This window comes from Hymenobacter montanus, assembly GCF_014699115.1.
Taxonomy (GTDB): Bacteria; Bacteroidota; Bacteroidia; order Cytophagales; family Hymenobacteraceae; genus Hymenobacter; species Hymenobacter montanus.
In genome coordinates this window covers 172,605-284,015 of the sequence record NZ_JACXAD010000005.1, presented here as the reverse complement: position 1 = coordinate 284,015, position 111,411 = coordinate 172,605, and the positions used below count along the sequence as shown (strand labels likewise).

Below are 111,411 nucleotides of genomic sequence, written 5' to 3'. Positions count from 1 at the left end.
ACGGCCACCAGCTTCTTGGGAATGGTGCATTTCGTCTCAGCCCTGTTATGGCTTCGTTAATTGTCCGTACAACCTAGTCGCGTCGCGGCGCCCGGTGAGTAGAACAGTTACCCTTTGGCAACCCCAAGCCACGTCGTGGTGACAGCGCCGCCGGACGAGTCTGTCACCGCTACGCGGTTTTCTCCCCGTTTCTGCGGCCCATTCTACCTACCGGTCGCCGCGACGCGGCTAGTCCATAACTTGAGTCAGTAGAGCGGTTTCGAGGTCCGTGTACCTAACGTCAGGCTCCCCTCTCCTGCGGAGAGGGGCCGGGGGTGAGGCCAACGCAGGAACGACAATCCGGGGTAGGGGAGAAGCGCTGGCGTAGGGGGCCACCAGCCATCTGGCTCTGCTTTGGTTGCGACGGGGCGGCAAGCAAAAAGCCCCGCCAACGTAGTTAGCGGGGCTTTCTGGTGGGTTATCACCACCGGTCAGCGCATCGGCGCAAGCAGAACTATTTACTTGCTTTTTTACGGCCTGACCCGCCGGGCTGTTTGCCGCCGCCGTCATTTTTATTTACCGTGGCCCAGGCCCGGGCTTCGGCCTCGTCCTTCGGCACGCCGCGCTTTTCGTAGCTTTCTTCAATGTGCTCGGCCTGACGTTTTTGCTTATCGCTGTATTTCGATTTATCTCCCTGAGGCATGGCGTAAATACTGAAAAGTGGAAGGAAAACGGTCCGAAACATCGGGCCACCCACCTTTTTACGGAGCCCCCCGGGGCGGAGTTAGGTCGAGCTTACTATCTTCGGCCCCATTTTTGTCCTTTAAAAAGGCAATTGGATAATAGATAAGTACGCCGATTTTCACCTCCCCCGTTGAACAGCTCATATCAGGACCGGGCCGGGCCGCTCCGAGATTTGAGCGCCTCCGCAAACTTCTGCTTATCAGATTTTTATTGATTCATGCGCCACGTCGCCGACCTTCCCCATCCCACCGTCAAAATCACCTTGCTGGCCTGGAACGGCAAGTTTTTGCTCAAGCTGGAGCAGGGCAATCTGGAGCAGACCTACAAAGTAGCGGAGCTGGACCTGCTCACGGGTTCCGACGCCGAAGCCCGGGAGCTGCTGGATGAAGAATTTCTCAACGCGGCCATTGCCCGATTCGAAGCCATGCGCGCCGATTTACAGGCCGCCTTCGCCCGCCACGAATTACGCTAAAGCCCACTAACCCATTTCTAAGTCATGCCTAAAATTTACCTGTTGCTGCTGGTCCTGCTGGGCCTCTTCATTGCCGCGCCGGCCTCGGCCCAACTCTACGACGTGCGTCCCGGCGAGGTAAACTACAACAAGCGTTCCCGCTCCGCCCTTAAAGTGCAGGTCGATGGCAAGGCCTCCGACGTGCGCGACTTTCTGCAGGATTGGATGAAGAGCAGCTACAACATCAGGCTGAAGGGCGGCGGCTTACTCGGGCTGGGCAAGAGCGAGGCGCTGGAAGTCCGTCAGATCCCTGCCAACGCCATTTCCAGCAAGCTCATCAACCTCTACGCCATCGTGCTGGCCCCGGCCGACTCCGTGGCGGAAGTCTCCCTCTTCGGGGGCTTCGACGACAATACCTTCTTCGACGCCAGCAGTACCGCTACCGAGTACAACTCCCTGCGCACCATTCTCCAGAACTTCGCCTCGGCCGCCCGCCTCAAGGCCCACCGCGACTGGGTTACGGAAGCCGAGAAGAAGGTCAAGGCCGTGGAGAAAGAAAAGGAGCGGCTGGAGAAAAACCGACTCTTCCTGCAGAACAACACGACTTCCAACCTGGCCCGCATCGAGGAGCTGAGAAAGAAAAACGAGCAAAACCTGCTGCAGTCGCGCGCCGATTCGGTTTCCCTGATCAAAAACGCCCAGGTACTCGACCAGAGCCGCCTGCGCCTGCAGCAGCGCCGCGACCGGCTCTCGGCCCTCGACCGTAAGAACTAGCCTGGCCGCGACTCGTACTCAGGCCATGGAAAACTCTTCTTCGCCCCTCGATACCCTACGCCAGCTCAAGGAAATGCTGGATGCCGGGGCCCTGACCGCCACCGAGTTTGAAGCCCTGAAAAAGCAGCTTCTATTTAATAACCAGGCCGCTTTCTCCCCGGGCGCCACCGAACCATCGGCTCCCGTTGCCGGGCCCACCGGTTCCGCTACCCCCCCCGCGGGGCCGCCCGCTTACGTAGCGCCGGTTCCGCCGCCCCTGGGGCCGCCAGTAGGAGGGGAGCGTCCGCCCTCGTCCCCGAACGCGTTTACCAGCCCGGTGCCGGGGAGCTCGCCCCCTTGGGTAACCGAGGTTAATGAAGGGCCGGGTGGGCCGGCCGGGACGCCTGATTATTTCTCGGTTACGGCCGGCCCGGAGCCTTTGCCGGTGCCCTCGCCGGAGCCAGTCGCCAGCTGGAGCGACAGCGAGTTTCCGGAACCCGAAACGCCCGCGGCCCGCAGCCCGCTAGCCCTCATTTTATCCATTGGGGGCCTGCTGGCGTTGTTGGGGCTGGTGCTGTACCTGTCGCTCAACCAGCGGCCGTCCGAGCATCTTTCCAGCACGAGCAAAACGGCCGCCGATAACCTGGTCGCCCCCATTGAAACGGGGCCGCAAGCCCGGCCGCTGCCCGCCACGGTAGCTGAGCCCGAAACCATCCGGGTGACGCCTGCCCACCCGGCCCCCGCCTTTCAGGGGGCGCCCGAAACCCAGCCGCAGCCCGTTACTCCCGACGACCCAGAGAATCCGGACCCCGCCGCCGCGCCGGATTCGACGGCCAAGCCTTCGGCACGCCCCTAAGCGACGAGCTAACCGCCGGCATTTGCCCACCATAAGTGCCGGCCGGCCGTATGCTAAACCTCAGCCCTAATTGGGCTGAGGTTTTCTTTTTTTCAACCCTTTCCACCACACCTTACGCGATGTTCTTTTCTTGCATTTTCCGGCCCGGCCGCTTGGTCATCCTGGCGGCTACGGGCCTCTGGCTGGGCAGTTGCTCATCACCCAATGGCACCGGGCAGCGCCCCGGCAGCGCGGCCAGTCCCGACTCAACTGCGGCCCCCGCGAGCGCGGCGCCGACCAGCTCACCCTTGCAGGTGGTGGCGGAGTTCACCGATCCGCAAATGGTGGGGGTGGCCGTGGCGCCCGGCGGTAAGGTCCTGGCCTGCTTCCCGCGCTGGGACTACAACCCCGTGTACCCCGTGGCCGAAGTCGGCCCCCACAACACCCTCAAGCCCTACCCTGATGCCGGCTGGTGCCAGTGGAACGACTCGGTGAAAAACGAGCCCCTGAAGCACTGGATCTGCCCCCAAACCGTATTCGCCGATAAGTCGGGCAAGGTGTGGGTGCTCGACCCCGCCGCCCCGGGCCTGAAGCTCACCGTGCCGGGCGGCCCCAAGCTGGTGAAAACCGACCCCCAGACCAACCAGGTGCTGCTCACCATCCCGTTCCCGGAAAGCGTGGCCCCGCGCAAATCTTACCTCAACGACGTGCGGATTGATTTGCAAAACAACTACGCCTACCTGACGGAATCCGGCCTCGGAGCCCTCGTGGTGGTCGATTTAAAAACCCTTAAATCCCGCCGCTTGCTGGCCAGCCACCCATCCACCAAAGCAGCCAAGGGCTTGGTCGTACAGGCGGAAGGCCATCCCATGATTGATGCCCAGGGCAAGCCCGCCCAGTTCAACGCCGACGGCATCGCGCTGAGCACCGACAACACCTACCTCTATTACTGTCCGCTCACCGGCCATACGCTGTACCGCATCAAAACCGCCGCCCTGCGCGATGCCGCGCTTAGCGAAGCCGAGCTCGGCCGGCAGGTCGAAACCGTGGGCGGGATTCCGGCTTCCGACGGCCTGGAAATCGATGCCGCCAACAACGTCTACCTCACTTCTTTTGAGCAAAGCGCCCTGTTGCGCCGCACCCCCGCCGGCACCATCGAAACCGTGGCCAAAGACGCCCGCCTGCAGTGGCCGGATACCTACAGCTGGGCGGCCGACGGCAACCTGTACGTGGCTACCTCGGCTATTCACAAAACCCCCACCTGGAACAAGGGGGTGGGGCAGCCCCGCCAGCCCTTCCGCATTTTTAAAATGGCCCAGCCCAAATAAGCCGCCGCTCGGCTGGTTGTTACGCCCGCAATGCCTTGCCGCGCTAAACCCGGTAAGGCATTGCGGGCGTAGCGTGCAGGTAAAACGGCGGCTCAGTCCCACTCCGAAACCACTTTTCTGATTTTTACTCCTCTGGCAAAAATGTCCAGGTTTTCGCTGGGGTGGGCCAGCACATCCAGGTAGCGGCGGTGCCGCCGGGCCATGGTGTCGTGAATGGTGTACACACCATCCAGCCGCTCCGAGATGCCGATTACGCGCACCGTGTCCCCAAAATCAAAGTGGCCGCCCCAGGGCCTGAGCAAATCACGCGACAAGGCCACCCAGCGCTTGCGGGTGCCGTAGTGCGGCTTAATGCGGGAGTTGTCGGCCGTCACGAATGGCTCCTGGTCGGTCTGCCCCGGCACGGCCTCGTACACGGTTGCCGTCACGGTATACGTGGGGGCGGAGGCGCCATACGGTTTAGCCTTCGCCTTACGGTATAGGCTGCGTTGCGAGGCTGCTTTTTCAGCTGTTGTGATAGCTGGTCCGGCGTCCTGGTTGCTTGGCCTGGAGTCGAGAAATGCCGTCGTGAGCGCGGTAACTGCTAGTATAGCTTGTACAGACAATCTTATAGTATTCATTTGATGATTTTTTATTGGGTAATATTGATTTAATAGTATAGGGGTAACATAATTTTTGAAGTCGATAAAATGGTTAACAACGAGCCCTATAGATAGGTTTTGCCGAAGAAGAATATAGGCTCATAAGCCCGTAGCCGCTGAATAATATTGTTGTAGGGGGCTCAGGGAAATTGTGCCCGGGCGGCGCCGAAATGCCGTTAAAGCTGAAAAAGCAAAAGGCCACCAGGCCCGGAAGAGCCTTCGGCTATTCAGGATTTTTAATAAATTGGCCGCCCAACCCGCTTAGGTCTCTATTAGTAAACAGCTATATTGCTGATCAGGAGATAAATTCGTGTACCCGAATACAGGTTTTTGCCTGAATTATAAGCGCCTTACTTTTACGCGGCCTTACCTAAGCTGCTTTTCCATGGATTCATACTCGTACATCGCCAACGCCGACGCGGTGGCCATCGAAGCGTTATACCAAGCCTACCAGCAAAACCCGGAATCAGTGGATTTTGGCTGGCGTAAGTTCTTTGAGGGATTCGACTTCTCGCAGCAATTTCCCGAAGGAGCTCCCGTAGTGCCTGGCAACGGCAGCGCCACCCCCGGGGCGCCCACCAGCGCCCCCAAGCCCGCTACGCCCCCCGGGCCCCAGCCCAACGATTACGGGGTGCTCAACACCGAGGCTTCTACCAACAACGCCCCCGGCCTGGCCAACGGCGAAGTGGCAGCCGATAAGGAAACGGCCGTTCGCAACCTCATCCACGCCTACCGCAGCCGCGGCCACCTGCGGGCCAAAACCAACCCCGTCCGCGAGCGCAAGGACCGCAAAGCCCGCCTCGACCTGACCGATTTCGGCTTGAGCGAGGCCGATATGGATTCGGTGTTCCGGAATGGTGAAGGCCTGGGCCTCGGGCCGCGGGCCACCCTGCGCGACATCGTGGCCGCGCTGGAAAAAATCTATACCGGCCCCATTGGCTTCGAGTACATGTACATCCGCGACCCGCAGGTACTCGACTGGTTCCGCGAAAAAGTGGAGCGCGATTCGCTGGCCTTCAACCCCGGCGTGGAGTACAAGAAGCGCATCCTGAAAAAGCTCAACGAGGCCGTTGTTTTCGAGAACTTCCTGCACACCAAGTTTCTGGGGCAGAAGCGCTTCTCGCTCGAAGGCGGCGAAACCACCATTCCTGCGCTCGACGCCATCATTGGGAAGGCGGCCGAGCTGGGGGTGCGGGAGGTGATGATTGGCATGGCCCACCGCGGCCGCCTAAACGTGCTGGCCAACATCATGGGCAAGACCTACGAGCAGATTTTCTCGGAGTTCGAAGGCACCGCCGTGCCCGACCTCACCATGGGCGATGGCGACGTGAAGTACCACATGGGCTACTCGTCGGAAGTCGAAGCCAGCGGCGGCCAGCGGGTTAACCTGAAGCTGGCGCCCAACCCCTCGCACCTGGAAGCGGTAAACCCGGTAGTGGAAGGCTTCGTGCGGGCCAAGATCGAACACCAGTACGGCAACGACTACCACCAGATTCTGCCCATCCTGATTCACGGCGACGCCGCCCTGGCGGGCCAGGGCATCGGCTACGAGCTCACCCAGATGTCGCTGCTCGAAGGGTACAAGACCGGTGGCACCATCCATTTCGTCATCAACAACCAGGTCGGCTTCACCACCGACTTCGAGGATGCCCGCTCGTCGATTTACTCGACCGACCTGGCCAAAATCATCGATGCCCCGGTGATGCACGTGAACGGCGACAACCCCGAAGCGGTGGTGTTTGCCGTGCAACTGGCCACCGAGTACCGCCAGCAGTTCCACGCCGACATCTTCATCGACATGGTGTGCTACCGCCGCCACGGCCACAACGAGTCGGACGAGCCCAAGTTTACCCAGCCCACGCTCTACAACATCATCTCGAAGCACCCCAATCCGCGCGAGGTGTACAACGCCATGCTGGTGCAGCGCGGCGACGTCGACGCCGAGCTCGCGGCGCAGATGGACAAGGAGTTCCGCGACACCCTGCAGGCGCGCCTCGACCTGGTGAAGCAGAAGCCCTTACCTTATAAGTACCAGGCCCTGGAAAACGAGTGGCGCAGCCTGCGCCGCTCCCAGCCCGAGGACTTCGAACGCTCGCCCGAAACGGGCATCAGCGAAGCCACCGTGCAGCGCGTGGCCCAGGCGCTGACCACGATTCCCGAAGGCTTCAGGCCCATCAAGCAGATCGATAACCTGCTGAAGGAGCGCCGCAAAATGTTCTACGAGACCCGCGTGCTGAACTGGGCGGCGGCCGAGCTGCTGGCCTACGGCTCGCTGCTGACGGAAAACCACATCGTGCGCGTGAGCGGCCAGGACTGCCAGCGCGGTACGTTCTCGCACCGGCACGCCGTGTTGCACGACGCCGAGACCAGCGCGCCCTACACCTCGCTCAACCACATGGAGGGCGAGCATGAGAACCTGCGCATCTTCAACTCGTTGCTGAGTGAGTACGCCGTGCTGGGCTTTGAATTCGGCTACGCCATGGCCAACCCCACCGCCCTGGTGGTGTGGGAGGCGCAGTTCGGCGACTTCGCCAACGGCGCCCAAACCATGATTGACCAGTTCGTGGTGAGCAGCGAAAGCAAGTGGCAGCGCATGAATGGGGTGGTGATGCTGCTGCCCCACGGCTACGAAGGCCAGGGCCCGGAGCACTCCAACGCCCGCCCCGAGCGGTTCCTGCAGCTCGCCGCCGAACACAACATCGTGGTGGCCAACATGACTACCCCGGCCAACTTCTTCCACGCCCTGCGCCGGCAGCTCGCCTGGAGCTTCCGCAAGCCGCTGGTGGTGATGTCGCCCAAGTCCATGCTGCGCCACCCGCTGTGCGTGTCGCCGGTCGAGGAATTCACCAGCGGCACCTTCCGCGAGGTGCTGGGCGACACCTTTGCCGACGCGAAGAAAGTGAAGCGGGTGCTGCTGTGCTCGGGCAAAGTGTATTTCGACCTGCTGGAGGAGCAGCGCACGGCTGACCGCACCGACGTGGCCATTGTGCGCCTCGAGCAGTTGCACCCCTTTCCCCAAAAGCAGCTCCAGGCCGAGCTGGCCAAGTACCCCAAAGCCAAGCTGTACTGGATCCAGGAAGAGCCCGAAAACATGGGCTACTGGAACTACATGCTCCGCTACCTGCGCCGCGAGCTCGAAGATGTGGTTTCGCGCAAGCCCTCGGCTTCGCCGGCCACGGGCTACAACAAGATTCACGTCCGGGAGCAGAAGGAGCTGGTGGCCCGGGCGTTCGATAAGCCCCAGGCAGCAGTGGCGGACGCCAACATCAAGGATGTAGTCGAGGTGGCCGATAAAAAGGTCACGGACTAACGGACTAATAAGGTGGCGCGGCTAAAACGAATCCCAACCTTTCAGCGGCCCGGCCCAACGTAGCCGAAGCCGGGCAATTACCCCGCGAAAGCCCGGTGCCGACCCCCAATCCGCGTTAGGCTGAGATCCTGAGAGGTGTCCGGCCGGATACCATCAGGTCCCGGCAGTCCTTCCGTCATTCTGCCCTTCGCAAGCCATCGCGGCAGTGTTTTCTGAATTACTGAATTCAACTTTCTTTCCTCATGCCCCTCGAAATCAAAATTCCCGCCGTTGGCGAATCCATCACCGAAGTCACGATTGCCAAGTGGCTTAAGAAAGACGGCGAGGCCGTGAAGCGCGATGAAGTGATTGCCGAGCTCGAATCGGACAAGGCTACGTTCGAGCTGCCCGCCGAAGCCGATGGCGTGCTGAAAATTCGCGTAGCGGAAGGCGAGACTATCGGCATCGGTGCCATCATTGCCGACCTGGATGGAGCGGCGGGCAGTACGGCCCCCCCGCCCGCGTCCCCTGCGGCTAGCGCCCCGGCTGCGGGGGCCGACCCCGTGGGCAAAGGCGAGCAAAACCCCCAGGCCAGCGACCAGTCCGGCTACGGCGGCGCGCCCGAAGGCAAAGCCAGCACCGACCCGGCTACGCCCGGTGCGCCCGCGGCTAGTCCCGCAGTTTCCGGTGCCCCGGCCTCTGGTGGTGGCTCGATCGAGATGAAGATCCCCACCGTGGGCGAATCCATTACCGAGGTGACGGTGGCCAAATGGCTGAAGCCCGACGGCGCTCAGGTGAGCCGCGACGAGGTAATTGCCGAGCTCGAATCGGACAAGGCCACGTTTGAGCTACCCGCGGAGGGGAGTGGCACCCTGCGCCACGCCGTGAAGGAGGGCGAAACCATTGCCATCGGCACCGTGATTGCCCGAATCGAGGGCGGCGGGGCCGCTGCTGCTCCGGCTCCCGCCGCCTCGGCGGCTCAAGCGGCGCCGGTGGCGGCACTGGCCTCGGCGCCCGCCAGCGCGGGCGCCGCTACGTATGCCACGGGAGTGCCTTCGCCGGCCGCGGGCAAAATCCTGAGTGAAAAAGGAATTTCGGCGAGCGACGTGGCCGGTACCGGCCGCGATGGCCGCATTACGAAAGAAGACGCGCAGAATGCCCAGGCCCGGCCTGCTGTGCCCGCAGCCGCGGCCCCCCAGGCGGCCCCTGCTGCTCCGGCTACCCCGGCTTCCGGCAGCCCGGCGGCGGGAAGCCGCAACCAGCGCCGCGAGCGGATGTCGAACCTGCGCAAGACGGTATCGCGCCGCCTGGTGTCGGTGAAGAACGAGACTGCCATGCTCACCACCTTCAACGAGGTGAACATGCAGCCCATCATGGACCTGCGCACCAAGTTCAAAGACAAGTTCAAGGAGAAAAACGGGGTGGGCCTCGGCTTCATGTCTTTCTTCACCAAGGCCGTGTGCGTGGCCCTGCAAGAGTGGCCCTCAGTGAACGCGCAAATCGACGGCACCGACATCGTATTCAACGATTTCTGCGACATTAGCATCGCCGTGTCGGCGCCGAAGGGACTGGTGGTGCCGGTTATCCGCAACGCCGAGCAGCTCTCCTTCGATGGCATCGAGAAAGAAGTGGTGCGGCTGGCCACCCTGGCCCGTGATAATAAGCTCACCATCGAGCAAATGACGGGCGGCACGTTTACCATTACCAACGGCGGCGTGTTTGGCTCGATGATGAGCACTCCGATTATTAACGCCCCGCAATCGGCCATTCTGGGCATGCACAACATCGTGCCCCGCCCGGTTGCCGAGAACGGGCAGGTGGTAATCCGCCCGATGATGTACCTGGCCCTGAGCTACGACCACCGCATCATCGACGGCCGCGAATCGGTGAGTTTCCTGGTGCGCGTGAAGGAGCTGCTCGAAGATCCTACCCGGTTGCTGCTCGGGGTATAATAGTATAATACTCGTTTGGTAAAGGCCAGCTCCCGACCCGGGGGCTGGCCTTGCTGTTTGCGGCCCCTGGCCATTCGCCATACTCGTTTAAAAGGGCATTATGCGCGTTCAAATAGACAATTTGCGGGATAAGTACTGAAAATAGCTGGTTTGAAATGTTGGAAATGTAAAGAGCGGCGTATATTTGATAGCCTAAACCTATTCGCGCTATAACCTTGTGACTTATATGGAAAAATATACTGACCCGGTTTGCAGCAGCTGCCCTAGTAGCCGAAGCCCTTTAATGGGCTGCTGCCAGCGCGAGGAATTGGACTTAATATCGAATAACAAAGTCTCGCATCGCTACCAGAAAGGAGAGCGAATTTTTATGGAGGGCAGCCTGACTGCGGGTCTGCATTGCGTGAAGCAAGGCAAAATCAAGGTTACCAAATCCACCCACGATGGCAAGGAGCAAATCGTGCGGCTAGCCAAGGCCGGCGACGTGCTGGGCTTTCGCTCGCTGCTGGCCGGTACCCGGTACTCCACCTCGGCCGTCGCGCTCGACGACTGCGTGGTCTGCTGCATTCCGCGCGCCGATTTCTTTCGCGTGTGGCAGGCCAACCTGCAGTTCTCCACCTCGCTCATGCAGATGATGGCCAAAGCCCTGAGCGACGCCGAAGTGCAAATGCTGCACCTGGCCTACAACCCCGTGCGCGAACGGCTGGCCGAAGCCTTGCTGTTGCTGTACCATACTTTCCGCAAGGAAGGTGACCAGCAGCCTTTCGCCATCTGCATCTCCCGTGAGGACCTGGCCTCGCTGGTGGGCACTGCCAAGGAAACGGCTACGCGCTTGCTGTCTGAACTCAAAGAGGAAGGAATTATCGCCACGCGGGGGAGCCAGGTCACCATCCTGAAGGCCGACAGCCTGAGCCAGATCGTCTCCCTCTATGCCTAAGCACGCGACGCCCGCATCCTGGGGGCGCCCACACTATCCCGAACTACCCCAACGAAATCGGCGGGGAAGGTTAAAGTACAAGCAGCGTTAACTCACTTCTTGATATGGCGCCGCCCTGCCTTGCTTACGCGGAGCCCGACCCAGAGAGCCAATAACAGGATTTTTAAACCACGTATTCGAGCCGTTAGCCGATATAGTCTATGCCACTCCATCACCTAAGCTACCAGAGTACTGCCCTGCTGTCCGTATCCGACACCGTCATGCAGGATTTATTAGCCAAATCGCGAACCTATAACACGGCGCACGAAGTGAGCGGTATGCTGTTGTACCGCGACGGGCAGTTTGTGCAGGTGCTCGAGGGGGAGGAGTCCGTGGTGCGGGCCCTGTACGAAAAAATACGGCGCGACCCGCGTCATACCGACGTAGTGAAGCTGGCAGACGAGCCCCTAACTCAGCGCAAATTCGGCGCCTGGGCCATGGCTTACCGCCCGTAGTGCCTGCCAACCGGCCCGGGTCCGAGCAGGGTAGGAGGGATGTTTTAGTTGCCAAGGCTAGCAACTTTTTTCCTGCATCGGGCCGGCTCGGGGCCAGCGGCGGGGTGACGGTAAAACGGCGTGGGAAGGGGCCGGAAATAGCGCCCAAGCGCGTTTCGCCCCGCAACCGTAAATTACCAAAACGGCAGATTGCCGTCCGACCCTAAATTTCGAGTAAAAAGCGGCCCCGGCGAAGGCTGTTTCTCAGGAAAAAAGCTAGGGTAAATTCCCGCCGATTAGCCTGCTAATGGCGGCCAGAGGCCTTTCAAAGCCTATAAATCAAGGAGCCGAAGTGGGAACTGTATCCGAGTTGGGCCCGGTGCCGGGCCGGAGTAAGGGTTTAGCCAGTTGTAACACGTTTAAGTTATATTTTAAAGGATGCGAAAAAGGTTGCGATTTATGATGAAAATCATTCCTAAAAATGATAAAAGTCATTTTCTTAGAGTCGCTGCCTGGTGAGCTTTGTAATAGAAAAAGCGCTAACAAATACCCCGGATTAGCTCCGTAAATCACTAACCAAAAAGAGTTTAATTTTAGCATAAAACTGATGGGTACTTCTGCCGCTGCCCATAAAAACGACAAAGACCAGCTCAGAAACGAAAAGCTGAATTTTAAAATTACTATTCCTGACGAAATTGAGCTGACGACTGGCAAAGTTGAGAAAATACTAAAAAGTGCCCTAGCCCATCTGCCTAACCTAACCGCCGTCGCCATAGTATCGGTCGCCACCGGCACCTGCCTCGCCCAATACAGCCGCTTGCGCAGTTTTAACCCCGCCGTAGCCGCCAGCTATAACGCGGAGATAGTTCGACAAAAAAAACAAGCTATCGCGGCGCTAAGCATGCGCGGCGAACGACTCGAAGACATTCTTATTCCACTACGCAAGCAATTACATCTGATTCGCCTCGCTAAAAACAGTCAATGGTTTGTCTATCTGGTAGTAAAAGCTCAAGATACCAGCCTGGCAGTAGCTCGTGAGGTTCTCAAGGCAATCAGCGCCTGATCTACTCTGTCAATCACCCTTACCCCCACCTCTTTTATTACCCTACCGTATGGCCTATTCCGTTAATTCTCCCGCTGGCAAAGTAGTGCAGGACATTTTGAATGACTTGCCGGGCCTGATGGCCGTAGCCGTAGTGGACGCGACTTCGGGCATGAGCTTGGCTTCGCATTCCAATACGCCCTCCATCAATCCCGACACGGCCGCCGCCTACAACACGGAAGTGGTGAAGCAGAAGCAGAAGGCCATGACTGCTCTAAAGCTCAGTAACGAAGTCATTGAAGATATCCTCATTACGCTCACCACTCAGATTCATCTCCTGAAGCTGGCTAGCAACGGCAGCAAGTTTATCTACTTAGTAGTGAGCTCCCGCGACACCAACCTGGCCATTGCCCGCGATGTGCTACGCGCCAATGCCGAACAGCTTAACTAACTTTACCGGCGGAGCTACCGCCTCTCTACCAGTTGCCGCCAGGTGCGTCCGCAATCCGGCAAGTGCCCCAGACTGAGCCGGGACCGCACCGCCCGCGCATTATGAAAATTCCTTTTATCAAGCAACTGCAGCGCTTGACTGGCTCCCTCACCCACGAGGTCGTGCTGGAAACAACCGGGCCCGGAAGTAGCCGCATCGAGCAAGCCATTCGGCATCTATTGAGCGAATTACCCGATCTGCTGATGGCCGCGGTAGTGGACGTGGCTACTGGCAAGCCCCTGGCTACCTATACTTCCGAACGGGAGTTACGGCCGGGCTTGGTGGCCGGCTTTAACGCCGAAGTAGTCCGGCAGGTGCGGGCGGCGCTGGCAACTCAGGACCCAAACCAGGAAACGGTCCAGGAAATGCTGTTCACGCTGTCGTCGCAGGTACACGTTATACGCCTGTCGCCCTCGGGCCGCTCCTTTATTTATCTGGCCGTGGATTCCCGCGATACCAACCTCGGCATTGCCCGCGAAGTGATGCGGGGCGGCATGGCGCTGCTCGAACCCCCCATCTCGGAGTAGCCCGCCGCTACTGAGCCTCCACCCGCGCTGAATCGCGCTCTAGGGGCCCTCTTCCTCTTAAAATCCAACTAACAGTCGGAAATCAGCCCTGCTTGGCCTGGCCGCGGTGAGCTGAGGCCTGAGGCTGGGCAGTTGACTCCTCATTCATTCTATTTTTTCTAAAAATTTTTAACCTTTTTTTCTTCAAATATCATGAAACTGACCGCTACCCCCTTCGATCCCCAAACCGGCGAATTGTTACCGGTATACCGCGACGCCTATTTGCGCGGTGACTTGGCCCGCTCCTCGGCTCGTGCCGTGGAAGAATACCTCCGCAGCGACGCCTCGGAGGCCCACTCTACCGTGACGCGCTGGCACGAGATGAGCACCGAGGAAGTCGACGCAGTGGCCCCCACTACCTGGGTGCAGAAGCAAATGCGCTTTATCCGGGAGCAGCCCCAGCGGTTCCGTCGCCGGGCCCTGACGATGGTTAGCGCTGCCGCGCTAGTGGCCGGGGTATCGATGGCCGGTACCCGCCTGCCCTCGCACAACCTGATTACCGAAATGCCCATCAGCACCGCCGATTATACCGCCGTGGAAACCGCCAGCAACGTTGCCGCCGAAGCCGCTGCCTCGCGCACAATTATGGTGCGGGGCCGCATCGTCGACGAGAAAGGCCAGCCCCTGGTTGGGGCCACCGTACTGCGCAAAGGCTCCGGCCAAGGCGTCAGCACCAATGCGAATGGCGAGTATACGCTGCAAATGACCGCGGGCACGGCGGCCACCGCCACGCTGCAATATGGCTACGGCGGCTACTACGATCAGGAGGTGAAAGCCAACAGTGCGAGCTCCGAAAGTGTTACCTTGCAGCCCCGTGAGCAGAAGCGCCGGCACTGGTTGTTTTTCTAAATTATTTAGGCTGTACCCCTAACGCGCAAACTAAAACCAGCGCTACAGCTATCCATCCGTGTTATCCTATAGTGAAAGCGAGGACCTACCGAAAGCACGTCGAGAAGAAGCTCAAAGAGTCGTTGCTGGCTACTGCGGATTCTTCAGCCGCCGTGGCCCACTCCAAGACCAGCCCGGCGGGCAAGGCGATAGAATCTATTATGACGGCATTGCCGGGCCTGTTGGCCGTGGCCGTAGTCGATCTTAACTCCGGCCTGGCCCTGGCCTCACATTCCAACTCGCCGGGCATCAACCCGGAAACAGCAGCTACCTATAACACGGAAGTGGTGAGGCAGAAGCAAAAAGCCCTGGTTGCCCTGAAAATCACCGACGAAGAGATTCAGGACATCCTCATTACCCTCACCAATCAGCTGCACCTACTAATGCTCAGCTCCGACGGCACGAGGTTCATCTACCTGGTGGTGAACCTGCGCGAGACGAACCTGGCCGTGGCCCGCGAAGTGCTGCGCGCTCACGTTGACGAAATCAACTAAGGCCCCGGTACCGGGCGCCAGCGCGTAAGCCAGAAAGGCCACTCGAAACAAATAGGACCGCTGCAAAAAGCCCATCCAATGCCTGGATGGGCTTCTTGGGTTTTGGAGTGGTTCGGCCATGCGCAGCCAACGCGTGCGGGGCAGTAGCCGTTAAAGCCGCGATAGCTGTCCTTCATCCGTTTCGTAGCCAGAGCATGAAAAAAAATCTTTCGTCCGCCCAGCGGCCGGCCCGTTTCTGGCCGGTTCTGGGCTTTGCCACGCTGGCCGGCATGCGCAGCCTGAGCGCCCCGGCCTTTCTGAGCCATTACCTCGTGCGGCAACCAGTGGCTGGCTTAGCCGGGTCGCCCTTGCGGTTTTTGCGAAAACCAGCCACCGCTACGGCGCTGAAGGTGCTGGCGGCCAGCGAGATGGTGGCTGACAAGTTGCCGAATATGCCCGACCGCATTGCGCCGCCGGTGCTGCTGGGGCGGTTGCTAACAGGGGCCCTGGTGGGGGCGGCGTGGTATAAGTCGCGCCACGGCTGCGCGCTCACCGGCGGCTTGCTGGGCGGGGTAGTGGCGGTGGGCGCCACCTTTATCAGCTACGCGCTGCGGACGGGCATCAGCGCACGGTCGGGTGTGCCCGTCGCGCTGGTGGGCGTGGGGGAGGATGCGCTGGTGCTAGCGGGTGGGGCCGCCTTGTTAAGCGGGCCGCGGCCAGTGCCGGGGCAGTGGCGGCCGCTGTAACACTGGTAAGAATTTGGAGGAATCCGAGTTCTGGGCGCGGCGGGCGTGGCGCGGCCGGACTTTCGGAGAGCCGGCCTGCGCGATTGCGGGGCTAATTGCTTTCGGCTTCGCTAAATTTGAGGCTGCTGGTGGGTTGGATTTTCTGCTAACTCACCACTGACAAGGGGAGGCCGCCAAAACCTGCCCATTGTGCAAGCTGATGCCTCTTCTATGAACTCTACCGCCGCAGCCCCGCTCGCTTGCATTATCATCGACGACAACGAAATCAACCGCCTCACGCTGGAGCGCTCGGTGCAGCGCCACGACCAGCTGACGCTGGCCGCCTCTTTTCCGGACGCGGTGGAGGCCTTGGCGTATTTTCACGCCGGCGGGCGGGCCGAGGTACTGCTGCTCGATATTGAAATGCCCCACCTCAGCGGGCTGGAACTGGTGAAGCTGCTGCCCGATCCCAAGCCCGCCGTTATTCTGGTCACGACCCACGCCTCTTTCGCCGTCGATGCCTTCGAGCTGCGCGTGCTCGATTACCTGGTGAAGCCGGTGGGCTACGCGCGTTTTTGCCAGGCCATTGCCCGGGTCACGGAGCAGTACCAGGCCCCGGCTGCGCCAGCTCTGCCCGCCGCGGCGGGGCCGGCCAGCGCGACCCTGCCCACCGACATCTCGGCCTCGGGCACCGACTTGTTCGTGAAAATCAACGGCAAGCTGCTGCGCATCAATTTCGAAGATGTGCTCTTCATCGAAGCCCTATCGACCTACGTGGTGCTGGTTACCGACAAGCACAAGCACGTCGTGGGGGGCACGCTCAAGAGCATCGAGGAACGGCTGCCGTTCCGGCATTTCGTGCGCGTGCACCGCTCCTACATCGTAAACCTGCACCGCGTGGAAGCAATGGCCGACAACTTGCTGAAGATTGGCCCCCACGAGGTGCCCGTGAGCCGGCCCTACCAGGAGGAGTTCGCCCAGCGCCTGCGAGCCCTGTAGGCGGCCGAGTGGTTAGTTGAAAACAGCGGCCCCTGAGTCAAAAGCGCGCCGCTAACCGCTAACCAGGCAGGCGGGTAGCTCGGCCAGCACTCGTTCGACCTGTTGCACCAGCTGCTGCACGGCTGCGGCGCGGCCTTTGGGGGCTTTGGTGCCCGCCGTGGGCACGGGCATCAGCTGCTGCAGGGCCTGCTCGACGTCGGCAATGCCAAATTGAATCAGGTTGGGCTTGATGTGGTGGGCCAGCTTGGCCACCTGAGTCCACTGCCCGGCGGCGGCGGCCGTTTGCAACTGGTGCACGATGGGGGGCATGTGCAGCAGAAACGAACGCACCATGCGCTCGACAAATGCCTGGTCGCCGTCGGCCATTTCGTGCACTTCGGCCAGGTTGTAAAGCGGCGTCTCGGGCGGGTACACCAGCGCGACCAGCTTGCGGTAGAACTCTTCCTCCTTGAAGGGCTTGGTGAGGCAGTCGTTGATGCCGGCTTTGAGGTAGCGGTCGAGGTCGGAGCGGAAGGCGTTGGCCGTCAGGGCCAGGACGGGCACCTGGGCCCGCGCCGGGTCGGGGTGCTGGCGGATCTGAGCGGTGGCTTCCACTCCGCTCATGCCGGGCATCTGAATGTCCATCAATACGGCATCGTAGCGGCGCTCGGTGTGCAGGGCCAGGGCGGCCGGGCCATCCTCGGCTTCGTCGACCACCACGCCCCAGCCCTGCAGCAGCAGGCGGACCACTTCGCGGTTGATGCCGTTGTCTTCGGCCACCAGTACCCGGCGGCCCCGCAGGGCGCCGGTGTCGAGGGGCGGGGGGAGCAACGTGGTTTCCGGGCCGGCGGCGCAGGGCAGCGTAACGTTGAACTGAAAGGTGCTGCCGCAGCCCAGTTGGCTGTCAACCGTCAGGGTGCCCCCCATTTGCTCAACTAGGGCACGCGCGATGCCCAGGCCCAGCCCGGTGCCGCCGTAGCGCCGCGCCGTGTCGACTCCGGCCTGTGCGAAGTCCTCGAAGATGTATTCGAGCTTATCGGCCGGAATGCCGGTGCCGGTATCGGTGAGGCGGAATAAGGCGGTGAGGTGGGTGTCGGTTCGCCCCGTAACCGCCCCGCTGATGGAGACGCTGCCCCCGGCCGAGGTGAACTTAATGGCGTTGGATACCAGGTTAATCAGCACCTGGTTGAGGCGGTAGGCATCGCCGACGACCCGGGGCACGTCGTCGTTTTGCTCGAGCAGGGTGGCGTGAAATACGATGCCTTTGTCGGCGGCCTGCACGGCCAGGGGCCGCAGGGCTTCTTCCATCGACTCGCGCAAGTTGAACGACACTTGCTCCAGCTCGAGGCGGGCCGAGCTGATTTTGGTCATGTCCAGCACCTCGTTGAGCACCGACAGCAAGTGCTCGCCCGACGCTTGAATAATGCGCAGCAGCTCCTGCTGGCCGGGGTCGAGCCGCGTTTTGGTGAGTTGGCGGGCCATGCCCAGCACCCCGTTCATGGGAGTGCGGATTTCGTGGCTGAGGTTAGCCAGAAACGTTTCCTTGGCGCGCGCCGAGGCTTCGGCTTTTTCTTTCGCGCGCTTCAGCTCGGCCTCGACCTGCATCCGCTCGGTGGTGTCGAGGGCGCAGAAGAGCACGTGGGCCGGCTGCCCCGCGCGGCTGACCCGGTAGGCGTTGTAAAGCAGCTGCCGGAGCTGCCCGTCGCGGGCTTGCACGGGCAGCAAGCCCGTTGCCGCCGTCCGAAGGCTGAACTGCGCCAGGTACGCGGGCACTGTGGCAGGAGGGTCGCTCGCGGGTACCAACTCCGTTAGTGACCGCCCCACGAGCTCCGCCACCGGCGATTGCAGCAACAGGGCAAACGTATGGTTGCAGGAAAGCAGCACCCCCTGCAAGTCGTGCGTGGCCACGGCGGCCGGCAGGTACTGCAGCAGCTCGTTATGCTGCATGTCGCTGGCGGGCCCCGCCTGGGGCAACTGGGGAGCGAGGCGGTACGTGAATAATTCGTTGCGACCGCCCTCGCTTTGGCCCGGCAGCAGCGCGTAGTCCTGGATGAGCACCCGGCCGTCGCGCAGCGGCAGCAGCTCGCCCAGCATCGGCTGCTGGGTCGTGCGCAGGGCGGCGAGGTGGCGGGCGTACTGAGCCGGCTCCGCGGCCAGGTGCTGCAAGTGGGCAAAAAGTACATCGGCAGGCTGGCCCTCCCAGGGCTGGCGCGGCTCGCCTAGCCCGAGCAGGTGGCCCAGGGCGCGGTTAAGGCGTTTGATGGTGCCGTTGGGCGCCAGCAGCAGCATGCCCGGGCCGGCTTGTTCCAGCAGCCCGGCCAGGTGGCGCTCGGTGGCGGCCGCGCGGTCGTTGGCTTCCCGCAAGGCGCGCTCCAGTTCCGCGATGCGTGCCGTGGCAGCGGAAGAAGCAGTAGAACGAGCAGAATCGGGCATAAAACGAAGATGCGGGGCAGTAGGAGAGGAGTACCCCTTGGGTAAGCCGTCGGCGGGCCGGGCCGCCAGCCCGATAGCCTTGCGCTTCCGGCCGGGGTTGAATTAGAAACAGCCTATTACCGCGCGTACTCACTGCAAAAATACGGTCGTTCACATCATAAATGTGCTAATCCAGCAAAAACGTAAAAAAGGGGCTGAATGCGCCCATTATCATTGTAATGTCAACGGGGCAACAAAGGCTGACCCAATGAAGAGAGCTCCTTCATTTATGCCGCTTGCCTGCTGTTGACTTCCTCCGTCTTAAATTCTTTATTTCTCTCTTTTTCATTTCTCTCTTTTTCATTCCAACCCCATCATGGCTTACTCTACTTCCTCCCCCGCTGGTCAGTGTGTACAAAACATCATCAACTCCCTGCCCAGCCTGATGGCCGTGGCCGTCGTAGATATAAACTCCGGCATGGCCCTGGCGTCGCACTCTAACTCGCCCAGCCTAAATCCCGAAACCGCCGCTGCTTACAACACCGAAGTGATCAAGCAGAAGCAGAAGGCCATGGCTGCCCTGAAATTGCAAGGCGAGCGGATCGATGACATCCTCATCACGCTCTCGAACCAATTGCACCTGATCAACGTGTCGGAAGATGGTAAGAAGTTCATCTACCTGGTGGTGAATTCGCGCGAAACCAACCTGGCCATTGCCCGCGACGTGTGCCGCCAGGAAGCCGATATGCTGAAGTAATTCCTGCTACCCCTGGTTTACCCTAACCGGTCGATCAGATTATATACCCTGATAAGTTATACTATCCTGATAAGTTGAAGAAAGCCACCCTGAAGCGGGGTGGCTTTCTTGCGTCTGGGCCGAGGGCCGAAGAGGCGGGCAGGGTCTGACCGGGCTGAGCCGCCCGAACGGCAGGCGGGCCCACTTTCGGCTGGCCCAGGAGGAGGTAGCTAGGCCTGGCTGGCTACTACGGAAGCCGCCGCGGGCACCTGGGGCTTGCCGCGTCCGCCGAGTACCACCAGCACCACGGCCAGCACGATGAGCCCGGCCCCGCCCAGCATCTGCGGGTTCAGGCTTTCGCCGGCAAAACCCCAGCCCAGCAGCACGGCCACCACGGGGTTTACAAAAGCGTAGGTGCCCGCCAGGGCCGGTTCCACGGTGCGCAACAGCCAGATGTAGGCCGTGAAGGCGACGATGGAGCCAAAAGTGACCAGGTAAGCGTAGGCCAGCCAGGATTTGGCGGTGACTTGCGCCAGCTCGAAGCCGGCGGCCTCGCCCCGCGCCAGGCCCACCAGCAGCATGGCCCCGCCGCCGCACAGCATCTGCATGCCGCCCGAGAGAAAGGGGGAGGGTGCCGGCCGGTGGTTTTTCGCGTAGAGCGAACCCGCCGACCAGAGCAGCGCGGCGGTGAGCACGGCGAAAATGCCCAGGCCCGCGTGGCCGGGCTGCTTTACCGGGGTTGGGGTAGGATGCGCGGCCAACAGGTACATGCCTACCATCCCGGCGCAAAGCCCGAGCGTTACCCATTTCGTGGGCCGCGGCGAAACCCCGCTCAGCCAGCCCAGCACCGCCAGAAACATGGGCACCGTGGCCACCAGCAGCGCCGTAATGCCGCTGGGCAGGTAGAGCACGCCAAAGGTGGTGCCGCCGTTGCCAAACCCCAGCAGGCACACCCCAATGATGGCGGCGAACCCCCAGCCTTGCCCGGTAGGGCGGGGCTCACCCCGCCGACGCATGAACAGGTAGAGCAGGCCGCCCGCCAGGCTGTAGCGGGTGCCGGCCATGAGCAGCGGTGGCATGCTGGCCACGGCCAGCTTCATGACCAGATATGTAGACCCCCAAATCAGATAAACCAAGGCGAAAGCCGTCAGCAACGCCGTCCGCGAAGGGGCAGTAGAACCAGAATCAGACATAAATACCAAAAAGAGCGGGCCCAAAATTACGTTCCACCCCCGCGCAAGCTTATTCGGGGTTCGATGAAACGACCCACGGGCTGGCTGAGCTAGCGCGCACTCGGGGCAACCCGTCCGCCGGGGTAATGATGCGAGGAAGCTGGCTTGGCCCACCAATCTCCTGGAAGCTTATTCGGAATTCGATGAAACACCCGCCCGGGCAAGCGGTGGCCTCCCCGCCGCCTACTAGTAAACGATGTAAGCCCTTTCCGCTGAGCGAATTGTGCCGGTCCACACCCCGTATTTGACCGCCTCTGGGTCGGACGGAATGGAGTAAATGGCCCGCAGGCGACATTTTCGGCCGTGCTCCCCGCTTTTTTCCAGTAGCACCGAGTTCTTCCACCGACTCGGGTCAAAGCTAACCTCGAACACGTAGTATCCCTTCGGGGCAATGACGGTGAAGGTGGGAACATTTTTGTCCCAGCCGACGGATGTTTTTTCCGAGTGCACGACCCGGCCATCGGGGTAGGTCAGGTCGAAGGATAATCCGAAGTACCCCCAGCTGTTCCATTCCTCGAACAGGCGCAGGGGCTTATCAGAGGGATTGTAGAGGAGCACATGAAACAAAGAGCGGTCACCACTCGCGGACAGGACGTCATCGGGAAAGACCGCGTCCGCATAACGAGCGGGCACAATGGTCAGCGTGGGGGCCAAGGCCTGCGCGCCCGCAACGGGGCTTGCCGATGGGGGACGGGCCGCCTGCTCACAGGCCAACGGGGCGACCATGAACCCGAGCACCCCCGCCACCAGCCCGACCGCGCGCCGGCCCAACAAGGGAAAGTATGTAGTCATGGTCCGAGGAGGGTACGTCATGCCACGCAAGCTAATCGGTTGCGGGTAACGAAGCGACCAGGCTGCTTGGGTTCCGGGTCGAGGTGCGGGCGTAGCCAATTCATCCTGAAGCAATGTTTCGGCAGCTTTGAGCGGTGAACGGGCTTGGTGAACTCCAACTCTGCGAATAGCAGCCAGCAACAGGCGTTACGCACGTAAGCCGGCCGCTTCTTTCTTCAACCCCACGATTACCACCGGTAAGCTATTGATACTAATGCAACCCTGCTTTCTTATCTGAGAGAGCTTGGAGCGCATTCCTGAATTGTGAGAAATCCAGTATTGTGGGCGGGTATTTTACGTCCTTAATATAATAATTTTATCGTTACTATTCTGGTTTTAAAATCAAATTCCAGATCAAATAAATTTAATATTATATCATTTTCTGCATTGGTTTTCATATTTTGCAGTATCTTCTCTTTGATTTTTACAGCGCCAACCACTTCCTGCAAGAATGACTCGAGGGTCTTGTTCATAAGTTAACGTTTAAAACTGATTGTCAGTGTCGAATAAGCAAATAAGCCCTGCTTCGATTGAAGCAGGGCTTATTTGCGCTGAAATTTATGTTAATCTACCTCTGCTCTGGAAAATAAGTCTTGTATTTGCTCATTATTTTCACAGGCCTGTTTGAAGTAAATAATAAACTTCTTCAACGCATCTGCATCGGAAGAATACGCACAAAACATGCTTCCCTCCGGATCAAAATCAACCACGTCAAGTAGTTCAGGATGTTGTTCTTCTAAGAATACTTTTGCAAGTTATACCCAGTCATAACCATTGCCCTCAAACGCCTTCATCTTCTCTTGATTTAAAAATGTCGGGTTTATACTCTCCGACATTCAGGCACACTGACACATGATTATCATGCTGAACCCAAAAGAAAGGGTTGATAATACTTTCAAAATCTGCTTCCATGGTTACTTTGTTTTTGAGTTTGTGTGTTTCTTTGTTTTGATCTATAATATAAAGTGTTGCTTTTTGTTTTATTTAGATTTGATTTATGGCGACTGTAGGCTTACTTGAATGAGAAGTCATGTTCCTTATTTCTGTAAAGTATAAATCAGTCAGAGTCCTTCTGCTTGATTTTATCAAAAAGAAGATAGTAGTCTCCATTAGGCGGACCTCCGGAAAAATCCACGCTTTCAAAAAAGCGTAATAGTAATATAGTTGATTCATAGCTATTCCTGCCGTTACATGTATTAACTAAGTTTTCAATAAATTGGTGAAGAGACTCGTGGGAGTAGTTTTCTTTGAATATTATGACTTTTTCACCGAAAACAATTTCTCTATTTATGATTTCATTCTGGTAATATTCTGTAATGCCTGTAGGGTTTGCGATAATAACTGAAAACGAACCAATAGCATCTTCAACGCCAAGGTCAAGATATCTTACACTTATCTCTAAGTTAAAATAAAATGGCTTTGCTAAGTCGGGCTTATAGTGTTCTAAACTCATTCTTTTTAAACAGGGGCCATCTGCATGCATACCATAGAATTCTATGTTGTTTTTCATGGTGTTCCTATTTTAAATTCATAAATACTATTTATGGCTTTTGTATTGCTATCCATAATGAGTAAATCAGCTTTTCTTCCCTCTCTTAATAGTGTTAAAAAGAGTATAATAGTCTCCATTGGGAAAACTTCTTAAAAAGTCAACTTTCACAAAAAATCTTTGTAATAGTATGCTTGATTCATAAACATTTCTGCCGTTGCACATATCAACCAGATTTTCAATGAATTGGTGAAGTATTTCATAAGAATAATTATATTTGAATATTATAATCTTATCGCCAAAAGCGACTTCCTTCTGTGTGTGCTCATTCTGGTAATATTCTGTAAGGCCTGCCGGATTTGCGATGACAACTGAAAATAAATCATCCGTATCTCCAACGCCTGAATATTTCACGTATATTTCCAAGTAGAAATAAAACGGTTTTGATAAGTCGGGCTTATACTCTTTCAAATCGATTTTTACGCCTGGCGCGTATGCATTTATATCGTACAGGCTCACGTTGTTCTTCATCCTATTTCAAACGATAGTCCCAGCCCTTGTACTGGCTCAAGGTTGCAGCCTTACTTCACGCTATACTGTACAGTATGCGCTTCCCACAATTTCGGAACCTCGAGTTTAGCAATCATGTTCTCCAGGGCTGCTTCCGGGATCGGAAACTGCCGGTTCCTGTTTTGGGAAAGTAACTGTTGATAAGGCACTTCCAGGTATACGATCCGAATAACCGGGTTGTACACTTCGAACAGGTCAACTAATTGTTCGCGCATTTGGGCCGTAATGGAAGTTGCATTCCAGACAAACGGCTGGTGTTTGCGCAGGCATTCCCTGGCCCGTTCCTTTGCCGCCTGTATAATACGTCCGTTACCCCTGGCATCCCCATGACTTATCTTCTGGGCCCGGCGCATTTCATCGAGTGAAATGACTTCGTGCTCGGCATGATGCTGCTTCAGGTAATGGTCCTTTCCGCTCCCGGCAATGGCGCTCAGAATGACCACCTCTGCTTTCCGGTCATCGAAAGGCACGTAATCGGCCGTTTGTTCTTCCTTCCGGAAGTATAGAAAACGGGCCAGGTCGCTGGGGAATTCCTTCGGTTTTCCCCAGCAGTCCTGTTCAATGCAGAACTCCCGGAACATTTCTATTCGGTACAACATCTCCTGCTGATCGGAGCAGATCCGGCCCAGAATGTCGGCCTTCGCCAGCAGTACCAGCAAACGCGTGTTCACTTCCAGACTGGCTTTCAGCAAGGCCCGAACCGGATCGGGCTTCTCGAAGACCCAGAGCGGAAGGCCGTGGTAACGCACCAGACCAACAATTTCTTCCCGGATAGCGAAAGGAGTCGGCACTTCCCGGTACAAGATGGATCGTGCGGTCAGCGCGCCTTTTTTGGCGTGCCCCGGCGAAACGATGCTTCCGTTTTCGTCGGTTATCGTTGTGGACCGTTTTTCCACGTCGTGCAGCAAGGCCGCGGCCCAGACAAGGTGCTGCTCCTGTTCGGGTAGTTCCAGGTATTCCGGAAGCTGTTCCAACTGTTCCAGCACCAGGCGGGTGTGAATTTCCACGTCTCCTTCCGCATGATGAATGGGGCTTTGCGGAATTCCGCGCATATCACGCACCCAGCCGAATTGTCGCAGCGAATCCCAATCGGTGCACTCATGTATGCGCCACATGTTTTTCAAAATTTAAGGGGGCCCGTTTCCAGTTGCGGATCCAGTGTTCGTCGGTTTTCACATGGCCTTTCCGAACGTATTTCCACACGTTATTCCGGAAATCGGCCGCTTCATAGGCTTCCACGTTTCGCGTCACGACTCCTTCCATGGTACACGGCTCCCCGGTCTGGACATCTACTGAGCCGAAGGTTCCGGCTAGTTGAACCAGTTGCAGCAGCTCCTGCTCATAAACGGTGCGCTCCCTCGGAAGGCTAGACGTGCCAAGAACGGGGACTGTTGGAAAATCAAAAAATGAAGCAATAAAAGCCGTTTCTTCCCAGCAGAGCCAACGACCATTTTCACGGACGCCAAACACGAAATAATGCTGGTCGATTTCAGGGTACCGAATCGAATGGATGGCATACAGGTTCTCCCCGAAGATCTCGTAGTCGCCCAGATCGCGCTTGAGCATGCTCCACTTTTCACGGAGCGCCCGCGTCCAGGGGGAAGTTGTCGGGGCCGCGTGGGAGCGGGCAAATACGCCGTATTGGGACAGGAAATTGTTTTCACCATCCAGCTTTTCGGTATGAATGACCGTGGTGATGTGGGAAAGATCTTCCCAGTAACCGGTGCTTATTCTGTCGTCGCTGGTAGTGCCGGGAGAAAACGGATAATGGTACGTCCTCCCGTATTTTTCTGATAGGGACATGGTATTTCAATTTAGATAAAAGACGGCCTGGCCCGATTGTGCATTGGGCAGATTAACAGTCTGTTTCTAAAGAGATTACATGGCTCCTATTCGGTTAAAGGGTTGTTTTTCAAATAACCGTTAATCAAACGGCTTTGAAATCTGGTGATAAAGATAGGAAAAGTTTGGTATTTAAAGGAAGTTCTGCCCGCTGTGGTGGAACAGGCAGAAGATGATGGGAGGCTGCGGCTTGCTGGGCCCGTTTGGCTACTCGCGGACTCGCAGAGTCCGCGTTACGAGGGGTGCCCCGTCTGTCCCGTGTCCGGCGCGAGTACTGACCGTCGGGGTGGTAGGGCGGTTTACCGTGCCGGCCAGCGGGCTCCTATTCCCGGGGGCGTTGTTGCTTTGTGCATGAAAAATAAAGTTCTTATCGGGCTGCTGACCCTGCTGGGAGCGTGGCGGCCAGCGGCTGCGCAACTGCTGCAGCCCAAACCGGCCGCCTTCACCCGGGCGGATTCGTTGCGCGGCGGCCAAACGCCCCTGCGCACCTGCTACGATATCAACTACTACCACCTCGACGTGAAGGTGGATGTGGCCCGCCAGTTCATCAGTGGCACCAACCTGTTTCGTTTCACGGCCACTCAAGAGTTTAGGCGCTTGCAGTTCGACCTGTTTGCCAACCTGAAGGTGGAGCAGGTGCGGTACCAGGGCCAGGCCCTGCCCTTCACCCGCGAGGCCAACGCCGTGTTCGTGACCTTCCCAAGAACTATTGAGAAGGGCCAGCGCGAAGAATTTATGGTGTCCTACTCCGGCAACCCCGTGGTGGCGAAAAAAGCCCCCTGGGACGGGGGCATGGTATTCGCCCGCGACGCCCAGGGCAAGCCCTGGGTGGCCACGGCTTGCCAAGGCGTGGGCGCCAGCATCTGGTGGCCCACCAAAGACCAGCAGGCCGATGAGGTCGACAGCATGCTCATCAGCGTGAGCGTGCCCGCGGGCTTGAAAGACGTATCGAATGGGCGCTTGCGCAAAGTAACCAAGCTCAAGGGCGGCTACACCCGCTTCGACTGGGCCGTGCGTAACCCCATTAACAACTACGACGTGGCCCTGAACGTGGGCGACTACCAGCACTTCGCCGACCTCTATGCTGGTGAGAAAGGCCCCCTCACCCTCGACTACTGGGTGCTGCCCGAAAACCTGACTAAGGCCAAAGCCCAGTTCGCTGCCAACGTGAAGCCCATGCTCAAAGCCCTGGAGCATTGGTTTGGCCCTTACCCGTTTTACGAGGATGGCTACAAGCTGGTGGATGCGCCCCACCTCGGCATGGAACACCAGAGCGCCGTGGCCTACGGCAACAAGTACCAGAACGGCTACCTGGGCAAGGACCGCTCGGGCACGGGCTGGGGCCTGAAGTGGGATTTTATCATCGTCCACGAAAGCGGGCACGAGTGGTTCGGCAACAGCATCACCACCCAGGACGTGGCCGACATGTGGGTGCACGAAGGCTTCACCACCTACTCCGAGGCGTTGTTTGTGGAAAGCCAGTTTGGCAAGCGGGCGGGGCAGGAGTACATCCACGGCCAGCGGCGCAACATCCAGAACGACGCGCCCATCACTGGGCCTTACGGGGTGAACCGCGACGGCTCCAGCGACATGTACGACAAGGGCAGCAGCCTGCTCAACATGCTGCGTACTATCGTCGACAACGATGAAAAATGGCGGCAGCTGCTGCGCGGGCTTTCCGGCAGCTTCTACCACCAAACCGTCACGGGCCAGCAGGTTATCGACTACTTCAACCGCGGCAGCGGCCAGGATCTGACCAGGATTTTCGACCAGTACCTGCGTTACGCCAACATTCCCACCCTGGAAATCCGCTTCGAAAACAACCAAGCCCTGGCCCGCTGGGTGGCCGACGTGCCCGGCTTCGACATGCCCGTTCGCCTGCGGCTGAAGGGGGGCGAGTACCAGTTCATTAAGCCCACAACTAAGTTTGAGGCAATCAAGCAGCTGCCGGGGGCCACCCGCGAAAACCTGGAAGTGGACACCCTTAACTATTACATCGGGGTGCTGGTGGATTAAACCAGGCTAAGCCGCTACTACTGCTCGTACTCGCGGAAGGGCTCCTGCCCAAACCTGGTGCGCACTGGCTGGCGAGTAATTTGGCACTTTGAACACCAATGTGCATCTATGCCAGCTGTTATTCTGGGTATCAACTGTAGTGGGTTTCACTCGTCGGCGTGCCTGCTGGGGCCGGATGGCGAAGTGCTGGTAGCCATTGCTGAGGAGCGCCTGAGCCGCGTGAAGCAGGATAAGTCGTTTCCGCGCCAGGCCATCCGGTATTGCTGCGAGGTGGCGGGGGTTTCCATCGAAGCCCTGACCGACGTGTTCATCGGCTGGAACCCGGCTCCGTATTTGACCAAGCCCACCTTCAACAGCAGCGCGGCTTTCCAGGACCGCGGCCAGCTGGCCCAGCTCGCGCTGAATGAGCTGGTGGCGCTGCGGGGGGGCGTAGCCAGCCTTGGCCAGACGCTGCACGGTGTAGGAGGAGCGCAAACCCGGGTGCACTACGTCAACCACCACCACGCCCACCTGGCCAATGGGCTGCTGGCTTCGGGCTTCGCCGCCGCGGACTTCTTTATTGCCGATGGGTTCGGGGAAACCACAACCGGGCTGCTGGGCACGGCCACGGCTGCGGGCTTCGCCGAGCTGGCGGCCAATCGGACCCCGCATTCGCTGGGGCTGTTTTACTCGGCATTCACGGAGTTTTTAGGCTTTCAGCCCAACGGCGACGAGTGGAAGGTGATGGCCCTGGCCGCCCGGGGCAACTGGCGGCGGTACTACGACCAGCTGCGCCCCCTGCTCCAGGTAACGGGCCTGGGCTACGAAGTGGACCTGAGCTACTTTGAGTTTTTTCTGCCCTTTACTCCGCACTACTATTCCCCCAAGCTGGTAGCCCTGCTGGGCCCGCCGCTGGCCCGCAACGCGCCCCTCACCCAACGCGAATACGACCTCGTGGCGGCCGTGCAGCACTTGGTCGAAGAGGTGGTGTTTGAGCTGCTTGCTAACCTGCACGCCCAAACCGGCCAGCGCCGCCTGGTGCTGGGCGGGGGAGTCCTGATGAATTCCGTGCTCAACGGCAAGCTGCGCCAGCGTACCCCGTATACAGAGCTATTTATCGGCGGCACGCCCGACGATACCGGTATCAGCGTGGGCAGCGCCCGCTACGGGCACCGCTTCGTGCTGGGGCACCCGGCGCCTTCGGCCGAGCCCAGCCGCCACAACTTCTTTGGGCGAGTGTATCCGGAAGCGGCCCTGGAGGCCGAGCTGCAGCGCCGCCGCCTGCGCTACGAGCGCCCGGCCGACGTAGTGGCCGCCGCCGCCGAGCGGCTGCACCAGGGGCAGGTGCTGGGGTGGTTTCAGGGGGCTTCTGAATTTGGGCAGCGCGCCCTGGGGCACCGCAGCATCCTGGCCGACCCGGGGCGGCCCGATACCAAGGCCCGCGTGAATGCCAGCATCAAGTACCGCGAAGGTTTCCGGCCCTTTGCCCCGGCTGTGCCGGAAGAGCGCCAGGATGAGGTATTCGAATTGCCGGTGGGCGAAACCTCGTTTTTCATGGAGAAAGTATTTCCCCTGCGCCCCGCGCTGCGGGCGCAACTGCCGGCCGTGACCCACGACGACGGCACGGGCCGCCTGCAAACCGTACGGGCCGCCGACAACCCCCTGTTTCACCGGCTGCTGCTGGAATTTGAACAGCTCGGCCACCCGCCCGTGCTGCTCAACACCTCCTTCAACGTGAACGGCATGCCCCTGGTCGAAACCCCCGCCGATGCCCTGGACTGCTACTTCCAGTCGGGCCTGGAGGCGCTGGTGCTGGGGCCTTTTTTGTTGAGCAAGTAATGCTACATCCGTCGGGGCGGGCCGAGCCTACGGTCAGCTTCTCTGCCGCCCGGCATCGGCTGTGCCGTACCTTCGCTCCGCGAACAATCATCGAATTTTTGGCTCTATGAATCAGTACGACGTCACCGTCATCGGCTCCGGCCCGGGGGGCTACGTGGCCGCCATCCGTTGCGCCCAGCTTGGCCTCAAAACGGCCCTCATTGAGAAATACCCGACTCTGGGCGGCACCTGCCTCAATGTGGGCTGCATCCCGAGCAAGGCCCTGCTCGACTCGTCGGAGCACTACCACAACGCCCACACCGCCTTTAAGGAGCACGGCATTCAGCTCGACAACCTGCGCGTCGACATGAACCAGATGATCGACCGCAAGGCCAGCGTGGTGAAGGCCAACGTCGACGGCATTGCCTACCTGATGAAGAAGAATAAAATCGACGTCCTTACCGGCGTGGGCTCCTTCGTCGATAAAAACCATCTTAGCATCGCACCCGCGGCGGGCGGTGAAGCCCAGCAGATCGAAACTAAAAACGTTATCATCGCCACCGGCTCCAAGCCCACGGTGCTGCCGTTCATTCCGCAGGACAAGGAGCGCATCATCACCAGCACCGAGGCCCTGAACATCCGCGAAGTGCCCAAGCACCTGATTGTAATCGGGGGGGGCGTGATTGGCCTCGAAATGGCCTCGGTGTACGCCCGCCTCGGCGCGAAGGTGTCGGTGGTGGAGTTCATGGACAGCATCATCCCGACCATGGACCGGGGCCTGGGCAAGGAACTGCGCCGGGTGCTGGGCAAAATCGGCATCGAGTTTTTCTTCAGCCACAAAGTGACCGGCGCCACCCGCAGCGGCGATACCGTAACCGTGACCGCCACCAATCCGAAAGGGGAGGAGGTGAAGTTTGAGGGCGACTACTGCCTGGTGGCCGTGGGGCGGGTGCCCTACACCGCCGGCCTCAACCTGGAAGCCGCCGGCGTGGAAATGGAAGAGCGCGGCCGGATCAAGGTCGATGAGCACCTGCAAACCAACGTGCCTGGAATTTACGCCATCGGCGACGTGATTCGGGGGGCTATGCTGGCCCACAAGGCCGAGGAAGAAGGGGTGTTCGTGGCCGAAACCATCGTGGGCCAGAAGCCCCACATCAACTACCTGCTCATTCCCGGCGTGGTGTACACCTGGCCCGAAGTGGCGGGTGTGGGCTACACCGAGGAGCAGCTCAAGGAGCAGGGCAAGGCCTACAAGGTGGGTTCCTTCCCCTTCAAGGCCAGCGGCCGGGCCCGCGCCAGCGGCGACACCGACGGCTTCGTGAAGGTGCTGGCCGACAAAACCACCGACGAAATCCTGGGCGTCCACATGATCGGCCCGCGCATCGCCGACCTCATCGCCGAAGCCGTGACCGCCATGGAGTTCCGCGCCTCCGCCGAAGACGTGGCCCGCATGAGCCACTCGCACCCGACCTACGCCGAGGCCATGAAAGAGGCGTGTTTGGCCGCGACCGAGAACCGGGCGATTCATATGTAGTGGCGGCTAACTGCTACAAAAACGGCCGGGGCTGCGCAAGCTCCGGCCGTTTTGTTTTTGAGGCGACCGACGCCTGCTGGGCGAGTCAATTTAGCAGTCGGGCCGCGAGTAAGGTTTTTAGCTTAGCCGGAGTGCATTGCAGCATGTTCGTCGAAAGCAGTATGGGCGAGCCACACATCTTCAAATAAGTCTCAAACAGCTGCCGGGTTGCTCCTTTGGTCGGTCGGCCAATGTACTTGGCCGGACCGCGCAACATGACTGCCACGAAGTGAAAAAAACTATTTTAACGTCGCGCAGCTCGCCGTCGGGCAGGGAGCAATTAAAAAGAAACCTTCGAGCCGAAGCTTGCGAATACCCCCCTCTGGGGTAGAGAGGCGGGCTAGCTTCGCCCTTACCCGCTAGCCAAGGTGCCACGGCATTTTGTACCAATATCCCAACCCGTACGATTATGGCCAAAGACAAGAAGAAGGCAAAAAAAGACAAGCTCCCGGTGTCGGACGACCTCCTTGACGTGGCGGCCGTATCGCTCAAAAAGTACCGCAAAGTGACCAAACAGCTCGGGAAGCTGAGCACCGGCCAGAAAATAGTAGGCAGCATTGCCCTGCTGGCCGCGGGCCTCACTTACCTGGCTAAGCAGGCTGATGGAGTTGCCAGCCCCTGCGCGCCCAACGACGCCGCAACGCTGCCCGCCGCAGTAGAAGCGGCGTACGCTGCTGACGATGCCGAAACGGTCCCGCCGGCAGCGGCGCCTCGAAAAAGCCGGAAACGCACGAAAGCCACCTAAATCAAGGTGCCAAGGGCCTGGCCCAGCAGTCGACGGCGGGCTTTAGCACGCATCCCGTTGCGGCCTTTGCACGTTCCTGGATATTCTCTTTTTAACTCAAGTGAAGCCTCATGAAAAAGAACAAGAAAAACAAAGCCGGCAAGAAGAATTTGCTGAGCGGAGCCGCTAAGTCGCTTAAAAAACTGAGCAAAGGCACGACCAGCCGCCTCGGCGGGTTGAGCACAACCCAGAAAGTAGTTGGTGGCGCCGCCTTAGTGGCCCTGGGCTGGGGCTACCTGGCCAACCGTCGCGGCAAAACGGCTGCCACTACCACCAATACGGCTCCCGACGCGGCCGCCGCCGAAGAAAGCCTCGCCGCTATGGACGAGAGCGTGGCTTAGCGACCTCATTTCTACTATTAGCCAGATAGTCAGAGAAGGTACCGTCCCTGGTAACAGAAAAGGCTGAAGCTACCAAGCCTCAGCCTTTTCTGCTAAGTTGGAGTAGTGGTGCTAGACGGGAGTGGGCGCTGGGGGAGGAGTGGCAGTCGCTTTCTTTACCCGGACCGCATTCGGACCTTTCGGGCCCATTTCCACTTCAAATGTCACTTTGTCGTTTTCGCCGATGGGGCCACTGGCCAGGCCGTTGGCGTGTACGAAAATGCTTTCCTGGGTTTGCTGGTCCTTGATGAAGCCATAGCCTTTCGACTCATTAAAGAAGCTCACAATGCCCGTGCGCACGGGGTCGGCTTCATCGTCGTTGGTGCGGCGGGCTACTCCAATCTGAATGTCCTCGTCTTTGATAATGCGCTTTTTATTGGGATCGGGCGGCGTAGCGGAGATGTTGCCATCCTCGTCGACATAAGCCAACATTTCTTCCAGCGCCTGGCCTGATTTAGCGTTGGCCTGGCGTTCGGCTTTGCGCTCCTCCTTCTCGGTTCTCTTCTTCGCCCGCTTCTTTTCGTTGTCCTTCTTACCAAAAGTCTCTTGTGACCTACCCATAGTTTTGTGCTGTTAAATCATTGTGTTAGTTCAACCAGTTAACTCTGCACATTAAAACAGCCGGTTGGATAGAGACGAAGATACAACATAACCCAAGGCGAACCATCGATTCACGGTTCTTGGCCCCACGACCGCCAGAACCGGCTACGAGCGGCTAGCAGAAGTTTCGTTGCGCTTACACTCAGTTTCAGGTCCATTCCACCGCGCCCCTTGCCACGCCTGCTGCCGGGCAGTGGTCTGGAAAAACCAGGCTACCAGCCGACTTTGTTTTCTGCCCTTGAGCTAGAGACAGGGTCCTGGCTGCTAAGGCGATTAATTATTATCTGACTGACAACGGGTCTTTCTGCAGTTGGGCCGGGGCGTCGGTCGAAATAGTTGAGGGCGGTCTTCACCCCCGGGAAAGAGCCACTTTTTCGCCCATTGTCAGATCGTTTTATACAGGTACCAGCCATCATTGCTCAGCGGCTTGAGCACGATGAGGTGGTTGGGGTCCATGACGGGAAGCAGGGCTGCTTCGGGCTGGTAGAGCAAGCCCACCGTGCTGCCCACCCGGCCGCCAATGACAAACTCCGGGCAATTGCAGCCGGTTGCGCGGCGGGTCACCCGGGCCAGGTACAGCTTACGGAGTAGGGCGTGCACGGCCCGGTTGGCGTTGGCGGCCTCTTCGCTGGAAGCTTCGGTGGCGCCTGGGGCGGGAGCGAAATACTGCCCGGCTTGTACCAGGTGCAGGAGCTTCTGGAAGTCGGCCCGGCTACGGGCGAAGTAGGCGGCAATGTCGGCGTCGGCACTGGTCCACAGCCGGAGGTTGCCCAGGGTAAAGGAGTGGCTGGCATCGGGGTGCTTCTGGTTGTAGTCGCGGACCTCGGCCGGGGGCATGTTGGCGAGGATTTCGACCATGGGCGGCCCCAGGTGCGTCATGGCCAGGTTGCGAATGGCCAGCAGCTTCCAGGCCCCGGCCTCCTTGCTAAAGTGCAGGTAAAAGTCTTTGCGTTCTACCGAGTCGCGCAGCTCCACGGCTACTACGGCGGTGACGGGCCCTTGCTGCACGAGCTGGCACACCCGTCGCAGCCGGGCCGGAATTTGCTGGCCCAGGGTTTCTTGCCGGGCCTGGCTGGCGGCCTCACAGCAGAGGTACTCCTTCATTTCCGGCCACCCGGCCGGGGCCACAAATTGCTCCGCAATCTGCAGCGGCTCAAGCTGTCCGAGCGCCTTCGCCGGCCCGGCCAGCCACCACAGCAGCAAAGCGAGTAAAAAATGCTTCATAGGCAAACCTAACCCCAAAATAGCCAGATTAGGTTTCTTTCTTAGCTCAGCTTATCGGCCCTAGTCGGGCACGGAACGTTCCGGTTTTTTACCACAATGAAACTTCGTTTTCTGCCGCTACTTCCGGGTTGACTGCTTGTTTATTCCTGGTTAACCCGTAGTTCAACCGTGGCCGCCAGTTCCGGCCCGAATCCCTATTTTTACCCACGACCTATTTGCATTAACATATTTTGCTTAAGCTGTCCGCTTTGGGAAGGCAGTATGCTACCGATGTTATTAAGTGCTTTCTCAACAAATAGTCGCAGTGAGCTTTAACCCCCTCAGGTAAAACAAGAATAAAATGATCAGGCCTTCGACAACAGTTTACAGGAAACAGGTAATAGAGGGATTCTCAATTCCTGCGATTATTCATAATTTCAGATACTACTTTGTGGATATTGATGTTTATAGTGATGGAAGAGTACAATGCTGGAACTTTGAAGACTTCGGGTATTTTAAAAATGACATAAAACAGAGGCTGGGTTGTGCTTAATATTCCTGATAAGGAAGAAATCTCAATTCATGAGCTAGGTAGCTGGAAAATTAAAGAAGGCTCTTGGCTATTTTCCAAAGAAAGCTTTATCGACTATGTACTAAGCCTAATAAAAGAACTGAACCCTGAACTGCAAAATATCTACACCTACAGCCAAAAAGTTGTAAATGGGGTTAGGATAGGTGAAGGAGGAACAGGCACTGTATACAAGGAGAATAAGACGATTCCTCACGGTCTGTTTCCCGAAAAGGTTGACGGCGACAGCGTAAATCTGTTTTACAAGCTTGACGAGGTATACTACCTGGTTAAAACAAATATCTTTTCTGATGGCACTATCACCTTATCCAGGTTGGAGGACCCGGTGCAGCTAAGTGTTGAAGAATTTGAAGGCCTTGCGATGCAAGGGATGATTACGACAGTTGTCCCGCTCAACGCTAGAGTGCACATCTATGGGCTTGGAAGCTTCACTGTAGATGAATGTTTTTACTCGATAAGCCTGACAGACAAACTGCTGCAGATAAAAGATGTTTTCCGTGAACTACGAGGCGAACTTTCAACCCTCGACATCTGCCGGGAGGCCCACCAAGACTACCTTGACAACCCGACGGCTGACAACAAAGAGAAGCTCAGAATCAGCTACGAAGCGGTGCCTAGCCACCACCGGAGGTACGTAGGAGACATGGATGTAAAAGACACGCAGGTAAGGATGATCCTTTACGGTAAGCAGGAGGTCGAAGGCTGGAGCCACTACCAAGTAGCCCAAGCTATGGGAGAGCAGTTACCCACGATAAATATTCCTGATTCGAACGACTAAGAGAATAGTAATTGATCAGTAACTTATCAACTATCTCACCACTAACCTAGAAAACGTTATCCATCAGTAACTGGCAATCGTATGGACTTTGAAAGGATAAAAATATTAAGACAAACGATATCAGTCCCGTTGGATAGAGCAACTGAGCTTATAAGGAATAATAACGGCGACCTATTGGCTTGCCAGCAGGAATTTCATATAAGTACCATAAAAGATATTAGCAATATAACAGAGTGTGACGAAGAAACGGCCAGAGAGGTCTATAAAATATGTAACTATGATAAGGCTAAGGCAATTGAACGCATTCACGCGAGAAAAGTAATTATTACCACGAGAGAAGATAAAGTACGTAAGAATGAAATAGGATTTATCTTGTGGCCTGAAGATAGAAACGGAGAAGGCTATAAAATAATTAAACGAGATGATATTTTTATTCCAATAAATGACTTTGAATATGCCATACACTGTTTTAGATCAGTTTTTCCACTACAAGACCCTTGGGATAAAAGCAGAGAAGAGTGTTTTGATTGTTGCGGATATAATCATTTTGATGCTGAAACTTGTAGGCAAATAGTTGAACGCGTTAATAGAATAAAGGCAGGTGACCCAAAGGTCATGCGATTTCTACAAGAACTTATCCAGTGGTTTGACGACAAATTAAAATACGCAGACTATATCGTAGTTTACGGGAATTTATAAACGAAGAATCTCGGGCACCTATATCGGTTGGGCAACAGCGGGCCGGACGTGTCGTGTTCGACAGCAGCTCTAAGATTAACATTTCGTGGCTCACTACCAGCGTAGCGTCCAGGAAGCGCCGGTGAAGGGGCCGTAGCTATAGGGTGAGAATTGGCCCTGCTGGTACCAGGGGCGGGGCCGGCGGGGGGGGGCTAGGCCGGTGCCGGCCGGGTCGGCAACCGGCTCGACCCGGGTGCGGCCGTTGCGCACGGCAATTTTGGCAAAGGCATAGCCCAGGGCAATGCCAATGGGGTAGTCGCTGGCCCAATGCACCCCATTATTGAGCATGGAGTAGCCCAGCAAGCCCATCAGCGAGTAGCCTAGGGGGCGGATAAAGCGGTGCTCGGGGTAATTATCAGCAATGACCGTGACGGTGGCCATGGCGGTGGCCAGGTGGCCCGTCGGAAAGGCGTCGTAGTTGGGCACGGAGCTCTGGTAGCGGTTGTACGAGGGCAGCAGGTGCCACTCGCCCCGGTCTTTGGTGGCCACGAACGGGCTCTGGCGGCCAGTAGTCCGCTTGAGGGCCTGCACTACCAGGCCCGTACTAAGAATGGCCTGGCCGAGCTGGCTGGAGGTTTGCAGGGCGCGGTTGTCTTTACGTAAGCCGCCGTACACCCAGAAGCTGGTGGCAATGGTCAGGTGAGTCCAGCCGTCGCCGAGGTAGTAAAACGTGCTGTTCAGGTTATCAGGCACGTTGAACTCCAGGGGCAGCTTGGCCTGGCCGATGCGGAAGGGAATGTAAACCAAGGTCTTTTGTGTGCTTGCGGCCTTCAGCCCCAAAAACTTCCCAAGGTCCTGCGCCCAATCGATGATGACTTCATCCGCCACCCAGAGAGCGGCCGAACTCGCCACCAGCCCTAGCAGGGTCCTGCTGTTTTCCTGCCGGAAGGCGTAGCGCGGAAACTGGCCCAGGTCGCGCGGAATGTGCCAGAGCCAGCGGAAGGGCTTGGGTTTCTCGTAGTGCCAGGTTACGCCAGGAGCCACGGTATAGTCGGCTATGCGGCCTTGCGCATTGCGGGGGTGAGCCCCACTGGCGGTCAGCGTAGTGTCGGCCGGGCGGAACTCCATTGAATGCTCCCGCCCAGCCGCCACCTCCGTAGTATCAGGGTCGGGGGGAGGGAGAGTTGTACTAGTCGAATCCGGCGCGCTGGTACGCAAATGCCCGGGGGCAGCAAGGCCGGGGGAGGCAAAAAACGCGCTTGCCAGGGCCACAAACAGGCCCGTAAAGCGGAGAAAATGGAAAGATTTCACAAAAAAATACGAACTCAAAACCGCTCTTCCGCCCGGGGCCAGGAGCCTGAGGAACGGGGCCCCAAGGATGGGTAAGGAAGACCTTGGAAATTGCTGAAAAACCCTCAAAGGTAACACCGGGGCCACGTCGGGCTAACGTTGAGTTAAGGCAAGGAGCCGGGCGCCGGGCTGCCCGCACCGACGGCCAGCCACTGGGAATATTGCCCGAGTACCGTACCTTTCAGCGAAGCCGGGCCGTGGTGGTCGGCTCGCTTACGCGTCCTGCTATGCTACCAGCCGTTTCCGTCCCCAGCGCCTCGGGCTTGGTTTATCCCCCGCCGGGTACTAACCAATTTCAACTCCAGTTTGAGGCTTTGCGGCAGAACGAGCCGGCCCTGCGGGCAGAGGGAGTGGCCGCCCGCCGCGCCCGCCTGCAAAAGCTCGTTGGCTGGCTGCAGGCGCACCGTACCGAGATTCAGCAAGCGCTTTACGCCGACTTCCGCAAGCCCGCCGCCGAAACCGACCTAACCGAAATCTGGACCTCGCTGGTCGAGCTGCGACACACCATCAAGCACCTGAAAAAGTGGATGGCTCCGCGCCGGGTGGGGGCGCCAATGGCCCTGCTGGGCACGCGTTCGTGGGTGCAGGTCGAGCCCAAAGGCGTGGTCCTGATCATCGCGCCCTGGAACTACCCCTTTTATTTGGCCGTGGGACCGCTGGTCTCGGCCATTGCGGCCGGCAACGCGGTGGTTATCAAGCCAGCCGAGCAAACCCCCGCCACTTCGGCTCTGCTACGCCGGCTGTGCGAGGAATTATTTCAGCCCAATGAGGTGCTGCTGCTCGAAGGTGGTAAGGAAGTGGCCACCGAGTTGCTGAAGCTGCCGTGGAACCACATTTTCTTCACGGGTAGCCCCGAGGTAGGTAAGATTGTAATGCGCGCCGCGGCCGAGCACCTCAGCGGCCTCACCCTCGAATTAGGAGGCAAAAACCCCGCCGTGGTCGACCACACGGCTAACCTGCGCGACGCGGCCGAGAAAATCGTCTGGGGTAAATTCCTCAATAACGGCCAAACCTGCGTGGCCCCCGATTACCTGCTGGTTCAGGAGAGCGTGCAGCCTGCTTTCATGGCCGAGCTGGCCGCGGCCGTACAGCGGGCTTATAACCCTACCGGAGCCGGCATCCAGCAATCAGAGTCCTTGGCCCGGATAGTAAATCAGCACCACTTTGCCCGGCTCGCGGGTCTGCTCGAAGACGCCCAGGCGCGGGGCGCTACCGTGGCCGCGGGCGGCGCCGTCGATGCCTCCCAGAACTACATCGAGCCCACTATCCTGACCAACGTGCCGGCCGGGGCCCGCGTGCTGGAAGAGGAAATCTTTGGCCCGCTACTGCCCGTGCTCACCTTTAAAACCTTGGACGAAACCGCCGAATACATCAACGCCCGGCTCAAGCCGCTGGCGCAATACGTGTTCACGACCAGCGCCGAAACCCGGCGCTACCTGCTGAAGAATGTGTCGGCCGGTGGCGCGGGGATTAACGAAACGGTACTCCACTTCGCCCACCCCGAGCTGCCCGCCGGCGGCGTGGGCAACAGCGGCCTGGGCAAGGCCCACGGCCATGCCGGCTTCCTGGCTTTCAGCAACGAGAAAGGTGTGATGCGGCAGCGCGTGGGCTTCACCGGCATCAAGGCCATGTATCCGCCCTACACGCCCAAGGTGCGGAAGCTAATTGAATTACTGATGAAATACCTCTAAAAGTGGAGCAACTTGGTACGACTTGGCGGTTCTGTTTATTCGGTCGTTGCTGTTGGCCGACTCCAAAATCACGCTCGTTCCCAATTACGGCCTAGCGCGTGTAATGCAGAGGCATCTTGCCCATCGCCGAAGACCATATCAGACCAGGCGCAAAGAAGCTCGCTAGGGTACTTTTCTCGCTAGGGTAGATGCCGGGGCCGGGGAACCGATGGTTAACTTAAGAACCGCCTTGGTTGGCTGCGAAGTCAAGTCCAGAGCACGGCCTAGCCGCGGAGCGGCGACAGGTTGGTAGAACCCGGGATGATGGGATGAAAGCCGCGGAGCGGTGACAGGGCCGCCAGAGCTTCTATCACCACTACGCGGCTTCTGAGTGCAGCCCCGCCAGCCGCTGGTAACTAATCCACCGATATATTATAATGAGACAAAGTCAGTGAGAAATCACCTCATTACGCTGTCGAAGCGGGAACGGAGGAAGGATAGCAGTTACGATAAGCTGGCTACCTCTCCCTAAGCCTGGTATCGGCCCTGACTCCAAATATTATCAGGTGAGGGCTTGCTCTTCGAACGAGAGCCGGCGTCAAGCTCCGGGGCCTACCTAGCCGCCTTACGCCTTACTTCTGCCGCTGCTGCATCTCCTCGGCCATTTTGCGTTGGTTGGCTCGCAACTGCTTGAATTTGACGGGGCCCAACACGGCCAGCAGGCCCTTTTGGGAGTCGGCGTTAATGCGCTTGAGCTCGGTCAGCAGACCAGAAGATTGGGGCGGGTATTTCGCCTTCGCCGCGTTGGCCTCTTGCACAGTTCTATTGAGAATGGTCCTAACCTGGCTGGTTTGCTCGGGAGTGAGTTGGAGGTCGGTGGCCATCACGTCGGCCAGGTCACGGGCGGCACTGGCTGGTGTGGGCGACTCAGGGGGCCGAGCGGTTGCGGCCACGGGCGCGGTGGAGGGGCGTGCACGGCGGGTGCAGTTCGTTAGCAGCAGGAACGCCAGCAGGGGCAGGAGGGTGAAGCGGAGCAGAAAGGTTGACATAAGAGCTTAGAAGGCGAATAACCCTCATACGCAGATTCACCCCTTGGCGGTGGAGCCGGTATAGCACTAGCGTAGCTAGTCGCCCGAAAGGCGTGAAAGGCAGTCTGAGTAAGTGAGAATGTATATACACCAGCTTGTTTTTTGGACAAGAATTCAGTTATCTGGTATTTAAGAATATTGTCCTGCGGATTTGGTTGAAAGCGGAGTACTACCCAGAGGTTTGTCATCTACCGTTTTGGACTGTACCAGGGGCTGTGGTTAGTTGGCAGAAGGCAATAAAAAGGCATCCGGTTGATTTTGTCGCGGAAGCGCAGCCAGTTTCCGTTTTCACTTCGCGATAACTTTAAATCATCTAGCCTGCGTATCTTCAGCCAGCCCACTTGCTCATAAAATTCCAGCGCACTACCGCAGCCGCGATGCTCACGTTATGGCCGTGCCTGCTACCAGATTGCGTAGTCGCTATTGCGGCGGCCCACCGGGCCCGCACTTTGCATTTCGTTGTCCATGCCGAATGCCCCGATTACCATGAGCGGGGCCTAATTACAACGTCGGGAGGCGTGGAACGGGGCCGCGGCCATCGTGGTGAGCATGCTGAAAGCCAGCAATTGGTTTTATGGCTTGCTAAGCGCCCGTCAGAATGTTATCTTTACGCTTCCCATCCTTAATTCTTTTCTTTTTTGAATGAAAAACATACTCCTGTTTTCGCTGCTTAGTGTAGCTATTCAGCCGGTCGTCGGCCAGACTTTTGTGGCCGTACCGGGCCGGGTGCCGGTGGTCGTGTGCCCGGCCCGCCCCGAAAACATGCATACGCGGGTGGCGCCCCCGGCGGCCTATCTAGAACAGCAACGCACGGGGCGCCGGGCGACGGCGGCCACCATCCAGGTCACCTACACCGGGTTCACCCCCCAGGCCCAGGCCGCGTTCCAGCGGGCGGTTGATATCTGGCAATCGATCCTTTCCTCGCCGGTGACCATTCATGTCAATGCCAACTGGACGCCCCTGGCGGCGGGCGTCCTCGGATCGGCCGGAACCACCGGCTACTACACGCGCCTCGATGGGGCTTCGCGCCGGGACGTACGGTACCCAGTGGCGCTGGCCGAGAAAATCGCGGGCCGCGACCTGAACGCGCCCACCGACGCCGACATCAACGCCAACTTCAGCAGCACCTTTAACTGGTACTACGGCCTCGACGCCAACCCCCCTTCTGGCCAGTACGACCTGGTGACGGTGGTGCTGCACGAGCTCGGGCACGGGCTGGGCTTTCAGGCCGGTACCAGCTACGACGCGACGGCGAACCAGGGCACCTATGGCACGCCACCGGTCAACTTCGCGACGTACATCGAAAATCTGGCGGGCCAGCAGCTGACCAACGCCACGCTCTTCGCCAATCCTTCGGCCGCGTTGGGCGCGCAGTTTCGCAGCAACAACCTGTATTTTAACAGCCCGCTGGCCAAGGCCGTCAACAGTGGGGTGCGGCCGAAGCTATATGCCCCCACCACGTTTTCGGGCGGCTCGAGCATCTCGCACCTGGACGAAAGCACCTACCTGGCCGGTAACGTCAATTCACTAATGACGCCGCAAATCGGCTCAGCCGAGGCCATCCATGACCCGGGTCCGATCACCCGGGCGATCTTCAACGAGCTCGGGTGGTTCAACACGGCCATCCGGCACACGCCGCTGCGCGACACGGAGGTGGCGCAGAATTTCGTGATCAATACCTTGGTGGAAAGCGATGGGACGGTCAAGCCCAACTCGGTGAAGCTGGTGTACGCCATCAACGGGGGGGCGGAAACGACGGTGGTGATGACGGCCACGGCCACGCCGAATCAGTACACGGGCACGATTCCGAACCCGGGGCTGAACAGCAACGTGAGCTATTATCTGCAGGCGGAAGACGTGGAGACGAACCGCACGTACACCGCGCCCGGCCTTTACGCCACGTCCAGCACGCCATCGCGCTACCGCTTCCGGGTCGGCCCCGACACCCAGGCGCCGGCCGTTACTCACCGGGCTCCCTCTTTCCTGTTTGCCAGCCAGTTGCCTTATCAGCTTACGGTATATGCCAAGGACAATCAGAACGTGGGTACCGTAACCCTGGAATATAACGTGAACGGCACTGCGCGGCCCAACATCCTGCTGAACCGGCAGAACGACACGACCTTCGTCGGGCAACTGACTACCGCCGCTGGTCCTATCAACACGGGTGACGTGGTAAGCTACCGGGTGGTGGTACGCGACGTGGCCGTGGCCGTTAACCAGACTGTTACCCCAGCCAGCGGCCTCTACTCCGTACAGATAGTCTCTTTCAAAGCGCCGGTGACTACGTATGTCAACGCCCTGAATAGCAGCACCCCGCTTGATTTTGTAGGGGATGGTTTCTCCATTACCCAGCCAGCCGGGTTTACCACCCCCGCCATTCATTCCGACCACCCGTACGCGGACGGTGCTGATGCCAATTTTCAGAGTAACATCATCTACCAAATGCTGGTGCCCATCATCGTGAAAGCCAATCCCACGGAGGCCGTCGTGAAGTTTGACGAAATCGTGCTGGTCGAGCCGGGTGACCCCGGCAGCGTGTTTGGGGGCGCCAACTTCTACGACTACGTGGTGGTGGAAGGCAGCAAAGACAACGGCGTTACCTGGACGCCGCTGGCCCCGGGCTACGACTGTAACGCCCAAGCCGACTGGCGGGCGGCCTGGGACAGTGGTACGAGTGGCCTCAATTCCACGGGTGTTGGTACGCCAGCCCTGTTCAAGCCCCGCACCCTAAACCTGCGCGACCAATTCGCGGCGGGTGACGTGGTCCGCCTGCGCTTCCGCTTGTTTTCCGACCAGCTCAGCCACGGCTGGGGCTGGGCCATCGACAACCTGGCCATTCAGGACGTGGTCGTTTCCGGTACGGCGCTGGCTGAGTTGAAAGCAAACGACGGCCTGCAGGCCTATCCCAACCCCACGACGGGTTATTTCCGGGTGCAGGCTCAGTTCGAGCGTCCGGTGGCCGGCTTGCAGCTGGTCGTGCGCAACAGCGTCGGCCAGGAAGTGCTGCGGCAGGCCGTCGCGGGCAACCAGCGCACGGTGTCGGTTCCCGTTGATCTGAGTGGTCTGGCCTCGGGCATGTACCACATCAGCCTGGGTACGGCAGACGAACTGGTTTCGCGCAAAGTGCTGGTCCAGAAGTAAACGGTTAGTTATCAGCCGAAAGCGAAAGGGCTGTCTCAGGTGAGGCAGCCCTTTCTACGTTTAAGTACTGAGTAGTTAGCAACTGTATAGTCCCAGGAGTTAGGGGAGGTTCTTTTGCTACCGAAGCTCACTTCACGACCATACGCCTAGCCCATTGTGGCGGCCACTTGTGGACGGCTGGCGCGCGCCTCCCCGGCCTTCAGGCCCTGGGCCGTGAAGTGGGCCAGGGCCATGATGGTGAGCATGGGGTTGACCCCGCTGCACGCCGGAAAGGCCGAGGCATCGGCCACGAAAAGGTTTTGCACCTCCACCGTTTCGCCGTTAGGTTTCAGGGGGTGGGTGGCCGCCACCCCGCCCATGCGGCAGGTGCTCATCTGGTGGGCGCTGTACAGGCCAAACTGGTTGGGCTTCCAGCTTAAGTACGGCAGCTTGTCGAGCACGTCCGGGTTGCGCAACACTCCGGCGTGGGCGTGCAGGGTGGGCAGCGTATTATGGGGCAGGTACACAGTTTCGGCCCCGGCGGCTACGTGAATTTGCGCGGCGGCCCGCACTCCTTCCAGCATGTTGGCCCGGTCGAAGTCCGACAGGGTGTAGTCAATCAGCGCGGTGCCGTGCTTGTCGAGGCTCACGCGGCCCCCGTCGCGGTCGCGGGTGAGCACGATAAACGAGCCGAGGCGGCCAGCGTCGCGCAGCAGCTCGTGGTGCTGCTGGCCCGAGAGCCAGGGCAGCACCATGCTCAGCAAGCCCGGGTGAGTGGGCGGCGTTTCCAGCTTGGCGCCAAAGTTGGTGCCGTGCAGCATGGTGTAGGTGTCGTTGACCACGCTCATGCTCGGCCCGTGCCAGGAGTTCATGGCGTGGGGGTAGCGGGCCCCCACCACCACGGTCGGGTGCAGGTGCAGGTGCTGGCCCAGGTGCGGGTGCTTCAGGCCCGAGCGCAGCAGCAGGGCGGGCGTCTGAATAGCCCCGCCGGCCACTACCACCCGGCGGGCCCGCACCGTGATGCGCACCGGGCGGCCATCGGCAGTGGTGTGCACTGCTTCGGCCCCGGTTGCCCGGCCCTGGGCAATGGTCACCCGGTCGACCTTGGTGTCGGCCAGGATGCGGGCGCCGTGCTCGAAGGCCGTGAGCAGGTAGGTGTTCAGCGTGCCTTGCTTGAGGCCGTGGGCGTCGCCCAGGGTGGTGTAGCCGAGGGCGCGAAAGTGGGCCTCCGAATCGGTGAGCCCTTTTTCATTGCGCGGAATCAGCTTCACTTCCTGGCCCAGCCTGGTCGAGCCGTCCCAGAGGGCCTGGTTTTGGCCGTTGTGGCGGACGTAGTTGGTGTTAACGCCGATGGTGCGGGCCACGGCGTTGAGGCTCTCCTTAAATTCCAGGGTCGTAAAGTGGGGCACCTCGTGCTCGCGGGCCCACTCCTGAAGCACGTAATCCGGCGTGCGGAAAGCCCCCGCCCAGTTCACGGTGGTACCGCCGCCCAGGCAGGAGCCGGCCAGGATGCCGATACTTCCGTCCTGGGTTGCCAGGGCGCCTTTGGCGTCGTAGAGCTTGCCGAGCATCTCTACTTCGCGCTGGGTGAAGTCGCAGCCGTGGCAATAGGGCCCTTTCTCGACGACCAGCACGTCGTACCCCGCCTGGGCCAGCTCGCCGGCCACCACGCCGCCCCCGGCCCCGCTGCCAATAACGAGCACCTCACAGTCGTACACCGTGTCCTGGGTAGGGCGCAGGGGTTGAATGGGCCGGGGCGTATCCACCGGCCGCTCGTCGGGCCCAGGGTAGCCCAGGCGGCCCCAGGCGGCGGGCACCTCGGCCATGCTGCCGCCGTAGTACAGCAGCGTGCACAGCTTGCGCAGGGCCTGAAACCCCTTGCGCAGCTGCGGCACATTCGACGCGGCCCAGCTTTGCAACAGCTGCTCGCGCTGGGTGGGGTCGAGTTTGCGGAAGGGCTTCAGGGGCCCAAACCAAGTGAGGCCCAGCAGGGGCTTCTCCAGGAGGTCGAGCAATTTGCCGAACTCGGCCTGGGCGCCCAGGGGTTGCTCGCGAACGAGGTCCTGCAATTTCTCCAGGTTCAGGCCGGCGGAGCCGGCCGGGCTGCCGTCGGGCAGGGCCGGAATAAAGGTGTCGGCCAGGGCCTGCAGCAGAGTAGAACGGTCGGGCGTAAGCGTAAACATGAGGCGAGCAGATTAAGGGCTAAAAGGTAGGAATTTTTCCGCAAAGTGTTAGGCGTGCCGAGTAGTTAGCCAGAACGCTGCCCGCGCGCCCAGCAGTGGGATGCTGCCTTGGCCGCATCGGTAACAACCAACTGTTCGTTGTTCTTTTGCGGGATTATTTTCGTTTCCCTGCCTGGCGCAGCGAAGGCTGCCCCCACTTCACCTGTTGGCTCAGTACGCCCCACGTTGTCGATGTCCCACCTCATCCAAACGCCCGAAACCACCCACCGTGTTCACTTCCAGGACTGTGATATGCTGGGCCACCTCAACAATGCCCGCTACCTCGACTACTTCCTCAACGCCCGCGAAGACCACACCACCGAGCACTACGCCCTGAACATGGGTGAGCTGGCCCGCGAGCAAAACGCCGCCTGGGTTATCACCAAGCACCACATCAGCTACCTGAAGCCGGCGCGGCAGGGCGCGCAGGTGCGCATCAGCAGCCAGCTCATTCATGCAGCCAGCTCATTCATTTCGATAATTCCAGCGTGGTGGTGGAAATGCAGATGCGCGACGCCACCGGCACCCGCCTGCTGGCGCTGCTGTGGTCGGAAATGGCCTTTGTAACCATGCCAGCCGGCACCCGCACCGACCACGCCAACGCCATGATGGACCTGCTCGACCAGCTCGACGTGGAAACCGTGAGCTACGATCCCGACGGGTTCGACGACCGGGTAAAGGAGGTACGCCAGCAGCTGAAAAAGCAGCGGCGCGAGGCGTAGCCCTACGGGACGCTAACGGGGCGTGACCCCTCTCTGTAGGGAAAAGGCACTGGATTGGGAGGAACGAGAGTAGAGAGTACATTTTCTCGTGCGCGGGTGGTGGGGCGAAAGTTGAGAGCTAGCGAAAGAGTTAGCTAATAAACAAGTGTTTTTGCATTTTTTCTCGATGTCAGGGTAGGTGCTTGATTGGAGATATGGGGATAAAAATATCCTCTTACATTCGGGCCGAAACTAAGCTTTACAGTCTACCCTGAACGGATGAGAATTCTATCAATGTCGCAAAGCGACCTGTTGCTGCTGTTACCGCTGGCCGGGCAGAACTACCTTGACCACCAGTCCAAATTTGGGCAGTACAAAGAGCGGTACACCCCAACGTTGGGGTTCAAGACACTGGCTCGTTCGCGCATAGACGAAACGCGGTTCGGGAACGCGGCCTGTGGGACCAACGCCAAGCTGATGCGGAGCGAGCTGCTGGGCTGCTTCGAGGAGTTTGTGAAAGTGCAGAGTGATGCGCAATGCATCTTCCTGCGGGAGCTTGGGGGGCGACTATCTCAGATTGCTAGGCATCATGAGCTACATAAGACAGGCAGGAACACGACATTCTTAAGAGCGCCCATGCTGGGCGCGTATTAGTGGAGGTGGCAGGGCCGAAACTAGCCATCATGGTTGGTGAGCGACGCCAATGAGTGCTTCGTGCAGTCCCTGTCGGCGGTTGATTACATGGTAGCGCTCAGAAGCGCAGGCTACGTGCAGCAGAAGTGTAGTGACGGGGGCTGCTGGGATCATGGGTAATATTATATTAAATACAAATATCTAACCGAACATGGTTTCAATTTTCAAAAATGACCTTTTGAGTCTTAGTAATACCCAACTTGTCAATAAATACTACCTTTCAGGTGGAAGTTTTGCTCTTGATGATAGCATGCATCACCAAATTAGAGAGAAAGTCGCAAACCATTTTCAGGTAGATTTTAGCAAGGTTTTCTTAGTAGGATCTGCAAAGCTAGGGTTCTCTATTAAGCCTAAACGAAGGTTTCTCCCATTTAGGGATGAGTCTGATATAGATATTGTAATTATATCTCAAGATTTGTATGAAAGAATTTGGCAAGAGCTGTATTCATTTGAGAGAAATGGTGGATACTGGGAGCAAAGTCATTCATTTAAGGAATACCATTTTAAAGGTTGGATGAGGCCCGATAAGTTGCCTCTAGAGACTTCCTTCATTAGGACCAGAATGTGGTGGGATTTCTTCGAAGGAATTTCAGGCAGTGGGGAGTTTGGCCCGTATCGGATACGAGGAGGCTTGTATCATTCAAGATTCTTCTTCGAGAATTATCAGAACCAATGTTTTGAACAATGTAGAACACAATTAAATAATGAAAACTTCAGCAACTAATAGAAAAATTCGGATTCTATTAACATCAATTCAAAATGGTGAACTTGTTCCTAAACCCTACTTTCAGCGTCGGCTTGTCTGGTCTAATAAACATAAATTAGCATTCATAAAGACTGTTCTTCAGGGTTATCCTTTCCCTGAGGTGTATGTTGCCGCTGGTGAAGTCAATAACGAGACAGGAGTTGGTACTGAGTGGCTAGTCGATGGTCAACAGCGCATTTCTACGCTCTTCCAGTATTTTAAGGGCGCTGAGGAATTAAAGCTTGATAGAAATACCAGACCATATCGGGAGTTGGGTGAAGATGAAAAGCGCGACTTTTTAGAATATGAGGTGGTTATCCGGGATTTGGGACGAATGTCTATTGAAGATATTCTAGAGGTGTTCAAGCGGATTAATTCAACTAATTACGCGTTGAATCCGATGGAAATTCATAATGCTCGTTATGACGGCGATTTTAAAGAATTTGGAGACAGACTGGCCAGCATGCCTTTCTTTGAAAACAATAGATTCTTTAAAAATACTGAAATAAAACGTATGGGTGATACCAGGTTTTGTTTAACAGTAGTGGTGTCAATGATGTCGGGTTATTTTAACCGTGATGAACAACTAGAAAAATATCTTGAACGATACAATGAGGAGTTCGATGAGAGGGGTAAGATAGAGTCGGAATTTAACGCTACAGTCGAATTTATATCTGACTGTAAGTTTCCTAATACTTCAAGGGTATGGAATAAAGGTGACTTATTCTCCTTGTTAGTTGAAGTCCATAGAGCATTGTTTAAAAGAAAAATTAGTCTGAACCTGATTGAGACACGAAACAGGCTTAATGATTTTTATGCAGCAATCGATAAGGTTGACTTAACTAAGGATGTGTCAGAGTCTGATGAATACGATAGGATTTATGCTCGTGCTGCACTGCAAGCTTCTAATGATAGGGGCAGTAGAGTTAGAAGAGGTGAGATAATTCAGTCCAAGCTAGACCTAGAATATGCACCTCAATTAAAGATTGATTGAGGGAATCAGAAAAGTTAATGAGGATACAAAATAGCTCAGCATTGGTAATCCAATAGGGATTTCCCATATCAAGAATTTACCTCAGTTACTCCTGCGACGTCGATTGCATTGCAGGCAGGTGGAAGGGGTAAAGCGTAGGCGGTTGGGTAAATACCTGCTGCTGGTTAGCCTTACTGTTGTCAAGGGCCAGCCTTAACGCACCCATGACATGATACTCCAGGTTAACGCGAATCAATGTCGCGTCGTGGGTCCCAAGCTGGGAGCGAAATAGGGTATAATGGTTCCGTTGACTCAAGCGAGATAAGAAAAGAACTGAAAGAGCTATGCCAAGCACATTCGCCAGAACCTCAGCCCACTAGGACACCGGTTGGACTCAAAACTATTTGATAGCGAGAAAATAAAGAAGCCCACTTTTGAGCGGGCTTCTTTATGTGACGTCAGGTGCAAGACCGGTTCCCCTCGTCGGTGGAGACGGGTTCATGCCCCGGGGATCCCGTGAGGTGTCATTGCCTCCACGCGTTATCCTTTTCGTTGGCATCCATGAAAATGCCGCCCAGCAGCTTCACGGCTTTCACGGCTTTCGGGACGGTTACCGTGGCTTGCCTGGGGTTGGCTTGCCAGATGGCCGGCGACTGATGCAGCGTCTGCTGGCTGCCATCGGCGTACACCACGGCCATATCGAAGGGCACGGCGAAGCCGCCAATGTTTTGCACCGTGACGCTGGTGCCCGCGACCGGCCCCACGGCCAGGTCAATGTAGTTGTTGGTGAAAAACCAGTTGTTGAAAAACCAGTTCAGGTTGCGGCCCGCGGCGTCGTTGAAGGAGTTGAAGTAATCCCACGGAATGGGGTGCTTGCCGTGCCAGCGGTCCATGTAGGTGTGGAGGCACTTCTTGAACAGGTCGTCGCCCAGCAGATCTTTCAGGGCGAGGTAGCTCAGCGAGGGCTTGCCGTAGGCGTTGTTGCCGTACGCCGCCCCGCGCAGCTCGCTCGAGGGCGTGATAATGGGCAAATCCTGGCTCGTAGAGGCGTCGTGAATCCAGCTGGCGACCCGGAACCGCTTGTAGAGGTTGTCGACCTCGGCCACCGGGTGTTCCGAGCGGCCGATGAGCAGCTCCAGGGTGGTGGCCCAGCCCTCGTCCATGAAGGCATAGCGGCTTTCGTTGATGCCCATGTAGAAGGGGAACCAGGTGTGGGCAATTTCGTGCTCTTCGACGAACTGGGCAAACCGCAGGTCCTTCTGTGGGCTGTCGTTTACCATCATCGGGTATTCCATGTCGGCGAAGCCCTGAAAAACCGTCATTTGGGGGAACGGGTAGGGGATACCCGGCCAGTTGTTCTTATTGGAAAACCAGCCCAGGGCATTGCGGCCGTTGTCGACAGCGTAGTGGAAGTCGGCGGTGGAGTCGGCGAAGGCCGCTTGCACGCTGGCCCGGCGCTTGGTACTGGCATCGACGATGACGCTGGCCCCGTCCCACACGTAGTGGTCGCTCAGGCCGAACGCGACGTCGGAGATGTCGCGGGCCTGCCACTTCCAGGTGTTCACGGGGCGCTGAGCCGTAATTTTCCGGGCGGCGAGGTCAGCCGCGGTGACGATGTGAATGTTCTTGTCGCTGGTCAGCGATTGTCTCAGGCGCTGGGCGAAGGGCTTCTGCAGCACTTCATCAGGGTTTTGCAGGGTGCCGGTGGCCCATACCAGGTAGTTGGCCGGGGCTTGCACGTGCAGGGTGTAGTCGTTGAAGTCGTTGTAGAATTCCTGCTGATCGGTGAAGTCGAGTCGGTCCCAGCCGTTGTAATCGTCGTAAACCGCTACACGGGGGTAGAAGTAGGCCAGGAAGTAGGTGGTTTTGTCGATCATTCCTTCCCGGCCGCTTTCCAGGGAGATGGGGAAGTGCCAGGCGCAGGTCAGCTGCACCGAATCGTGGGGGAGCAGGGGGCGGGGCAGCGGCAGCACGCGCCAGGTGGCGTGGCCGGCGTAGGGCAGCGCGCTTTTCTGCCCGGCCACGGTCAAGGTATCAATTTCGACCCCCGAAGTGAGATAGTCGGCGGAGGCATCGGTGTAGCGGGTCGCGCCGGGCTGGTGAATATTGGGGGTTAGCCGGATTACCAGCCGGCGCAGCGTGTCGGGGCTGTTGTTGAAATAGCTGATGCGCTCGCGGCCCCGGATGTTGCGGTTGGGCGGCAAGACCTGCATCGTGATGTGGTAGCGGGCGCGGTTCTGCCAGTAGTTGGGGCCGGGGCGGCCGTCGGGTGCGCGGGTGCCCTTGGCATAGGCTTGCTGGATATCGCGCGGCAGGTACAGGGCCTGGGCAGAGGCGGGGCGGCAGAGCCCAACCACTAGGAGGACGGCAATGAGAAGTCGAATCATAGGCAATAACAGACGGCGGCGTAATGGCGGGCGTTGCACCTCCCTGGCCAGTGGCGCGGAGCGCCGCCTTGGCCCCGCCTCCCGAAACGTAAGCGCCGTCATTAATTGTGGCCCGAAGTGGGGGCGTGGTTACTGAATCACTTCCACCCAGCCTTTGTACTTGCGGCCGTCGGTGTACGTGACGAGGTAATAGTAGATACCCGACTGGCCCGCGCCGCCCCAACGGAAGTTACGGTCGGGCGACTGATACACGAGCTGGCCCCAGCGGGAGAAGATTTTGATGCTTGCGAACCGGCGGTTGCAAAAGTCGAGGGGCAGGTTGGGCATAATCAGGTAGTCGTTTTGACTATCGCGGTTGGGGGTGATGACGTTGGGCGGGCGAAAAGCCGCGGTATCTTCCAACGGGGTTATCTCAAACCGAATCCGGCGCTCCTGCGGCAGAGGTACGCAGGGCCCGGTCTCCGCCAGCTGAAACCGGACGGTCAGGCCCTCGGCGTTAAACGCCCCGCAGTCGGCCTCCCAGGTAAAAGTGCCGCTGGCCTGGCCCGGGCCGTTCTGCGCGGTAAAGCTCATCTTCGCGGCCGCCAGGTCGAATCCCTCCCCGGTAGCAGTCAGGGTCAGCGGGTTACGGTCGGCATCGCTGCCGGCCAGGGTGGCGGTGTAGCGGGTGCCCAGGGGCACCCGTACCACCGTCGGGGCGCTGCCCGCAGCGGGGGGGGGCGGGAAGCTGGTGGTGAGCACGGGCGCCTCGTTGGGTGGCGGGGTCGCGGTGAAGGCTACCCGCACGGTGTCGTGCTTGGGGAGGCTGCACCCGTTGTCGGCCACGATGAGGTCGAGTAAATACACCCTGCCCCGGCTATCAATGCACTCAGGGAAGCAGATAGTCGCCGTGAGGGTGTCCGGGGCGCCGGGAGTGCGTACCGTACCGCTGCTGGGGGTGGTAAACACGGGAGCCGGTCCGCTGAAGTTAACCGGCCGGCTCGTCATGGTCAGGGCCGAGTTGGGGTTGGGGTCGGTGTAACGAATGGTCAGGCAGCGGTTGCTGCCAGGCCTTAGGCGCAGGGTGTCGCGCCCGGGCCGGTACAGCCCCGGGCTGCCCTGAGTGCGGACTTGCAGCCGGGGCGCATCGTTCGTGGGGCAGTTGAGCACGTACAGTTGGAAGTCGCGCCGGGTCTCGCCAATCTTCAGGCCGTTGCGATACTCCGAGCAGCGTACGCCAAACACGTACAGCCCCAGGCTGCTGGGCCGCACCGTGAGGCGGCCGGTGCGGGCATCAATTCCCAGCGCCGGGCTGCCCGGAACCTGGTTGCTCGCACCCAGCCCAGGCCGCCAGGTGATGGGAATGTAGGGCGCTGGTCCAGGTTGAGAAAGCAAGGGCGCGGCGGCCGTGGTGTGGCCGTTAAGTGGCGTTACCATGTCGTAGGCCAGAGAGTCGCCATCGGGGTCCTGGCCACCGAAATCGTAGTAGAACAGCTCGTTGCGGCAGGCGTAGTCGCCTAGCGGGGGGAAGATGCGCGGAGTGGAGTCGATGAATGGCGCGCCGTTGCGCACCACGGCCGGAAACTCCAGGTAAAAGGCCTGAGCCGCCGCCTCGGGCATCAGGATGTTGCTGATGGTCACGTTACGGCAGCAGCGTTCCACCGCCACGTAATACCCCTGCGGACTATTATAAGTCGCCGCGTTGAGAACGATATCATTGGTGTACACTAGCTTGCGAGTGCTCAGCGAGCCCACGGCGCAGGCCGGGTTGGTGTAGGTCACGAAGGTGTTGCCGGTCAGGGGGAGCACCACATTGGTGAGACGGCGGTTATCGGCTTTGCTGAAAATGCTGGCCGTCAGTTGCTGGTCGAGGGCCCCGGCGCTGCCGTTGATGGCATCAAAATACAGGTTGAGGCTGAGGGTGTAAGTGCTACCAGTCCGGTATCGCAAGTCCAACTCGCCGCCCACAATGTGGGTGGCTGCCGCTAATAGTGGGGTGAATAGGGCCAGGAGCAGCCAGCAGAGGCGGGAGGTAATCAGGGACAGTAAAGGGTGTTTCATTACCTGGAAGATAGCCGGAAAAAATAATTTGTTCGCTACGGCTTGTTTTTTTCTAGAAAAAACAGCACTGCGATGGGGCAAAGGGTATCCATCTGACCCAGCTTGCTATAGTTGTGGAAACGTACCCACGGTTAAGCTGCGCCGGATGCTTACGCGTGCCCTCAAGCACTCACGTCAACCAAAAAACGCCTCAGCTATCTGCCCGCTTAGAGCGGCTCTCCAGTCACTGCACCGTTTTTTAGGAATTAAAAATTAAAAATGAAGAATTAAAAATTTGACCAACTAATTTTTAATTCTTCATTTTTAATTTTTAATTCCTTGCTCCGATGCGAAAACGGCTCTATCTGCTCGCCTAAGCAGCTCCCAGTGCAAACCCGCGAACAAAGCCGCCCCGCCGGACTGCGTTTTTTTCAGGTTCAGGTTAGTCCCATCAGCCAGCTTCGCCCCAGCCAGTGCAGCAGAATCCACATCGCGGCGTCGAACACCAGCAGGAAACCGCCCTGCACCCACAGCGAGCGGCCAAAGCCGTGCAGCCGGGCCTGGTGCGGCTGCCCCGGCCAGGCGGCCTGCGCCCGTAGGTAGAAGCCCGTCATTACATAAGCCACATCCAGTCCGGCATTGAGCAGAAACAAATTCTCGTTGAAAAGCTGCGCCCGAAATACTTCGCCTAAGCCCAGACCGGCCGGGGCGCTGAAGTGCAGGTGCAGAACCCCCCAGCACGCCAGCGCCGCGTTGATGGCCCCCCAACCTACATTCATGCCGTGGAAATAGAAGGCGGCGTAGCGGCGGTCGGCTTTTGATAAGAACCGGCCACTGACTATCAGGTTGGCCAGGGCCCAAGTGGCCAGCACCGCCAGTCCCCGGCCGATCAGCAGCTCCTGGGCTTGAAAAATGGCCGCCAGCTCGGCGGGGGAAATGGGAGGCATAGACGGTGACTACGGGTGCAAAACAACAAAAAAGGAAGCCCAAAGGCTTCCTTTTTGCCAAGTAACGATTCAATCAGGATTATTTCCGAAAACCGAGGCCGGGGTACGGTGGCTGCGGCGGTCGGAAATACCGTTGGTGAATGAGGGCGGAATAGCTGGGTTTAATCACCGTGCCGTCTTGGTAAGTCTGGTCCCGGCCCGGATCAGAGCGCCTGCTCAGCCGGGCTGGAGCACCAGGAGAGCGAGTAGGGGTGACTATTGCGTGAAGCCGATGCCCAAATACACCTGAACCAGGTTGTTGTAGACTTTGCTGTTGCCAAACTGCGCCGCCACCAGGCCCGTTTCGCTGGGCCCATCCTTAAAGACTTTGCCCAGGCTCAGGTTGTAGCGCGCCCCCAGGCGGGCGGGGCCGAGGCGGGCTTCCAGGCCGCCTACTCCACCGTAATCGAGCGAGTTGAAGCCGTTTTTGGAGATGTCCAGCGCCTCATTTTCCCGTCGGATATTAGTCAGCAGCGACACCTGCGGGCCCACGTGGAAGCTGATGGTTTCGGTGATGTTGCCCACGTACATCACCGGCAGCGTCAGGTAGTCCATGCGGAAAGCCTGGCGCCCGTTGTTCGGGCCAGAGTTGGCTTCAAAGCCTTGGCGCGAGTATAAGATTTCCGCCTGGATCGACGAGAAGTTGTTGAAGCCAAACTGGCCGTACAACCCCGCGTGAAAATCGTCGCGCGAGTTCCGGGCTATGCCCTTGATGTCGTTGCCGCGCAGGCCATTCAGGTTGTAGCCACCCTTAATGCCAAATCCCGTGTTACGCGACTCGGTGACGGCCCCACCCGTGTAGTCCACCGAAGAAAGGCTACCGCCCGGTCGGGCTTGAGCAAATGCGGCCGTGGAGTAAACCAGGGCGAGCACTGAAAACAGAAGCGTCTTTTTCATGGTTAGAACAGAATAAGCTAAAATCAATGAATAGCAGGGGAACAGTTATTATTCCCACTCGCCCCTATACTTTTACGGGACGAGAAAGTTGTCAGGTACAGTCTATAAAGCTGAAAAAAAGCGCTGGGCGGTGCGCCAAAAGCAGTCGTGCCTTACCTTTGGGGCCGCGGTACCCTGGCAGGCCGCTCCCGGGGTGTTAGCTCAGTTGGTTCAGAGCGCCACCCTGACACGGTGGAGGTCGTTGGTTCGAGCCCAATACACCTCACATAAAAAACCCCCTTACGATAGCGTAAGGGGGTTTTTTATGTGAATTGCACCCAAATAATCGATGGCACCGGACCAATCGACGCGCAGCCAGCGGAGATGGTTGCTATCAATCTGGGGTGCGAGCTCTACGCCTATCGCAGCAAGGAACAGCTCCGGGCGCACTGGGAGAAAAAGTAAAGCCCCCGGGTGGATTAGTTGGTAGGGCCGTTATCAACCCGCGCTTCAATGACTTGCTGCACCGAAGCCGGAACCGCCGAGAGCAGGTCGTACCCAGTAGCCGCTTCGATGGCGTTGATGCTGGTGCGATACGCGCCCCACGTTGTGCTGATGGAGTTATCGTTGGGTGTGTCGACGGCGATGACGCGGGTGCTGGCGGTTACGCGGGTTGCGTCGTTGCTGCCAACGGGTAGCACCACGATAACTTTCCAGCAGCGGGCCGGCACGGTAACGCGGCCTTGGTCGAGGGTCTGGGCGAAGCCGTTGGCGCCGGTGCCGCCCCGGCCGTAGCTCCCACAGATAATATACACCTCGTTGCCCACGTCGAGGAAGGTTCGGGTGTAGTCCTCCAGGTTGGCCCAGGTCTGCTGGTTGCTGCGCGGCGCCTGGGGCATCATGTTCGTCATCAGGAACGTAGCTGAATTGTCGGCCACCGAGCTGGTGCGATCGGCTGAGGGGCAGTTGTGGCCGCGGTCGAAGCCCGAGCCAACGTAGCTGCTGGCCGACACTTGGTACCAGCCCGGGGGCAGGGTGGCATCCGGGCGGAAATCATCTTGGCGGGCGGCACTGCCGCGCCAGTCGCTACTGAGGTGCCAGCTCACCCAATTGGGCTTGCCCTGGTCGCGGTTGTAACTCATGGCGTATTGGAGCTTGCTGAGCAGGTAATTGCTGGGCTGAGCCGGGTCGGGGGTGGCACCACTGGGGTTGCCCAGGGCCAGGTGATCGCTGAAGTATTGGGGTGGGAGTGGGGTGGGAGGAGGGGATGGTTCCTTTTCACAGGCGGCAACGGATAAGGTGGCTGCGAGCGCCACCAGGCGAAGAGAAAGGGATTTGTGCATCAGGCAAAGGTCTGTAGAAAAGAATGGTCAATATGATTGATGGATGAATAGTTTGTATTGCCTTTGCCTCGTTATGAACTTCTTCACTCCCCCGGTATAGCAATTGCACCCCACCTACGTGGGCCGGCTGCCTGTTGCCTAAGAAGGAAGACCTCTTAACGACGCGCACCCCGGCCCACCTAGTGGTTCGGGTTTTTTTAGTGCTCTGTAGTTTAATGATGAAACAATGTCAGCCAATTGGGCGGCATCTCTGGGTGTAAGTCAGTCCGGTCAGACAGCCTGTTTTGGGAGTAGGAAGCCGCAGGTTCTAATCCTGCTACCCAGACTCCCAGAAGAACATTTCTATTGATTTGTCAAGAGCGCAACAACTTGGTAATAAGTATAGAAGCAGTGTTAAAACGCCGATTTCTAAAGTGGCCTGGCGTACCAGGCTCATCGAAGAACGCGGCTATGCTTGTGAGGTATGCAAACTCAGCAAATGGTTAGAGCAGCTAATAGTCCTAGAGCTTCACCATAAAGACGGAAACAATAAAAATAACACAGGTGAAAACGTTCAACTGCTCTGCCCTAACTGTCACGCGCAGACTGATAATTGGAAACGAAAAAAGCAAGAATAGAAACACGGTTTTGCAGGTTCGATGCCTGCCGAGGGTACCATATTAGGAGTTCGAGTCCCTCCTAGCGCACGAAGCCCCGCTGGCCACCAGGTCAGGGGGCTTTAATGCTGGTATAATTTGAAAGGCCCCGCCTGAAGGTCAGTACCATCCTAGCCGAAGCAACCGCTGGGCATGGGGTGATAGTGCAAAGCTTCGAGGGCGGGCTAGCGAGCAGGTCCTTGACCTAGTTGCAGTGGCTGCCCGGGGCATGTGCGGCCGGCTTCGTTTCCCTGCACCTTTTGGTCCCTGCTCAGCCCCACGGTTTACCCGATGATGGCGTACTGGCTGGCTTTATCTCCAGTGCTGTACTGCACTACGCAGGATGCTGTGAGCTCGGGGCCGAAATAGTGAGAGCCGAGAGCCTATCCCCACAGCCGCAAGCCTACCAGCGAAACGGGCCACACCATAGGGGCGGCTCACGTGGTTCTGGGAGAGGTAGAGGGGCAGTGCTAACCCTGCCAATCATTAAGTCCTGACGGGTCGAATGAGGGCTGCTCATCCCGAACAAATTAAAAATAAGCCGGCTGAATTCATAACGAGTTGAATTTTAAGAGCTGAATCAACTGATCTATTTTAATTAAATCGCTATTTGCCAGTGCTTTATGGATTGAAATGTTAAATATGGGTTTAGTGAAACAATCTCTTTGGATTTCTCTAGTTGCACTAACCCCTATCTTCACGCATATTCGGGAAAAATTATACGCCTTCCTTTCTTCCTACCAACCTCTGTTTGGGCATGAAAAAGTTACCCTGTAACGATGAAAAGATGGGTTTGTCTTTCTCTCTTGCTGTTGGGCTGGAGCCCCGCGTTTGCCGCCACATTCACTATCGCAAACGGGGATGTGGCGGGCCTGGCGGCGGCTATTAACGCGGCTAACACTAATAACCAAGCTGACATCATCAACCTGGCCACTAACGGTACCTATGTGTTTACCACGATCAACAACATCGTGACGGACATGCCCGATCCGGGCTACATCGAAACCGAAGGACCAGTGGCGTTACCAGTCATTCTCGGTGAGCCGGCTCCCGCGGTCGACTTGATTATCAATCTGAATGGGTCAGTGTTGCGGCGCAGTAGTGCCGCGCCCCTCATGCGCTTGTTGCAGGGGCAGAATAGCAGCGATTTATCCTGGCAGCTCAACGGCGGCACCATCAGGGATTTTGAAAGCCCCGCTGATAATCCGCTACCAGGCCACGGTGGTGGGGGCGGCGCGGTCGTGGTCGGCATCAGCAATACGTTCAGCAGCGAATCCATGACGTTTGAGAATTGCACGTCGAATAGCCTGGAAGAACGCAGTGGCGCGGCGCTTCAGGTTGGGGGAGCTTCGCAAATTACGTTGAGAAACTCTACGTACCGGAACAACACCGGTACGAGCTATGGCGGCGCCGTCACAGTCCTAGGTTCCGACGTACGGATTGAAAACTGCGTGTTCGACCACAATACCTGCACGGAGGGGGGAGGAGCCGCCGTGTACGTCGACGGGCTTCGCAAGACGTCGGGTGATAACTTCACGGGCCCTGGCGGTTTGGGCGAGATTATTGGCTGTACGTTCACCAACAATACCGCGCCTTTTTATGGAGCGGTCTTTCTGCAAGGCTACAACCTCGACCAATGGGTTGTCAGAAACTGCCAGTTCACCAATAACACTGCCACGAAGCTTCCCGGCCCGAATATCCCCGGCGGCAAGGCTGGGGGGCTGTGGCACAATACGCACAACAACGGTCGGTTTGAGGTGTCGAACTGCACCTTTGAAAACAACGAAGCCAGAGAGCACGGCGGCGGCGTCGGTTGTGGCCGGGGGGATAACAAGTTCATTAACTGCACCTTTTACGGCAACAAAACCTTCGAGCCCGGGGGGCTCGGCGGCGCCCTTTATCAGTATGGAAACGAGAATAAGGCCATCGATGACCCCGAGGAGTGGTTTACCACGATTGTCAACTGCACGTTTGCCAACAACATGGCCGGGGGCTACGGGGGCGCCTGGTCGATTAGCACGGATAACGGGGCCATCCGGGGCAGTGTCCAAAACACCATCATCGCCAATAACCGCGCCTACCAGCAGTGTGGCTACCCGGTTCCGCCCGACTGCGTGCCCTACAACAACGCCCACAACTGCGGCAGTATTTTAAATAATAACGGCAACAACATTGAGTATCCTGAGCGCAACAGTATTACTGACCCGAATGACACGCCGTGCTTTCCCCGGCCGGTGGTGGTGAACAGCAACACGATGCCCGTTATCGACCCGCGGCTCTCTCCCCCGGCCTCGAACGGGGGCCCGACCCGGACCATGGCCTTGCAGGCTAACAGCCCGGCCATCAACGCCGGCAGCGGTTGCCCCGCCACCGACCAGCGGGGCCTGGCCCGGGTGGGGGCCTGCGACATCGGGGCCTACGAGTTCAGCACCCCGCTACCCGTCGAGCTGGCGGCCTTCAGTGTGGTGGCGCGCGGGGGCGTGGCGCACCTGAGCTGGCGCACGGCCTCGGAGACGAGCAACGCGGGCTTCGGGGTGGAGGTGTCGAGCGATGGGCAGCAGTTTCGCCGCCTGGGCTGGGTGGCCGGGCAGGGCAGCCGCCCTTATCCGACCGACTACACGTTTGCTGACCCGGCTTTACCCAGCTACGCCGGGCCGTTGGTGTACTACCGCCTGCAACAGATAGACGAGGGGGGCACGGGGCGCTTCTCGCCGGTACGGAGCGTATCGGTGCCGGTGAGCGGGGCGCTGGGCCTGCAGCTTTGGCCTAACCCGGCCCGGCAGCGGGTGAGGGTAGGGGGCGTGGAGGCGGGGCAGGCCGTGCGGGTGTACGACCTGAGCGGGCGCCTGGTGCTGGCGACGACCGCGCCCGTGAGCGGGCCCTCGGAGCTGGAGTTGCCGGCGGGCTTGCCCCGGGGCAGCTACCTGGTGCGAGCGGGCGTTCGGGCCGGCCGCCTGGTGCTCGAGTAAGGCCACAATGTGTCGGCCAGCGCCAAGCGAACCAGGACTGGCCTATAGCTATCTCTCTTAAGTTCGGGCGTACGCAGAAAATCATAAAAGCCTCGAAACCCCTACTGAGACGTTCGCAAAAATCAGCTATCGAGGGTGGCAGTCGCTATTCATAGATGCTGGTCTTAAACGATTGTTGGATTTATGTAAACTATATAAAAACGGATTATTGATTGTGCATACTTCCCAGACATTTTAGAATTAAATACGCTAGTGTATTTATGTCGCTTTGCTAATAAGTTATTAATCACTCTTTCTCTCTACCACCCTAGTAGCCATGAAAAGATCATACTGTCATCATGAAAAAAATAGCTTTGATTTCGCTTTTGTCATTGGGCTACAGCAGCACATTTGGTGCTGTTTTCACCATCCCTAACGGGGACGTTACGGCCCTGATCACCGCCATCAGCACCGCCAACACCAATGGCCAGGCAGATATCATCAATCTGGCCGCCAACGGCTCTTACACTCTAACGGCCGTAAACTATACTTCCGCTGTTCTCAACTCAACTGGCTACGAAGGGGAACGAGGCCTGCCCAACATTAACAATGACGTCGCCGGCCTTGACTTGACCATCAATGGGAATGGTGCGACCATCCAGCGGGGGAGTGCGGCCCCCAACTTTGGCCTCTTCTCCTGTCAGGGACAAACAGTTTTTAACAATCTCATCTTCCGAAATGGTAACGTAAACGCCCAAGGTGCCGCCATCTTTGTTCAATCTAAGGGCCACCTTGAGGTTAACAGCTGCTCATTCTACAACAATACTTCTTTGCTGAATAGCGAAGGGGGCGGTGGCGCCATTTATACGAAAAGTCTAAGCGTCCTGACAGTGAGGGATTCTTATTTTGAAAACAATTCGGCAATCAATACAGGCGGAGCCATCAGCAACTTGCTCTCTAACATGACCATCCTGAACTGCTCTTTTAAAAACAACCGAACTACCAGTTTGACGGGTGGCGTTGGTGGAACAATTTATGAAGACGGGGCACGGGGAGACAACGGATTTACCATCATAAGAAATAGCATCTTTGAAGGCAGCAGTACCGTCGGTGACGGTGGGGCTCTATTCCTTCAAATGTACAACAATGAGTCGTCGGAAGTGACTGGCTGTACTTTTCGGGCGAATTCAGCTCGGCTAGGCGGCGCACTTTGGTACGAAGGAGCCGGCAGCAACGGCGTTTCTGACCCGGAGTATCCACTCAATAAGATACCAGAAAATACTACGCTGCTTTTTAATAGTTGCGTTTTTGACGGCAATACTGCTACACAATTCGGAGGAGCAGTTTGGCTTAGTAAGTGCATTCTAAATGAAATTCACAGTTGCACCTTTAAGAATAATACGGCTAATTATGGTGGGGCTATTGACTTGATTACAAACAGGCCTTTTACTTTTAGAAACTCTACCTTTAACAACAATAGAGCTTATAATGCCGCCGCAATAGGAGCGGCAGTATCCGCCAAACTCACTGTCTATAATTGCACTTTTGAGGGTAATATAGCTGATGCGTACGGGGGCGCGATAACAGTCCCGCATAATTCCACTCCGGTAGATATCATCAACTGCGTTTTTGCTAATAACCAAGCTACCAGCACAGCTAATGGCCAAGGCGGGGCCATATATTCTGGCCCCAGTACTCCCAATAATACCGTGATGATTAAAAATAATATATTTTTTAATCAAACAGTTGGCAACCCCTGGAATGTTTGGAAACACTGTAGTTGTGAGTTAAATGACGGGGGCAATAATATATTCTTTCCGGAAAATGCCGGCGGCAGATGCGTAGCGACTCCCGGGAATTCATTGTTTGTAGACCCTCTGCTGAGCCCCTTAGCTAATAACGGCGGGCCCACTCAAACTATGGCCCTGCGAGCGGGCAGCCCGGCCATCGACGCCGGGGGCAGCAGCTGCCCCGCCACCGACCAGCGGGGTCTGGTGCGGGTGGGAGCCTGCGACATTGGGGCCTACGAGTTCAGCGCCCCGCTGCCCGTCGAGCTGACGGCCTTCAGCGTGACTGCCTCCGCGGGCGTGGCGCAGCTGCGCTGGCGCACGGCCTCGGAGACGGCCAACGCGGGCTTCGCGGTGGAGGTCTCGAGCGACGGGCGGCAGTTCCGACGCCTGGGCTGGGTGGCCGGGCAGGGCAGCCGCGCCCATCCGACCGACTACACGTTTGCTGACCCGGCCCTGGCCAGCTACGCCGGGCCATTGGTGTACTACCGCCTGCAACAGGTAGACGAGGGGGGCACGGGGCGCTTCTCGCCGGTGCGGAGCGTGCCGGTGAGCGGGGCGCTGGGTCTGCAGCTCTGGCCCAACCCGGCCCGGCAGCGGGTGAGCGTGGGGGGCGTGGGGGCGGGGCAGGCCGTACGGGTGTACGACCTGAGCGGGCGCCTGGTGCTGGCGGCGACCGTGCCCGTGAGCGGGCCCTCGGAGCTGGAGTTGCCGGCGGGTTTGCCCCGGGGCAGCTACCTGGTGCGGGCCGGCGTTCGGGCCGCCCGTCTGGTGCTCGAATGAGCCCGTGACTCAGCTGGCCTTCCTAATCATGCATTTTAGTTTTGGACAGATTGGCTAGCACACCCAGCCACGCTGGGAGCCCTGGGGCGGCGTATAACAGCCGAGAAAATGGAGCTACCCATCTTTTTTGAGGAGCCCTAACACCAGTACCTTCTGTCTAGAAAGCAACGCTGAACTGGTACGTTTTCAGCGCCCGCTTGGGTAAGGATAAGATATTCTGCTCAAAGAATCAGCACCTTCTGCTTGGTAAGCCGCCTATACTCAACTGCTTATTTGAAGAAGAGAATGGCATCAGTATAGGGGAGGGTAGCGACCATTTAAATAACCTGCGTGCAGAGCGGCTCATTTTAGATAATGCTTCCTTATAATTGAATTTAATTAATATAATTTTCTTGTCTTTAATCGGAAGGTTATTTATGGAATATGATTTCTATAAATTTGACTAGTTGTACTAACCACTATATTCGTGCAGTACCACTAATAATCGGTTCGACACACTTTCTTAACTACCGCTATCCGTCATGACAAACTTACTCTGTAGTGATGAAGAAGTTACTCTTACTTTCGCTGCTGCTGGGCTGCGGTCCTTCGTTTGCCGCCATTTTCCCGATCGCTAACGGGGATGTCGCGGCTCTGGTGGCGGCCATCAACACGGCCAACACTAATGGGCAGGCCGACGTCATCAACCTGGCTTCCAACGGGACGTATGTCTTTACCACCATTAATAACACCGTCACGGGGCTGCCGGGAGGCTACATCGAAACCGAGGGGCCAGTGGCGTTGCCGCTCATTCGCGATGACGTGGCCTCTGGCTTTGACTTGATTATCAACCTGAATGGGTCGGTGCTGCGCCTGAGCAGCACCGCGCCCCGCATGCGCTTGTTGCAGAGAGCCTGGGGGCCGGAGGTATCCTGGCAGCTGAACGGTGGCACCATCAAGGATTTCGAAAGCCCCGCCAATAACCCCGCGCCGCGTCGTGGCGGGGGCGGGGGGGCCGTGGTAGTAGGCCCAGGCGATCTATTCACCAGCGAATTCATGACGTTTGATAATTGCACGTCCAATAGCTGGGAAGAGCGTGCCGGGGGAGCTATCTCCGTTGGAGGAAGCTCAACCGTCACGCTGAAAAACTCCACCTACAAAAACAATACGGGCACCAGCCACGGGGGGGGCGTTACAGTGCTGCTCTCCGACATCGTGGTGGAGAATTGTGTATTTGACAACAACCAATGCACCAGGGATGGCGGATCCGCCATTTATGTCGATGGCTGTATGGGGTGGGTTGACAGACCCGGTGGGATGGGGCAAATTACTGGTTGTACGTTCACCAATAACACCTCCCGCAATTTTGGCGCAGTGTTTCTGCAGGGCTACCATGAGGACAAGTGGTTCGTGAAAAACTGCCAGTTCACCAACAATAAGGCGACCGGAACGGAAAAGGGAGGCATGGCCGGCGCGCTCTGGCACAGCGGTCTCAACAACGGCACGTTTGACGTGTCTAACACTACCTTCGAAAACAACGAGGCCAAGACGCACGGCGGTGCGGTGGCCTGTACCCGGGGCACCAACAACTTCACCAACTGCACCTTCTACGGCAACAAAACTCTTGATCCCGAGGGCTTGGGCGGGGCCCTCTATAATATGCAAGAGGGTAGAAATCCACCCCCTCTATGGTTTTCGACGATTGTTAACTGCACGTTTGCCAATAACATCTGCGGGGGCTACGGGGGCGCCTGGGCGGTAAGCAATGATAGCATAGGCGCGATCCGGGGCAGCGTCCAAAACACGATTATCGCCAATAACAGAGCCTATCAGCAATGCGGCTATCCACCCCCGCCCGGTTGCATAGGCTACAACAACACCCACAACTGCGGCGGTACGCTCATCAATAACGGCAATAACCTCGAGTACCCGGAGCGACCTCTGAGAATGCTGTATCCCACGTGGGATAACCCCGATGATAAACCGTGTTTTTCCCGGCCAGTGGTGTTGAACAGCAATGCCATGCCGGTGATCAATCCGTTGCTTTCCCCACCCGCCTCGAACGGGGGGGCCACCCGGACGATGGCCCTACAAGCTGGCAGCCCGGCCATCAACGCCGGTAACTGCAGCGGCAGCAGCGTGCCGGCCACCGACCAGCGGGGCCGGGCCCGGGTGGGGGCCTGCGACATCGGGGCCTACGAGTTCAGCACCCCGCTACCCGTCGAACTGGCGGCCTTCAGTGTGGTGGCACGCGGGGGCGTGGCGCACCTGAGCTGGCGCACGGCCTCGGAGACGAGCAACGCGGGCTTCGGGGTGGAGGTGTCGAGTGACGGGCAGCAGTTTCGCCGCCTGGGCTGGGTGGCCGGGCAGGGCAGTCGGGCCTACCCGACCGACTATGCTTTTGCCGACGCTGGTCTGGCAGGCTACGCTGGGCCGCTGGTGTACTACCGCTTGCAGCAAGTGGATGAGGATGGTCCAGCCCGGTTTTCGCCGGTGCGCAGCGTGCCGGTGCCGGTGGGTGGTGCGCTGGGCCTGCAGCTTTGGCCTAACCCGGCCCGCCAGCGGGTAAGTGTGGGGGGCGCTGAGGCGGGCCAAGCTGTGCAGGTGTACGATCTGAGTGGGCGCCTGGTGCTGGCGGCCACCTTGCCCCTGAGTGGACCACCGGAACTGGTCTTGCCAGCTAGCTTGCCCCGGGGCAGCTACCTGGTGCGGGTGGGAATTCGGGCCGGCCGCCTGGTGCTCGAGTAAGCCTACGACTCATCTGCCAATGCTAAGTGGACCAGGGCTTGGCTAATCTATTTATTATTCTATTATCTCTCTTTAGCCTGAGTTCAGGCGGTATTAAGCTTAAGCCATACGCAGCCCACGGTAAAAGCCTCGTAGCTCGTGCTCAAACATTCATAACAGCTACCGAGGGCGATGGCCTGTATGATATAAGTGCCAGTAGCAGTGGTAAGCCTTTGCTCAGCAGGGCCGGGGTTTAATATTGCTTTTCGGGAATATAGAAACATTTTCTCGAATGAGTGAGTACAGCTAACTGTATCCAGGCGATGTAAAACAAGATCAGGTAAGAATATGTTCTTTAATTTTTTGTTATTTTGCGTGGAAATATTGTGTTTATTGAATTATTTTCAGGTCATAATGACTTGTGACATATATTTTATATGTTTTTTGATATTAGGCTGGTATATTTGCGCCGCTTTTGGAAAAATCACTCCTCCGTGCTTTTCTTCTACCACCATTAGTAGCCACAAAAAACCTTCGTAATTATGAAAAAAGTAGCTCTGCTTTCTCTACTGTTGTCGGGCTACAGCAGCGCATCTGGTGCCATTTTCACCATCCCTAACGGGAACGTTGCGGCTCTGATCACCGCCATTAGCACCGCCAACACCAATGGCCAGCCGGACATCATCAATCTGGCCGCCAACGGCTCTTACACTCTAACGGCCGTAAACTATACTTCCGCCAATCCCGGGTCGACTGGCAACGAAGGGCAGCGCGGGCTGCCTAACATTGGCAATGACGTTGCCGGCCTTGACTTGACCATCAATGGGAATGGCGCGACCATCCAGCGGGGGAGTACGGCCCCCAACTTTGGCCTCTTTTCTTGTCAGGGCCAAACGGTGTTCAACAATCTCATCTTCCGAAATGGGAGGGTGAATGCGCAGGGCGCCGCAATATTTGTTCAGTTTAAAGGAAATATTGAAGTTAATGATTGTTTTTTCTACAATAATAACTCTTTGCTGAACGCGGAGGGAGGTGGCGGCGCCATCTATACAAAAAGCTTGAGCGTGCTAGCGGTCAAGAACTCTTATTTCGAAGGGAATTTGGCGGTTAGGCAGGGCGGCGCCATCAGCAGCCTGCTCTCCAACCTGACTGTCCTGAACAGCACTTTCAAAAACAACCGGACTTCCAGTCTGGCAAATGCCGCCGGCGGGGCCGTTAGCGGCAACGGAGCCAGGGGCGATAACGGGTTCCTGACCGTAAGAAATACCTTATTCGAGGGCAATACATCAAGTGGCATTGGTGGTGCGCTGTATCTTCTCGCTAAGCGGGAACAGTCGGCCGAAGTAACAGGCTGTACCTTTAAAACAAATTCGGCTGATCAAGGTGGTGGCCTTTGGCTCAAAGGAACCGATAGCTCCGGCGTCTCGGATTCGGAGTATCCGATCACTAGTGGACCAGAAAATACCACGCTGCTCTTTAATAGCTGCGTTTTTGATGGCAATACTGCCACGTCTTTAGGCGGCGGCCTGTGGCTCTCGACGGGTATTATCGATGGGATTCACAGCTGCACTTTTAAAAACAATACAGCTAAAACGGGCGGGGGAGCCGCCTTGTCAACAGACCGGCCGCTTACTTTTCGTAACTCCACTTTCAACAACAACACCGCTGATATTGCCGCGGCAATGAATGTGGGAGTAAGCGCGAAAATTACTATTCAGAATTGTACTTTCTACGCTAACATAGCAAATAAATACGGCGGCGCATTATCTGTTCCCCAAAACATTGTTCCAGTGGATATTGTCAATTGCACTTTTGCCAACAACCAGGCTAATAACCCCGGCAACGGACAAAGTGGAGCCATTCATTCGGGAAATAATAGTGGGAACAATATGGTAATGATAAAGAATAATATCTTTTACAACCAAACGGTTACTAACCCCTGGAAGGTGTGGAGAAACTGCAATTCGGTGTTGAATGACGGGGGTAGTAATCTATTTTTTCCGGAAAACGAAGGCGGTAGGTGCGTAGCGGCTTCTGAAAGCTCATTATTCGTAGACCCGCTCTTAGGCCCCTTGGCTAATAACGGCGGTCCTACTCAAACCATGGCGCTGAGGGCGGGCAGTCCGGCCATCGACGTAGGCAACGGCTGCCCTACTACCGACCAGCGGGGTATGAAGCGGGTGGGCCCTTGCGACATCGGGGCCCATGAGTTCAGCGGGCCCCTGCCCGTCGAACTGACGGCCTTCAGCGTGACTGCCTCCGCGGGCGTGGCGCAGCTGCGCTGGCGCACGGCCTCGGAGACGGCCAACGCGGGCTTCGCGGTGGAGGTCTCGAGCGACGGGCGGCAGTTCCGGCGCCTGGGCTGGGTGGCCGGGCAGGGCAGCCAGGCCCGACCGACCGACTACTCCTTTGCTGACCCGGCCCTGCCCAGCTACGCCGGGCCGTTGGTGTACTACCGCCTGCAACAGGTAGACGAGGGGGGCACGGGGCGCTTCTCGCCGGTGCGGAGCGTGCCGGTGAGCGGGGCGCTGGGTCTGCAGCTCTGGCCCAACCCGGCCCGGCAGCGGGTGAGCGTGGGGGGCGTGGGGGCGGGGCAGGCCGTACGGGTGTACGACCTGAGCGGGCGCCTGGTGCTGGCGGCGACCGTGCCCGTGAGCGGGCCCTCGGAGCTGGAGTTGCCGGCGGGTTTGCCCCGGGGCAGCTACCTGGTGCGGGCCGGTGCCCGGGCCGGCCGTCTGGTACTCGAGTAAGGATGCGCTTGGCCGCCAACCAGCGCCAAGGGTAGCCGGAACGCCACCCAACGACCGCTGAGCGCGCATCAATACGAAACGCACTACGCAAGGTGAGCTGGCTCGGGGTTAGAATAAAGCCTTTATTTTACCGGGCGGGCTCTTGACATACGTTCTCGAAGGCCGTGACCGATAAGCAGCCGGCGGTATTTTTGCCCCGATGTCGGTTCTGCTTCGCCTTGGTTTACCTGTATTGTTGCTCGGTGTGGGCATGGCCTACAGCCTGCGAACCGGCAAGCTGACCCCGGCCGGAGTGTGGACGGGGGGGCTGCTGGGCCTGCTGATCTTTTTGGGCAGCGGCTTTGCTGGAATAGGCTTCCTGGCCCTCTTTTTTGGATTAGGCTCCGCGGCCTCGGCCTGGAAAGCGGCTGATAAACGCCGGCTGGGGCTAGCCGAGGCTAATGAGGGCCGTCGCACGGCGGGCCAGGTGCTGGCCAACGCCGGGGTGGCGGGGCTATTGGGGCTGCTTGGCTGGCAGTTGCCCGCGTACGCACCGCTGGCCCAGCTGATGCTGGCTGGCAGCTTTGCCGCCGCTACGGCCGATACCCTGGCTTCGGAGCTGGGCAACGTGTACGGCCGCCGCTATTACAACGTGCTCACGTGGCGGCCCGATACCCGGGGCGACAATGGAGTGGTGAGCGTGGAGGGCACGGTGCTCGGCCTGGCGGGCAGCGCCCTGGTGGCCGGCGCGTACTGCGTAAGCTTCGGCTGGGGCCCGGCTTTTGGGTGGCTGCTGGTGGCGGGCACGGTCGGCAACCTGGTAGATTCGGTGCTGGGCGCCACGCTTGAGCGGCGGCATTTCGTCACCAACAACGTCGTCAATTTTATCAACACGCTCGTGGGGGCCTGCACTGCGGCGGGCTTGGCCGCCCTACTTTAGCACCCATTCTGGACCGGGCCCGGCGGAGGTTCCTTATCCAGGGGCATCGGGTTAGGGCAGCACCGGTGCCGGTCCGGGCATGGGAGGGTAAAAAGGCCGAAAAGCGGGTCTTGCTGGTCGCTCGGCAGCCAGAGCCTTCTGCTGCCTGCCATCAGAAATTAGCGAGCAACGCGAAGCCCCGGCTTTCGCGGCCTTCGCAGGTCCTGGCCAGATGGGGCTCTTCCTTGGTGAAGCCGCCGGGCCCACCGACGAAAAGCGCGTACTAAAAATTCCTTAACAGAGACCTACCGGCAACTCAGCGGTTATTGCAGGATGCTTCCCATTGCCTTCGCGCCCTCCTACGCCCACCCACTGCCAGCTGGCCACCGCTTCCCAATGCTGAAATACGAGCTGTTGCCCGAGCAACTGCTGCGCGAAGGCACCGTGGCGGCCGCCGATTTTTTTGTAGCTACCCCACCCCCGGCGGCCGATATCCTGCTCGTGCACGAGGACGCCTACTACGAGCGGCTGCGCCACGGGCAGCTTACGCGGCCGGAGGAGCGGGCCACCGGCTTCCCCTGGTCGGCGGCGCTGTTCGAGCGCGAAATCACCATCCTGGGCGGCACCATTGAGGCGGCCCGGCGGGCCTTGGCGCACGGCGTGGCGTTCAACATTGCCGGGGGCACCCACCATGCGTTCCGGGCGCGCGGCGAAGGGTTTTGCCTGCTGAATGACCAAGCCGTTGCCGCGGCTTGGCTGCTGGCGCACGTACCTGCCATCCGGCAAGTACTCATTGTGGACCTCGACGTCCACCAGGGCAACGGCACGGCGGCTATCTTCCGGCGCGAGCCCCGGGTTTTTACTTGTTCTGTGCACGGGGCCCGCAACTATCCGGCCCGCAAAGAAACCTCCGACCTGGACCTGCCCCTGCCCGACGGCACCGACGACGCTTCCTACTTGCAGCTATTAGCCGAAACGCTGCCGCGTCTGCTCGACTCCGTACGGCCTGATTTCGTGTTCTACCAAGCTGGTGTCGACGTGCTGGCCACCGACAAGCTGGGCCATTTGAGCCTCACCCGCGCGGGCTGCCGCCGGCGCGACGAGCTGGTGCTCGGCCTCTGCCATCGCCACCAGCTGCCCGTGGTCGTGTGCATGGGTGGAGGCTACTCCGAGCGCATTATCGACATTGTGGAAGCCCACGTCAACACTTTTCGGGTGGCCGCGGAGCTGTGGGGGTAAGCCGCCGGAGCGCGGCCCGTTTTGGGCCGTGGAGGCAGGAATAGCGGCGGGTTGGTAAGGGGTGCGCTGCCGTTTCGGGATTATTCCGGTAGTATGGCCTGGTAGGGGAGCTGGCTACTTCAGCAGAATTACCTGCCAGCGAAAGGCCCAGCGCCAGCGTATTTCGTAGCGCTCGATGCCCGCCCGCGCCAGCAGCCGCACCCAGTCGGCCCGGCGAAAGGCCCGGGCTACCGATAGGGGAGCGTCGTGCTGCACCAAGTAAGAGCCGCCCAGCAGCCGGGTGAGCCCCTTGATGCTGTAGTAGGCCAGCCAGTGCCGGTGTAAGTCGTTGATGACCACCGCTACCTGAGCCTGCTGCTGCCATTGGCGGAATAGCGCCACCAGCTCGTCGTCGGTGAAATGGTGGCAAAACAGGCTGCACGTAACGATGTCGTACGATTGTGCCTGGAACTGCGGCGAAAATATATCGAACGCCTGATAGGAGATTTCCGGATAAAGCTGGCTTTTCGCCCCGGCGTAAGCCAGCATGAAGGGGTTGGCGTCGATGCCCGTCAGCTCCACGGGAACGGCGTGCTTGTGCGCCCAGCGCGCGATGTGGCGCAGAGTATCGCCGCCGCCGCTGCCCAGATCGGCCACCCGCACGGGCCGGCCGCTCAGAAACCGGGGTCGCAGCCGGCTGAGGGCGTTGAGCACCGGCGCGTAGCCGCCCAGCCACGTGTTGATGGTTTCGAGCTCGTCGAGGTTCTGGCGCAGGGCCTCGGAGGCCAGCGTCAGGTCGTCCATCAGTTCGGGGCCGGAAGCGCGCTCATCCAACATGGAGCCGGGAAGAAAGGGTAGCTAATTAATGAACCGAGAGTTTAATGAACCGAGAGTACAGGCGCGCTTGGCTGCTGCGTAAAGGTGCTTTGCGCGGGCGTTAATGCTTGCTCGTGGGTGTGCCCCGCCAAAGCCGAGCCCGCCGAGATTTCCAACAGCATGGCCTCCATGGTCAGTCCCGGCCCAAAGGCGAAGCTGAGCACGGGCGCGCCGTAGTCGGCGGGGGAGGAGTGGGCCAGCACCTCGCGCAGGACAAACAGCACCGTGGCCGACGACATGTTACCGTAGTCGCGTAGCACGTGGTAGGCGTGGCGGTTATCGTCGGGCGTCAGGCCCAGCTCCGCTTCGATGGTTTCGAGAATCTTGCGGCCCCCGGGGTGAATGGCGAAGTGCCGAATGTCGGCGAGTTGCACGGGCAGGCTGTTCAGCAGCCCATCGGTGAGGTGGCGGATGCCGCGCTGAATCAGCTTGGGCACGTAGCTCGACAAGGTCATCTCAAAGCCAAAGTCGTTGATGTGCCAGGCCATGTCGTCGTGCCCATCCGGCTCCAGGCCGCAGTGAAACGCTTGCAAGGCCAGGCTCGGGGCCCCGTTCGGTAGGGGCTCGGCTTGCACGAGGCCGGCCGCTGCCCCATCGCCAAAGAGCGCGTTGCTAACGAGGTGGTCTTCTCCGGGGCTTTTCTGAAAGTGCAGGGTGCACAGCTCCACGCTCACAATGAGCACCCGGGCAGTGGCATCGGCCCGGCAAAAGGCATCGGCCAGCTTCACGGCGTTCATGGCCGCGTAGCAGCCCATAAAATTTACGCAGGTCCGGCGCACGTCGGGCCGCAGGCCCAGCGCCTGCACCAGCTCAATATCCAGGCCGGGCGCGTACATCCCGGTGCAGCTTACCGTAACGAGGTGGGTGATGCTGGCTGGCGCCACGTCGGGTACCTGGCGGAGGGTGGCGCGCACGGCTGCCGTGGCCAGCGGCAGGGCCTCGCGGCGGTACACGGCCATGCGCTGCCCCACGGTGGGAAAGGGCTCCAGGTCGGGAGTATTCGGGAAAAACGTGTACTCGCCATTCGCCCGCCCATAGTCGGGCACCACCGAGTAGCGGTGCGCGATGCCCGACACCCGATACAGGGCGCGTAGTTTGCGCGTATCGTGCTCGTCAAGAGCCAGGGCCTGGGCCATGAAATCGGCTATCTGCGGCTGGGCGATGCGGTGAAGGGGGTTGGCAGTACCGATGGCACCTAAATAACTCGGCATTCCGGGAGGGTATTACGGATTTTAAAACTCAGGTGATGAATGGCCATTCAAGGCGCTGAATGTACAGGATGCCGCGCACATGGGCCTTTCATTTACGTACAATAAACCTTTTGCGCTGAGCTTAGCCAGCTATAAAACCAACAACATTCTGGCGTTTGAGATGAGGCGAGCCCCACCAATGAACAGCGGCGCAGTACCAGGTACTGAGGGCTTGAGCAGAAATTAGAAGCGGTTTGCGCTAGCTTTTAGAACTTAGAGCTCAGAACTCAGACTGAAGAAGGGAATCGGCTTTGGCTAAAAAAAGGCGATTTCATCTACTCTAATTTCTGAGCTCTGGGTTCTAAGTTCTAAAAGCTAACACAGGAGCTGTCGAAGCAGCTAAGAAAAACAGCCTCTTAGGGTTGTGCATCTGAAAAACTAGAATTCCTGGCCGTGGGTGCGGCGCATCAGGGCTCGCACGGCCCCGGGCCAGTGGCGCAGGCTGCCCACCACCAGCTCGCTCAGGACCGGCCCGCCAAATAGCCGCTGCACCGCCCGGCCCACCCGCAGGCGCGCGCCGAATTGCCCGTTCCACGCCCGGGAATACGTCGTTTCCATGGCCGCCCGCGAGGTATGGGCCTCCAGAAAATTGTGGGCCGCCGCCGCGGCCAGGGCCGCGCCGTGCAGGGCCATGGCCATGCCGTTGCCGCACAGCGGGGTAATGAGGCCGGCCGCATCGCCGCACATCAGCACGTGTTGCTCCACGGGCTGCTTGGGTGCAAACGAAATCTCGTTAATGACCTCCGGCTGCGAATATAGGCGTTCGGCCGACCCCAGAATTTCGCGCAGGAGGGGGTTCCGGGCCAGAACCTCCTGCTCCAGGGCCGCGATGGTGCCGTAGTGCCGGAGCTGCTGGCGGGTGGTGAGGTAGCAGAAGCAGAGCTTGTCGGCCTCAATAGCCGAGATCCCGGCGTAGCCATCGGCGAAATTGTGCAGCGCGATAAGGTCGCGCGGGAAACCGGGCAGCCGCAGGTGGTACTTGACGCCGAGATAGGGCGAGCGCCGAGTGAAAAATGCGCGCTGCAGTTGCCGGTCGAGGTTGGCGCGCTTACCGTAGGTGCCCAGCACCACGCGCGCCGTTAGCGTACGGCCATCGGCCAAAGTCACGCGGTGTTGGTCGGCCACTGGGTCGAAGGCGACGTCCGTGACCGTATTTTTCAAGTAAAAGACCACGCCCCGCGCTGCAGCCAACTGGTACAGGAAGTCGTCGAGCGCGTAGCGGCTCACCCCGAAACCACCCAGATCGAGCCGGGCCGTGAGGCTGCGCCCGCCCGGCGACGACAGCATAAACTTTGTGATGGCCGCCGGACCCAGCACGACGGGGTCGGCGTGCAGGCGGCGCAGGTAGGGCAGCACCTCATTGCTCACGTACTCGCCGCATACTTTATGAAAAGGGTACTGCTTGCGCTCCACCACCCCCACGCGGTGCCCCCGCCCCACCAAATCAAGGGCGGCGGCCAAGCCGGCCAAGCCGCCGCCAATTATTAGAATATCCACTTATTTAGTCGGAAAAGCAAAAAATATGGAAAAAATAAGAACCATGAGGATGAACATAACGTAATCAATCGAGTTTCTTAAATATACCTGCCTGGCTTGCGGGGGCTTTACCGTATATTTGCCAACATAAGGATCACTCTAGTTGTTAAGCCTTTGGTCAGTGCGCTGGTATTTGAGTGTCCACTAAATTATTATTATGATGCAACGCTTACTTTCATCCCTGCTGCTCGCTTGCTGCCTCTGGCTCGGGGTAGGCCCCCTGCTTAATGCTTTCCCAACGGCCAGTGCCAACCCGGGCCGCCCCATTCAGCAAGCCAAGCCCGGCGATGATAAAATCCTGCTGGTGTACCCCAACCCTAGTACTGGTATCGTTCATCTGACCATCAACAACTTGCAGGGTAAAAAAGTAGAGCTGAGCGTGCTCAACGTAATCGGCTCCGTGATGTATCGGGAAACCCTTTCGGAGATGAACGACCGCTACACCAAGATACTAGACCTCAGTAAGTTTGCCAATGGCCTGTATTACGTGCGGCTTGAGGCCGACAACACCAGCCAGATGTGCAAGCTCGTTATTCGGTAGGTTGGCCTTGCTTACCATAAGCTCCCAATAAAAAAGCAGCTCCAGGGCTGCTTTTTTATTGGATCAAAATCAAGGCGATTATTTTACCCGGACTGGTTCGGGTGTGAGCATCTGCCTCACGTTAGACACGGTGTTGTAGGCAAGGGCAGCGGTAGCCACTAACAGGGCGAGCATGAAAATAAACATAGTTTAAGAGGAAATCCGGGTTGATAATAAGCTCCTTCCGGCGGGGAAGAGCAGCTTGCGTATTCAACCCGTAATTGGGTCAGGGGGTTTCAATAAAATTTGGGCATTTTTATAGGGGCGCCCGAGAGCCGGCGTATGGGGTGCCGCCGATAAAGCCTCCCCAGCCCGGGTTCGCTTCATGCGCGAAGCCGCGGGAGAGGGGTGCCCAGCGCCCTAGGCTGATTGGAATGCGGTTTTGAGTAAGGGAGCGGGAAAGTGGCGCCGGAGTGGCACATCGCAGATGTGCTGCCGCGCCACTCACCACTTTCCCGCGACACGCTCAAGGCGATGCCCGTAGCAACTCGGCTATTACGCGCCGGGCATCGGGCCCGGCCCCATATAGTAGCGACGAGCTTCGGCTATCCAGCCATTCGAGGCCCAGAAAGGCCACCCCTGATGCGGCCGTGAGGCCCCGATGGTGCAGGGGGCTGCCGTCGGGGGCCAGAATGGGTAGGTCAATCCAGTCGTAGCTGGGGCGATAACCGGTGGCCCATACCAAGGCATCGAGGGCCGGGGAAGTGGCCCGCCGCCCCTGGATGGCTCCCGTGGGCAAGGCGGCCACTCCCCGGCCAATAAACTCCACGTTGGCGTAGCGGCGCAGCCTCGCCAGGTCGCCGCTCACGACCGGCTCGGGGCGGCGGAAAAGCTGGCGCCCCAGCGCCTGGTGTCGGGACATTCGTAACAGGCCCGTGAGTGCCAGCAGCACCCACATAAATTGATTGTTGGGCCAGGCCGGGGTCTTTTCGTCAAAGGCTACGAACAGCGCCCGGCCGGTAGCAGCTACGTCGGCCGCGATTTGCAGGGCCGAGTTACCGCTGCCCACCACGCCCACGGCACCGGCGCCCGGTAGCTGGGCCGGGCGCTGGTAGTCGCGGCTGTGTACCTGAGTCACGCTGGGGGGCACTTGGGCGGCCCACTCCGGCACGGCGGGGCTGGTGTAGGGGCCCGTGGCGACCACAACGCGGCGGGCCACGTAGGTGGCGCCGCTGGCCGTCCGCACCAGGTAGCCGCGTCGGTCGGGGGCCTCGGCCAGGCGGGTTACCCGTTGGTTGAACTCAATCGGAAAGTTAAAATGGGCCGCGTAGTCTCGCAGGTAGGCAGTGGTTTCGTCGCGGGTGGGGTAGCGCAGCCGGTTACCCGGCCAGGGCCGGCCGGGAAGCCCACTGGCCCAGGCCGGCGAAAACAGTTGCAGCGACTCGTAGCGGGTGGCCCAGGAAGCTCCCGCTCCCGCTCCAGCGTCGAGCAGCCGGAAGTCCACGCGGTGCGCCCGTAAATAGTAGGCCGCCGCCAGTCCGGCCTGTCCCGCGCCAATAACAATGGTATCGGTTAGGGCCGGGGTGCCGAAAGAAGGAGCTACAGCGGTTTGATGAACTAGGTGTGGCTCGCCTTCCACGTCAACCTCATCCCCCGGCCCCCCGGTTCGCTTGATGCGCGAAGCCCCCGGAGAGGGGGAGCCAGTCGTACCTGGTTGGTGAAACGGCGGTAACTCACTCATGCGACGACGGGCTGGTGCTAGCGTTCGGGAAATTCACTCCGCAGGCCGGCCATTACCTGTTCGGTAATGGCCCGTACCTCCGCCACCTGGAGGGCGGCCCGGCTGGGCGTGGGTGGGGTAGTGCTGTACGCTTCTATTTCCCGAATGACCGGGCGCAGGCGCTCAACGCCCAAGCCATCGAGGGAGCTCTTAAGGTGGTGAGCGGCATCACCAAGGGCTTCCCAGTCGGTCCGCGTCAGAGCCTCATCGAGCGCGGTTAAAATGGCGGGCGTGGTTTCGATAAAGGCCCAGGCGAGGCGGTGCACGATGGTCTCGTCGTTGCGGACCAGTTCGCGGACGTTGTTCAGGTTGTAGAGGGGTAGGGTGGAAGGCATGGTAGGGCAAAGGGTATAAGTAGAAGTAGGCTCGGCGACGGCGCTTTGGCGAGCCAGCACGGCCTGCATGGTTTCGAGTAGCTGTTCTTCCCGGTAGGGCTTGGCGAGATAACCCGCAAAGCCGGAGCTCTGCAGCCGTTCGGCCTCCCCGGCTTGCGCCCGGGCGGTAAGGGCAATAATGGGGGTGGTGGCCCGGGCCTGGTCGGGGTGTTCGCGCAAGACCCGGGCCGCGGTTTCGCCATCCATCCCCGGCATCTGGATGTCCATCAGCACGAGGTCGAACGGCCGGTGCTCAAAAAGCTGAATGGCGGCTGGTCCGCTGGCGGCCGTAGTTACCTGCCAGCCCCAGTTGCGCAGGACGGTTTCGGCCAACAAGCTGTTAACCAAGTTATCTTCCACCAATAGAATACGGCCGGCCGGGGGCGCTTCCGACGGATCGGGCTGGGGAGCGGGGGGTGGTGACGGGGCCACCGGCACGGGTAAAAAGGCCAGGGTAAAGGCAAAGGTGCTGCCCTGGCCCACTTCACTGCACACCCGCAGCACGCCGCCCATCAGTTCCACCAACCCTTCCGAAATGCTCAGGCCCAGCCCCGACCCACCGTACTCACGGTCGGTACTGGCCGAGGCTTGGGCAAATGGCTCAAACACTTTATCCAGGGTTTCGGCCGCTATTCCGACCCCCGTGTCGCTCACCGTGAACCGCAGCCACACTGATCCCTCGGGCTCAGTGTGCTGCAGCGGGGCGACCACCGCTTGGCAGCTCAACTGCACGCGGCCCTGATCCGTGAACTTGATGGCGTTGCTCACTAAGTTGAGCAGCACCTGCCGCAGGCGGTGCGCGTCGCCGAGCACCTTCGGCAAGGCCGCGGGCTTGTCGACACGCAGGCGCAGGCCTTTCTCGCGGGCCCGGGGGCGCAGCAGGTCCGCGCAACCCGTCAGCAAGCTTTCCGGATCGAAGGGGATGCTCTCGGGGCGCAGCTTGCCAGCCCCGAGGCGGGCGGTGGTCAGCACATCGTTGAGGACTGTGAGCAGGTGCTCCGCCGACTCGCCCAGCAGCCGCAGGTAGTCGTGCTGGCTACGGCTCAGGGTGGTTTTGGCCAGTACCCCAGTCAGCCCCAGGATGCCGTGCAGCGGTGTCCGGATTTCGTGGCTCATGTTAGCCAAAAAGTTCTGTTTGGCCTGAGCGTCCACCTCGGCCTCGCTGATGGCTCTTTCCAGGGCCTGCTGGGTTAGCTTCAGCTCGGTGATGTTACTGGCGACTCCCAGCACCTGAACCGTGCCGTCGGCCCGCGTAAACAGCCGTTTTACGCTGCTGAACCAGGCCACCTTGCCGTCGGGGTAGGTGTAGGAGTTTTCGGCGATAAGGTCCTGGCCGGTGGTCAGCACTTGCTGGTCCTGCAACAGGTAGTCGGCGGTTTCGGCGAAGGTTGCCTTGGGCAGGTCGGCCTCGCTCAGGTTCACCAGCTCGTCGGAACTCATGCCGTAGAGGGCGGCCATGGCCTGGTTGGCCAGCAGGTAGCGGCCGCGGTCGTCCTTCAGGTAAATGGGGTGGGGCAGGTCGTCGATAACCTGCCGGAACAAGCGGTGCTGCTCGGCTAAGCGGGCCGTGGCCGCCCGGCTGTGCTCGTCGGCCAGCTGCCGCTCGGTGATGTCTTCGGCTACGCCAATCACGCTGGTCACCTGGCCCGCGGCATCGCGGGCGAAGGGTGCGTGGCTGCCGCGTAGCCAGCGTAGTCCGCCATCGCGGTGGTGCACGGCGAATTCAATGGTCCGGGTTTCCCCGTCCGGAAGCTGGGTTACTTCCCTGAAGTGCTGGCGCAGGCGCCCCAAGGCATCGGGCGACAACACCTGCTCCCGTAGTGAGCCGCTGGAGAACCCCAGCATTTCCTCAGTGGTGTAGCCCAGCATCTGCTCGAGGCGCCGGTTGGAGTAGGTGCTGCGTTTCTGGTGCAGGTCGAAGATGTAGATAAGGCTGGGCACCAGGTCAACCACCTGGCGGAGCAGGTGGCGGTTCTGGCGCAGCTCCTCCAGGGCGGCCCGGTGCCGGGTCACATCTTCGCCGCTACCCATCACCACCAGGGCCCGGCCGATGGAGTCGAAGGTGCTGACCTGTAGCCGAATGCGCAGCCAGCGCAAGCTGCCGTCGCGGTGGCGCAGGCCGCAGTCCCAGCTGATAGCCCGTTCTTCCGTAAGTAGCTGGTGAACGTTGCCGCGCTGCACCTGGGCCAGCGAGTCGGGGTGCAAAATGCGGGGGCCCAAGGCGGGCCCTAAGCTCACCAGCTCCTGGCTGCTGTACCCGAGCACGGTTTCGCAGTGCCGGTTGCAGTGGAGCAGCTGCTGCCGCTCGACATCGTAGCTGAATAGGATAAGGGGGACTCTATCGGCCAAGTCGGACCCGAACGGTAGGAGCGGCTCAGTTCTGGTGAGGGCCGCTGGGCGGCTGGCCCACGGAGCCACTCGACGCGGAGCGGGCACGGCCGCCCGGCGGGCCAGACGGGGAAAACGAGGTCGGGACATGTAAGTATAGCCTAATAGGGCAATAATAAATAATAATCAAATAAACCGCTCGTGAATAGCGTGGTTCTGGTTGCCGGAAACTTCTACGTCAGATGCAGCTCCTGCTGCTGAATCATGCGGTAGATGGTGGACTTGCCGATGCGCAGCCGGGCGGCCACGGCCAGCACGTCGCCGCCCATTTCGTCGAGGCAGCTTTGCACGATGGCCGTAGTCTGGTCGCGGAGCGAGCGCTGGCTCCCGGGGCCCTCGGGGGCGCGGCCGGGGCGCAAGGGCAGGTCTGCCGCCTGAATCTGCTCGCCGTCGGCCAGCACCGTGGCTAGTTCCACCACGGCCTTCAGCTCGCGCACGTTGCCGGGAAATGGGTGGTTCAGTAGCCGGGTGCAGGCTTCGGCCGTGAGTTGGCGGACGGGCAACTTGTTGTGCGCGCAAAAGTCCCGCACAAATGTTTCGGCCAGCAGGAGGATATCGTGGCCGCGCTGGCGCAGCGGGGGCAGCACAATGGGCAGGCCCAGCAGGCGATAATACAGGTCTTCGCGGAAGCGGCCGGCCTGCACTTCGGCCAGCAGGTCGCGGTGCGTGGCCACGATGAGGCGCACGTCGAAGGGCACCGCCCTGTTGCCGCCCACTCGGGTCACTTCCCGCTCTTGTAGCACGCGCAGCAGCTTGGCTTGCAGGCTCAGGTCGAGGTCGGCTATTTCGTCCAGGAACAGGGTGCCGCCGTTGGCTTCTTCCAGCCGGCCCACGCGCCGCGCCACCGCGCCGGTGAATGCGCCCTTTTCGTGGCCAAACAACTCACTTTCGACCAGCTCACGCGGGATGGCCGCCATGTTGACGGCCACGAAGGGGGAGCCGGCCCGGTCCGACTGAAAGTGGATAGCCTTAGCCACCAGCTCCTTGCCGGTGCCAGTGTCGCCGCTCACACTGACCGTGATGGCGGTGCGGGCCGCCTTAGCAATGAGCGTCCGCACCAGCTGCACCGACGGATGCTCGCCCAAGATGGCTTGCCCGCGCGCGCAGTGAGCGCCGACCTGCTGGCGTAACTGCTGATTCTCGCGGCGGAGCCGCACTTGTTGGTCTACTTTGCCCACGACGCTCCAGAGGCGGTCGAGGGTGTTCTCGTCTTTCACCAAGTAGTCGTACGCGCCTTGTTGCAGCAGGCTAACCGCCGTGCCGATGTCTTCCTGACCGGAAATAACGATGACTTCCGTGCTGGGCAGCCGTTCCCGAATCTGCCGCAGCACTTGTTCGCCTTTCGCGTCGGGTAGGGAATAATCCAGGGTGATGAAGTCCGGTTGCTCGCCCAACTGGTCGAGGCAGCTGCGGGCCGTAGTGAACCGCTGGACGCGGTGGCTGGGGTTCCGGCTCAAGTGGTGAACGAGCAGTTGTCCGTACCACTCGTTGTCCTCGACCACGAATATGTTAAATGGAAGCGTAGAAGTCATGATAGAAAAATTAGAATAAAGCTCTCAGCTATTTTCAATTCAAACAGAGCCAAAGCATAGAAAGAGATAAGCCGAGCACTTATATAACACAAGAATTGAAAAAATTATATTGCAAAAATAGTCGTTAACACCGGTATATGAGCAAGAAAACCAACAAAAATGAGCTATATACGGTGGTGGCGCCCCATTGGATTTACCCGGATTCGTTAACGAATTCTTGTTTTAGGAATAAAATCCCAAAGAGAGACCGGCTAGTGGCGCCGTGAAAAACATATGTAGCTGATTCTTAGGAGGCGGAAAATTGCCCGGCGCGTTGGCCACGGAATTGCACAAGCAATGGAGCACCATGCCAATAAATTAACAATTATCCATAACTATCATGAAAGTCTATCCACTATCCTCCGCTTTACTTTCTCGCTGGCGTGTCTGGCCGGTTACGGCCCTCACCCTCGCGCTGCTCTCGTGGGCCGCCCGGGCCACGGCGGCAGTGCCGGTTTATTCGACCAGTGGCCGCGTTGCTACGCCCAATCCCTATCGCACTACGGTTGTCCCGATTTTGGGGACGACTCTGGAATCCGGCATTCAGTATCCGGAGCGGGCGGCCGATGCCGACCTGACCAACTACGCCCTGCTGAACACCCTGATTGGGGTGGGGGCCAAAACCTCGCTTCGGCTGGGGTTAAGTGGGGCCGGCGGCACAACCGGCCAGCGGGCCGGCATTGTGGTTGGCAATGTCAGTACGACCAACAACCTGGTGAACGTAAACGCCCTGGGCGATATCACGCTGCGCACCTACAACAGCAGCGATCAGCTTCAGGAAGCCCGCGTGGTGTCGGCCGAAGTGGCGCGGAGCCTCTTGCTGGAGGGCGACCGGCCGACTCAATTGGAGTTTATCGCCAAGCTGCCGTTTACCCAGCTTGAGCTGGAAGTGAGCGGGCTGGCCACGGCCTCCTACAAGCTGAAGGTATACTACGCCTACGCCGTGCCGACGCTGGGTCAGCCGCAGGCCCGGGGTATGCTGTCGCGGTTTACGGGCGCCGGCAGTGCCCTGACACCTTACTACGAAGCGGGCACCTCCAATACCGGGGTGGTGAGTGTGTGCGCCGGGGCCGGCGTAATTAACCCCGAGCGCGCCGTCGACGCTGACCTCACCAATTACGCCCAGTTCAAGAGCCTGGCCACGGTGACCTGCCCCCCCGCGTTAGCCGTGGACCTGGAAGGCACCCAGCCCGCCCCGGCCGGCTACTACGCTGGTTTCGTGGTTGGCAACGGCGGCTTGCTCGACGCCAGCATCTTGTCGGGATTGCGCGTAACCACCTACCTCAACGGGGTTGCTACCGGCGAATCGGCTACCGGAGCGGGAGTGTTGGAGCTGCGGGCCCTGCCCGACGGTACTTACCAGGTTAGCTTTCCGACCACGAAGGCCTTCGACCAAGTGAAGATTGAGCGGATTGGTACGGTAACCGCGCTCGATGACCTCCGGCTCTATTACGGGTTCGGCGTCGAGCCGCGGGCCTTCCAAGGCACAACGCAAGTGCTATCAGACTTTCCGGTCGGCCAAACTGCCGGCACCTACGAGGTGCGCAGCAATTCAGTGCTGTGCGTAACCAACTGCGGCGTGACCAACCCCCAGGGAGCGGCCGACAACGACCCCAGCACCGTGGCGATGCTGACCGTGCCCACGGCCGTGGGCACCAATGTGGAGCTGAAGCTGAACCTCAACGCCGCGCCCACCGGGGGCTCGGCGGGCCTGGCCGGCTACCGGGCCGGCGTAGTCGTCGGCAACGGCTCGGGCTTGCTCGATGCGTCCCTGCTTGACCGCATTACCCTTACCACCTACGACGCAGCGGGCCACCTGCTGGAGAGCGCCTCGGGCAAGTCGCTGCTGGCCCTGAACCTGCTGCCCGACGGCCGCCAGGAGCTATCGTTTCTCACTACTCAGAACTTTGCGGCGGTGCAGTTCAGCGTGGCCGGGGGCGTATCGGGCCTGGTGAACATTCCGATCAACTACGCTTTTGCCGACAACCGGGCGGGGGGCCTGCCCTCGGCTATCGTCCCTCTGCCCGTGGAGCTGACGACCTTCAGCGGCCGTTGGGCAAACGGCGCCGCGGAACTGAGCTGGTCGACGGCCTCCGAAAAGAACAGCCGCCACTTTATAGTTGAGCGCTCGACGGGCAATGATGCCGTTTTCCGGGCCGTGGGCCAAGTGGCCGCCGCGGGCAGCAGCAGCAGCCCCCTGAGTTACCGGTTGCGCGACGCCGAAGCCGGGGCCCAAGGGGTGGCCATGCTCTATTATCGCCTGCGGCAGGTCGATACCGATGATGCGCAAGCATTTTCGCGGGTAGTGTCGGTCGCCGTCGGCAAGCAGTTGGTTGCGGTTCCGCAACTAGAGGTGTACCCTAATCCGGCCCCCGAGGCCGCCGCGGTGCTGGTGCGCTGCCCCAACCTGCCCGCCGGCGGAGGCACGGTGCAGACGTATTCGTCGCAGGGGCAGTTGCTAAGCGAAGTGCTCGTGAGGGAAGTAGCCACCAGCTTGTCGTTGCCGGCGCTAGCGCCGGGACTCTACCACGTAGTGCTTCGCGACACCACGGGCCAAGTGCTGGTGACCCGGCGGCTGGTGATTGGGAACCGTTAAAACGTGTGTCTTCTGCGCTCACAGGCTTGGTTGGTATTTCCGGCAACACCCGTGGGGGAAGGTCCAATTGCTTTCTTGCCTTTACAGATTATTTGAATTTTTTAATATTATTAAGATAAAATGAGGATTTTGATTATGATATAAACGGCTATAATACAACAGCATGTATTGAAAAAAACCTCGTATCCACCTTTAAAACTTAAGTAATATTGCGGACTTATTGAGTTAACGCCGGCGAAAGACTTTTGCGACCTTCTTATACCCTGATTCACTTGGCTTCACCTACTTCATGAAGATTTCCGTTACCCGCCTTAGCAGGCTGACCTTGCTTGCGGCCTTAGCCACCGCCTGTTCGAAAGAAGAACTTGCTCCTGCTAGTCCGGCAGTTGCCGCGAGCACGCGGGCTGCGGCCGAAGCCGACAACCTCGCGATGGGCAACCCCAGCGGTGCCGAAGCCGATGCCATTAATTCGCCTAATAACTATCTGATAGTCAAAGATCAGTACACCATTTCGTACAGCCGCGATCGGGGCAAGCCCAACTGGGTGAGTTGGCACTTAAGCAGCGACTGGCTGGGGGGTAGCGACCGGCAGGACAACTTCGCGGCCGATGTCACCCTGCCCAAGGGCTGGTACCGAGTGGGTAGTACCAGCTACCGCGGCTCGGGCTTCGACCGGGGCCACGTCTGCCCGTCGGCCGACCGCACCTGCTCGGCCGCCGACAATTCGGCCACCTTTCTCATGACCAACATGATGCCGCAGGCTCCCACTAATAACCAGCGGACCTGGGCCGGCCTCGAAACCTATGCCCGTACCCTGGTCAATCAAGGCAACGAAGTGTACCTCATCGCGGGCAGCTACGGCCAGGGCGGCACCGGCAGTAACGGTTATGCCACCACCATCGACAAAGGCCGCATTACCGTGCCCAGCAACTGCTGGAAAGTGCTGGTGGTGCTGCCCGAGGGGGGCGACGCCAGCAGCGTGACCACCAGCACCCGCGTCATCGCCGTGGACATGCCCAACAACAACTCCATCAGCACCGCCTGGGGTAGCTACCGGACCAGTGTAGATGCCATTGAGGAAGCTACCGGGTACGACATCCTCTCGGCCGTGTCGGAAGAGGTGCAGGACCTGATTGAGGCGCAAGTTGATAGGGGCCCGACTTCCTGACGCGGTCGGGGCCCCGATCATTCGTGGCTAACCCTAAAAAGCCCGGGCTACTTACGTTTAAGTAGCCCGGGCTTTTTAGGGTTAGATACTAGCGCAAAGCGCTTCGATATTCTATGTAGCGGAGCAAAGAGTCAAAGTTACGGGCTGTGTTAAATGCAGCGCAAGCATAGAATTCTGTTAAAAAAAAGATTTTCAGCCCCGTACCAGCCGAAAAGCCGACTATTTGATTCCGTTCGCAGAAAACATGGACGCAAAATTTCTTTGAAAAAAAGCATCAGCAAAAAATTAACATTATTGATGAGTTGCGCGACGTAATCATTCCGTAATTTTGCGCCGTGCTTCACCCCCAACTCCAGTTGCTGAAGTGCGGAATGCTGGACCAGGCAGCTCCGCAGCGAGACCGGAAGGTTTCGGCCCCCGTTGGTTTTTCTGTTTTTTGGGGTGGTTGCCCCGCCGCCGTTTCGGATTTCGAAACGGTTTTTTTGTGCCCGGCTGGCCCGAATCCGAGTCATTGAATAGTCGACCCCTAACCAATTCAACCCCTAAGACATAGAACCTCTCATTCCCTAGTGCATGCCAACACCCTCGCCTCTTGGGTACGCTAACTTCGGAAGCCGCGCCGCCGGGCTACCCCAGGGCCTGACGCCCGCCAACTGACCAGGAGCAACCAATAATCAAAAACCTATGAAGCTCGGCGCTATTACTTTACAAAACTCCGTGTGCTTGGCCACGGCGCCCTGGGAACTCGACGGCCCCGGCTACGAGCGGCTGGGCGCGATATTCACCAAAACCGTGACCATGGAGCCCCGCCCCGGCTTGCCCGGCGACGAGGGCATTCTGCAAGTGGCCGACCAAACCCTGCTCAACCGCACCGACTTACGCGTGGAAGGAGCGGAGCTGCTGGTGCACGAGCACCTGCCGCGGCTGCGGCGCTTCGGCGTGCCGGTATTCGTGAGCATCACGGCGCCGGGCGTGCCGGGCTTCCGCAAGATTGCGCGCTACCTCGAGCGCGAGGCTGGCGAGCAGCTGGCGGGGCTGGAGGTGTACATCGCAGCCCCGCACTCGAGCGCGGGGTCTGAAATAACCCCCCGCTTTGTGCGCGAGGCCACCGAAGCCGTGCGCACCGAGCTGCGCGCCGACGCGGCCGTGATTGTGAAGCTGCCCCCGTGGCCCGACCACATTCGGGGGTTAGCCCTGGGCGCGCAGGAAGGCGGCGCAACGGCGCTGGCGGCTACCAATACCCTGAAAGTACTGCACCTGCCGGCCGGCCCGCCCGCCGCGCCGCTGGTGGGCGGGCTCTCGGGCGAGGCCCTGCGACCGCTGGCCCTGCGCTGCGTGTGGGAGCTGGCAAACGACCCGCAGCTGCGCTTGCCCATTTTCGGCGCGGGCGGCATCTTTACGCTGCGCGATGTGGAAGACTACCTGCGGGTAGGGGCCCACGCCGTGCAGGTGGCCAGCGGCGAATGGCTATCGCCGGGCCTCTCGGCGCGGCTGGCCTCGGAAGTTGCCCACCAGATGCCCGCGGCCCGGTAGGCTGTAGGGTCTTTCTTTTCATCACCCTTGCCCCTTACCGATGCAAAAGCTGCTCACCCGCATTCAAGCTACCAATTCCCTCCTTTGCGTGGGCCTCGACCCTACGGGCGACGATGCCCCGGCCACCAAGCGGCTGCGCGAAGTCATTGCCGAAACGGCGGCCTACGCCGCCGCCTTCAAACCCAACCTAGCGTTCTTTCTGAGTCGTGAAAACGGAGTGGCCCTGCTCCAACAAACAGTGCGCAGCATCCCGGCCGACATCCCCGTGATTTTGGACGGTAAATTCGGGGACATCGCCAACACGGCCGAGCACTACGCCCGTTTCGCCTACGACGTGGTCGGAGCCGATGCCGTGACGGTGAACCCCTACATGGGCGACGACACCATCCGACCCTTCGCCCGGCCTGGTAAGCTGGTGTTTTCCCTGGCCAAAACTTCCAACAAGCCGCAGCATGGCTTGCAGGACGCCGCCCTGACCCGCGGCGGCTCAATCAGTGATTGGGCTGCCCGGCTGGCTCGCCTGGTGGACGAGGAGCTAACCGAATCGACCATCGGGCTGGTGGTGGGCGCCACCGAGCCGGCTAACCTGGCCAAATTGCGGGCCGCGTGCCCAACGCAGTGGTTTCTGGTGCCCGGCATTGGGGCCCAGGGGGGCGACTTGTCGGCCACGCTACGGGCCGGGCTGCGGGCCGATGGCAGCGGCTTGCTGATTAACTCCTCGCGGGGCATCTGGCAGGCGGCGGACGCTGGCCGGGCGGCCCGCGAGCTGATGCAGGAGATCAATCAATTCCGGACTGTAAAGAACCCTGCGCACGCCTAAACCCTAAAGCCGCTGCCCCGCGGCTTTTTGCATATCTGAATTGCGACAAATGACTGTATTCTCCGAAACCACTTCTTCCCCCACACTCGATGCCGGCCTGCTGGAGCAGCAGCTGCAGCAGGAAGATGCGTTGCTGCGCGGGCACTTCCGGCTGTCGTCGGGCTTGCACTCCGACACTTACGTGCAGTGCGCGCGCTTCCTGCGCCGACCCGAGCTGACGGCCCCGGCGGCGGCGGCGCTGGCGGCCCAGATTCGAGCCGCGGGCCTGCAACCCGATGGGGTGGTCGGCCCGGCCATGGGCGGCTTGGTGATTGGCTATGAGCTGGCCCGGCAGTTGGGGGTGCCCGGCATCTTTACCGAGCGCGACGCCAACGGGCAGATGACCCTGCGCCGGGGGTTCAGCGTGACGCCGGGCGAAAAAATCATCATCGCGGAAGATGTGGTGACCACCGGCAAGAGCACCCTGGAAGTAGCGCAGGTGCTGAGCGACCAGGGCGCGCAAGTACTGGCCGTCGCCTCCCTGATTGACCGCACCAGCGGAAAAGGCGGACTGCGTTTCCCCCACTTTGCGCTGCTCTCGGTACAAGCCGCGACTTTTGCCCCCGAGAGCTGCCCCCTGTGCGCCGCCGGCGTACCAGTAGTAAAGCCCGGCAGCCGGCCGGAAAAAGCGTTCTGATTGTTGGTGCTTGGAGCCTGGTGCTTGGTGCTTGGTTGTTCGTATCCAGATGTGATACGGCTTCGATAGCCCAAATGACCAAGCACCAAGCACCAGGCTCCAAGCACCAAACTAAATGTCCGATACCACCCACACCATCCAGCTCACGCTCAAACCCGGCCAGCACGATGGCGACGGCCAGCGCGTCGCCGATGCGGCGGCCCGCCACCTGGGCCTGGCCACGGGCCGCGTGCGCAGCGCGGCCCTCTACACGGTGCGCTACCCGCTCACGGAAAACCAGCTCCGCGACTTTGCCACCCGCTGCCTGGCCGACCCAGTGCTGCACGATGTGCGCCTGAACGAGCTGACCGCCGCGCCCGGCTTCGCCACCTACATTCTGGTGGCCCGCCGTCCGGGGGTGACCGACGACGAAGGCACTTCCGCCCAAAACGCCCTGGCCGACCTGCTGAACGAGCCGCTGGATACCCACACCCAGCACATTTTCAGCAAGCGCCTGTACCTGCTCGAAAATGACCTGCCGGCGGCCGACCTGCACCGCATCGCCGAAGAGCTGCTCGGCAACAAGCTCATCAACTGGCTGGAAATGGGCCGCGTGGCCGAGGGCATTCGTGACTACACGCCGCGCCCCGGCGGTGGCGCCGAAGCCATCACCGAAGTGATTTCGTTGACCGGCCGCAGCGACGCGGAATTGCTGCAACTGTCGAAAGACAACATCTACGCCCTGAACCTGGAGGAGATGCGGGCCGTGCGTGACTACTTCGCCGCCCCCGAAACTCAGGCTAAGCGCCACGCCGCCGGCCTGCCCGCCGACCCCACCGACTGCGAGCTGGAAATCATCGCCCAAACCTGGTCGGAGCACTGCAAGCACAAGGAGTTTTCGGCCCTGATCAACTACAAGGACTTGGCCACGGGCGAGGAAAAACAGGTTGACTCCCTCTTCAAAACCTACATCAAAAACGCCACCGCCGAGGTAGACCGGCAACTCCGCGCCAACGGCAATGACTGGCTGGTAAAAGTATTTTCCGACAACGCTGGGGCCGTGCGCATCAACGCCGATTCGCTGTTTGTGTGGAAGGTAGAAACCCACAACTCACCCTCGGCCATCGACCCCTACGGCGGCGCTATCACCGGCATTCTGGGCAATAACCGCGATCCGCTGGCCACCGGCATCGGCGGTGCCCAGCTGCTGTTCAACACCAACGTGCTGTGCTTCGGCAACCCCGAGTACGACGGGCCGCTGCTAAGCGGGCAGCTGCACCCGCGCCGCATCCTGGAGGGCGTACGCAAGGGCATTGAAGACGGCGGCAACAAGTCGGGCGTACCCACGGTGAACGGCGCCATTGTATTCGACGACCGCTACGCCGGTAAGCCGCTGGTGTACTGCGGCACCGGCGCGGTGATGCCGATGCAGTTCGCGGGCCTCGACAGCTGGGAGAAGAAGATTGACGCCAACGACCGCATCGTGATGGCGGGCGGCCGGGTGGGCAAGGACGGCATTCACGGCGCCACGTTCTCGTCGATTGAGTTAGACGAAACGGCCCCCGCCACGGCCGTGCAAATCGGCTCGCCCATCACCCAGAAGCTGGCCATGGACTTCCTGATGCTGGCTTCCCGCCGCGGCCTGTTGAAGTGCAGCACCGACAACGGTGCGGGCGGCCTCTCGTCGTCGGTGGGCGAGTTGGCGGGCATCAGCGGGGGGGCAGTGGTGGAGCTGGAGCGGGTACCCCTGAAATACCCCGGCCTGCGGCCTTGGGAGATTTTTGTGAGCGAATCGCAGGAGCGCTTTACCCTGGTGGTGGAACCCGGCAACATGACCGAGCTGCTGGCCCTGGGCCAGGAGATGGAAGTGGAGCTGACCGACATTGGCCACTTCACCGCCGATGGCTTTCTGGACGTACGCTTTGCCGGCGCGCCGGTGGCGCGGCTCAACATGGCGTTTTTGCACGAGGGCGTGCCCCGCAAGGTGTTGGAGGCGGAGTGGACCCCGCCGGTGCTGACGGAGCCGAGGATTGCCTCACCCCCCGACCCCCTCTCCGGGGGAGAGGGGGAGCCGAACGATTCCGATGGGCTAGCGTCAGGCTCCCCCTCTCCCTCGGAGAGGGGATCGGGGGGTGAGGCCGACTATACCGCCACCCTGGGGCAGCTCTTGGGGCGCCTTAACATCTGCTCGCGCGAGTCGGTTATTCGCCAGTACGACCACGAGGTGAAGGGGCGCACCATCGTTAAGCCGCTGATGGGGGCCACGGGGCAGGCGCCGCAGGACGCGGCGGTGGTGCGCTTCAATTTTGAGAGCTGGGAAGGGGTGGCCGTGAGCAACGGCATTATCCCGCGCTACGGCGACCTGGATGCTTACCACATGTCGGCGGGGGCGTTTGATGAGGCCGTGCGGCAGCTTATTGCCGTTGGGGCCAAGCTGCCCAACTTAACTCCCGGCGACGGCATTTTTTGGTCGGTAAACGACAATTTCTGCGTGCCCGATTCGGTGTACGACCCGGTCAGCAACCCCGATGGCAAGCAGAAGCTGGCCAAGCTCGTGCGCATGTGCGAGGCCCTGCGTGATGCCACCGCGGCCTACTGCATCCCGCTCACCAGCGGGAAGGACAGCATGAAAAACGACTTCAAGGCCGACGGAGTGAAGATCTCGGTGCCCCCCACCGTGCTGTACTCGATGACGGCCAAAATGGAAGACGTGCGCCGCGCCGTAACCAGCGACTTCAAGCAGGCGGGCGACGTGGTGTACCTGCTCGGCGAAACCTACGACGAGCTGGGTGGCTCGGAGTTCTACGCCCTGCACGGCGAGTTAGGAGCCAATGTACCCCGGGTACGCTTCGAGTCCGCCAAGCAGCTGTACACCCTCGTGGGAATGGCCAACGACCGCGGCCTCATCCAGTCTTGCCACGACCTGAGCGACGGCGGCTTAGCTGTGGCGTTGGCCGAATGCACGTTCGGCTACGGCTTGGGGGCTGAGGTGGTGCTGCCCGAAACCGGCCTGGCGCTGCCGGCCCAGCTCTTCGCGGAGTCGCACTCCCGCTTCCTCGCCACCGTGGCGCCGGAAGACGTGCCGGCTTTCGAGCAGGTGCTGGGCGCGCGGGCCACCCGGCTGGGCACCGTCCGGGAAGAAGGGCAGCTGCGGGTCTGGCAAGCGGGCCGGGCGGTGATTTCAGCTGACAGCGACGTACTACGGAGTATTTGGACCAATGGCCCCATCAACAAGCTGCTTGGTGTGGGGGAAATGGCTACGCTTACCCCGACTAACTCCCTCTAATGGCACAAGCGCTTCCTTTCCTGGCCCAAAACACTTCAGCTATGGTACAAAACGCCCCGCAAGCAGTACATAAAGTTCAATCGGAAGCACAAACCGTGACCACGGCGTTGGTCAGCCCGGTGCGGGCCCTGATTCTGACCGGCTTTGGCATCAACTGCGAGGAGGAATTTGCCGCAGCCTACCGCTTGGCGGGCGCCGAGGCTACCGTCGTACACCTTAACCAGGTGCTGCACGGCCAGGTGAGCATCCATGATTTTGACATTCTGAATTTCCCCGGCGGCTTCTCCTTTGGCGATGACCTGGGCTCGGGGGTGGTGCTGGCCAACAAGCTGCGCTACCGCCAGACCGCCGCCAGTGGCCGCACGCTGCTCGACGACATCAAGCAGTTCGTGGCCGCGGGCAAATTCGTGCTCGGCATCTGCAACGGCTTTCAGGTGCTGGTGAAGCTGGGCCTGCTGCCCAACCTGAGCGGCGACGTGCGGCCCGAAGTAACGCTGACCCACAACACCAGCGGCCGCTACGAAGACCGTTGGGTAAAGCTGCGGGTAAACCCCCGCACCCAAACCCCTTTCCTCAAAGGCATTGACACGCTGGAAGTGCCCGTGCGCCACGGCGAAGGCCGCTTGGTGATTCCCGATGAGGCCGTCCAGCAGCGCATTGAGGCCGCCGGGCTGAACTGCTTGAGCTACCTCGATGCCAACGGCGACGGCACCAGCGTGTACCCCTTCAACCCCAACGGCGCGGCTTTGAACTGCGCCGGGCTGACCGACCCCACCGGCCAGGTGTTTGGGCTGATGCCGCATCCCGAAGCGTTCTTGTCGGCTTACAACCACCCCGACTGGGCTCGGCGGCGGCGAGCCGGGCAGACGGATGAGGAAGGGGAGGGGCTGCGAATTTTTAAGAACATCGTGGCGCATATTGCCCACTCGCGGTTGCCTCACCCCCCCAGCCCCCTCTCCGGGGGAGAGGGGGAGCCTGACAACTCGTTCTTAGTTGAGAAGCCGGCTGGGGATTACGGTACTGGACCCACTGCTGGGATTGAGGGCCGGCTAACGGCTGATCGGAACAACTGGGAAGAGAAACTGAAGCCGTTTGGCCGGCACATGAGGCATCACGCCACGGAGGCGGAAGATGTGTTGTGGCAAGCGGTCCGTGACCGACAACTGGCAAACGTCAAGTTTCGCCGTCAGCATACAATTGGTCCATTCACTGTCGATTTCTTCAGCCCCGACCATCAGCTAATCGTGGAAGTAGATGGCGGTGTTCACGCCGAAACAGAGCAGGCTGAGTACGATGCCGGCCGTATCGTCGAATTAGAAAAGCTAGGCTACCAGCTCATCCGGTTTTCCAATGATGAGGTTTTGAACTCGCTTCCCAGCGTTCTGCAACAAATACAAACTGCTTTAACCAAGCAAACCTCAAACCCAACCGCTTAAAGTAGCGCCGCCCCGTCTCCCCCTCTCCCCCGGAGAGGGGGCCGGCCCCGTAGGGGGCACGTGAGGCAAAACATCAGAAAAAGCCGCATGAACACGCTCACCCACTTCGCCTCGCCCCAACTCGCCCTGCTGCACCGCGGCAAAGTCCGCGACAGTATGCGGGCTCCCTCCGGCGACCGTCTCATCATCGTTACCGACCGCCTCTCCGCGTTCGATAGCGTGCTAGAAACGGCGATTCCGCACAAGGGCGCGGTGCTGAACGGCCTGGCTAACTTCTGGTTCGATAAAACCCAGCACATCATTCCTAACCACGTCATCAAGCTGGTGGATGCCAACGCCATGCTGGTGAAGGAGGCCGCGCCCATTAAGGTGGAAATGGTTGTGCGCCAGTACCTCACCGGCTCGATGTGGCGCGGCTACCAGGCCGGGCAACGCACGTTTTCGGGCGTGACCGTGACCGACGGGCTGACCAAGAACCAGCCCTTCCCGCAGGCCATCGTCACGCCGACGACCAAGGAGGAGTCGGACCGCGAAATCACGCCCGAAAACCTGGTGAGCGAGGGCTGGGTGACCAAGGAGCTGTACGACCAGATGGCCGTGAAGGCGCAGATGCTATTTGCCGTGGGCGCGCAACTGCTGGCTGAAAAAGGCATTATCCTGGTTGATACCAAATATGAGTTTGGCTTGCTCGATGGGAAATTGATTCTCATCGACGAGATGCACACGCCGGATTCCTCCCGGTTCTGGTCGGCGGCGGATTATGCCCAGAACCCCGAAACGGCCGAGCAGATGGACAAGGAGTACGTCCGCCAGTGGCTCATTGCTAATAAGCAGGACGGTCAGTACCCCCGCGCCCTCACGCCGGAGGTAGCTCAGGAAGCCAGCCGCCGCTACCTCGAAATTTACGAGCGCATCACGGGCCAGCCCCTGCCCACGGCCGAGACGGAGAGTGTCGACGCGCCCCGCACCGGTCGCCACGATACCCGCGCCCGCCTGCTGGCCAACCTCGTGCGGGCCGGCCTGGTGAAGGACGCCTGGGTGAACATCGTCATGGCCTCGCCCGCCGACCAGGAGCATGGCCAGAGCATCCGTAAGCACCTCGAGGGCTACGACATCTTCACCCAGCTGCGGCTGACCTCCGCCTACCAGAACGGCGAAGAAATTGCCGGCATGGCCGAAACCTGGAACAACAGCATCGAGCCTGGCGTCATCATCGCCGTGGCGGGCCTGTCGAATGGTCTGGGCGGGGCCCTCGCCGCGAACGTAAACGTGCCCGTCATTAGCTGCCCGTTGTGGAAAGACTACGCCGAGCTGGCCATGAATCTTAATTCATCCGCCGTTATGCCCGGCGGCACCCCTAACCTGACCGTGGTGCGCCCCGACAATGCCGCCCAGGCCGCCCTGCGTGCGCTCAACCTGCCTCGCCTGCGCGAGCGGCTGAGCCAGGATATTAAAGCCACCAAGGCCAAGCTGAAGGCAGCCGACGCGGAGCTGCGGGTGCTGTAGTCTAATCAGATAAGTTGTTTTATGTCAGACGATAAGAAATGCCAATTCATTGCTAGTAATGAAAGATGGGTTAGTGTCCGCAACCGTTTTCTGGCTAATTTTCCACCAAATTTTTATCCTGACAGAACAATTGAAATGCTTGATTTATGTCGAGCATCGCCCCGACTAAGGCAGCTAATTCCTTTTATTAGCTTAGGTCGTTTAGGATTGGAGCGGTATGACGCTTATGAAAGAGGGCAGGCAGACAATTTTGTGTGCCTTTATTTTCACGATGGCCGCTATGTCGCTTCTGGTATAGACAATGAGGAAAAGCGTTTTTTTGACACTGCGGAAGCCACTGTAGCTTTTGTTAAGGAGCATCTAAACGACGGAATCCTCTTTTAATAAAAACATCTCCCAAACTTGCCTAGCACCCTTTCCCATTGAGAAAGGGCGGGGGTGAGGTTCCTCACATGAATGATAAGCAAGTAGTTCTCCTCGGCTCCGGCGCGCGCGAACACGCCTTAGCCGAAAAGCTCACCCGCGACGGGGCCACGGTCCACGTGCTGCCCGGCAACGCCGGCATCCCCAACAGCCACCCCGAAATAAATCCGCTAGACTTTGAGGCGGTAAAAGCCTTCGCTCAAACGCAAGGAGCCAAGCTGATTGTGGTAGGACCGGAAGCGCCACTGGCCGCTGGTATTGCCGACTTCTTTGCGGGGTCCGACATCCGGGTTTTCGGCCCCACCCGCGCCGCCGCGCAGCTGGAAAGTTCCAAGGTGTGGAGCAAGGAATTTATGCGCCGCCACGGCGTGGCCACGGCGCAAGCCTGGCAGTTTCGCAGCGACAACATTGCCGGCGCCCGCGCCAAAGCCGTGGAGCTCGGCGGGCAGGTGGTGGTGAAGTACGACGGCCTAGCTGCGGGCAAAGGCGTGTACGTCTGCTCATCGGTGGCCGAAGCCGAGGGGGCCTTAACCGAGCTGCAGACCCAATACTCTAGCTGGTTTTCCTTTCTGCTCGAAGAGAAATTAATCGGCCCCGAAATCAGCATCATCGGCCTCACCGACGGCCACGAAATCCAGATGCTGGCCCCCTCGCAGGACCACAAGCAGCTACTGGCCGGCGACCAGGGCCCCAACACCGGCGGTATGGGTGCCTACTGCCCGGTGCCCTTCGCCGACGACAATGTACTGGCCGCCATCCGCCGCGACATTGTGGACCCCACGCTGCGCGGGCTGCAAAATGAGCAGTTCAAGTTTCGGGGCTTTCTCTACTTCGGCATCATGCTCACGCCCAATGGCCCCAAGCTGCTGGAATACAACGTGCGCCTCGGCGACCCCGAAGCCGAAGTGCTGCTGCCCGCCCTCGACAGCAGCCTGCTCGACCTGATTAACGCCACCCTGGACGGGACCCTGGCCCAGCAAATCGTGCGGCAGCGCCCCGGCGCGTTCGTGGGCGTGGTGCTGGCCTCGGGGGGCTACCCGGCGGCGAAATTCCCGACCGGCTTCCCAATCACGGGCCTCGAAAACCTGCCCGTTCACACCCGGGCCTACCACGGCGCCACCCGCCGCGGCGCCGACGGCCGGCTGCTAACCAACGGTGGCCGGGTGCTCGTGCTCACCGCCCGCGGCCCCGACCTGGAAACGGCCACTGCCCGCGCTTACGAGGCCTGCGCCCAGGTCAGCTTCCAGGATGCCTACTTCCGCCCCGACATTGCCCAGCGCCCAGTGCCGGTGCTAACCGCCCGCGCCGTAAATTGAAGCTGAAAATCCGACCATGAGCACCGCCGTCCCGCCCCAGCAAAATCGTCAGGCTCCCGCCTCTCCACCCGCCTCTGCGAATAAGGCAGCTGCGGGGGCCGGGGGGGGGAAGTTAGCCCGCCTGGCCATCCTGCTTTCGGGCCGCGGGTCCAACATGCTGGCCCTGGTGCGGGCCACCCAAACCGGGGTGCTGAAAGACCTGGCCGAAGTGGCCGTGGTATTCAGCAACCGGCCCGACGCGCCCGGCCTGGCCCTGGCCGCCGCCCACGGCTGCCCGGTAGCCGCGCTGCCCAGCCGGGGCCGCCCGCGCGAAACCTTCGATGCCGAAGCTGCCGCGCTGCTCCAGCAATACGAGCCCGACTTTGTGGTGCTGGCCGGCTACATGCGCATTCTCTCATCGGCGTTCATTCAGCCCTTCGCGGGGCGAATTCTTAACATCCATCCCGCCGATACCCACCAGCACCAGGGCCTGCACGCCTACGAGTGGGCCTTCGATAACCAGCTGACTGAAACCAAAATCACCGTGCATTTGGTTGACGAGGGCCTCGACACCGGGCCCATTCTCGCCCAGCAGCCGGTGAGCTTGCACGGGGCCGCCACGCTGGCCGAAGTAGAGCGCCGCGGCCTCGCCGTGGAACATGAGCTGTACCCAAGAACCCTGGCCTCATTAATTAAAAATGGAAAAATGATGAATTAAAAAATGACGTTTTGCTCGCCTGCCAAACGGCAACTCGCTCTCGCCTTAGCCTTTAATTTTTAATTCATCATTTTTAATTCAACAAATAATGTGCGGAATAGTAGGTTTTCACGGTCCCGCTGATGTGGTTGCCGACATGGTGGTGGGCCTGACCGCCCTCCAGCACCGGGGCCAGGACGCGGCCGGCATTGCCACGTTCGACGGGTTGTCGTTTCGCCTCCACAAGGGCCAGGGCCTGGTGAACGACGTGTTCAAGCCCAAGCACCTGAAGAAGCTCAGGGGCAACAGTGGCATCGGCCACGTGCGTTACACCACGCAGGGAGCCAACGACTCGGACCTGGCCCAGCCGTTCACCACCAGCTACCCCTTCGGCCTGGCCATGGTGCACAATGGCAACGTCATCAACTTCCGCGACGTGGCCCGGCGCCTGCACGACAAGTACCACGTGCTGCCCAAAACCACGAACGACCTGGAGCTGATCATGTACACCTTCGCCTCGGAGCTGCGCGTGAAAAACCTCGACAACCTTTCGGTCGTCGACATTTTCGACGCCGTCGAAACCACTCAGGAGCTGGTCGAGGGCGCCTACGCTACCATCACCCTCATCGCCGGGCACGGCCTGCTGGCCTTCACCGACCCGCTCGGCATCCGGCCGCTGGTGATGGGGCGCCGCGACACGGCCGCCGGGCCCGTGTACGCATTCGCTTCGGAAAGCACCTGCTTTGATTTCCTGGACTTTGAATTCGTGAAAAACGTGGGCCCCGGCCAGGCCATCTTCATCGACAACAACTTTGAGGTCCACTACAAAAACCCGCACGAGTTGCCCAAGGCCTTTTGCGCGTTCGAACAAATCTATTTTGCCCGCGAAGACTCCACCATTCACGGCCGCCTGGTAGCTCGCGAGCGGGTGCGCCTCGGCAAGCGCCTGGCCCGCAAAGTGGCCGACGCCGGCCTCCGCCCCGATATGGTGATTGACGTGCCTTCCTCCGGCTACTTCGCGGCTTCGGGGCTGGCCGAGGCCATTGGGGTGCCCTACCGGCGGGCCCTGGTGAAAAACAACCACATGGGCCGCTCGTTCATCGTGGCTACGCAGGCCGGGCGCGAAGACGTGGTGAAGAAAAAGCTCAATCCCATCCGCGAGTTCGTCGAAGGCAAGAAGGTGGCCGTGGTCGACGACAGCATCGTGCGCGGCACCACCTCGCGCCGCATCGTGCGCCTGCTGCGCGACGCCGGGGCGGCCGAAGTCTACTTCATCTCCAGCGCCCCGCCCATCGTGTCGCCCTGCATCTACGGCATCGACATGGCCATGAGCACCGAGCTCATCGCGGCCAACTATTCCGAAGACGAAATCTGCCGCTACATCGAAGCCGACCGGGTAATCTACCAGGACCTGGAAGACTTGCAGGAGTTGTTTTCAGCAGAGAAGGGCCACGGCGGCAGCTGCTTTGCCTGCTTCTCGGGCAAGTACCCCACTGGCGACGTAACCCACTACCTGCGCCACGTGCAGGAGGAGCGGGCCAGCCACCGCTCCGGGAAAAGCAAAAACAGCCGGTCGGTAAGCGCTAAGGCCCCCGCTCCAACGGAACACTAAGGAAACGATACTTCCCTGCCCCAGAAGGGGCAAGGAAGTGGCACTAAGCGAGGAATGGTTGAAGCCGTCCGCGCCGTTTGGGGCCATTGTTTTAGTCGTTCTAACCTCGTTCAACGAATCAACCCACCTCCGTTCGAGCTATTAGCTTGAACATCCCCTCCTTTCCAGGGAGGGGCGTTGCGTTCAACTCACTCCCCATGTCCGCTTCCCCCGAAAACCCCGCTGGCTACTCCATCGAAGCCGGCAACGCCGCTTCCCGCAACGCCTACGGCTGGGCCAAAAAGACCTTCGCCAACCGCGCCGGTAAGCCCGGCGAAGCCGCCCAGGACCTCGACGGCGGTTTCGCCAACGAAATTCGCTTCGGCAATGCCCGCCTCGGCATCAGCTCCGACGGCATCGGCACCAAAATCGAAGTAGCCGAGCGCGTGGGCCGCTACGATACCCTCGGCTTCGACCTCGTGGCCATGACGGCCGACGACCTCATCGTGGCCGGCTTCGTGCCCACCAACCTTTCCAACATCATCGACGTGAACCACCTCGACTACGGAGTGGTCGACCAGCTGATGCGCGGCCTGCACGATGCCTGCAACTTCGCCCAAATTGCCATCACGGGGGGTGAAATCGCGGAGCTCGGCAACCGCATCGGCGGCTGGCCGGGCGCGGCTATGAACTTCAACTGGTGCTCGACGGCCATTGGCAGCCTGCACCCGAGCCTGGCGCGCCCCCTGAGCGGGCACACCGCCGAGGCCGGTATGGCGGTAGTGGCCCTGCAGTCGCCCTCGTTTCGCTCCAATGGGTACTCGCTGGCCCGTAAAACCCTGCAAAAAGTACTTGGCGACAACTGGCACGAAGCCCCCTACGACGGGGCCGATGCCGACCAGTACGCCACCTGGGGCGAGGCCCTGCTGGCGCCCTCGCTCATCTACTCGCCCGGGGTGGCCGCCCTGCTCGACGCCGGCCTGCCCTTGCACGGGGCTGCCCACATCACTGGGGGCGGCGTGGCCGACAATTTCCAGCGCGTGCTCAAAAACGGCCTCGGCGCGGTACTCGACAATTTGTTCGCCCCTCTGCCCGCCATGCAGCGCCTCTGCGAAATCGGCGGACTCAGCCCCGAAACGGCTTACCTCTACTGGAACATGGGCACCGGTATGCTGCTCGTGACCGAAGAAGCCAGCGCCGCGGCGGTGGTAGCCTCGCTGCAAGCCAGCGGCTATGTGGCGCAGGTTGCCGGCCACCTTACGGCTGCGCGCGGCGTGACGCTGCGGGTGGAGTCGGGAGAGCTGCGCTACGAGTAGGACTCATTTCCGCGGCAGCTCAAGTACTGCCGGATTTGTGGCCCGGATGAGCCTCTCCGTTTTGGGACGACCGACTAGCCTAAAGACGAGAGCAGGCACGCGGGGCCGAGCCGACCAAATAAGTAGGCTTCGGTTCAGATGGGCATAGGCGGAGATTCCGCGCTACGTCCGTCTGAACCGAAGCCTACCTATTTTTTCCAATACCGGGGAAGGTCCGGGTTGAACCGCCGGCTGCCAGAGGTACCTCGTTACGGTAGCTTGATAAGCTTTTGGCGTTGCTCATAGCCGTGCTTGCCGCGCACGATGAGCAGGTACAGGCCCGCGGCCACGCCTCCGCTGCGTACGGTGAACTGCTGTCGGCCCGCGGGCTGCTTTTTGTCCGTTAACAGCGGCTGGGCCCGGCCACCCGTCAGGGGTTGCAGCAATACGCTCACCTCGTCGGCCTGCGGCAGGTCATACGCAAGGGTAAACGTCTCCTGAAAGGGGTTGGGGTAAACCGCCACGGAGTTATCTGAGCGGATCTGTCCAGCGGCGGCACTGAGTGGCGCGCTGCTGCGCGGGCTGAGCGGCGCGCCGACATGGATGTTGAGCGGCTTGTGGTCCTCGATCATCGTGCCATCCTTTAAGTATGCCCGTGGCTTGAACACGTACGTCCGGTTTTCCGTCGGCGTCCACTTGGTGTAAAAGCCCAAGTTGAGCGGGTCGTTCTGCCGTTCGGGAGCAATGCCGGTCCACAGCGGGATGGGGGTGCCATCGAGCAGGAATTCGACCCGCTCCAACTCGGCCTCGACGGGGTCGGGACCAAGCGGATCGATGGAGAAGCGGTTGCCGTTCACATCCACCTCACTCTGTTCAACCCGCGCGCCAAGCTCAAAGGTCCGGTTTATCCCATTCGGTATCGGGTGGTTCTCCACCAGGGGGGAGTTCGGCGAGTTGTGTTGGATGACCAGGTTGCTGGGGTTGTTGTTGAGGTAGATGACGGGGTGCCGGGCCGTGCTTGTGCCCTCGAAGCGGTGGTTCTGGTAGGTGGCGCGTATTTTCACCCGCTCGGCGACTGTTAAGGGCCGGCCCAGGTTGAGGGAGAGCAGACCCGTCGCGTCAGTCGACCAGTTGTTGACTCCCCCGTTCAGCAGTGGCGTCTCGACCCCGCCCGTGACCAGGTAGACTTCGATGCCGCCTTGGTTGCGCAGCAGGTCGCCCCACCGTTCGCCCACGAACCAGCAGGGCTGAGCGGCGACGGCGGGCATACCCGGCCATTGGTTCCCGTGAAAAATGCTCCGCAGCCGGGCCATGGCCTTTCGCTTGCCGTCATTGTCTAAGCTATAGTTGGTCGGGTCGTTGAAATAATCCGTGCGCTTGACTAATTCGATGTTCTTGGTCTCGATGGGGCCAATGACAAGCACCTCCTGTTCGTTGATGACGATGTTGGGCGATTTGACCGTCTGGGCTGGGTCTATTCGGAGCTGCAGGATGGCTCCCTCCTCCTTAGTTGGTTGGCCCACTGGCACAAAGAAGGGCTTGATGGCAAACTTGGCCGCGACGGGGTACGCCAGTGACCAGGACGTAAAGATACTGAAGTTGGTGCCCGTGATATGGTGGCGGAGCGGGCTGGCGTGGGCGCCTTCCCGCCCCCAGCCGCTGGCCGTGACGCGGCCTTGCTGGGCTTCGGCGTACAGGCTGGAGAGGGCGTTGACGCCGCGATATAACACGAGCTCATCGGTGATGGCGACGGCTTGGGTGCCCGACGCCACAACGTTGCCCCCCGAGGGTGTATTCACGTTGGTGGGCGTGGTCGTGGAGGTTGTGGTCGCGGCCGAGGGGCGCATTGTGGCGGCCGGGCGCTGGGCCGCGCGGGCGCTTTCGTAGACCTTGGCCACCAAGTCGGCCTTGTAGTTGTGCTGCGGGTCGAACGTGTAGCTCTCTTTGGCCGGCGTCACATAGAAGCGGGTAAGCGTATCAGTCGCAGTAAGCGGCACGCGCAGCGTGGCTTGCGGGTTGTCCAGCTCGCCGTTATCCAGAATCTTGGTGCTCAGCAAGAGGTTGTTGTCGGGGCTGCTGAGCTCAAGCTCGCCACGCGGGTTGCGCACCTGCACCACCCCGGGCAGGATGCCCCCAACGTTCAGGTTGTCATCCTGCGGGGTCGTCGTGCCAAAAAGTTTGATAACGAGCCCCGGGTCCTGGCAAGTCTCATCCTGGGGGGTGCAGGCGCCGGCGGCGGCCAGGTCCAGGAGCATGTATTTTGGATCGCGATCCTGGTAGTTCTGCGCCGCCGCCTGCTGGAGCACGCCCGGACCGAACCGATTCGCCAGCTGGGGCGGAGTGTTGACGATCAGCGTCACGCCCTTGGCCTGCAATTGGGCCCGCAACTGCTGGGCCGTCACGCGGGGACCGTGGGTGAAGTCGAAGTTCTCGAACTCGTCGGAGTTGTTAACTATTACCACCACGCGCTTGACCCCCGGCTCAGGCGCGGCCGCGAAGTAGGTGTCCAGGTACCCGCGTAGGATGAAGGCCCCGTTTTGGGGCGGGATCGTGTTTTGCTCGTTTTTGGTAGCCAGCTTGGCCAAGACCTTTTGCTTGAGGTCAGCCAGATCGGTTTGCTGCAGATTGGCGTGCTGATTCGAGCCCGCCTGGCCGGCCCCAACCAGGTAGTAGTTGTAGGGCTCGCCGGTGGATTGGTTGCTTTGCTGACCGCCAGCCACGAGCACCCGCACGCGCTTGCAGGAGGTCTGCCGGGCTTCTTGCAGCAACTGGGCCAGCTCGTCGAGGTTGTTGTTGACCAGTTGGGGCAAGTCCTGCACGATCGAGTTGTAGAGGATGTGGGACCCATTAATCACATACGTCACGTCCAGCCGGCAGGGGTTTTCCAGCAGCCGGTCCAAAGCGGGCACGAACAGGCGTTGAAGCCCATTGATGGGCGTGCGCAGGTTCAGCCCCCCGGGGCGGTAAGGCACGAAGGGCACCATCGGCGGGGCCATCGGGGGGGCCACGGGCAGGGGTACCAGGGCGGTGCGGATCTCGGGGGTAGTCACGATCTGGCGCAGGGTGACGTTGTCGAGGCTCCAGCCCTCGAACTGAGTGGCACAGTCGCTTTGCAGGCTGAACTTGACCCGCACCTGCCGGTGCCAGAGGGCCGGGTCACGCAGGCTCAAGTAGGTGATGCGCGTACGCGGACTCAGGCCCGTGCGCTGGCTCAGCAAAGTCCACGCGCTCCAGCTCTGGTCGGGCAACTGGTATTGCAGGTACACCGAGCCGTAGTCGTGGCCGGTCTCGAGCTCGTAGCGTTCGTCGAAGTAGAGCGCAAAGCCCATCAGGGCGTTGGCGTGGTCGCGGAGGGCCGTGTCGAGGCGGAAGGGCTCACTGACGAGCTCGGCGAGTTGGTCGGGCTGGTAGGTCCCGGTGGTGGCCTGGCCGTTGGTGATGCGCCAACTGCCGCTGGGGGTAAAGGCCAGGCCGTTGCCCTGGAAGTCGGTAAGCGAGCCGCCAGTGAACTGTTCGTAAGGGGCCAGCACGGCCTGCGGGGCCGGGCGTGAAGCTAAACGCAGCTCTTTGGGTAGCGGCAGCTCGCGCAGGCTGCGAATCGGTACGGGTTGGGCCCAGCCGGGCAGGTAGGCCAGCAGTAGCAGCGCGGCTAATAGCAGCCGCCAGCCATGGGCAAAAGGTACTCGTCTTGTCGTCATGGGGGTAGGAAGAATGGAGGAAAATGGAGGAAAGCAGAACCGGGCCTAACCGCGGCCCCGGTCGGCGCAAGCCGCGGGTGCCCTGCGTTGAGCGGGCGCTCTGGCCGCTGGTGGTGGGAAAGAAGGAAGGGTGGTGATGGTCTCCGCTACCATCGGGCGTGGAGGCGAGGGCGCGGCCGGGGAGTCAGGGGGCGGCCGGAATTCTGTGGAATCGGCCCGTCCGGGCGGCGGGGCGCCGAAGCCGGGGCTGCCGCGGGAAGCTTCAGAGCTGCTCTGTAAGCCCGGGCCGCGCGCGGGCTGCTAATGCCCAGCGGGGCGAGCGAATCGGCGAGCAGGCCGGCCTGGGAGCCGAAGGTGCGGCGGCACTGGTAGAGGTGACGCAGGGTATCGTCTTTGGCCCCATTGGCCAGCGGTTTATTGCGGATGTACAGGCCATAGTACAGGGTGTCCTGCCCGGCGGCAGGGGCCGCTTCCTGGAAGAAGTAGAAGCCCTTGGCGTCAGTCACCTGCAGGGCCGGGGGCAACGGCACGCGCCCACCCCGGAAGGTGCTCACTGTGCCGCGCAGCTGGGGCCGGGGGGCCAGGCTGTCGAGGTCGCCGACGGTGAGGATGGGTTGCCAGAGCAGGCGGAAGGCCTTGCCCGCTGCCTGCGCTGTACCATCTGCTTTCTTGAGCACGATGCCCGTCAATGTGCGCAGGTTATCAATCAGCAGCGTGCCCTGTGTAACTACATTGCTGTTTGTATAATAGCCGGTAGAACCAGTAACCCAAAATGATAAGTGGGTGATGTTGGTTGTGGGGGTGAATGTTACGGTATCGGTTTGCCAGCTCGTGCGAGACATCGGAATGAGTTTACTCCATAGTTGAGTGCGAGCGCACGCTTTTGAATACCCAAATTGATCTCCATTAAGGCGTAAAGAGACGGGAACATTGTCAAATTGTACATTTATCCGTGGATCACCTGGCTCATAGTTGGGCGCATAGGCTACATCGATTAAGAAGGTATAAGTTATGCCGGCTTTGAGTGGCACGCGTAATTGTTGTCCAACAGTGTAAGATGCACCACCAGCAGACAAGATCCCTAAATAAGCCTCTCCATCCGCAGGCACGAGACGACTACCGTAGTTAGGGTTACTGTAGCCACCACCAGGTAGTCTAGCGGTGTTAGGCATTAAATCAGCATTATACCAATCACACGTGCTCCAGTCGGTGAGGCCAGTCCTACCCATTACGGGTGGAGTGACTCCCTCGAAGGAAGGATTAGTGAATATTAAATCTTTTCGAATTTCTGGAGTGGTTGTCCGGGCCTGGGCGTTGCGGGTAGGGGTCCGTACGGGAGATACCCTGGCCGCCGGTGAACTTGTTAGGGCAGCAGCCCCCGTTGGGCGGGCCGGTTTAGGCGGTAATTGTTGGGCTCCGCTAGGAAAGTAAGCCAATAAGAGCAGCAGCCGCGAGCCGCGAGCGAAGGGTAGTGGTCGTATTTTCATCGGCTGTAGAAAGGAGAGAAAAGGAGAACGGAGGCACGCATAACACTTCTTAGTGGCGCCGGGCAAGCGAGCCCTGGAAGCTCTGGGGGCTTAACCCACGGAGCCGCTGGCGGAGGGAATTAAGGGGTTGCCGCCCCCGCTGCCGCGGGGTACGCAGGCCAGGCCGCGGCTCAGCCAGGGGAGCCGGCCGCCGCTGGGGCGCCGTGGGTCCTCGGCTCGCCCCCCCGGCGGCGGGGGCCGCTGGGCCACGGAAGGCCAGCGGGGCGAGCGAGTCGGTGAGCAGGCCGGTCTGCGAGCCGAAGGTTCGGCGGCACTGGTAGAGGTGACGTAGCGTATCGTCCTTGGCCCCGTTAGGCAGGGCTTTGTTGCGCACGTATAGGCCGTAGTACAAGGTGTCCTGCCCCGCGGCGGGAGTGGCTTCCTGGTAGAAGTAAAAACCCTTGGCGTCGGTCACCTGTAGTGCCGGGGGCAGGGGCACCCGCCCGCCCTGGAAGGTGCGCACCATGCCGCGCGGCTGAGGTTGAGCCAGGCTGTCCAGGTCGCCCGTGGTGAGGATGGGTTGCCAGAGCAAGCGGAAGGGCTTGTCGGCTGGCTGGGCTGTGCTGTCGGCTTTCCGCAGCACCAAGCCTGTTAACGTCCGCAGGTTGTCGAGTAGCAACGCGCCCCGCGTATAATTAGGAGAACCAGTAGAGCCAGTCGCCACAAATGCCAAGCGGGCGATATCGACCTTGGGCGTGATGGTTACCGTATCGGTTTGCCAGGTGGTACGGTCCATTGGAATGAGTTTACGCCACAAGGGAGGGGAGGGATAGACGCACCACCTTCCCGAGCCATCCCTGATCTCTAAAGTGATGGGAACCTGAGGCCAAGCATTAGGAAGGTGGGAATTTTTGACATACTCGAGGCCATAGGCAACATCAATTAAAAAAGTATAAGTAACGCCTGCTTTCAGCGGCATGAGTAATTCTTGCGCGGAGCCATGCTCAATACCACCACTAGTTTCAAGTCCGACATAGGCGTTTCCATCCGCGGGCGCGATGTTGCTGCCATAGGCATTGGATGCTCCAGTGATGTTAGGCAATACTTGATAGTTGTTAGGACATGCAATCCAATAAGGGGTGCTACCGAAGAGTACGGGTGAGGTCAGTACGTCAAAGGAGGGATTCCTAAATAGCGGATCTTTTCGGAACTCGGGGGTAGTTATGTTGGCCGGAGCGTTGCCCGCGACAGCTTGTGCGGGCGAGGCCCGCGACTCGGAGGAACCTGGTAGAACAGCCCCGGCCGAGCGGGTCGGCCGGCGAGGTAGTTGTTGGGCCCCGCTCGGCCAATGGGCAAGTAGGAGCAGTAATAGCGCCGGTAGTGGGCATAAGCCTTGGCGAAGGGGGAAGGCAGGTGTTTTCATTAGTTAGTGAGGCCTGGGCTAGTGATGGACCTGCCAGGGGGCAGACCGGCAGGAGATGAGTAAGTGCGAATTATCAATTATCCGGTTGAGGCACTGGTTTACTCAGTCCATTAAGAGGATTATCAATGCGATAGTGAAGGAGTGCGCGTCCTAATCCTTTTATGATAAGGTCGAGCGCCTCAGCCCGGGGCCGTAGGATGGAGCCAGAGCGGCCTGGGGGCGTGGTGGTCGTGTAAACCGTGGTTAAGAAGCTGTTTAAGTTAATGTTTTGCTGCCACTCAGATTCTTACAACTGCATTTACCACCTTTTGGCGCGTTTGACGGCAAGCTGAATCGTTGTTTCAGCGCACGGCTAGGCTGAAAAGGGGGGCTAAGCGCCGGAAGAAGAAATAACTTAAACAGCTTCTAAAGCCTGTCCTTACGAGCAGGTATCCTGCTGATCTATGAAGTGGCGATCAGCCGCCATGTTGGTTGGAGCACCCCTCACCCGACGGCAGATGACCGCGCTCCCCGATGGATGGGTCCTCTGATTAGGAATAGTCTTTCGCCGCGGAAAGTTATTTCCCTATCCGGGTGGTGGCCATGGCGTTAACGAGCAGGTCGTCACGGGTGTAAGATCCTTGGTCGATGCTGGGGCCGCCGGACTCAGGTTCGTGGCCTGCCCCACCAGAGGGGCTCGGTAACCGGCAAATTCAGCTAGGCCAACACTTCCCCAGCCGGCACCCCGGGGCAGCCGCGGTAGCTTCGGCTGTGGAGGTTGTGCTTAGCAGCCGGAATTAGAACAAAACCATACTAGTCATATATATAAAATTCGAAAAGAAAAGGCTGTCAGGGCTTGGCTAAGCTCAAGCTTTGCGGCAAAGTTGCCCAGGGAGTATCTGCTTTCCTAAAGACGGCCACACCCGTTTGGATGAATAACCTCAGCATTAGGATCAACAACCAAATTTCTTGGTTCTAAGAGGGAGTAGGGAAATAAAAGCGCTATGTAGTTTTGATGGATGTCACGGAGAGCATATGCCACTGATTTAACGGATACGGAATGGGGGCTAGTCGAACCCTATGTGCGCACCAGCGGCTACGGCCGGCCGCCGCTGCATAGCAAGCGCGAACTGCTCAACGCCATTTTTTACCAACTACGGGCTGGTAGCGCCTGGCACCTGTTGCCGCACGATTTGCCGCCCTGGCGTACGGTCTACCAGCAGTTCGAGGCCTGGCGCGAGGACGGCACGTGGGACGAGCTCCTGCATGGACTGCGCCGACAGGTGCGGCAGTTAAGCCGCGAGGCCGACCCGACAGCGGGCGCCATTGACACGCAGTCCGTGCGCACGGGCAGTAAACACGGGCAGTAAAAGGGGGGCTGCCACGGCGACGATGCGGGCAAGCAAGTAGCGGGGCGTAAGCGCCATATCGCCGTGGACACGCTCGGTCTGCCGCTGGCCGTACACGTACAGGCAGCCAGCGTACAGGACCCGGTCGGGGCCGCTCCGGTACTGGCCGAAGCCAAGGCGCGCGCACCCGACTTGCAGTTGCTGTGGGCCGATGCCCGCTACCAAGGACCACTCGGGGCCACAGCGGCTACCGCGCTCGGCCTGCGCGTGGCGGGGGTGAGCAAGCCGCCTAGCACGAAAGGCTTTGTCGGGTTGCCCCGGCGCTGGGTGGTGGAGCGCTCCTTCGGCTGGCTCAGCAAGTACCGCCGCGTGGCCGGCCGCGACTATGAAACCAACCCGCTGAGTAGTGAGGCCAGTATAAAAGCTTGTTTCTGCCAGCTGATGATACGCCGATTGGCCAAAGGACCTCCTCCTAAATAGAGCCCTTGAATTATCCTATGCCCTCTAAGAGGCTGTTTAAGTTAATTTTTTGCTGCGAATCAAGGTTTTGCCAATGCCTTTGCCGCCTGTTGGCGCGTTTGAAGGCAACCTAAATCGTTGTTTCAGCGCACTGCTAGGCTGAAAAAGCGGTCTAAGCGCGGTAGGGAGAAATAACTTAAACAGCTTCTTAGATTCCCTTTCAAGGGACCTTCAAACGCGCCAGAAGGCAGCAATACAGTTCCAAGAAACTGATAAAAATTAGCTTAAACAGCTTCTAAGAGGGCATAGGATAAATTAATCACTATAGTTAAACATATATATATTTTACCTTTTTCCTCTCTTCTTTTGGGTCTATAACCTTCCTGTACTCAGGAATAGGTCTTGGATGACTTACCATTAGAGCAAACGGCTGCGATAGAAGCCCACTAAACAAGAATAGTGAATTCGGATCGATTCTGCCTGCGGTTGTACGCCTCACATAGTCGACGCGCTCATCTGCCGGGCTAAAAAGCCTCTGAGAACGCTTCCAAAGGCTTTTTAGCCCGGCAGATGAAGCGCGGATTAGTTGCGCACCAGCGATAGGGCCAAGTTCACGTTTTGGCCGACCACGCGCACCACGTAGGTGCCCGGCAGTAGGTGCTCGATGTTAAGCGGATGCTCGCTGGGGGCGGCAAGTACATCGGCCCCCACCTGACGCCCCATCAGATCAAGAATCCAGACCTGGTAAGCCCCCGCCGACAGGTCCGTCAGATCGAGGGTGGTGTGGCCGGGGGCAGGGTTGGGATGGAGCGCTACGGTAGCCTTAGTGAAACTGGTGAACTTCACGACCCGCACCGGACTCCAACTGGCCGTGCCGTCAGTGTCGACCTGCCGCAGGCGGTAATAAACGAGCGGGTACCCCTGACGGCCGGCCCCAGCATCGATGAAGCGGTAGTCGGTGGGGCGGGTGCTGCTGCCCTGCCCCCGCTCGGTGCCCACGCCCTCAAACGAGCGGGCGTCGAAGGACCGCTCGATCTCGAAGCGCTCGTTGCGCAGCTCGCTGGCCGTGGTCCAGTTCAGCACCGCGTCGCGGCCCAAAGCTGAGACCTCGAAAGCCTTCAACTCCACGGGCAAAGGCGGCTGGCGCTGGGTGGTGCGGCTGGCGCTGTTGTTGGGGGTGTTGTTGTCGGTCCTCAGGCACGAGCCCACGTTGCTGGTGACCGTCACCAACGCGCTGGACATGGGAAAACTAATGCTGTTGCTCAAGATGTTAGAGCCAGCGGCGGCGTCTAGCCGGGCAGTGGACGCAAATGTCACCACCCCGGTGCTGGCGTTGTATGTGGCCCCGGAGGGCAGCGACACCGTGCCCGCAGCGGGGGCTGGCACCAGCGTCAGGGTAGGCACCACGTTGTAGGCCCTTTGAGGGCCGCCATTGGTAGTCGTGTGCGTGTAGGTGACGGTAGTGCCGGTCGCGGCCGACGCCGGGCCCGTGACTGCCGTGCGCAGATCCGCCGTCGGAATTACCACCTGGGTCGAGAAGGAGAAGCTGTTGTTGCCCGGAGTGAGGTCTGCCGGGGTCGAGCTCACGCTGCCGGAGGCGGTCACCGCCGTGCTCGAGTTGGGCATGGTGAAGATGATGGTCGTGAGATCATTGGCTTGGCCTGAGTCGTCTTGGAAGAGGCTGGGCAGGGTCGCACGAGGGGACAGCGTCACCACCCCCGTAACGGGGTTGTACGAGGCGCTATTATTCCCCGTCCGTGTTATCAACGAGACGTTCAGGTTTGGGGGTAGGGCAAGGGTAGCTACCACATTGGTGGCCGTGCTGGTGCCGGTGTTGGTGATAAAAAATGATAATGTGACTATGTCACAGGCCCAGGCCGAGCCCACGGGGGCATCTGCATCGGAGCCTGTGGTGGTTATGAATACGCTTAACTCTGGCTGGGCCTGAGCCGCTGAAAAGCAGCTCAGGCCCAGGTTAAGCAGCAGCCCGACTATTAGCGCTGCGAAGCAGCGCCGCGAACAATGCGAAGCAGCGCCGCGAACAATATAATAATGAGGAATAGGAGATGTTCTCATGTAGAACAAGGAGGTGAGAATGGTAAAAAGACGAGCCCGGTACCATTGCGAGCGCGGTGGCTTTGTTGATCTAACGCAAATGCTCGTTTCAAGGTAAACAGAAATAGTTGAATGGTGTTTCCATTTGCTTCTGTTCTTTATTGTATGTTTCATATTTTTATTGAATTTTACCGCTGCCAGCTTCTGGACGCTGCTTGTTGCGAGCCGCCGCTGGGGAGTGCTAGATGCTACCAGCTGGTGGCGCTGACGCCTGTACCTCTGGTATTTAGAGTAGTTCTCAGATCAATGTATAGAACGCCGCCGAGAAACCTCACGAGACCCCTATGGGAGCCTGCCGGGTACGCCCCGGTTCGCTTCCGGCGCCAAGCTCCAGCAGAGAGGAGCCAAGCCAACAAGGACACGGAAGCGAGAAAGGGGCTAAGAGCCTATCAGAAAAATAAGGGTTAGTGTCGCTAGATGATATTGGCGCAGGCTAAGTGGAGGAAGGCTTCGTAGTTAGCCACCTTCTAAGGCCCTTTCTCAATTTAGCCGAAGCCGTGGTGGCCCTTACCTAGCGGAGTTATTCATAATGGGTGGCGGAGGGTCGGGACGGTTCGGGTCGATTACGGAGCCGCCCAACCTGCTGGCAGGCGCGGTCGATTCAGCATCGCCCCGGCAAACCGGCCAGCAGTTGTCACCGGAGGAACGCGGCGAGGTCAGTTTCAGCACCGGGCCGAATACGGTATTTGTCGGGTCGGCAGGGGTGGAACGGACGAAGCAGATGTGGCTTCCGTCAACAAGCAACAGGTGTCCGTAAGCTGCGCCGGCTGCTCGAAGGGCCGGCGTATTGGAGATGAACCTATCCATCCTGAAAAAGGGGAAGCGGAAGCAAAACCTCGTCGGCTCAGAGCCAAGCTGCCGGGTACCGAATGGTCGAATACTCCCTTACGCCCCGCGCACCGGGCGCTTGTCCAGGATGAGCTGGGTGCGGTAGTCGTAGAGGCTTTTCTCCAGGCCCACGGGGTAGGAGTGGGGGTTGAGGAAGCGCCGGATGCTGGGGTCCAGGCTTTGCACTTCGCGCTGGGCGTGGGCGCGGCTTGCGGCCAGCGAGGGCAAGTCCAGCACCCGCCGGCCCTGGCGGAACACCGGCTCCAGCAGCTCGCGGAACGTGGTTTCGGGCCGGATGGCCAAACGGCGGGTGAGGTCGAGCGGGTCCACGAGGGTGATGGCCTCGGGCAGCGGCTCCGCCGTGTTGTAGAGCATGTCGGCGCGGGGCTTGCCGTACTCGTTCAGGTAGCGGCGCACTTGCAGAATGCCGGGAATACTGGTTTTGGCTACCTGCTCCGAGAGCTTGATGGTGAAGTCCCAGCCCGAGTCGTCGGCTTTGCGCAGGGCCGCTAATTTGTACACCCCGCCCAGCGCCGCCTGGTTATAGGCCGTGACGAGCTGCGTGCCCACGCCCCAGGTGTCGATTCGGGCCCCTTGCTGCTTGAGGCTGGTAATGAGGTTTTCTTCCAGGTCGTTGCTGGCCACGATGCGCGTCGCGGTGAAGCCGGCTTCGTCGAGCACCGCCCGGGCCTCGCGGCTGAGGTAGGCCAGGTCGCCCGAGTCGAGGCGGATGCCGGCCAGCTCGTGGCCCCGGGCGCGCATCTCCCGGGCCACCTGGATGGCCTGGCGCACGCCTTCCAGAGTGTCGTAGGTGTCAACCAGAAACACCGAGTCGTCGGGGAAGGCTTGCGCGTACGCCGAAAAGGCCTTGATTTCATCACCGAACGACATCACCCAGCTGTGGGCGTGGGTGCCGCGCACGGGAATGCCGTAGCGCTGCCCGGCCAGCACGTTGCTGGTGGCATCGGCCCCGCCGAGGTAGGCGGCGCGGCTGGCTCCCAGGCCGCCATCGAAACCCTGGGCCCGGCGCAGGCCAAATTCCAGGACCTGGTCGGTTGGGCCGACGGCCTCGCGGATCCGGGCGGCCTTGGTCGTAATCAGGGTTTGGAAGTTGACCAGCGTGAGCAGGGCCGTTTCGAGCAGCTGCGCCTGCAACAGCGGCCCGCGCACCCGAAGCAGCGGCTCGTTGCCGAACACCACGGTGCCTTCGGGTACGGCATCAATGTCGCAGCTGAACCGGAGCCCCCGCAGGTATTCCAGAAACTCGGGCGGGAATAAGACCCCGTTCTGGCTGCCGCGCAGGCTACCCAGATACGCCAGGTCGTCATCCGAAAAGCGCAGGTTTTCGACCCAGTCGACCACCAGGGCTAATCCGGCCGCTACCGCGTAGCCCCCCTGAAACGGGGCTTTGCGGAAGTACAGGTGAAACACGGCCTCGCGGTCCTGCAGCCCCTGTTGCCAGTAGCCATAAGCCATCGTGAGCTGATAGAGGTCGGTGACGAGGGCCAGCGAAGGCGCGTAAAGGCCGGACAGCGGAGCTGAGTTCATA

Annotated in this window: 85 protein-coding genes, 2 tRNA genes and 2 pseudogenes; 56 read left to right on the top strand and 33 right to left on the bottom strand. The window is 59.6% G+C overall.

The window, feature by feature from the left end; all coding sequences use genetic code 11:
• Positions 1 to 493: 493 nt before the first annotated feature.
• The gene (locus IC235_RS06615; RefSeq protein ID WP_191004384.1) at positions 494 to 682 is read right to left on the bottom strand and encodes a hypothetical protein; all 189 of its coding nucleotides are present in this window, start codon (positions 680 to 682) and stop codon (positions 494 to 496) included.
• A gap of 258 nt (positions 683 to 940) precedes the next feature.
• Here IC235_RS06615 and IC235_RS06610 point away from each other — a divergent pair, with 258 nt between their 5' ends.
• From IC235_RS06610 to IC235_RS06595, 4 genes are all read left to right on the top strand, one after another.
• Positions 941 to 1,195, top strand: a complete 255-nt coding sequence (locus IC235_RS06610) for a hypothetical protein (protein WP_191004374.1) — start codon at positions 941 to 943, stop codon at positions 1,193 to 1,195.
• A 24-nt stretch (positions 1,196 to 1,219) separates the two neighbouring features.
• Positions 1,220 to 1,948 (top strand): hypothetical protein, encoded by a 729-nt coding sequence (locus tag IC235_RS06605; protein WP_191004373.1) that lies wholly within the window; start codon positions 1,220 to 1,222, stop codon positions 1,946 to 1,948.
• A 25-nt stretch (positions 1,949 to 1,973) separates the two neighbouring features.
• Positions 1,974 to 2,783: an SHOCT domain-containing protein gene (locus IC235_RS22460; RefSeq protein ID WP_191004372.1), complete on the top strand. Its 810-nt coding sequence runs from the start codon at positions 1,974 to 1,976 to the stop codon at positions 2,781 to 2,783.
• Between the two features lie 119 nt (positions 2,784 to 2,902).
• A complete protein-coding gene (locus IC235_RS06595; RefSeq protein WP_191004371.1) occupies positions 2,903 to 4,090 on the top strand; it encodes an L-dopachrome tautomerase-related protein in 1,188 nt (395 codons plus the stop codon).
• A 92-nt stretch (positions 4,091 to 4,182) separates the two neighbouring features.
• Here the strand turns inward: IC235_RS06595 and IC235_RS06590 are convergent, their stop codons facing one another.
• Positions 4,183 to 4,518, bottom strand: coding sequence for an RlpA-like double-psi beta-barrel domain-containing protein (locus tag IC235_RS06590; protein ID WP_191004370.1), 336 nt, complete (start codon positions 4,516 to 4,518; stop codon positions 4,183 to 4,185).
• Positions 4,519 to 5,116: 598 nt separating this feature from the next.
• On the opposite strand from IC235_RS06590, the gene IC235_RS06585 reads away from it, so the two are divergent.
• The 11 genes from IC235_RS06585 to IC235_RS06535 all read left to right on the top strand — a co-directional run bounded on the left by IC235_RS06585 (position 5,117) and on the right by IC235_RS06535 (position 16,562).
• Positions 5,117 to 8,041, top strand: coding sequence for a 2-oxoglutarate dehydrogenase E1 component (locus IC235_RS06585; RefSeq protein WP_191004369.1), 2,925 nt, complete (start codon positions 5,117 to 5,119; stop codon positions 8,039 to 8,041).
• A 242-nt stretch (positions 8,042 to 8,283) separates the two neighbouring features.
• The gene (gene odhB / locus IC235_RS06580) at positions 8,284 to 9,972 is read left to right on the top strand and encodes a 2-oxoglutarate dehydrogenase complex dihydrolipoyllysine-residue succinyltransferase (RefSeq protein ID WP_191004368.1); all 1,689 of its coding nucleotides are present in this window, start codon (positions 8,284 to 8,286) and stop codon (positions 9,970 to 9,972) included.
• A gap of 307 nt (positions 9,973 to 10,279) precedes the next feature.
• Positions 10,280 to 10,906 (top strand): Crp/Fnr family transcriptional regulator, encoded by a 627-nt coding sequence (locus tag IC235_RS06575; RefSeq protein WP_191004367.1) that lies wholly within the window; start codon positions 10,280 to 10,282, stop codon positions 10,904 to 10,906.
• A 200-nt stretch (positions 10,907 to 11,106) separates the two neighbouring features.
• Positions 11,107 to 11,400, top strand: a complete 294-nt coding sequence (locus tag IC235_RS06570) for a BLUF domain-containing protein (RefSeq protein ID WP_191004366.1) — start codon at positions 11,107 to 11,109, stop codon at positions 11,398 to 11,400.
• 586 nt (positions 11,401 to 11,986) lie between these two features.
• A complete protein-coding gene (locus IC235_RS06565) occupies positions 11,987 to 12,442 on the top strand; it encodes a hypothetical protein (protein WP_191004365.1) in 456 nt (151 codons plus the stop codon).
• Positions 12,443 to 12,491: 49 nt separating this feature from the next.
• Positions 12,492 to 12,872: a hypothetical protein gene (locus IC235_RS06560; RefSeq protein ID WP_191004364.1), complete on the top strand. Its 381-nt coding sequence runs from the start codon at positions 12,492 to 12,494 to the stop codon at positions 12,870 to 12,872.
• Positions 12,873 to 12,973: 101 nt separating this feature from the next.
• Positions 12,974 to 13,438 (top strand): hypothetical protein, encoded by a 465-nt coding sequence (locus IC235_RS06555; protein WP_191004363.1) that lies wholly within the window; start codon positions 12,974 to 12,976, stop codon positions 13,436 to 13,438.
• A gap of 192 nt (positions 13,439 to 13,630) precedes the next feature.
• Positions 13,631 to 14,326, top strand: a complete 696-nt coding sequence (locus IC235_RS06550) for a carboxypeptidase-like regulatory domain-containing protein (RefSeq protein ID WP_191004362.1) — start codon at positions 13,631 to 13,633, stop codon at positions 14,324 to 14,326.
• 71 nt (positions 14,327 to 14,397) lie between these two features.
• On the top strand, positions 14,398 to 14,859 hold the full coding sequence (locus tag IC235_RS06545) for a hypothetical protein (protein WP_317173538.1): 462 nt from the start codon (positions 14,398 to 14,400) through the stop codon (positions 14,857 to 14,859).
• A gap of 194 nt (positions 14,860 to 15,053) precedes the next feature.
• The gene (locus IC235_RS06540; protein ID WP_191004361.1) at positions 15,054 to 15,584 is read left to right on the top strand and encodes a DUF4126 family protein; all 531 of its coding nucleotides are present in this window, start codon (positions 15,054 to 15,056) and stop codon (positions 15,582 to 15,584) included.
• Between the two features lie 210 nt (positions 15,585 to 15,794).
• Entirely contained in the window at positions 15,795 to 16,562 is a 768-nt protein-coding gene (locus IC235_RS06535; protein WP_191004360.1) for a LytR/AlgR family response regulator transcription factor, read from the top strand.
• A gap of 51 nt (positions 16,563 to 16,613) precedes the next feature.
• On the opposite strand, the gene IC235_RS06530 is transcribed toward IC235_RS06535, so the two are convergent.
• Positions 16,614 to 18,974: a PAS domain-containing hybrid sensor histidine kinase/response regulator gene (locus IC235_RS06530; RefSeq protein ID WP_191004359.1), complete on the bottom strand. Its 2,361-nt coding sequence runs from the start codon at positions 18,972 to 18,974 to the stop codon at positions 16,614 to 16,616.
• Positions 18,975 to 19,329: 355 nt separating this feature from the next.
• Between IC235_RS06530 and IC235_RS06525 the strand changes: the two genes are divergently transcribed.
• Positions 19,330 to 19,710 (top strand): hypothetical protein, encoded by a 381-nt coding sequence (locus IC235_RS06525; RefSeq protein WP_191004358.1) that lies wholly within the window; start codon positions 19,330 to 19,332, stop codon positions 19,708 to 19,710.
• A gap of 209 nt (positions 19,711 to 19,919) precedes the next feature.
• Here the strand turns inward: IC235_RS06525 and IC235_RS06520 are convergent, their stop codons facing one another.
• From IC235_RS06520 to IC235_RS06485, 8 genes are all read right to left on the bottom strand, one after another.
• Complete coding sequence (locus tag IC235_RS06520; RefSeq protein ID WP_191004357.1) at positions 19,920 to 20,882, bottom strand: EamA family transporter; 963 nt, start codon at positions 20,880 to 20,882, stop codon at positions 19,920 to 19,922.
• A 225-nt stretch (positions 20,883 to 21,107) separates the two neighbouring features.
• Entirely contained in the window at positions 21,108 to 21,713 is a 606-nt protein-coding gene (locus tag IC235_RS06515) for a hypothetical protein (protein ID WP_191004356.1), read from the bottom strand.
• 341 nt (positions 21,714 to 22,054) lie between these two features.
• Positions 22,055 to 22,225, bottom strand: coding sequence for a hypothetical protein (locus tag IC235_RS06510; protein ID WP_191004355.1), 171 nt, complete (start codon positions 22,223 to 22,225; stop codon positions 22,055 to 22,057).
• Positions 22,226 to 22,315: 90 nt separating this feature from the next.
• Positions 22,316 to 22,462, bottom strand: a complete 147-nt coding sequence (locus tag IC235_RS22770) for an Imm51 family immunity protein (protein WP_394355245.1) — start codon at positions 22,460 to 22,462, stop codon at positions 22,316 to 22,318.
• 347 nt (positions 22,463 to 22,809) lie between these two features.
• Positions 22,810 to 23,262 carry an Imm8 family immunity protein gene (locus IC235_RS06500; RefSeq protein ID WP_191004354.1) on the bottom strand — a complete coding sequence of 151 codons (453 nt, stop codon included), beginning with the start codon at positions 23,260 to 23,262 and terminating at the stop codon, positions 22,810 to 22,812.
• 66 nt (positions 23,263 to 23,328) lie between these two features.
• Positions 23,329 to 23,772, bottom strand: coding sequence for an Imm8 family immunity protein (locus IC235_RS06495; RefSeq protein ID WP_191004353.1), 444 nt, complete (start codon positions 23,770 to 23,772; stop codon positions 23,329 to 23,331).
• Between the two features lie 50 nt (positions 23,773 to 23,822).
• Positions 23,823 to 24,926 carry an AAA family ATPase gene (locus tag IC235_RS06490; protein ID WP_191004352.1) on the bottom strand — a complete coding sequence of 368 codons (1,104 nt, stop codon included), beginning with the start codon at positions 24,924 to 24,926 and terminating at the stop codon, positions 23,823 to 23,825.
• On the bottom strand, positions 24,910 to 25,614 hold the full coding sequence (locus IC235_RS06485) for an RNA ligase family protein (protein WP_191004351.1): 705 nt from the start codon (positions 25,612 to 25,614) through the stop codon (positions 24,910 to 24,912). The genes IC235_RS06490 and IC235_RS06485 overlap by 17 nt, the downstream gene beginning before the upstream one ends.
• 390 nt (positions 25,615 to 26,004) lie before the next feature.
• Here IC235_RS06485 and IC235_RS06480 point away from each other — a divergent pair, with 390 nt between their 5' ends.
• The 5 genes from IC235_RS06480 to IC235_RS06460 all read left to right on the top strand — a co-directional run bounded on the left by IC235_RS06480 (position 26,005) and on the right by IC235_RS06460 (position 32,164).
• Positions 26,005 to 27,669 carry a M1 family metallopeptidase gene (locus IC235_RS06480; RefSeq protein ID WP_191004350.1) on the top strand — a complete coding sequence of 555 codons (1,665 nt, stop codon included), beginning with the start codon at positions 26,005 to 26,007 and terminating at the stop codon, positions 27,667 to 27,669.
• Between the two features lie 108 nt (positions 27,670 to 27,777).
• The gene (locus IC235_RS06475) at positions 27,778 to 29,487 is read left to right on the top strand and encodes a carbamoyltransferase family protein (RefSeq protein WP_191004349.1); all 1,710 of its coding nucleotides are present in this window, start codon (positions 27,778 to 27,780) and stop codon (positions 29,485 to 29,487) included.
• Positions 29,488 to 29,593: 106 nt separating this feature from the next.
• Complete coding sequence (gene lpdA, locus IC235_RS06470) at positions 29,594 to 31,000, top strand: dihydrolipoyl dehydrogenase (protein ID WP_191004348.1); 1,407 nt, start codon at positions 29,594 to 29,596, stop codon at positions 30,998 to 31,000.
• A 448-nt stretch (positions 31,001 to 31,448) separates the two neighbouring features.
• On the top strand, positions 31,449 to 31,784 hold the full coding sequence (locus IC235_RS06465) for a hypothetical protein (RefSeq protein WP_191004347.1): 336 nt from the start codon (positions 31,449 to 31,451) through the stop codon (positions 31,782 to 31,784).
• A gap of 110 nt (positions 31,785 to 31,894) precedes the next feature.
• Positions 31,895 to 32,164 (top strand): hypothetical protein, encoded by a 270-nt coding sequence (locus IC235_RS06460; protein ID WP_191004346.1) that lies wholly within the window; start codon positions 31,895 to 31,897, stop codon positions 32,162 to 32,164.
• Between the two features lie 111 nt (positions 32,165 to 32,275).
• Here the strand turns inward: IC235_RS06460 and IC235_RS06455 are convergent, their stop codons facing one another.
• Positions 32,276 to 32,764: a cold-shock protein gene (locus IC235_RS06455; protein ID WP_191004345.1), complete on the bottom strand. Its 489-nt coding sequence runs from the start codon at positions 32,762 to 32,764 to the stop codon at positions 32,276 to 32,278.
• Positions 32,765 to 33,187: 423 nt separating this feature from the next.
• On the bottom strand, positions 33,188 to 34,027 hold the full coding sequence (locus IC235_RS06450; protein ID WP_191004344.1) for a hypothetical protein: 840 nt from the start codon (positions 34,025 to 34,027) through the stop codon (positions 33,188 to 33,190).
• A 340-nt stretch (positions 34,028 to 34,367) separates the two neighbouring features.
• Between IC235_RS06450 and IC235_RS22930 the strand changes: the two genes are divergently transcribed.
• From IC235_RS22930 to IC235_RS06440, 3 genes are all read left to right on the top strand, one after another.
• The gene (locus IC235_RS22930; protein WP_449405150.1) at positions 34,368 to 34,559 is read left to right on the top strand and encodes a DUF7638 domain-containing protein; all 192 of its coding nucleotides are present in this window, start codon (positions 34,368 to 34,370) and stop codon (positions 34,557 to 34,559) included.
• Entirely contained in the window at positions 34,552 to 35,373 is an 822-nt protein-coding gene (locus IC235_RS06445) for a DUF7638 domain-containing protein (protein ID WP_191004343.1), read from the top strand. The genes IC235_RS22930 and IC235_RS06445 overlap by 8 nt, the downstream gene beginning before the upstream one ends.
• Positions 35,374 to 35,454: 81 nt before the next feature.
• The gene (locus IC235_RS06440) at positions 35,455 to 36,072 is read left to right on the top strand and encodes a hypothetical protein (RefSeq protein ID WP_191004342.1); all 618 of its coding nucleotides are present in this window, start codon (positions 35,455 to 35,457) and stop codon (positions 36,070 to 36,072) included.
• A 93-nt stretch (positions 36,073 to 36,165) separates the two neighbouring features.
• On the opposite strand, the gene IC235_RS06435 is transcribed toward IC235_RS06440, so the two are convergent.
• Positions 36,166 to 37,362 carry a phosphatase PAP2 family protein gene (locus tag IC235_RS06435; RefSeq protein WP_191004341.1) on the bottom strand — a complete coding sequence of 399 codons (1,197 nt, stop codon included), beginning with the start codon at positions 37,360 to 37,362 and terminating at the stop codon, positions 36,166 to 36,168.
• A gap of 266 nt (positions 37,363 to 37,628) precedes the next feature.
• On the opposite strand from IC235_RS06435, the gene IC235_RS06430 reads away from it, so the two are divergent.
• The gene (locus IC235_RS06430; RefSeq protein ID WP_191004340.1) at positions 37,629 to 39,092 is read left to right on the top strand and encodes an aldehyde dehydrogenase family protein; all 1,464 of its coding nucleotides are present in this window, start codon (positions 37,629 to 37,631) and stop codon (positions 39,090 to 39,092) included.
• Between the two features lie 611 nt (positions 39,093 to 39,703).
• Here the strand turns inward: IC235_RS06430 and IC235_RS06425 are convergent.
• A complete protein-coding gene (locus IC235_RS06425; RefSeq protein ID WP_191004339.1) occupies positions 39,704 to 40,120 on the bottom strand; it encodes a hypothetical protein in 417 nt (138 codons plus the stop codon).
• Between the two features lie 681 nt (positions 40,121 to 40,801).
• On the opposite strand from IC235_RS06425, the gene IC235_RS06420 reads away from it, so the two are divergent.
• Positions 40,802 to 43,300 (top strand): T9SS type A sorting domain-containing protein, encoded by a 2,499-nt coding sequence (locus IC235_RS06420; protein WP_191004338.1) that lies wholly within the window; start codon positions 40,802 to 40,804, stop codon positions 43,298 to 43,300.
• A 146-nt stretch (positions 43,301 to 43,446) separates the two neighbouring features.
• On the opposite strand, the gene IC235_RS06415 is transcribed toward IC235_RS06420, so the two are convergent.
• Positions 43,447 to 45,462: an FAD-dependent oxidoreductase gene (locus IC235_RS06415; RefSeq protein WP_191004337.1), complete on the bottom strand. Its 2,016-nt coding sequence runs from the start codon at positions 45,460 to 45,462 to the stop codon at positions 43,447 to 43,449.
• 231 nt (positions 45,463 to 45,693) lie between these two features.
• Here IC235_RS06415 and IC235_RS06410 point away from each other — a divergent pair, with 231 nt between their 5' ends.
• The 5 genes from IC235_RS06410 (at position 45,694) to IC235_RS06390 (ending at position 48,634) form a co-directional block, all read left to right on the top strand.
• A complete protein-coding gene (locus tag IC235_RS06410; RefSeq protein ID WP_191004336.1) occupies positions 45,694 to 46,068 on the top strand; it encodes an acyl-CoA thioesterase in 375 nt (124 codons plus the stop codon).
• A 2-nt stretch (positions 46,069 to 46,070) separates the two neighbouring features.
• Complete coding sequence (locus tag IC235_RS06405) at positions 46,071 to 46,223, top strand: hypothetical protein (RefSeq protein WP_223847104.1); 153 nt, start codon at positions 46,071 to 46,073, stop codon at positions 46,221 to 46,223.
• A gap of 258 nt (positions 46,224 to 46,481) precedes the next feature.
• Positions 46,482 to 46,856 (top strand): hypothetical protein, encoded by a 375-nt coding sequence (locus IC235_RS06400; protein WP_191004334.1) that lies wholly within the window; start codon positions 46,482 to 46,484, stop codon positions 46,854 to 46,856.
• Positions 46,857 to 47,046: 190 nt separating this feature from the next.
• Positions 47,047 to 47,619, top strand: a complete 573-nt coding sequence (locus IC235_RS06395) for a hypothetical protein (protein ID WP_191004333.1) — start codon at positions 47,047 to 47,049, stop codon at positions 47,617 to 47,619.
• The gene (locus IC235_RS06390; RefSeq protein WP_191004332.1) at positions 47,600 to 48,634 is read left to right on the top strand and encodes a DUF262 domain-containing protein; all 1,035 of its coding nucleotides are present in this window, start codon (positions 47,600 to 47,602) and stop codon (positions 48,632 to 48,634) included. The genes IC235_RS06395 and IC235_RS06390 overlap by 20 nt, the downstream gene beginning before the upstream one ends.
• A gap of 503 nt (positions 48,635 to 49,137) precedes the next feature.
• Here the strand turns inward: IC235_RS06390 and IC235_RS06385 are convergent.
• The 4 genes from IC235_RS06385 to IC235_RS06370 form a co-directional block, all read right to left on the bottom strand.
• Positions 49,138 to 51,000 carry a M1 family metallopeptidase gene (locus tag IC235_RS06385; RefSeq protein WP_191004331.1) on the bottom strand — a complete coding sequence of 621 codons (1,863 nt, stop codon included), beginning with the start codon at positions 50,998 to 51,000 and terminating at the stop codon, positions 49,138 to 49,140.
• Between the two features lie 129 nt (positions 51,001 to 51,129).
• Complete coding sequence (locus tag IC235_RS06380) at positions 51,130 to 53,040, bottom strand: T9SS type B sorting domain-containing protein (protein WP_191004330.1); 1,911 nt, start codon at positions 53,038 to 53,040, stop codon at positions 51,130 to 51,132.
• A gap of 416 nt (positions 53,041 to 53,456) precedes the next feature.
• Positions 53,457 to 53,966, bottom strand: coding sequence for a DUF6992 family protein (locus IC235_RS06375; RefSeq protein WP_191004329.1), 510 nt, complete (start codon positions 53,964 to 53,966; stop codon positions 53,457 to 53,459).
• A gap of 255 nt (positions 53,967 to 54,221) precedes the next feature.
• Positions 54,222 to 54,902 carry a porin family protein gene (locus IC235_RS06370; RefSeq protein WP_191004328.1) on the bottom strand — a complete coding sequence of 227 codons (681 nt, stop codon included), beginning with the start codon at positions 54,900 to 54,902 and terminating at the stop codon, positions 54,222 to 54,224.
• A gap of 190 nt (positions 54,903 to 55,092) precedes the next feature.
• Between IC235_RS06370 and IC235_RS06365 the strand changes: the two genes are divergently transcribed.
• Positions 55,093 to 55,167 (top strand) — tRNA-Val (locus IC235_RS06365).
• Positions 55,168 to 55,360: 193 nt separating this feature from the next.
• Here the strand turns inward: IC235_RS06365 and IC235_RS06355 are convergent.
• Entirely contained in the window at positions 55,361 to 56,224 is an 864-nt protein-coding gene (locus tag IC235_RS06355; RefSeq protein WP_191004326.1) for a DNA/RNA non-specific endonuclease, read from the bottom strand.
• Positions 56,225 to 56,474: 250 nt separating this feature from the next.
• Between IC235_RS06355 and IC235_RS06350 the strand changes: the two genes are divergently transcribed.
• Together IC235_RS06350 and IC235_RS06345 are read left to right on the top strand one after the other, a co-directional pair.
• Positions 56,475 to 56,549, top strand: a tRNA-Pro gene (locus tag IC235_RS06350).
• Positions 56,550 to 57,638: 1,089 nt separating this feature from the next.
• Positions 57,639 to 59,828: a choice-of-anchor Q domain-containing protein gene (locus IC235_RS06345; RefSeq protein WP_191004325.1), complete on the top strand. Its 2,190-nt coding sequence runs from the start codon at positions 57,639 to 57,641 to the stop codon at positions 59,826 to 59,828.
• A 545-nt stretch (positions 59,829 to 60,373) separates the two neighbouring features.
• Here the strand turns inward: IC235_RS06345 and IC235_RS22380 are convergent.
• Positions 60,374 to 60,598 carry a hypothetical protein gene (locus tag IC235_RS22380; protein WP_240540703.1) on the bottom strand — a complete coding sequence of 75 codons (225 nt, stop codon included), beginning with the start codon at positions 60,596 to 60,598 and terminating at the stop codon, positions 60,374 to 60,376.
• On the opposite strand from IC235_RS22380, the pseudogene IC235_RS22765 reads away from it, so the two are divergent.
• The 6 genes and pseudogenes from IC235_RS22765 to IC235_RS06320 all read left to right on the top strand — a co-directional run.
• Positions 60,536 to 61,486 (top strand): annotated as a pseudogene (locus IC235_RS22765) (hypothetical protein); the annotation flags it as partial. The gene IC235_RS22380 and the pseudogene IC235_RS22765 sit on opposite strands and share 63 nt — an antisense overlap.
• 183 nt (positions 61,487 to 61,669) lie before the next feature.
• Positions 61,670 to 62,377 (top strand): T9SS type A sorting domain-containing protein, encoded by a 708-nt coding sequence (locus tag IC235_RS21980; RefSeq protein WP_223847121.1) that lies wholly within the window; start codon positions 61,670 to 61,672, stop codon positions 62,375 to 62,377.
• A gap of 543 nt (positions 62,378 to 62,920) precedes the next feature.
• Positions 62,921 to 65,104, top strand: coding sequence for a choice-of-anchor Q domain-containing protein (locus tag IC235_RS06335; RefSeq protein WP_191004323.1), 2,184 nt, complete (start codon positions 62,921 to 62,923; stop codon positions 65,102 to 65,104).
• Between the two features lie 521 nt (positions 65,105 to 65,625).
• On the top strand, positions 65,626 to 67,833 hold the full coding sequence (locus IC235_RS06330; protein ID WP_191004322.1) for a choice-of-anchor Q domain-containing protein: 2,208 nt from the start codon (positions 65,626 to 65,628) through the stop codon (positions 67,831 to 67,833).
• Positions 67,834 to 68,032: 199 nt separating this feature from the next.
• Positions 68,033 to 68,752 (top strand): DUF92 domain-containing protein, encoded by a 720-nt coding sequence (locus IC235_RS06325; protein WP_191004321.1) that lies wholly within the window; start codon positions 68,033 to 68,035, stop codon positions 68,750 to 68,752.
• Between the two features lie 312 nt (positions 68,753 to 69,064).
• Positions 69,065 to 69,970, top strand: a complete 906-nt coding sequence (locus IC235_RS06320) for a histone deacetylase family protein (protein WP_191004320.1) — start codon at positions 69,065 to 69,067, stop codon at positions 69,968 to 69,970.
• Between the two features lie 114 nt (positions 69,971 to 70,084).
• Here IC235_RS06320 and IC235_RS06315 read toward each other — a convergent pair whose 3' ends face one another.
• From IC235_RS06315 to IC235_RS06305, 3 genes are all read right to left on the bottom strand, one after another.
• On the bottom strand, positions 70,085 to 70,786 hold the full coding sequence (locus IC235_RS06315; protein ID WP_191004319.1) for a methyltransferase domain-containing protein: 702 nt from the start codon (positions 70,784 to 70,786) through the stop codon (positions 70,085 to 70,087).
• A gap of 41 nt (positions 70,787 to 70,827) precedes the next feature.
• Positions 70,828 to 72,036 carry a type III polyketide synthase gene (locus tag IC235_RS06310; RefSeq protein ID WP_191004318.1) on the bottom strand — a complete coding sequence of 403 codons (1,209 nt, stop codon included), beginning with the start codon at positions 72,034 to 72,036 and terminating at the stop codon, positions 70,828 to 70,830.
• Positions 72,037 to 72,453: 417 nt separating this feature from the next.
• Positions 72,454 to 73,572 carry an NAD(P)/FAD-dependent oxidoreductase gene (locus tag IC235_RS06305; protein WP_191004317.1) on the bottom strand — a complete coding sequence of 373 codons (1,119 nt, stop codon included), beginning with the start codon at positions 73,570 to 73,572 and terminating at the stop codon, positions 72,454 to 72,456.
• A 199-nt stretch (positions 73,573 to 73,771) separates the two neighbouring features.
• On the opposite strand from IC235_RS06305, the gene IC235_RS06300 reads away from it, so the two are divergent.
• On the top strand, positions 73,772 to 74,152 hold the full coding sequence (locus tag IC235_RS06300; protein ID WP_191004316.1) for a T9SS type A sorting domain-containing protein: 381 nt from the start codon (positions 73,772 to 73,774) through the stop codon (positions 74,150 to 74,152).
• 505 nt (positions 74,153 to 74,657) lie between these two features.
• Here IC235_RS06300 and IC235_RS06295 read toward each other — a convergent pair.
• The 3 genes from IC235_RS06295 to IC235_RS06285 form a co-directional block, all read right to left on the bottom strand.
• The gene (locus IC235_RS06295) at positions 74,658 to 75,872 is read right to left on the bottom strand and encodes a flavin-containing monooxygenase (protein ID WP_191004315.1); all 1,215 of its coding nucleotides are present in this window, start codon (positions 75,870 to 75,872) and stop codon (positions 74,658 to 74,660) included.
• Between the two features lie 17 nt (positions 75,873 to 75,889).
• Positions 75,890 to 78,763 carry a PAS domain-containing hybrid sensor histidine kinase/response regulator gene (locus IC235_RS06290; RefSeq protein ID WP_191004314.1) on the bottom strand — a complete coding sequence of 958 codons (2,874 nt, stop codon included), beginning with the start codon at positions 78,761 to 78,763 and terminating at the stop codon, positions 75,890 to 75,892.
• 83 nt (positions 78,764 to 78,846) lie between these two features.
• Positions 78,847 to 80,205: a sigma-54-dependent transcriptional regulator gene (locus tag IC235_RS06285; protein ID WP_191004313.1), complete on the bottom strand. Its 1,359-nt coding sequence runs from the start codon at positions 80,203 to 80,205 to the stop codon at positions 78,847 to 78,849.
• A gap of 379 nt (positions 80,206 to 80,584) precedes the next feature.
• Between IC235_RS06285 and IC235_RS06280 the strand changes: the two genes are divergently transcribed.
• From IC235_RS06280 to IC235_RS06220, 13 genes are all read left to right on the top strand, one after another.
• The gene (locus IC235_RS06280; protein WP_191004312.1) at positions 80,585 to 82,840 is read left to right on the top strand and encodes a T9SS type A sorting domain-containing protein; all 2,256 of its coding nucleotides are present in this window, start codon (positions 80,585 to 80,587) and stop codon (positions 82,838 to 82,840) included.
• A gap of 289 nt (positions 82,841 to 83,129) precedes the next feature.
• Entirely contained in the window at positions 83,130 to 84,008 is an 879-nt protein-coding gene (locus IC235_RS06275; protein WP_191004311.1) for a DNA/RNA non-specific endonuclease, read from the top strand.
• A gap of 684 nt (positions 84,009 to 84,692) precedes the next feature.
• Positions 84,693 to 85,541 carry a dihydroorotate dehydrogenase gene (locus IC235_RS06270; protein ID WP_191004310.1) on the top strand — a complete coding sequence of 283 codons (849 nt, stop codon included), beginning with the start codon at positions 84,693 to 84,695 and terminating at the stop codon, positions 85,539 to 85,541.
• A gap of 40 nt (positions 85,542 to 85,581) precedes the next feature.
• A complete protein-coding gene (gene pyrF, locus IC235_RS06265; protein ID WP_191004309.1) occupies positions 85,582 to 86,361 on the top strand; it encodes an orotidine-5'-phosphate decarboxylase in 780 nt (259 codons plus the stop codon).
• A 49-nt stretch (positions 86,362 to 86,410) separates the two neighbouring features.
• The gene (gene pyrE, locus IC235_RS06260; protein WP_191004308.1) at positions 86,411 to 87,037 is read left to right on the top strand and encodes an orotate phosphoribosyltransferase; all 627 of its coding nucleotides are present in this window, start codon (positions 86,411 to 86,413) and stop codon (positions 87,035 to 87,037) included.
• Positions 87,038 to 87,152: 115 nt separating this feature from the next.
• Positions 87,153 to 90,302 carry a phosphoribosylformylglycinamidine synthase subunit PurL gene (locus IC235_RS06255; RefSeq protein WP_191004307.1) on the top strand — a complete coding sequence of 1,050 codons (3,150 nt, stop codon included), beginning with the start codon at positions 87,153 to 87,155 and terminating at the stop codon, positions 90,300 to 90,302.
• Positions 90,302 to 91,738 carry a phosphoribosylformylglycinamidine synthase subunit PurQ gene (locus tag IC235_RS06250; RefSeq protein WP_191004306.1) on the top strand — a complete coding sequence of 479 codons (1,437 nt, stop codon included), beginning with the start codon at positions 90,302 to 90,304 and terminating at the stop codon, positions 91,736 to 91,738. Before IC235_RS06255 ends, IC235_RS06250 begins: the two co-directional genes overlap by 1 nt.
• A gap of 87 nt (positions 91,739 to 91,825) precedes the next feature.
• A complete protein-coding gene (locus IC235_RS06245) occupies positions 91,826 to 93,244 on the top strand; it encodes a phosphoribosylaminoimidazolesuccinocarboxamide synthase (protein WP_191004305.1) in 1,419 nt (472 codons plus the stop codon).
• A 21-nt stretch (positions 93,245 to 93,265) separates the two neighbouring features.
• Positions 93,266 to 93,628 (top strand): DUF6193 family natural product biosynthesis protein, encoded by a 363-nt coding sequence (locus tag IC235_RS06240; protein ID WP_191004304.1) that lies wholly within the window; start codon positions 93,266 to 93,268, stop codon positions 93,626 to 93,628.
• 68 nt (positions 93,629 to 93,696) lie between these two features.
• Positions 93,697 to 94,983, top strand: coding sequence for a phosphoribosylamine--glycine ligase (gene purD, locus IC235_RS06235; RefSeq protein ID WP_191004303.1), 1,287 nt, complete (start codon positions 93,697 to 93,699; stop codon positions 94,981 to 94,983).
• A 16-nt stretch (positions 94,984 to 94,999) separates the two neighbouring features.
• Complete coding sequence (purN, locus tag IC235_RS06230) at positions 95,000 to 95,680, top strand: phosphoribosylglycinamide formyltransferase (protein WP_191004302.1); 681 nt, start codon at positions 95,000 to 95,002, stop codon at positions 95,678 to 95,680.
• An 88-nt stretch (positions 95,681 to 95,768) separates the two neighbouring features.
• The gene (purF, locus tag IC235_RS06225; protein ID WP_191004301.1) at positions 95,769 to 97,271 is read left to right on the top strand and encodes an amidophosphoribosyltransferase; all 1,503 of its coding nucleotides are present in this window, start codon (positions 95,769 to 95,771) and stop codon (positions 97,269 to 97,271) included.
• A gap of 197 nt (positions 97,272 to 97,468) precedes the next feature.
• The gene (locus IC235_RS06220) at positions 97,469 to 98,566 is read left to right on the top strand and encodes an AIR synthase-related protein (RefSeq protein ID WP_191004300.1); all 1,098 of its coding nucleotides are present in this window, start codon (positions 97,469 to 97,471) and stop codon (positions 98,564 to 98,566) included.
• A 248-nt stretch (positions 98,567 to 98,814) separates the two neighbouring features.
• On the opposite strand, the gene IC235_RS06215 is transcribed toward IC235_RS06220, so the two are convergent.
• The 3 genes from IC235_RS06215 to IC235_RS06205 form a co-directional block, all read right to left on the bottom strand.
• Complete coding sequence (locus IC235_RS06215; RefSeq protein ID WP_191004299.1) at positions 98,815 to 102,243, bottom strand: hypothetical protein; 3,429 nt, start codon at positions 102,241 to 102,243, stop codon at positions 98,815 to 98,817.
• A 146-nt stretch (positions 102,244 to 102,389) separates the two neighbouring features.
• Positions 102,390 to 103,085: a hypothetical protein gene (locus IC235_RS06210; RefSeq protein WP_191004298.1), complete on the bottom strand. Its 696-nt coding sequence runs from the start codon at positions 103,083 to 103,085 to the stop codon at positions 102,390 to 102,392.
• Between the two features lie 694 nt (positions 103,086 to 103,779).
• Positions 103,780 to 104,505, bottom strand: a complete 726-nt coding sequence (locus IC235_RS06205) for a hypothetical protein (protein WP_191004297.1) — start codon at positions 104,503 to 104,505, stop codon at positions 103,780 to 103,782.
• A gap of 1,625 nt (positions 104,506 to 106,130) precedes the next feature.
• Here IC235_RS06205 and IC235_RS06200 point away from each other — a divergent pair.
• Positions 106,131 to 106,481, top strand: coding sequence for a transposase (locus tag IC235_RS06200; RefSeq protein ID WP_191004296.1), 351 nt, complete (start codon positions 106,131 to 106,133; stop codon positions 106,479 to 106,481).
• A 27-nt stretch (positions 106,482 to 106,508) separates the two neighbouring features.
• A pseudogene (locus IC235_RS06195) lies at positions 106,509 to 106,940 on the top strand (transposase); the annotation flags it as partial.
• A 561-nt stretch (positions 106,941 to 107,501) separates the two neighbouring features.
• Here the strand turns inward: IC235_RS06195 and IC235_RS06190 are convergent.
• Together IC235_RS06190 and IC235_RS06185 are read right to left on the bottom strand one after the other, a co-directional pair.
• Complete coding sequence (locus IC235_RS06190) at positions 107,502 to 108,995, bottom strand: T9SS type A sorting domain-containing protein (RefSeq protein ID WP_191004294.1); 1,494 nt, start codon at positions 108,993 to 108,995, stop codon at positions 107,502 to 107,504.
• A gap of 924 nt (positions 108,996 to 109,919) precedes the next feature.
• Positions 109,920 to 111,410 carry a nicotinate phosphoribosyltransferase gene (locus tag IC235_RS06185; RefSeq protein ID WP_191004293.1) on the bottom strand — a complete coding sequence of 497 codons (1,491 nt, stop codon included), beginning with the start codon at positions 111,408 to 111,410 and terminating at the stop codon, positions 109,920 to 109,922.
• Between the last annotated feature and the right edge of the window lies 1 nt (position 111,411).

Bases quoted from the DNA above. Each gene is read 5' to 3' on its own strand.
- IC235_RS06495 (WP_191004353.1), bottom strand. From the start codon at position 23,772: ATGAAGAACAACGTGAGCCTGTACGATATAAATGCATACGCGCCAGGC.
- purF (WP_191004301.1), top strand. From the start codon at position 95,769: ATGTGCGGAATAGTAGGTTTTCACGGTCCCGCTGATGTGGTTGCCGAC.
- IC235_RS06410 (WP_191004336.1), top strand. From the start codon at position 45,694: ATGTCCCACCTCATCCAAACGCCCGAAACCACCCACCGTGTTCACTTC.
- IC235_RS06515 (WP_191004356.1), bottom strand. From the start codon at position 21,713: ATGACTACATACTTTCCCTTGTTGGGCCGGCGCGCGGTCGGGCTGGTG.
- IC235_RS06500 (WP_191004354.1), bottom strand. From the start codon at position 23,262: ATGAAAAACAACATAGAATTCTATGGTATGCATGCAGATGGCCCCTGT.
- IC235_RS06425 (WP_191004339.1), bottom strand. From the start codon at position 40,120: ATGTCAACCTTTCTGCTCCGCTTCACCCTCCTGCCCCTGCTGGCGTTC.
- IC235_RS06555 (WP_191004363.1), top strand. From the start codon at position 12,974: ATGAAAATTCCTTTTATCAAGCAACTGCAGCGCTTGACTGGCTCCCTC.
- IC235_RS06335 (WP_191004323.1), top strand. From the start codon at position 62,921: ATGAAGAAGTTACTCTTACTTTCGCTGCTGCTGGGCTGCGGTCCTTCG.
- IC235_RS06585 (WP_191004369.1), top strand. From the start codon at position 5,117: ATGGATTCATACTCGTACATCGCCAACGCCGACGCGGTGGCCATCGAA.
- purN (WP_191004302.1), top strand. From the start codon at position 95,000: ATGAGCACCGCCGTCCCGCCCCAGCAAAATCGTCAGGCTCCCGCCTCT.
- IC235_RS06420 (WP_191004338.1), top strand. From the start codon at position 40,802: ATGAAAAACATACTCCTGTTTTCGCTGCTTAGTGTAGCTATTCAGCCG.
- IC235_RS06250 (WP_191004306.1), top strand. From the start codon at position 90,302: ATGGCACAAGCGCTTCCTTTCCTGGCCCAAAACACTTCAGCTATGGTA.
- IC235_RS06615 (WP_191004384.1), bottom strand. From the start codon at position 682: ATGCCTCAGGGAGATAAATCGAAATACAGCGATAAGCAAAAACGTCAG.
- IC235_RS06295 (WP_191004315.1), bottom strand. From the start codon at position 75,872: ATGAGTGAGTTACCGCCGTTTCACCAACCAGGTACGACTGGCTCCCCC.
- IC235_RS06285 (WP_191004313.1), bottom strand. From the start codon at position 80,205: ATGACTTCTACGCTTCCATTTAACATATTCGTGGTCGAGGACAACGAG.
- IC235_RS06550 (WP_191004362.1), top strand. From the start codon at position 13,631: ATGAAACTGACCGCTACCCCCTTCGATCCCCAAACCGGCGAATTGTTA.
- purD (WP_191004303.1), top strand. From the start codon at position 93,697: ATGAATGATAAGCAAGTAGTTCTCCTCGGCTCCGGCGCGCGCGAACAC.
- IC235_RS06200 (WP_191004296.1), top strand. From the start codon at position 106,131: ATGTCACGGAGAGCATATGCCACTGATTTAACGGATACGGAATGGGGG.
- IC235_RS06570 (WP_191004366.1), top strand. From the start codon at position 11,107: ATGCCACTCCATCACCTAAGCTACCAGAGTACTGCCCTGCTGTCCGTA.
- IC235_RS06380 (WP_191004330.1), bottom strand. From the start codon at position 53,040: ATGAAACACCCTTTACTGTCCCTGATTACCTCCCGCCTCTGCTGGCTG.
- IC235_RS06185 (WP_191004293.1), bottom strand. From the start codon at position 111,410: ATGAACTCAGCTCCGCTGTCCGGCCTTTACGCGCCTTCGCTGGCCCTC.
- IC235_RS06475 (WP_191004349.1), top strand. From the start codon at position 27,778: ATGCCAGCTGTTATTCTGGGTATCAACTGTAGTGGGTTTCACTCGTCG.
- IC235_RS06595 (WP_191004371.1), top strand. From the start codon at position 2,903: ATGTTCTTTTCTTGCATTTTCCGGCCCGGCCGCTTGGTCATCCTGGCG.
- IC235_RS06455 (WP_191004345.1), bottom strand. From the start codon at position 32,764: ATGGGTAGGTCACAAGAGACTTTTGGTAAGAAGGACAACGAAAAGAAG.
- IC235_RS06310 (WP_191004318.1), bottom strand. From the start codon at position 72,036: ATGCCGAGTTATTTAGGTGCCATCGGTACTGCCAACCCCCTTCACCGC.
- IC235_RS06405 (WP_223847104.1), top strand. From the start codon at position 46,071: ATGCCAGCCGGCACCCGCACCGACCACGCCAACGCCATGATGGACCTG.
- IC235_RS06375 (WP_191004329.1), bottom strand. From the start codon at position 53,966: ATGCCTCCCATTTCCCCCGCCGAGCTGGCGGCCATTTTTCAAGCCCAG.
- IC235_RS06430 (WP_191004340.1), top strand. From the start codon at position 37,629: ATGCTACCAGCCGTTTCCGTCCCCAGCGCCTCGGGCTTGGTTTATCCC.
- IC235_RS06290 (WP_191004314.1), bottom strand. From the start codon at position 78,763: ATGTCCCGACCTCGTTTTCCCCGTCTGGCCCGCCGGGCGGCCGTGCCC.
- IC235_RS22930 (WP_449405150.1), top strand. From the start codon at position 34,368: ATGATCAGGCCTTCGACAACAGTTTACAGGAAACAGGTAATAGAGGGA.
- IC235_RS06270 (WP_191004310.1), top strand. From the start codon at position 84,693: ATGAAGCTCGGCGCTATTACTTTACAAAACTCCGTGTGCTTGGCCACG.
- IC235_RS06320 (WP_191004320.1), top strand. From the start codon at position 69,065: ATGCTTCCCATTGCCTTCGCGCCCTCCTACGCCCACCCACTGCCAGCT.
- IC235_RS06345 (WP_191004325.1), top strand. From the start codon at position 57,639: ATGAAAAGATGGGTTTGTCTTTCTCTCTTGCTGTTGGGCTGGAGCCCC.
- IC235_RS06540 (WP_191004361.1), top strand. From the start codon at position 15,054: ATGAAAAAAAATCTTTCGTCCGCCCAGCGGCCGGCCCGTTTCTGGCCG.
- IC235_RS06315 (WP_191004319.1), bottom strand. From the start codon at position 70,786: ATGTTGGATGAGCGCGCTTCCGGCCCCGAACTGATGGACGACCTGACG.
- IC235_RS06300 (WP_191004316.1), top strand. From the start codon at position 73,772: ATGCAACGCTTACTTTCATCCCTGCTGCTCGCTTGCTGCCTCTGGCTC.
- IC235_RS06275 (WP_191004311.1), top strand. From the start codon at position 83,130: ATGAAGATTTCCGTTACCCGCCTTAGCAGGCTGACCTTGCTTGCGGCC.
- pyrE (WP_191004308.1), top strand. From the start codon at position 86,411: ATGACTGTATTCTCCGAAACCACTTCTTCCCCCACACTCGATGCCGGC.
- IC235_RS06395 (WP_191004333.1), top strand. From the start codon at position 47,047: ATGGTTTCAATTTTCAAAAATGACCTTTTGAGTCTTAGTAATACCCAA.
- IC235_RS06510 (WP_191004355.1), bottom strand. From the start codon at position 22,225: ATGAACAAGACCCTCGAGTCATTCTTGCAGGAAGTGGTTGGCGCTGTA.
- IC235_RS06480 (WP_191004350.1), top strand. From the start codon at position 26,005: ATGAAAAATAAAGTTCTTATCGGGCTGCTGACCCTGCTGGGAGCGTGG.
- IC235_RS06210 (WP_191004298.1), bottom strand. From the start codon at position 103,085: ATGTCTCGCACGAGCTGGCAAACCGATACCGTAACATTCACCCCCACA.
- IC235_RS06565 (WP_191004365.1), top strand. From the start codon at position 11,987: ATGGGTACTTCTGCCGCTGCCCATAAAAACGACAAAGACCAGCTCAGA.
- IC235_RS06325 (WP_191004321.1), top strand. From the start codon at position 68,033: ATGTCGGTTCTGCTTCGCCTTGGTTTACCTGTATTGTTGCTCGGTGTG.
- IC235_RS06525 (WP_191004358.1), top strand. From the start codon at position 19,330: ATGGCTTACTCTACTTCCTCCCCCGCTGGTCAGTGTGTACAAAACATC.
- IC235_RS06460 (WP_191004346.1), top strand. From the start codon at position 31,895: ATGAAAAAGAACAAGAAAAACAAAGCCGGCAAGAAGAATTTGCTGAGC.
- IC235_RS06245 (WP_191004305.1), top strand. From the start codon at position 91,826: ATGAACACGCTCACCCACTTCGCCTCGCCCCAACTCGCCCTGCTGCAC.
- IC235_RS06220 (WP_191004300.1), top strand. From the start codon at position 97,469: ATGTCCGCTTCCCCCGAAAACCCCGCTGGCTACTCCATCGAAGCCGGC.
- IC235_RS06450 (WP_191004344.1), bottom strand. From the start codon at position 34,027: ATGAAGCATTTTTTACTCGCTTTGCTGCTGTGGTGGCTGGCCGGGCCG.
- IC235_RS06370 (WP_191004328.1), bottom strand. From the start codon at position 54,902: ATGAAAAAGACGCTTCTGTTTTCAGTGCTCGCCCTGGTTTACTCCACG.
- IC235_RS06465 (WP_191004347.1), top strand. From the start codon at position 31,449: ATGGCCAAAGACAAGAAGAAGGCAAAAAAAGACAAGCTCCCGGTGTCG.
- IC235_RS06535 (WP_191004360.1), top strand. From the start codon at position 15,795: ATGAACTCTACCGCCGCAGCCCCGCTCGCTTGCATTATCATCGACGAC.
- IC235_RS06400 (WP_191004334.1), top strand. From the start codon at position 46,482: ATGAGAATTCTATCAATGTCGCAAAGCGACCTGTTGCTGCTGTTACCG.
- IC235_RS06240 (WP_191004304.1), top strand. From the start codon at position 93,266: ATGTCAGACGATAAGAAATGCCAATTCATTGCTAGTAATGAAAGATGG.
- IC235_RS06190 (WP_191004294.1), bottom strand. From the start codon at position 108,995: ATGAGAACATCTCCTATTCCTCATTATTATATTGTTCGCGGCGCTGCT.
- IC235_RS06255 (WP_191004307.1), top strand. From the start codon at position 87,153: ATGTCCGATACCACCCACACCATCCAGCTCACGCTCAAACCCGGCCAG.
- IC235_RS06605 (WP_191004373.1), top strand. From the start codon at position 1,220: ATGCCTAAAATTTACCTGTTGCTGCTGGTCCTGCTGGGCCTCTTCATT.
- IC235_RS06610 (WP_191004374.1), top strand. From the start codon at position 941: ATGCGCCACGTCGCCGACCTTCCCCATCCCACCGTCAAAATCACCTTG.
- IC235_RS06490 (WP_191004352.1), bottom strand. From the start codon at position 24,926: ATGTGGCGCATACATGAGTGCACCGATTGGGATTCGCTGCGACAATTC.
- IC235_RS06330 (WP_191004322.1), top strand. From the start codon at position 65,626: ATGAAAAAAGTAGCTCTGCTTTCTCTACTGTTGTCGGGCTACAGCAGC.
- IC235_RS06205 (WP_191004297.1), bottom strand. From the start codon at position 104,505: ATGGACCGTACCACCTGGCAAACCGATACGGTAACCATCACGCCCAAG.
- IC235_RS06415 (WP_191004337.1), bottom strand. From the start codon at position 45,462: ATGTTTACGCTTACGCCCGACCGTTCTACTCTGCTGCAGGCCCTGGCC.
- IC235_RS06390 (WP_191004332.1), top strand. From the start codon at position 47,600: ATGAAAACTTCAGCAACTAATAGAAAAATTCGGATTCTATTAACATCA.
- IC235_RS22460 (WP_191004372.1), top strand. From the start codon at position 1,974: ATGGAAAACTCTTCTTCGCCCCTCGATACCCTACGCCAGCTCAAGGAA.
- IC235_RS06530 (WP_191004359.1), bottom strand. From the start codon at position 18,974: ATGCCCGATTCTGCTCGTTCTACTGCTTCTTCCGCTGCCACGGCACGC.
- IC235_RS06280 (WP_191004312.1), top strand. From the start codon at position 80,585: ATGAAAGTCTATCCACTATCCTCCGCTTTACTTTCTCGCTGGCGTGTC.
- IC235_RS06560 (WP_191004364.1), top strand. From the start codon at position 12,492: ATGGCCTATTCCGTTAATTCTCCCGCTGGCAAAGTAGTGCAGGACATT.
- lpdA (WP_191004348.1), top strand. From the start codon at position 29,594: ATGAATCAGTACGACGTCACCGTCATCGGCTCCGGCCCGGGGGGCTAC.
- IC235_RS06520 (WP_191004357.1), bottom strand. From the start codon at position 20,882: ATGTCTGATTCTGGTTCTACTGCCCCTTCGCGGACGGCGTTGCTGACG.
- IC235_RS06355 (WP_191004326.1), bottom strand. From the start codon at position 56,224: ATGCACAAATCCCTTTCTCTTCGCCTGGTGGCGCTCGCAGCCACCTTA.
- IC235_RS06440 (WP_191004342.1), top strand. From the start codon at position 35,455: ATGGACTTTGAAAGGATAAAAATATTAAGACAAACGATATCAGTCCCG.
- IC235_RS06215 (WP_191004299.1), bottom strand. From the start codon at position 102,243: ATGACGACAAGACGAGTACCTTTTGCCCATGGCTGGCGGCTGCTATTA.
- odhB (WP_191004368.1), top strand. From the start codon at position 8,284: ATGCCCCTCGAAATCAAAATTCCCGCCGTTGGCGAATCCATCACCGAA.
- IC235_RS06385 (WP_191004331.1), bottom strand. From the start codon at position 51,000: ATGATTCGACTTCTCATTGCCGTCCTCCTAGTGGTTGGGCTCTGCCGC.
- IC235_RS06485 (WP_191004351.1), bottom strand. From the start codon at position 25,614: ATGTCCCTATCAGAAAAATACGGGAGGACGTACCATTATCCGTTTTCT.
- pyrF (WP_191004309.1), top strand. From the start codon at position 85,582: ATGCAAAAGCTGCTCACCCGCATTCAAGCTACCAATTCCCTCCTTTGC.